The organism is Saccharothrix luteola, assembly GCF_020859565.1.
Classification (GTDB): domain Bacteria; phylum Actinomycetota; class Actinomycetes; order Mycobacteriales; family Pseudonocardiaceae; genus Actinosynnema; species Actinosynnema luteola.
Genome location: NZ_JAJHUO010000040.1, coordinates 1 through 95,140 on the forward strand (window position 1 = coordinate 1; position 95,140 = coordinate 95,140).

The following is a 95,140-nucleotide window of genomic DNA, read 5'->3' on the forward strand; positions in this document are numbered from 1 at the left end:
ACTGGAAGATCCTCGCCACCGGCTACCGCGCACGCCTGACCGAACTCCCAGCGATCATCCGCATCGTGACCAGCCTCGAGTACTACCGCCTCGGCTGGTGACCAACTTCTGAATAACGCTCTAGGACACACGCGTTCTGAACGTAGGACTCGCGCGGGGGTGGGAGCGGCGGGGGGGGGGGGGGGGGGGGGGGGGCCCCCCCCCCCCCGCCTGCTGCGTCAGCCGAGCCACTCCGGGCGCAGCGGCATGTGCGACGTGGTGCCGTCCAGCTTCACGCCCAGCACCTGGTGCAGCTGGATGTTGTTGCGCTCGAAGCCCAACCGGGACGCGGCCAGGTACAGCCGCCACACCCGCGCCCGGCCGAGCCCCACCTCGGACACCGCGTCGTCCCAGTGCTTCTCCAGGTTCTCGCACCACCCCGCCAACGTCATGGCGTAGTGCTCGCGCAGGTTCTCCTCGTGCCGCACCTCGAACCCGGTGTCGTGCATCAACGACACGAGGTGGCCCGGCCCGACCAGCTCGCCGTCCGGGAACACGTACCGGTTGATGAACCCGCCGGTCCGCGCCGGCTGCTTGTTGTCCGGCCGGGTGATGCAGTGGTTGAGCAGCCGTCCGCCCGGCTTGAGCTTGCCGTACAACGACCGGAAGTACGCGGGCAGCTTGGCCTTGCCGATGTGCTCGGTCAGGCCGATCGAGCTGACCGCGTCGAACCCGGTCTCCCGCACGTCGCGGTAGTCGAGGTAGCGCACCTCGGCCAGGTCGGACAGCCCGGCCTCCACGATGGCCTTCTGCGCCCACTCCGCCTGGTTGCGCGACAACGTCACGCCGAGCGCCTTCACGCCGTACTCGCGCGCGGCGTGCATGACCATCCCGCCCCAGCCGCAGCCGACGTCCAGCAGCCGCATGCCCGGCTTCAGCCCGAGCTTGCGCGCCACCAGGTCGTGCTTGGCGAACTGCGCCTCCTCCAGGGTGGACTCCGCGGTCGGGTACACGGCGCACGTGTACGCCATGGACGGTCCGAGGACCCACTCGTAGAACGTGTTCGACACGTCGTAGTGGTGCGCGATCGCCTCGCGGTCGCGCGCCTTGGAGTGCCGCAGGCCGCGCAGCCGGCGCTCCTGCGGCGGCACCTCGATCCTCGTGCCCAGCCTGGTGCGCCCGAGCGTGGCCAGCAGCTCCACCCGCTCGCCCCAGGGCAACTCGCGCATCGAGATCTCGGACAGCAGCTTCAACGCCCCGTACACGTCACCGATGATCTCCAGGTGCCCGGTCACGTACGCGCGCGCCAGCCCCAGCTCACCCGGCGCCGACGCCAGGTACGACAACGCCTCCGGTGTGCGCACCTCGATGCTCACACCCGCGTCGGCCGGCCCCGCGTGACTGCCGTCGTACGCGCTGAACCGCACGGACGCGCCACCTCCGACCGCCCGCTGGAACACCTCCGCCAACCGCATTGGCCCCGGCTCCCTTCACCTACGGAGAACACACTTGGCGTACAAATCGGGCAGCCGGCCCGCCGGGTCGTACCGCTTCTTCAGGTCCTGGTACGTCGGGCCGTTGTAGTTCTCCCAGAACTCCTCCTCGCCGTAGTAGGAGTCGGAGTACAGGGACTTGTGCCCGCCCAGCTCGGTGACCTTGTCCTCGATCAGCCGGTTCCGGCTGCCCAGCTCCTCGTCGGGCCGCAACGACACCGTCGACCAGAAGCCGACGTTGACGTACAGCACGTCCGGGTCCATCGGGTACAGCGGCCAGACCGTGCGGCTGCCGTCCTGGCGGGCCCTCAGCCGCACCGGGCACAGCCACACCGGGCTGATGCCGATCTCCCGGTGGAAGAAGTCCAGGAACTCGGCGAGCCGGTCCACCGGGATCTCCACGTCCTGGATCACCGGCTCCTGCACCGCCTTGCTCAACCGGTCGGACAGCTTGTGCCGCCGGTCCCACGCCACCACCTTGCGGTACACGTCCGAGCGCAGGTACCTCTTGGGCACGAGCCGCCGCACGACCGGGTGCTGCACCCCGAACGCGCGTGAGCACCAGAACCAGTCGGTGTCCCACCGCCACAGGTAGTCGCGCACGGTGAGGTAGTCGACGCGGCGCCGCTGGATGGACCGGTAGTAGATCTGGTTGCCCGTGTAGTCCGAGGTGAACGGCGCGGTGGCGGACCAGTTCGCCAGCGTCACGTACTGCTCGCCACCCGAGAACACCGTCCCGTCGACGAAGTCGACCGGTTCGCCCTGGTAGGAGCCGTCGGCGCAGACCTCGGCGAGCATCCGGGCGCACTCGGCCGCGTCCGCGAACGGCACGTGCCGCAGCCGCACGTACGGCTTCACCGGCTCCAGCTCGATCTCCAGCCTCAGGGTGTAGCCGAGCGTGCCGTAGGAGTTCGGGAACCCGTGGAAGAGGCCGCCGTGGAGGTCGTCCCCGGGGTGCGTGGTGACGACCTCGCCGTCACCGGTCATCACTTCCAGCTCGCGCACGGACTCGTGCGGCAGGCCGTTGCGGAACGAGCTGGACTCGATGCCCAGACCCGCCACGGCGCCGCCCAGCGTGATCGTCTTGAGCTGCGGCACGACCAGCGGCACGAGGCCGTGCGGCAGGGTGGCGTCGACCAGCTGCTCGTAGGTCGTCATGCCCTGGACCTGCGCGGTCCGCGCGGCGGCGTCCACCGACAGGACCCGGTTGAACCGGGCCACGTCGAGGCCGCCGGACTGGTCGGCGCGGAACCGGAAGAGGTTCGACGTCGACTTGGCCAGGCGCACCGGCGCGCCTGCCGGGATCGCCGCGTACTGGCCGCGCAACGCGGCCACGGCCCGCTCGTGGTCGGTCTCCTGACCCTGCCGGTGATCCGTCACGGCACCGACGTTAGGCCGCCGGAGCTTGATCAGCACCCCCAAATTTCACACCCCTCCAAGTTACCGACGGGTAGTACGCTAGGCGGTTATGACCCACGCCACTCATGAGGTGACCAACCAGGTCCCGCCGCTGGAAGGGCACGACGTCTCCGCCGACCCGGCGTTGCTGGACGGCCTGCGGCGCGGCGGCGCGGAGTGGGCCGAACCCGAGGTGCGCGCGCTCGGCGTGCTCGCGGGCACGCCGCACGTCCAGGACCTGGGCCGGCTGGCCAACGGGCACCCACCCGTGCTGCACACCCACGACCGGTACGGGCACCGGGTCGACGAGGTCGAGTTCCACCCCGCCTGGCACGAGCTGATGGGCACGGCGGTCGCCAACGGCCTGCACGCGGCGCCGTGGCGGGACGACCGGCCGGGCGCGCACGTGGCCCGCGCGGCGAAGTTCTACGTGTGGAGCCAGGCCGAGGCGGGCCACGGCTGCCCGATCTCGATGACGTACGCGGCCGTGCCCGCGTTGCGCGCGACGCCCGCGCTGGCCGAGCAGTACGAGCCGCTGCTGGCGTCGCGGGAGTACGACTTCGGGCTGCGGTCGCCGTCGTCCAAGCGGGGCCTCATCGCGGGCATGTCGATGACCGAGAAGCAGGGCGGCTCGGACGTGCGCGCGAACACCACGCGCGCCGTGCCCGTCGGTGACCACTACCTGCTGACCGGGCACAAGTGGTTCACGTCCGCGCCGATGTCGGACCTGTTCCTGACCCTGGCGCAGGCGCCGGGCGGCCTGTCGTGCTTCGTGCTGCCGCGCGTGCTGCCCGACGGCACCCGCAACGCGATGTTCCTCCAGCGGCTCAAGGACAAGCTCGGCAACAAGTCGAACGCGTCCGCGGAGCTGGAGTACGACGGCGCGGTCGGGTGGCTGGTCGGCGAGGAGGGCCGGGGCGTGCGGACCATCATCGAAATGGTCAACATGACCCGGCTGGACTGCGTGCTCGGGTCGGCGTCCGGCATGCGGCTGGGTCTGACGCAGGCCACGCACCACGCGGCGCACCGCAAGGCGTTCGGCGCGTACCTGGTCGACCAGCCCGCGATGCGCAACGTGCTGGCGGACCTGGCGGTCGAGTCGGAGGCGGCGACCACGGTGGCGTTGTGGCTGGCCGGCAACCGGAGCAGGCTGGGGCTCGCGGTGAGCAAGTACTGGGTGTGCAAGCGGGCTCCCGCGCACGCCGCCGAGGCGTTGGAGTGCTTGGGCGGCAACGGGTACATCGAGGACTCGGGGATGCCGCGGCTGTTCCGCGAGTCGCCGTTGATGTCCATCTGGGAGGGTTCGGGCAACGTGGCGGCGCTGGACGCGCTGCGCGCGCTCGGGCGTTCGCCGGAGGCGGTGGCGGAGTTCTTCGGCGAGTTGGACGCGGCGCGCGGCGCCGACCGGCGGCTGGACGCGGCGGTCGACGGGCTCAAGGACGAGCTGACCGACGTGGCCGACCTGGAGGTGCGGGCGCGCAGGCTGGTGGAGCGGATGGCGTTGGCGTTGCAGGGCGCGCTGCTGGTGCGGTACGGGCACCCGGCGGTGGCGGACGCGTTCTGCGCGTCGCGGCTGTCCGGCGACTGGGGCGTGGCGTTCGGCACGCTGCCGCGCGGTGTCGACTTCGGTGCGATCGTGGAACGGGGGTTGCCGAAACTGTGAGCGCCGTCCGGGTTGAGCGGTCGGGACCGGTGTTCACCGTCCTGCTGGACCGGCCCGCCGTGCGCAACGCGGTGGACGGGCCGACCGCGCACACGTTGACCGAGGTGTTCCGCGAGTTCGACGAGGACCCGACCGCGGCGGTGGCCGTGCTGCACGGTGAGGGCGGCACGTTCTGCTCGGGCGCGGATCTGAAGGCGTTGGGCACTCCTCGGGGCAACGACGCGGAGTCGCCGTCCGGGCCGATGGGTCCGACGCGGTTGCGGCTGTCGAAGCCGGTGATCGCGGCGGTGTCCGGGCACGCGGTGGCGGGCGGGCTGGAGCTGGCGCTGTGGTGCGACCTGCGGGTGGCGGACGCCGATGCCGTGTTCGGGGTGTTCTCGCGGCGGTGGGGCGTGCCGCTGGTGGACGGCGGGACGGTGCGGTTGCCCCGGTTGATCGGCGCGTCGCGGGCGATGGACCTGGTGCTGACGGGTCGCCCGGTCCTCGCCGACGAGGCCCTGGCCATCGGCCTGGTCAACCGCGTGGTGCCGACGGGCACCTCCCGTTCGGCCGCGGAGGCCCTGGCCCTGGAACTGGCCTCGTTCCCGCAGGTGTGCCTGCGGGAGGACCGGCTGTCGTTGCTGGAGCAGGAGGGGTTGCCGGAGGAGACCGCCCTGGCGGTCGAACTGGAGCACGGCCGGATCTCGCTGACCGAGGTGGAGAAGGGCCTGCGCCGCTTCCAATCGGGCGAAGGCCGCCACGGCCACTTCTAACCCCCGCGCGTGTCGAACACTCAGGTCCCGCGTGTCGAACCTTCAGGACCCGCGTGTCGAACGCTCAGGTCCCGCGTGTCGAACGCTCAGGTCCCGCGTGTCGAACGCTCAGGTCCCGCGTGTCGAACGCTCAGGACCCCCGAGTTCTCCATTCGGGACGGCCGGTCGCCGACCTGAACGTAGAACTCGGGGGTCCTGAAGGTTCGACACGCCGGACCTGAAGGTTCGACACGCGCGTTTGTGAGGTCAGGCGGAGCGGGTCAGGCCCAGTTCGCGGGCGATCAGCATCTTCTGCACCTCGCTGGTGCCCTCGCCGATCTCCAGGATCTTCGCGTCCCGGTAGAAGCGGCCGACCGGGTACTCGTTCATGAACCCGTACCCGCCGAAGATCTGCGTCGCCTGGCGCGCGTTGTCCATCGCCGCCTCCGACGACACCAGCTTCGCGATCGCCGCCTCGCGCTTGAACGGCTCGCCGCGCAGCATCTTCGCCGCCGCCTGGTAGTACGCCAGCCGCGCGGTGTGCGTGCGCGCCTCCATCTCGGCGATCTTGAACTGGATGGCCTGGTACTCGCCGATCTTGTGGCCGAACGCCTCGCGCTCCCCCGCGTACTTCAGCGACTCGTCCACGCACCCCTGCGCCAGGCCGACGCCGATCGCCGCGATCGCCACCCGACCCTCGTCCAACGTCTGCAGGAACTGCGCGTACCCGCGCCCGCGCTCGCCGACCAGGTTCCCCAACGGCACGCGGCAGTCCTGGAACGACAGCTCACGCGTGTCCGACGCGTTCCACCCGACCTTGGAGTACTTGCGCGACACCGAGAACCCCGGCGTGCCCGACGGCACGATGATCGCGGAGATCTCCGGACGGCCGTCCTCCCGCCGCCCGGTCACCGCCGCCACCGTCACCAGACCGGTGACGTCCGTGCCCGAGTTCGTGATGAACGCCTTGGTGCCGTTGATCACCCACTCGTCGCCGTCGACCCGCGCGGTGGTCCGCAGCGCGCCCGCGTCCGACCCGCTGCCGGGCTCGGTGAGCCCGAACGAGCCGAGCACCTCGCCGCTGCACAACCGGGGCAGCCAGGCCGCCTTCTGCTCGGCCGAACCGAACCGGAACACCGGCATGGTCCCCAGCGAGACGCCCGCCTCCAGCGTGATCGCCACCGAGGAGTCGACCCGCGCCAGCTCCTCCAACGCCAGGCACAACGCGAAGTAGTCGCCGCCCATCCCGCCGAACTCCTCCGGGAACGGCAGCCCGAACAGCCCCATCCGCCCCATCTTGGCGACGACCTCGTAGGGGAACTCCTCGCGCTCGTAGAACCCGCCGATGACCGGCGCGACCTCCTCGCGGGCGAACTCCTCGACGGTCTTGCGCAGCGCCTCGTAGTCCTCGTCAAGGCGGAAGTCCAACATCGTTCACTCCTCGTGGGGCACGACGACGGCAAGGGTTTGGTCCAGCGCGACCTGTTGGCCCGCCCGGACGTGCACTTCGGCGAGCACGCCTGCCACGGGTGACGTGACGGTGTGCTCCATCTTCATCGCTTCGACCACGAACAACGCCTGGCCGGCCGTCACGCGCTCGCCCGGCGCGACCCGCGCCACGAGCACCGTGCCGGGCATCGGGCTGGTCACCGGCCCGCCGCTGCCCGCCGCCGACGACGCGGCGACCTCCGACGGCAGGGTCTCGGTCAACGCCCACGCGCGCCCGTCCGCGCCGAGCCACAGCACGTCGCCCTCGCGGGCCATCGCGTACCGCCGACCGCCGACCACGAGCCACGTGCCCTCGACGTGCGCCGCGAGCCGCAGCGGTTCCCGGCCGTCGACGGACACCTCGTCGCCGCGGACCCGGACCTCGACCCCGTCGATCAGCCACTTCGTCCACGCGTGCTCGCCGACCCGCCACCCGCCGGACCGCTCCCAAGGGTCGTCGCCGCGCGTCGCGAGCTGCCGTTCCAACGCCGCCGCCGCCAGCACCTCGTCCGGCACGTCGTGGCGCGTCAACGACTCCAGCCTGCGCTCGACCAACCCGGTGTCCAGCGCACCCGCGCGCACGTCCGGGTCGGCCAGCAACGCCCGCAGGAACGGGATGTTCGTCGTCACGCCCAGCAGCACCATCCGCCCCAGCGCGGAGTCCAGCCGGCGCAACGCCTCCTCCCGCGTCGCACCGTGCGCGATCACCTTGGCCAGCATCGGGTCGTAGTCGCTGCCGACGGTCAAGCCGACCCGCAACGCCGAGTCCACCCGCACGTCGGACGGCTCGTGCAGCGCCAGCACCGTGCCGCCGGTCGGCAGGAACCCGCGTGCCGGGTCCTCGGCGTACACCCGGGCCTCGACGGCGTGCCGCGACAGCGTGACGTCACCGAGCGCGAGCGGTTCACCCGAAGCCACTCGCAACTGCCACTCGACCAGGTCGACTCCGGTCGCCAGTTCGGTCACCGGGTGCTCGACCTGGAGCCGGGTGTTCATCTCCATGAAGAAGTAGTCGCCGGACGCGCCGTCCACGATGAACTCGACCGTGCCCGCGCCGACGTACCCGACGGCCTTCGCCGCCTCGACCGCCGCGGTGCCCATGGCCTCCCGCAGCTCCGGCGAGACCATCGGCGACGGCGCCTCCTCGATGATCTTCTGGTGCCGCCGCTGCAAGCTGCACTCGCGCTCGCCGAGGTGCGCCACGCCGCCGTGCGCGTCGGCCAGCACCTGGATCTCGACGTGCCGCGGGTTGCCGACGAACCGCTCGATCAGCAGCGCGTCGTCGCCGAACGACCCGCGCGCCTCCCGCCGCGCCGACTCGATGGCGTCCCGCAGCCCGTCGGCCGCCTCCACCAGCCGCATGCCCTTGCCGCCACCACCGGCGGACGGCTTGAGCAGCACCGGGAAGCCGATCTCGCCCGCCGCCTCGACCAGGTCGTCGTCGGTCATCCCGACCTCGGTCCGCCCCGGCACCACCGGCACGCCCGCCGCCGCGACGGTCAGCTTGGCGCGGATCTTGTCGCCCATCGCCTCGATCGCGTCCGCGGGCGGCCCGATGAACACCAGCCCGGCCTTCTCGCACGCCCGCGCGAACTCCGCGTTCTCGGCGAGGAACCCGTACCCGGGGTGCACGGCCTGCGCGCCCGTCGAGAGCGCCGCCTCGACGATCCGCTCGACCGACAGGTAGCTCTCGCGCGCCGACGCGGGCCCGATCCGGACCGCCACGTCGGCCATCCGCACGTGCAGCGCGTCGGCGTCGGCATCGCTGAACACCGCCACCGAACGGATCCCGAACCGCCGCAACGCGCGGATCACGCGCACCGCGATCTCGCCGCGGTTGGCGATCAGCACAGAGTCGAACATCGCCATCACATCCGGAAGACGCCGTAGGAAACCGGCTCGATCGGGGCGTTCGCCGCCGTGGACAGGGCCAGGCCGAGCACCATCCGCGTGTCGAGCGGGTCGATCACGCCGTCGTCCCAGAGCCGGGCCGTGGAGTAGTACGGGTTGCCCTGGTCCTCGTACTGCTGCCGGATCGGCGCCTTGAACGCCTCCTCGTCCTCGGCCGACCACCCGTCGCCGAGCTGGTCGCGCCGCACCGTCGCCAGCACCGAGGCCGCCTGCTCGCCGCCCATCACCGAGATCCGGGCGTTGGGCCACATCCACAGGAACCGGGGCGAGTAGGCCCGACCGCACATGGAGTAGTTCCCCGCGCCGAACGACCCGCCGATGACCACGGTGAACTTCGGCACCCGCGCGCACGCCACCGCCGTCACCATCTTCGCGCCGTGCTTGGCGATGCCCGCCGCCTCGTACTCGCGGCCGACCATGAACCCGCTGATGTTCTGCAGGAACACCAGCGGCACGCCGCGCTGGTCGCACAGCTGGATGAAGTGCGCGCCCTTCAACGCCGACTCGCCGAACAGCACGCCGTTGTTGGCCACGATGCCGACCGGGTGGCCGTGGATCCGGGCGAACCCGGTGACCAGCGTCGCGCCGTACTCCTTCTTGAACTCGTGGAACCGGCTGCCGTCCACGACGCGGGCGATCACCTCGCGCACGTCGTAGGGCGTGCGGCTGTCCGTCGGCACGACGCCGTACAGCTCGGCGGGGTCGACGGCGGGCTCGACGGTCGGCTCGACCTGCCACGGGCGCGGCGCGCGCGGACCCAGCGTGCTGACGATCGAGCGCACGATCCGCAACGCGTGCGCGTCGTCCTCCGCGAGGTGGTCGGTGACGCCGGAGGTGCGCGAGTGCAGTTCGCCGCCGCCCAGCTCCTCGGCCGTGACGACCTCGCCGGTAGCCGCCTTCACCAGCGGCGGGCCGCCGAGGAAGATCGTGCCCTGGCCGCGCACGATCACCGCCTCGTCCGACATGGCGGGCACGTACGCGCCGCCCGCGGTGCACGAGCCGAGCACGGCGGCGACCTGCGGTATGCCGCGGGCGGACATGGTGGCCTGGTTGAAGAAGATCCGGCCGAAGTGCTCGCGGTCCGGGAACACCTCGTCCTGCTTCGGCAGGAACGCGCCGCCGGAGTCCACCAGGTAGACGCACGGCAGGTGGTTCTGCAACGCCACCTCTTGAGCGCGCAGGTGCTTCTTCACCGTCAGCGGGTAGTAGGTGCCGCCCTTGACGGTGGCGTCGTTGGCGACGACCACGACCTCGCGGCCGGACACGCGGCCGACGCCCGTGATGACGCCCGCGGCGGGCGCCTCGTCGCCGTACATGCCGTCCGCCGCCAGCGGCGACAGTTCGAGGAACGGCGAACCGGGGTCGAGCAGCGTGTCGACCCGGTCGCGCGGCAGCAGCTTGCCGCGCTCGACGTGCCGGGTCCGCGCCTTCTCAGGCCCGCCCAGGGCGGCTCGGCCGAGCTTGGCGCGCAGCTCGTGCACGAGCTGCGCGTGCTCGTCGTGGTAGCGCCGGAAGGCGTCGGCCGACTTGTCGGCCGTGCTGCGCAACACCGGGGCGTCCATCGAACTCCTCGCGGTTATCCGTCGTTAACCTGAGGAGATGTTAGCGCTTGTTAACTCCCGTTCACAAGCCGGAGGGGGCCGCGGGTGCGACCCCCTCCGGGTGATGCGGGGTCGGGTCAGCCGGTGACGGCGTTGAGCTGCGGCAGGTAGCCGAGGCGCTGGCCGTTGCGGTTCGGGTGGTAGGACTCCTCCACCGGCCAGGACAGGCTGTTCAGCCACCAGTCCGACGAGCAGATCTCGTGCCCGGTGAACGCGGTGCGCAGGTCGCGGTAGGCGAACGACTTCGCGCCCGCCCGGGCGGAGATGACCTGGTGCAGGGTGTCGGCGGCGGAGTTGATCGCCGCGCGCTTGGTGTCGCTCAGGCCGACCGAGCAGCTGCCCGGCACCTTGTACAGGCGCGGGTAGCCGAGCACGACGACCGTGGCGGACGGCGCGCGGGTGCGGATCTGCGCGTAGACGTTGTCCAGCAGGCCGGGCAGCGTGCCGGTGGCGTAGGCCTTGGCCTGGTTGACCCGGTTGGTGCAGGTCGAGTCGGAGCCGAACGTGCACGTGGTGATCACGTCGGTGAAGCCGGCGTCGTTCCCACCGATCGAGATGCTGACCAGGGAGGTCGAGGCTGTCAGCGCGCTGACCTGGTTGGCGAGCACGTCGCCGGTCTTGGCGCCGGAGCAGGCCACGAACTTGAACGACGCGGGCGCGTGCGAGGCCGCCCAGAGCGCCGGGTAGCTGTACTGGCTGCGCTTGCAGCTGCCGGAGTCGCTGTAGTACGAGCCGGTGCCCGTTCCGGACGAGTAGGAGTCGCCGAGTGCGACGTAGTTGGCGGCGGCCGCTTCGGCCGGCACGACGAGTGCCAGCGCGGCGACGAATGCCAGCGCCGCGCTGGACAGGGTTCGGACAAGGCGCATCGGAGCCTCCCGGAGGGAAACAACGCAGGGTGTGATGCGGAGCACAACAAGGGTTACCAGTAAGTAGTCCTATATAAAAAGAGTGGGTCAAGAGTTAACTACGCGTTTCGACCACCGGCCGGTGATCGTTCGCCGGCCGCCAGGTTAACGACCGTTTACGTGGACGGGGCCGGCCGTTTAAGATGGGCGTCGTGCCAGCCGAGCCAGCGAAGCAAACCCGCCGTGACCAGATCCTGGCCGCCGCCGCCGAACTGTTCGCCCGGCACGGCTTCCACGGCGTCGGCATCGACGACATCGGTGCGGCGGTGGGGATTTCCGGGCCGGCGCTGTACCGGCACTTCCGCAGCAAGGACGCGATGCTGGGCGAGATGCTGACGTCCATCAGCGAGCGGTTGCTCGACGGCGGGCAGAACCGGGTGGCCGCTTCGGGCGACCCGGCGCACGCGCTTCGGGAATTGATCCGGTGGCACGTCGACTTCGCGTTGGACGACCCGGCGTTGATCACCGTGCAGATCCGCAACCTGGCGAACCTGACCGACCCGGACCGGCGGCGGGTGAGGGCGCTCCAGCGGCGTTACGTCGAGGTGTGGGTGGAGACGATCCGCAAGACGTCGCCGGAGGTGGACGAGCCGACCGCCCGTGCGGCGGCGCACGCCGTCTTCGGGTTGATCAACTCCACGCCCCACAGCGCGCACCTGGACCGTGACCAGATGGCGGCGCTGCTCTCGCAGATGGCGTTGGCGTCGTTGTCGGGCGCGCTTCCCGTGCGGCCGTGAAGTCCCAGGTCGCGTGTCCTGAGCGTTGAACTCGGGGGTCCTGAACGTAGGACACGCGGGACCTGAACGTGGGACACGCGCGTTTTGAGCGTAGGACTCTCGCGGGCTGGGAGCAGGACTCTCGCGTACGCTGGGCTGCCAATGGGTGACGTGGCGGTGAAGACCACCGGGGGGTGGCCGGGGCTCCGGTTGCTCGCCCGCCTGCCCTCCTGGTTCAGGTTCGTGCTGGTGGCGCTGGCCGTGTTCGTGTGCGGCGTGATCGCGTCCAGGCCGGCGGGCGCGACCGACACCTCGCCGCTGGAAGGTGACGTCGCGGTGGCGGCGAGGGCCGTCGAGGCGATGGCCCACCCCGGCGCGGCGAACCCGCTCGTCGGGTTCCCGGCCGACTTCGGCGAGGTGACCAACCGCGCGCCGGTGGTGGTCGTCGGGCCCGACGGGTCCACCCGGGCCGTCGACCCGAACGGCGGGTGCTCCGGGCCGGCGGGCAACACCGAGTGGGACTTCGGCACCGGCTGCAAGGCGCACGACCTGGGCTACGACCTGCTCCGCTACGCCGAGCACAAGGGCCGCCCGCTGGGCCAGGAGGCCCGCAAGTCCCTCGACGCCCGCCTCGCGGCCGACATGCACGCCCAGTGCGACGTGAACCCGCGCGGCCGCGCCGGCCAGTGCCACGCGACCGCCCAGCTCTACGCGGCGGGCCTGGAGTTCAACTCGTGGCGGCAGCGCTGGGGGCCGCCCGGCCACGAACCCGTCCTCGCCTGGGGCTTCGGCAGCGCCGTCGTGGTGTTCCTGCTGCTCGCCCGCCTGCCCCGCAAACGGGGACCGGACGAACCCGTCGACGCGCCCCGGCCACGGGCGGCCCACGACCGCTACGCCACGTTCCTGCGGCTGAGCGCGCTCGCCCTGGTGGTGATCGGCCAGTCCGTGATCACCGTCCTGCACTGGGCAGGCGTGAGCGCGACCTGGCTGTGGCTGCTCACCTGGGCGTTGCAGGCCATCCCGGTCTTCTACTTCGCGGGCGGCCACGCCAACCTCACCGCCTGGCACGCCGTGCAGGCCGACCACGGCGGCTACGGCCGCTACCTGGCCGGGCGCATCTCCTGGCTGCTGCGACCCGTGCTGGCGTTCGTGCTGGCCTGGCTGGTCCTGCCGCTGCCGCTCGAACTGCTCGACGTGGACAAGTCGCGGGTGGAGATGTTCGGCCGGCTCATCGCGCACCCGCTGTGGTTCCTCGGCCTGTACCTGGTCGCGGTCGCCGCCACGCCGGTCATGGCCTGGCTGCACCGCAACGCCCGCCTGGCCACGCCCGTCGCGCTGGTCGCCGCCATGATCGTGGTCGACCTCGCCCGCATCGGCTTCACGTGGCGCACCGGCGGCTACCTCAACCTGGTGCTGGGCGCGCTGCTGCTGCAACAACTCGGCTTCCACTACGCCGACGGCAGCCTGCACCGCGTCTCGCGCAAGGTGCTCGGCGCCCTCGCGGTCGCCGCCGTGCCGGCGCTACTCGCGCTGATCACGTTCGGCGGCTACCCGCGCACGATGATGCCGCTGCCCGGTGAGGGCAGCTCGAACCTCAGCCCGCCCACCGTGTGCCTGCTCGTGCTCGGCCTCGCCCAGATCTGCGTCGTGCTGCTGCTCAAGCCCCGCGTCACGGCCTGGCTCGCCGGCAGCAGGCCGTGGCGGGTCGTCGAGTTCGCCCGGACCACGCCCATGACGGTCTACCTCGGCTACCTGACCGTGCTGGCCGCCGTGATCGGGGTGCTCGGCCTGCTCGACTCGCCGGCCGCGTTCGACTGGGTCGCCACCAAGCCGCGCTGGCTGGCCGTGCTGGTGCTGCTGCTCCTGCCCGTGCTGGCCGTGTTCCACCGCTTCGAGCGCAACGCCGCGCTCAGCCCCTGCCGCACCCGCGAGACCCACCGCACCCGGCTCGCGGTCACGCTCGGCGCGGGCTACGGGGTGCTCGGCGTCCTCGGGTTCGTGGTCACCGGGTTTGCGGGCGCGGCGGGCACGCTGGTCGTCTTCAAGGTCGACCCGCTCCAGAACCTGATCCACCTGCTGCTGGGCTGGTACCTGCTGCACACCGCGCACGCCGGCACGTGCCACGGCCGCCGTCCCTGGCTGCTCACCGCGCTGGCCTGCGTGCCGCCGCTGCTGGTGCTGGAGCCCACGGGCGCGATGGTCGTCCTGCACGGCGCGACGATCGTCGTCGCCCTGGCCGCGGCGGTACCGAAGCAGGACCAGGCACACGCCGGTGAACACCGGCAGCCACGTCCCGCGTTCCAACACCCATAGGGCGTCCGACGGCGGCGTGTGCAGGCCGCGCAACGAGCCGAACACCGATCCCGCCAACGTCACCACCAGCAACGCGCTCTGGTGCACCAGGAAGATCGGCAGCGCCCGCGCGTTCAGCCCCCGGGCCGGGAACGACGGCCGGACCAGCAGCACCAGCCCCACCTGCGCCAGCGCCAACGCCAGCGCGGCGGCCGACGGCGGCGACAGGTTCGACTCCGCCGCGCCCGGCACACCGACCGCGCTCGCCGGGTACCCGGCGGCCAACAGCAGCGCGAACGCCGGCCCGCCGGCCACCGACAGCACCGCACCCCATGAGCGGTGCTGCCCGCGTTGGGCCACGAGCACACCCACCTGCCACGGCGCCCACCACACCGCGACCACGTTCACCCAGCCGACGTCCACCGCCACCAGCGCCACCGGGATCACCACGCCCCACCACCCCAGCCGCCGCAGCAACGGCGTGAACGCCGACAGCACCACGTACACGGCGAGGAACCACAACGGCGTGACGACGAGGTACCCGACGGTCATCACGGTCTGCTGCGGCAACCCGCGCAGCGACAGTCCGAACAGGACCGCCGCCCACGCGCCCAGCAGCACCACCACCGGCAGCACGAGCTTGCGCGCCCGCGACCACCACGGCACGCCCGAGCGCACCGCGCCGAACCCGCCGGTGAAGAAGAACAACCCCAACGTCTGGAGCACCCACGTCAGCGGCGCCAGCTCCGGCATCCACCGCAGCGGGCTGTCCACCACCAACCCTTCACCAGTGAGCACCACGGCCGTCACCAGCCAGTGCCCCAGCACCACCCCGACGATGGCGATCGCGCGCGTCGCGTCGATCACCGGGTCCCGTCGCGTCATGGCGTCTCCCCCACCGCAATCCGGGCCAGGGCGCGCAAGGACGCCGTGCCCTGCCGGAAGTACTCGTCGTGGCCGATGTCGCCGACGTCGAACACCCGCGCGCCGAACGCCGGCGCGACCGGGTCCGCCCCGTGCCCCAGGTCCCCCAGCCGCACGGAGGGCACCCACCGCGTCCAGTCCCGTCCGCCGCGCGCCGCCCACACCCGCGCGCCGGACGTCACCGAGTCCACCCGCACGCCGGGTGACCCGAGGAGCACCACGTCGTCGACGGGCGGCTGGGCCAGCCCGCACACCACCGACCCGTAGCTGTGGCACATCAGGTGCACGTGCCCCGGCAACGTCCGCACGTACTCGTCCAGCGCGACCGCGCCCGCCCGTGCCAACCGGCCGCCGGCCGCGTCCACCCCGAGCCCGGACGGCGTCCGGTACCCCAGCCACGCGACCACCGCGACGTCGTCCCGCCCGACGGACGCGTGCAGGTCGCGCGCCATCCGCCCGACCGTGTCGTCGAACCGCCCGTCGTCCACATCGGACCCCGGCACGACGACCGCGACGTGCGCGGCCCGGGCGAGGTCGCCGCGCACCTCGACCCTGGGCGTGAACGGCGGCGGGTCGCCACCCGGCACCGCCAGGACCAGCAGCGCGGCCACCAACGCGATCTTCTTCGGCATGGTGCCGAAACTAGGAAGGCCACGCCCCTCGGATCGTCACCCCGCGGTGCCGTTCCGGAGGCCCTACCCGGGTACCACGAGACCGGACTCGTAGGCCGCGATCACGGCTTGCGCCCGGTCGCGCAGGCCGAGCTTCATCAACACCCGGCTCACGTGCGTCTTCACCGTCTGCTCGGCCAGCACCAGGTGCGCGGCGATCTCGCCGTTGGACAGGCCCTGCGCGATCAGCCGCAGCACCTCGGTCTCCCGCTCGGTCAACGCGGTCAGCGCGGCGGGCTTCACCACCCGCACCGGCTGCGCCTTCACGAAGTCCTCGATGAGCCGCTTGGTCACCGACGGGGCCAGCAACGCCTCGCCCCGCGCCACCACCCGCACCGCGGCCAGCAGCTCGCTCGCGGGCGCGTGCTTGAGCAGGAACCCGCTCGCACCGGCCCGCAACGCCTCGTAGACGTAGTCGTCCAGGTCGAACGTGGTCAGCACGAGCACCTTGACCGGGTCGTCGGCCAGCAGCCTGGTCGCGGTCAGCCCGTCCATCTCCGGCATCCGCACGTCCATCAGCACCACGTCCGGCCGCAGCCTGCGGACCTCGCTGACGGCGGCGACGCCGTCGCCGGCCGACCCGACCACGCTGATGTCCGCCTGGGCGTCCAGCAGCGCGGAGAACCCCTCGCGCACCATCTCCTGGTCGTCCGCGACCAGCACCCGGATCATCGCTGCCCCACCGGCACGGTCGCCCGCACTTCGAACCCCCCGTCCGCGGTCGGTTCGGCGGTCAGCGAACCGCCGTGCACCGCCACCCGTTCCCGCATGCCCCGCAGGCCGTGCCCGCCGCCACCACCGAGCGACGGCCCGCCCGCCGTGTTCCGCACGACGACCCGCAGCTCGTCGTCCACCAGGTCGACGGTGACCGACGTGGTCGCGCCCGGGGCGTGCCGACCGGCGTTCGTGAGCGCCTCCTGCACGATCCGGTACGCGGTCAGCCCGACGGCCCCCGGCACCTCGGCGTCGGTGACGGACGCGTCCGCGTGCAGCGACCGGATGTCGGCCAAGCCCGGCTGCGGCGTCCGGTCGGCCCGCCGGTCGGACTCCCGCAGCACGCCGAGCAGCTGCTGCATGTCCGTGATCGCGGCCCTGGCCGCCGCGCCGAGCTCGGCGAACTCCTGCTTGCCCGCCTCGGGCAGGTCCGCGATCCGGTAGGGCGCGGTCTCGCACCGGACCACCACCAGCGACATGTGGTGCGCGACCACGTCGTGCATCTCGCGGGCGATCCGGGCGCGCTCGACCAGCGCCGCCTTCTCGTCCTGCTCGGCGTGGAACCGCCGCTCGGCCCGCCCGCGCGCGCCGAACGCGTACCCGAGCAGGAGCACCAGCAGCAGCAGGCCGATGGTCGGCAGGGCCCCGCCCGACCGCTCCACCCAGAGCACCACGCCGGACGTGATCAACGCCACGAGCAGCACGACCCGGCCGCGGTGCACGGTCGCGACCGCCAGCAGCACCGGCACGTACCACCACCACTGCCAGCCGCCCAGGGCCGCGGGTTCCGAGGGCGTCAGCAGCCGCATGGCCACCAGACCGGCCGTGGCCAGCCGCCACGCCACGAGCGTGGAGCGCAGGGTCAGCGCGGTGCTGCCGGCGACGATCGCGAACAGCAGCGGCCACCAGCCGTCCGGTTCCTCCCGCGTGACGTAGTCGGAGCTCACCCCGATCGCGATGATCAAGCCGTGGAGCAGCACCAACGCCGTCAGCGGGTGGCGGAAGCGGAAGCCGTCGAAGACCCGCGAGCGGTCGCGGAACAGCACGACCTGGAGGAGAGTGCGGATCACGGCCCCGATGCTATGCGGCAGGTCGCGCCGACACATGCCACCACGGTCTGTCATACCCCGGTACGACGCGCCCATACCGGAGAGGCGGCGCACCGGACAAGCCGTTGCGGCGGGCGAACACCACCGGGTAGGCAATATGCAGAGCTGTGCGCCCCTACTCCGTGTTGGAAGATGGCTGAATGCACCCGCAGCAAGATCCGGATCGCTGGTCGCGGCTCCAGGCCGTGGCCGGTGAAGCCCTGACCGCGGCCAAGGTCGGGGAGGACGCGGTCGCGGTCGACCTCGTCACCGGGTACCTCAGCGGCTCGCCCGAGGGCAACGAGGAGATCCGGGAGCTGGTCCTCCTGCTGTTCTCCGAGTGCAGCGCCATGGTCGCCGCCCTCGGCTCGGGCGGCGCGACCCCGGTGAAGATGCAGGTCTTCGACGAGGACGGGCAGGAGGTGCCGATCGACGACGCCGACCCGCCGGTCCGCACCGCGATCCGCACGCTGCTCGCCGAGGTGCACGGCGACCAGGAGGCGGCGGCCGAGCAGATCGAGATCGCGCTGGCCAACGGGCAGCCGCAGGAGCTGGCCACGGTGGTGCTCCAGGCCCTGCGGTGGACGGTGAAGCTGGCCGTGGAGTGCGGCCTGCGCGAGCTGCCCGTGTCGCCCTGGATCGCGAGCGCGCTCGAGGAGTAGGCCCGATCGGGTGGTCATTCAGGCCTCGTCGAACCGCAGCGGCATCCCGCGGGCCGACCGGGGGTTCACCCGCACCGCGGTCAGGTGCTAGCCGGTCCCGAGCAGTTCCGAGACCAGCTTCGACACCTGGTCGACCTCGATGAGGAACGCGTCGTGGCCGTGGGGCGAGGTCACCACGCGCAGCTCGCCGGCACCGGGCAGGCCGTCGGCGACCTCGGCCTGCTGCCGCAGCGGGTAGAGGCGGTCGGAGTCGATCCCGATCACGACGGCGCGGGCCGTGACGCGGCGCAGCGCGGCCCGCACCCCGCCCCGGCCGCGGCCGACGTCGTGGCTGTTCATGGCCTCGGTGAGGGTGACGTAGCTGGCCGGGTCGAACCGGCGGACCAGCTTGGCCGCTTGGTGGTCCAGGTAGGACTCCACCTGGTACCGGCCGTCCGCGCGCACCTCGCGGCCGAACCGGGCGACCAGCTCGGACTCGCTGCGGTAGCTGATGTGCGCGATCCGACGCGCCACGCCGAGGCCGCCGACCGGGTCGAGCCGGATGGCGTGCAGCTGGGCGGACGCCAGCGCGATGTGCTCGGCCGTGGAGGCCGCGGGCGCGGCCAGCACGAGCAGCGACCGCACGCGGTCCGGCTCGGACACCGCCCACTCCAACGCCCGCATCCCGCCCATGGAACCGCCCAGAACGGCGGCCCACGCGTCGACACCCAGCGCGTCGGCCAGCAGCACCTCGGCCGCCACCTGGTCGCGCACCGTGATCCGGGGGAACCGCGGGCCCCACGGCCTGCCGTCCGGGGCGGTCGCCCACGGGCCTGTGGTGCCCTGGCAGCCGCCCAGCACGTTCGGCGCGACCACGAACCAGCGCTCGGGGTCCAGCGCGCGCCCCGGGCCGACCAGGCCGTCCCACCAGCCCGGCGTGGGGTGGCCCGGTCCGGCGGGGCCCGCCACGTGGCTGTCGCCGGTCAGCGCGTGCAGCACCAGCACGGCGTTCGAGCGTTCCGCGTTCAGCTCGCCCCAGGTCTCGTAGGCGATCGACAGCGGCAGGCCGGGCAGCGCGCCGCGGAACCACCGCCGTCGCCCGTTCGGGTCCCCCTCCCGCCACCCGCCGGCGGCGGGAGGGGTCTTCCCGGTAGTGGACTCGCGGCTCACAGCACCGACTTGGCGGCGCGGAAGCCCGCCTCCAGGTCGGCCTTGAGGTCCTCCACGCCCTCGATGCCCACCGACAGCCGCACGAGGCCCGGCGTGACGCCGGACACCACCTGCTGCTCGGGGGAGAGCTGGCTGTGCGTGGTGCTGGCCGGGTGCACGATCAGGCTGCGGACGTCGCCGATGTTCACCAACTGGCTGAACAGCTCCACGCCGTCCACGAACGCGCGGCCCGCCGCCACGCCGCCACGCAGCTCGAACGACACCACGCCGCCCGTGCCCGTCGGCAGGTACTTCCGCGCCAAGTCGTGCCACGGGCTCGACGGAAGGCCCGCGTAGTGCACCTTCTCGACCTCGTCGCGCGCCTCCAGCCACCGGGCCAGCTCCAGGGCGTTCGCCGAGTGCCTGTCGATGCGCAACGACAGCGTCTCGATGCCCTGGAGGATCAGGAAGCTGGTCAGCGGCGCGATGGCGGCGCCGGTGTCGCGCAGGCCCTGCACCCGCAGCTTCGCGGCGAACGCGCCGTGCCCGAGCGCGGGCCAGTACCGCAGGCCGTGGTAGCTGGGGTCGGGCTCGGTGAAGTCCGGGAACTTCGCCGCGTCGGAGTACTCGAACGTGCCGCCGTCCACCACGATGCCGGCGACCGCGGTGCCGTGCCCGCCCAGGTACTTCGTGGCCGAGTGGACCACGATGTCCGCGCCGTGCTCGATCGGGCGCACCAGGTACGGCGTGGGCACGGTGTTGTCCACCACCAGCGGCACACCGGCCGCGTGCGCCACCTCGGCGACCGCCGCGATGTCCAGCACGTTGCTGCGCGGGTTGGCCAGCGACTCGGCGAAGAGCAGCTTGGTGTTCGGCCGCACGGCGGCGCGCCACGCGTCCAGGTCGTCCGGGTCGTCCACGAAGGACACCTCGATGCCCAGCTTGGGCAGCGTGTAGTGGAACAGGTTGTACGTGCCGCCGTAGAGGGACGCGCTGGACACCAGGTGGTCGCCCGCGCGGGCCAGGTTGAGCACCGCGGCGGTCTCGGCGGCCTGCCCGGACGCGAACGCCACCGCCGCCACGCCGCCTTCCAGCGCGGCGACCCGCTGCTCCAGCACGTCCTGGGTGGGGTTGTTGATGCGGGTGTAGATGTTGCCCGGCTCGGCCAGGCTGAACAGCGCCTCGCCGTGCGCGGAGTCCCGGAACACGTACGAGGTGGTCTGGTAGATCGGGGTGGCACGCGCGCCCGTCGCGGGGTCTGGCGCGGCGCCGGAGTGGACCTGCTTGGTGTCGAAGGACCAGGACATGCGGGTGGGCTCCTGTCTCGTTCTACGGGCACGCCGAAGACACCGGGCGTGCTCGGTTCGCGGGCTCGATCAGCCGCGGTGACAGGCCATGCCGGTGACGCGCACGTAGTCCACGTGCCGACGGGTCACGAGCGGGATCATGGGCTGAACGTAGCGCTGGGTGACGGTCCACGACAGGGCGTCCAGGTCTTGGGACGCTTAGGGTTCGGGTCATGCGCACCGCACTGATCGGGTACGGGCTCGGCGGAGCCGCCTTCCACGCACCGTTCCTGTCCACCACGCCCGGCTTGGCGCTGGCCGCCGTCGTCACCGGGAACCCGGAACGGCAGGCGGAGGTGTCGTCCCGCTACCCGGAGGCCGAGCTGATCGCGTCGGTGGACGAGGTGTGGCGGCGGGCGGACGAGTTCGACCTGGTCGTGGTGACCACGCCGAACCGGTTCCACGCCGCGCACGCCCGTGCCGCGTTGGAGCACGGGCTGAACGTGGTGGTGGACAAGCCGTTCGCGCCGTCGGCCGCCGAGGCGCGGGAGCTGGCCGACCTGGCGGCGGCGCGCGGGTCGCTGCTGGCGCCGTTCCACAACCGGCGCTGGGACGGCGACTTCCGCACCGTGGCGCGGCTGGTCGGCGAGGGCGCGCTGGGGCGGGTGCACCGGTTCGAGTCGCGGTTCGAGCGGTGGCGGCCGGAGGTGAAGGGGAGCTGGAAGGAGTCCGGCGACCCGGCCGACCTCGGCAGCATCGTGTTCGACCTGGGCACGCACCTGGTGGACCAGGCGGTGGCGTTGTTCGGGCGTCCGACGAGCGTGTACGCGGAAGTGCGGACGTTGCGGGCGGGTGCGCGTGCGCACGACGACGCGTTCTTGGCGTTGACCCACCCGTCCGGCGCGGTGTCGCACCTGTGGGCGTCGGCGTTGGCGGCGTCGTCGGGGCCGCGGTTCCGGGTCCTGGGCGACCGGTCGGCGTACGTGAAGTACGGGATGGACCCGCAGGAGGAGGCGTTGAAGGCGGGCGAGGTGCCCGGCGGGGAGGGGTGGGGCGAGGACGCGGTGGAGCAGTGGGGCGTGCTCGGCGCGGAGCCGGTGCGCACGGAGCCGGGGGCGTACCAGGACTTCTACGCGGCCGTCGCCGCCGGCCAGGCCCCCGTTCCGGTGGCGGACGCGGTCGCCGGGCTCGAGGTCGTCGAGGCGGCGTTCGCGTCGGCGCGTTCGGGTGAGGTCGTCCCACTCGCCTAGGTTGCCTTGCCACCCGACGTCCGCGTGTCGAACCTTCAGCGCCCGCGTGTCGAACGCTCAGCGCCCGCGTGTCGAACACTCAGGACCACCGTGTCCTACGTTCAGAACACCCGAGTTCAACGCTCAGAACACGGCTGCCTGTCCTGAGCGTTGAACTCGGGGTACCGGAACGTAGGACACGCGGGGCCTGAGCGTTCGACACGCGGGACCTGAAGGTTCGACACGCCCGGATCAGGGGGTCGTGCGGCGGAGGGTTTCGCCGATGGCGAGGAGGGAGAGGGCGCTGATCACGGCGCCCGCGATCAGGTAGAGCGAGATCGGCCACGAGGCGTGGGTCGGGGTCACGCCGAGGAGCCACGTCGCGATCACGGGCGACAGGCCGCCACCCAGCACGGCGCCCAGCTGGTAGCTCAACGACACCCCGCTGTACCGCACCCGCGTGCCGAACAGCTCGGCGTAGTAAGCGGGCATCGGGCCGAACACCGCCGCCGAACCGGAGAACGCCACCACCATCGCCAGCACCACCAACCCCGGCGACCGCGTCTCCACCAGCCAGAACAACGGGAACGCGAACACGCCCAGGAACACCGCCCCACCGAGCATCACGGGCAACCGCCCCACCCGGTCGGACAGCCGCGCGAACACCAGGATCGCCAACGCCTGCGCGAACGCCCCGATCAACCCGGCGGTCAACAACGTCCCCCGCGCCATCCCCAGCTGACGCGTCCCGTACGACACCGCGAACGTCGCCACCACGAAGATGAACATGTTGAACCCGAGGTTCACCCCGGCCCCGAGCAGCACCTTCCGCCACGACTCGCGCAGCACCGCGGCCACCGGCAGCCGCACCGCGCCCGCCTTCTCCCGCGCCTCGCGGAACACCGGGCTCTCCTCGACCGACAGCCGCACGTAGAGCCCGACGCCCACCAGCACCAGGCTCGCCAGGAACGGCAACCGCCAGCCCCAGCTCAGGAACGCGTCGCCGGACACCGCGGTCGACGCCGCCATCGCGCCGTTGGCCAGCAGCAACCCGATCGGCGACCCGAGGAACGTCCAGCTGCCGTACCACCCGGTCCGCCCGGCCGGCGCGTGCTCGACCGCCATCAACGTCGCGCCGCCCTGCTCGCCGCCCAGGAAGAACCCCTGCACCACCCGCAGCAGGACCAGCAGCAACGGCGCGGCCAGCCCGATCGAGGCATACGTCGGCAGCAGCCCGATCGCCGCCGTGCACAGGCCGGTCGCCGTCAACGTCAGCACCAGCATCGACCGCCGCCCGATGCGGTCGCCGAAGTGACCGATCACCACCCCGCCGAGCGGCCGGGCCAGGAAACCCGCGCCGAACGTGGCGAACGCCAGCAGCGTGCCGATGCGCGGGTCGAAGGAGGGGAAGAACAGCTTGTCGAACACCAGCGCGGACGCGGTGCCGTAGAGCAGGAAGTCGTACAACTCCACGGCGTTGCCGGCGGAACTGGCGAGCGCCACCCTGCGCACCTCGGAAGCCATTCACCCACCCTGGCCCGCACCGGTGCACAACCCACCTCGACCGTGAGCCACGTCACACCATCACAGCCACGTCCGGGGCAGGGCGGCCGACCCGGTTCGATCTTGGCGGAAACCACACGATCCGGTGAGATGCCTGGAGTGAGCGGTAATCGGCCGCCACCCTGTGGAGCATGGCACCACTCCCGTTGTTCGCGGCGATCGCCGCGCTCATCCCCTCGTTCGCCACACCGGAGTCGAGCTTCGTGCTCGGCGTGCAGCGCGGCGAATCGATCCTGTTGTCCAACCTGACCTGCGAACCCGCCGGCGGCCTGCACCCCAGGGCGGACGAGGCGTGCCTCGCGCTGTCCGGTGTGGACGGTCAGATCGACGGCCTGTCGACCGGCGAGGGCCTGTGCACGCTGGAGCACGACCCGGTGCGCGTCACGGCGTCCGGCACGTGGCGCGGCGAGAGGCGGTCGTTCGAGGCGGAGTTCCCGAACCCGTGCGTGATGCGCGCGCAGACGGGTCCGGTGTTCGACTTCTGACCCGGCGCGACCCGGGCCGAACCCGGGCGGATGCCCGTGGAGGGCCCGCGACACCGCCGCCGAAGTCGTGGCCCTCCACGGGATCCTGCCAAGGTCCTCGGACCTCTCCGGCGACCGTAGGGACTCGAAGACCGGATCGTCAACCTTCTTCACATGCGTGAAACGAGGTCGCCGCACGGCCCAGCCCAGACCACTACCGGGTGACCACCTCCCTGAGCCATCCGAGTGATCGGAGCTCTGCTCCTCGACACGGACCGTCTCAGTCAGCCCGTTCTATCCTCCGCGCGAACCGCTTGGGGGAAGACGTATGGGTGATTTCCTGCTGTACACGGTCGCCGTTCCGGTGACGTTCCTGTCCCTGGTGCTCGGCATGGCGCTGGCCGCTCGCCGCATCCTCGGGCTCCACGTCGGGCTCGTCCGCACCGCGCTCGCGTGCATGGTCGGCCTGTCGGCGAGCGAGGCCGCGCTCAACGCGATGCCGGGCCCGGAGACCACGCCCGCGCTGGCGACCGTGCAGATCGGCGTCGCGCTGCTGATGATGATCGCGCTGCTCACGTTCGCCGAGATCGTCGTGCCGACCGGGTCGATCCCGCCGCCCACCGAGTGGTGGCGCGCGCTGCGCGGGCGGGTCGCGCGCACCCGCCGCTACTCCCGGATCACCGCGATCGCGTTCCGCCACGGCCTGGGGCCGTACCTGCGCGGCCGGGAGCGCACCGACACCCGGCTGGCCCGGTCGCTGCGGCTGGCGCTGGAGGAGGGCGGCGTCACGTTCGTCAAGCTCGGCCAGGTGCTGTCCACGCGGCCGGACCTGCTGCCGCCGGACGTGGTCGACGAGCTGACGCTGTTGCAGGACAAGGTGCCCGCCGCGCCGTGGCCGGCCGTGCGCGAGGTGCTGGTGGCCGAGCTGGGCCGGCCGCCGGAGGACGTGTTCGCCGAGTTCGACGAGCGGCCGATCGCCGCCGCGTCGGTCGCGCAGGTGCACCGGGCGCGGTTGCGGTCCGGCGAGGACGTGGTGGTGAAGGTGCAGCGGCCGGCCGTGCGGCGGGTCGCCGAGGGCGACCTGGACATCGTGAACCGGCTCGCGTCGACGTTGCACGACAAGACGCGGTGGGGCAAGGCGATCGGCGTGCGCGACCTGGCCGCCGGGTTCTCCGCCGCGTTGCGCGAGGAGCTGGACTTCCGGGTCGAGGCGCGCAACCTGGCGGCCGTGCGGGCGGCGTCCGACGGCGCCGGCGTGGTGCTGCCCGCCGTGCACGAGGACCTCTGCACGGCACGCGTGCTGGTCATGCAGCGGCTGGACGGCGTGCCCGTGCGGTCGGCGTCGCTGGAGGCGGTGGACCGCGACGCGCTGGCCCGGACGCTGTTGGACGCGCTGCTGCGCCAGGTGATGCTCGACGGCGTCTTCCACGCCGACCCGCACCCCGGCAACATCATGCTGCTGGGTGACGGCAGGCTCGGCCTGCTGGACTTCGGCTCGGTCGGCCGGATCGACGCGCAGCTGCGCGCGGCGCTGGGCAAGCTGCTGCTGGCCATCGACCACGGCGACCCGGCCGGCCTGCGCGACGCGCTGCTGGAGCTGGTGGCCCGGCCGGACGAGATCGACGAGCAGCAGCTGGAACGCGCGCTCGGGCAGTTCATGGCCCGGCACCTCAGCACGGGGATGCGGCCGGACGTGGAGATGTTCGGCGACCTGTTCAAGCTGGTCTACCGGTACGGGCTGAGCATCCCGCCGGAGATCGCGGCGGTGTTCCGGGCGCTGGCCACGGTGGAGGGCACGCTGGCCGCGCTGTCGCCGGGGTTCAACATCGTGGTCGAGTCGCGCTCGTTCGCGGACAAGCAGTTCAGCGCGCACCTCACGCCGGAGTCGCTGAAGCGCACCGTGACCGAGGAGCTGCACGCGATGATGCCCATGCTGCGGCGCCTGCCGCGGCGGGCGGACCGGATCTCCAGCGCGTTGGAGCAGGGTCGGCTGGGGCTGAGCATGCGGTTGTTCGCTGACGAGCGCGACCGGCAGTTCATCGTCTCGCTGCTGCACCAGGTGATGCTGACGGTGCTGGGCGCGACGGCGGGCGTGATGGCGGTGCTGCTGCTGGGCGCGGACGGCGGGCCGCGGGTCGGTCCGGACCTCTCACTGTTCCAGGTGTTCGGCTACAACCTGCTGGTCATCAGCGTGCTGCTCGGGCTGCGGGTGGTGGTGACCATCTTCCGGCCGCGCGGTTGACGCGGTTGGTTTGCGGTGCAAACCTGACCGGGTGGCAGACCTGCTGGGTGACCTGGCCGACCTGCGCCGACGGGCGCGGGAGGACCGGCACGCCTACCCGTTCCCGCTGCTGTTCTTCGGCGTGGCGTCGTTCCTGGCTCTGCCGCTGTACGCGCCGGTCGAGGAGCCGACGCGGGCGTTCGCCGTGCGCCACCCCGTGCTGCTGGCCCTGTACTGGCTGGTCGTGCTGGTGGCGGGTGGTCTGGCGACGGTGTGGTGGTACCGGCGGCGTGGCGCGCGGGTGGGCATCGAGACGTCCACGCGGGGCTACCTCGGCGCGTCGGTGATCGGGCTGATCGGGCTGAGCGGTCCGGTGGTCGGGGTGGCGCTGGAGGCCCTGCCGTTCCGGTTCTACTCGGAGACGGGCGTCGGCCTGATCGTGCTGGCGGTGGCGACCGTGCTGTGGCGCCGGGGCGCGCCGCGGGTGGCGACGTCGACGGCGGCGGTGCTGGGCACGGCGGTGCTCCAGCACGACCAGCCGGCGATCGCGCCGTTCATCGCGATCGGTCTCGGCCTGGTGGTGCTGGCCTCCTTGGAGCGCAGCACCCGGTTCACCACCACCACCGCGGCGTACCTCGTGGCGCTGTGCCTGTCGGCCGCGTTCACGCCGCTCGCGGTCCCGCAACCGACCGCCTGGACGACCGGCAGCGTGGTCGTGCTGCCCGGGTTGGTGCTCCTCCTCGGCGGTCTGGTGGGCTTGCGGCGTGGCTGAGCACCCGACCGCGTCACTGGACGACGTGGTGCACCAGAGGCACCGGCTGGGCATCCTCACCGTGGCGGCGGAGGCGAAGCGGGTCGAGTTCGGCTACCTGCGGTCCACTTTGGAGTTGACGGCGGGCAACCTGTCGCGGCACATCGCGGTGCTGGAGGCGGCCGGGCTGGTGGCCGTGGAGAAGGGTTACGACGGCAGGCGGCCCCGGACGTGGGTCGGCGTGACGGCGGCGGGTCGGGCCGCGCTGGCGGCGGAGATGACGGCCCTGCGTGCGCTAGTCGAGCGGCACGTAGCCTCGCAGCCATGAGCATCCACGACATCCCGCTGCGCACGCTGTCCGGTGAGCCGTCGAGCCTGGGCGCGTTGGCGGGCAAGGCGTTGCTGGTGGTGAACGTCGCCTCGAAGTGCGGGCTGACGCCGCAGTACCAGGGCTTGGAGCGGTTGCAGGAGCGGTACGCGGCGCAGGGGTTCTCCGTGGTCGGCTTCCCGTGCAACCAGTTCGCCGGGCAGGAGCCGGGCACGGCGGAGGAGATCGCCACGTTCTGCTCCACCACGTACGGCGTGACGTTCCCGCTGTTCGAGAAGGTCGAGGTGAACGGCCCGTCCCGGCACCCGCTGTACGCCGAGCTGACGTCGTTCGCGGACCTCGACGGCGCGGCCGGGGACGTGCAGTGGAACTTCGAGAAGTTCCTGCTCGCGCCGTCCGGCGAGGTCGTGGCGAGGTTCCGGCCGCGGACCGAGCCGGAGGACGAGGCGGTCGTGAAGGCGATCGAGTCGGTGCTCCCCTAGCCCGACGGCCGACAGCCGACGGCGGGGAGGCGGCCGGCCGGCCACCTCCCCGCCCGGGTCAGCACTCGATGACGTTCACGGCCAGGCCGCCGCGTGCCGTCTCCTTGTACTTGACCTTCATGTCCTTGCCCGTCTCACGCATGGTCTTGATGACCTTGTCCAGCGACACGAAGTGCGAGCCGTCGCCGCGCAACGCCATCCGCGCCGCCGTGATCGCCTTGATCGAGGCCAACGCGTTGCGCTCGATGCACGGGATCTGCACGAGTCCCCCGATCGGGTCGCACGTCAGCCCCAGGTTGTGCTCCATCGCGATCTCGGCCGCGTTCTCCACCTGCTCCGGCGTGCCGCCCAGCACCTCGGCCAGCCCGCCCGCCGCCATCGAGCACGCCGAGCCGACCTCGCCCTGGCACCCGACCTCGGCGCCGGAGATCGACGCGTTCTCCTTGAACAGCGCGCCGACCGCGCCCGCCGTCAGCAGGAACCGCACCACGCCGTCGTCGGACGCGCCCGGCACGAACCGGGTGTAGTAGTGCAGCACCGCGGGCACGATGCCGGCCGCGCCGTTGGTCGGCGCGGTCACCACGCGGCCACCCGCGGCGTTCTCCTCGTTCACCGCCAGCGCGAACAGGGTCACCCAGTCCATCACCCGCAACGGGTCCGTGGCGTAGTGCTCGGCGGCCATCCGCTGCCGCATCTCGGCCGCGCGCCGCCGCACCTTCAGGCCGCCGGGCAGCACGCCGGTCCGCGTGCAGCCGCGCTCGACGCACTCCTGCATCACGTCCCAGATGCGCAGCAGCCCCGAGCGCACCGACGCCTCGTCGCGCCACGACCGCTCGTTGGCCAGCATGACCTCGCTGATCGACAGCCCGGTCTCCCGGCACCGCGCCAGCAGCTCGTCACCCGAGCGGAACGGGTGCGCGACCGGCGTCTCGTCGGGCTTGATCCGGTCCGCTCCGGTGGCCGTGTCGTCCACCACGAACCCGCCGCCGACGGAGTAGTACACCGCCGAGTCGACCACGACGTCACCCGAGTGGGCGGTGAAGCTCATGCCGTTGGGGTGCAGCGGCAACGACTTGCGCCGGTGCATCACCAGGTCGGTGTCCTCGGTGAACGCGATCTCCCGCACACCGGCCAGCCGCAGCCGCCCCGTGGCGCGGATCTCCGCCAGCCGCCGTTCGGCCTCCTCCGGGTCGACCTCCTCCGGCCGGCAGCCCTCCAGGCCGAGCACCACCGCCTTCGGGCTGCCGTGCCCGTGCCCGGTCGCGCCGAGCGAGCCGAACAGCTCCACGTGCACCCGGTCGACCGAGGCCGACGAGGGCCGCAGCCGTTCCGCGAACATCATCGCCGCGCGCATCGGGCCCACCGTGTGCGAGCTCGACGGTCCGATGCCCACGGAGAACAGGTCGAACACGCTGATCGCCATGACGTCAGTCCCCGGTCAGTTCCGCGTACTTCGCCGCGGTCAGCAACCCGGACGCGTCCGTCACGGCCACCTTGAACAGCCACCCGGCCCCGTACGGGTCGTTGTTGATCAACGACGGGTCGTCGACGGCGGCCCGGTTGACCTCCACCACCTCGCCGCTGATCGGCGCGTACAGGTCGCTGACCGACTTGGTCGACTCCAGCTCGCCGCACACCTCGCCGGACTTCACCACGGCGCCGACCTCGGGCAGCTCCACGAACACGACGTCACCCAACGACTCCGCCGCGTACGACGTGATGCCGACCGCCACGGGGTCCTGGGTACCCGGCGCCCAGTCCACCCACTCGTGCTCGGGCGTGTACAGCAGGTTGTCCGGAAAAGTCACGACAGCGCTCCCTCACGGCAAGGTCCACCAGAGCCCCACTCTGTCCTGGGACCTGAGAGCTTCACCGACGCCGGAGCGGCGGCTTGCACCGTGGGTGCGCGGACGTGCGCGCTTTCCAGAGTCGCCTCACCCGTGCGGTTCTCGCTGCCTGAGAGTGTGCGGGGTGCTTGCTCCTTCGGCGCCCCGGCACGTTCACCGAGGTCTCTCCCGCGCGGGTTCCGGCGCTCCTGGCGCGCCGCGGCCGATGTTCAGTTGGTTGGCCCGCACGCTAGGTGCCCGGCCCGACGGGTGTCAACGCACCGTCGGACTTGTTCGATCGGCACAGTGGCGCAGGGGTGCGTTGGTGCCGGCCGCACGATGACACCGGATACCCGTTACCGGACCTTTGGTGTAACACCGGCCGAAGGAGCCCACCGTGCGGATCGCCGTCCCCCGCGAGATCAAGAACCACGAGTACCGCGTCGCGCTGACCCCGGCGGGCGCGCACGAGCTGACGCAGCGCGGTCACGACGTGGTGGTCGAGGCCGGCGCGGGCCTCGGTTCGGCCATCACCGACGAGGAGTACCTGGCCGCGGGCGCGAAGGTGCTGGCAGGCGCGGACGACGTGTGGGCCGAGGGCGACCTGGTGCTCAAGGTCAAGGAGCCGATCGCCGAGGAGTACCCGCGGCTGCGCGAGGGCCAGGTCCTGTTCACGTACCTGCACCTGGCCGCCGACCGGCCGCTGACGCAGGCGCTGCTGGACTCCGGCACCACCGCCGTCGCCTACGAGACCGTGCAGACCGCGAACGGCGCGCTGCCGCTGCTGGCGCCGATGTCGGAGGTGGCGGGCAGGCTCGCGCCGCAGGTGGGCGCGTTCTCGCTGATGAAGCCGTCCGGCGGGCGCGGCGTGCTGCCCGGCGGCGTGCCCGGCGTGCACCCGGCGCGGGTGGTCGTGATCGGCGGTGGCGTGGCGGGCCTGAACGCCGCGGCGATCGCCGTGGGCATGGGCGCGGACGTGCAGATCCTGGACACCAACGTCGACCGGCTGCGCCACATCGACGCCCTCTACCAGGGCCGCCTGCGCACCGTGACGTCCAACCGGTACTCCGTCGAGCAGGCCGTGCGCGAGGCCGACCTGGTCATCGGCGCGGTGCTGGTGCCCGGCGCGAAGGCGCCGAAGCTGGTGAGCAACGAGCTGGTGGCCGACATGCGGCCCGGCTCCGTCCTCGTGGACATCGCGATCGACCAGGGCGGCTGCTTCGCCGACTCGCGCCCGACCACGCACGCCGACCCGACCTACCAGGTGCACGACACCGTCTTCTACTGCGTGGCGAACATGCCCGGCGCCGTGCCGCGGACGTCGACCTACGCGCTGACCAACGTGACGCTGCCCTACGCCGTCGCGCTGGCCGACCAGGGCTGGGAGGCGGCGCTGCGGGCGGACCCGTCGCTGGCGCTCGGCCTGAACGCGCACGAGGGCCTGCTGACGAACCTGCCGGTCGCGCAGGCGCACGGGATGACCCACACGCCGCTCGACCTCTGAGAACCCCCGACGGCGAAGGGCCCCGCTCACAGCACGTGAGCGGGGCCCTTCGGCGAAGAAAGACGGCCCGCTCAACCAGCCTGGGGGTCACTGGGAGCGGGCCGCGTGACCAATCTTAGCCGGGAACAGGGGTCCCTGCCCAGTGACCCCACCGATCCGGCCGACATCCGTCCCGGCGGCGGCGACGCGCTGTGCACGAACTCAAGCAATCGAGTGAACTTGGGTGATAACGGGTAAGTCACGACGGCCCCGCGACCGATGCACAGGGCGGGAACCCCGCGGCTACCCAGCGGGGTCGTCCGTTCGCGCGGTGCTCTGCCGCGCCTCCTCCGATCGGAGCGCAGATGGCTGAACCCGAGGGCTGGATCGACTGCCACGACCCGTTCGGGCGGGACCGGTCGATGACCGTGCTCGTCGAGGACGACCGAGTTCTGCTGGTCGCGCCGCCCGGCGAGTCCGCCGTGATGTCCGTCACGCAGACGCGCCGGCTGCACCGCCTGCTCGACCAAGTCGCCGACAGGATGTGACGGCCGTGGACGAAGCGCTGCGGGCCGCCGTGATGCGCCGGCTGGCGTTGCTGGACGAGGTCGCCGAGAGCGGTGAGGCGGACGCCCTCGTGCCGCTCGCGCGGTCCGAGATCCACCGCCTGGCCGACGGCTGGCGGCTGTTGTTGACCGTGCACCAACCGGATCCGGACGGCCGCTGCGGCGCGTGCCCCGGAGTCCTGCGGCACAAGAAGTGGCCGTGCCAGGTGTGGACGATGGCCCACCAGCACCTCATCGGCGACGGCCTGCCGCACCGCGAACGCCGCCGTCCGCTGCGCACGCTGCGCCATTCGAAGGAGGTCGAGACGACGGCCGAGATACCGAGGGTCGCGTCGAAACCGCGGCATGCCCTCCCCGAGTGACCCTCCTAGGGCAGGATGACGCCCGGTAGGAGTACTCGGGAGGGACGCGTGCACGACGGCACTGGCCGCATCGTGGTGCAGAACTTGACCAAGCAGTTCGGTCCGGTCGCAGCGGTGCAGAACCTCAGCTTCACAGTGGAACCCGGTTCGGTGACCGGCTTCCTCGGCCCCAACGGGGCAGGCAAGACCACGACGCTGCGCATGCTGCTCGGCCTGGTGACCCCGACCGCGGGCATCGGACTGATCAACGGCAGGCCGTTCGCCCAGCTCGGCAACCCGGCCCGGGTGGTCGGCGCGGTGCTGGAGGCGCAGGGCTTCCACCCCAAGCGCACGGCGCGCAACCACCTGCGCGTCTACGCCGCCGCGATCGGCGTGCCCGACTCGCGCGCCGACCAGGTGCTCCAGCTGGTCGGCCTCGGCGCGGCGGGCGACCGCAAGGCGGGCGGGTTCTCGCTCGGCATGAAGCAGCGGCTGGCCCTGGCCACCGCGCTGCTCGGCGACCCGCAGATCCTGGTGCTCGACGAGCCGGCCAACGGGCTCGACCCGGAGGGCATCGCGTGGCTGCGGACGTTCCTGCAGTCCTACGCGCGCAGCGGGCGGACCGTGCTGATCTCCAGCCACCTGCTGGCGGAGGTCGAGCAGACCGTCGACCAGGTGGTCATCATCAGCCGTGGTCAGACCATGTACTACGGGTCGCTCGACCAGCTGCGCGACCAGCAGCAGGGCCGCGTGCTCGTGCAGCCGTCGGACACCGGCGCGCTGGTCGCGGCGCTGCGGGAGGACGGGATCAGCGCGATCGAGCAGCTGCCGGACGGCCGCATCGCGGTCACCGGCGTGGAGGCCAGGCAGGTCGCCGACACCGCGTTGAAGGCGGGTGTGTCGGTCTACGGCATCCAGGAGGAGAAGGTCGACCTGGAACGGCTGTTCTTCCAGCTCACCAACGGCCAGTACGCGGCGCCGGGCCAGTACGCGCAACCCGTCGGGTACCAGCAGCAGCCGCCGCCCGGCTACCAGCCGCAGTACCAGACCCCGCCGCAGGGCTACCAGCAGCAGCCGCCGCCGGGGTACCAGCAGCAGTACCAGCAGCCGCCGCCCGGCTACGAGCAGCAGTACCAGCAGCAGTACCAGCAGCCCACGCAGGGCTACGAGGCACCACCACCGGGATCCCAGCCGCCGCCGCAGGACAACCCGTACGGTCCGCAACACGGTCAGGGCGGCCTCGGGGGCGGTGCGTGATGGGCAACCTGATCAAGGCGGAGTTCCGCAAGACCACCACCACGGGCCTGTGGTGGGGCCTGATGATCCCGACCGTGCTGCTCGCGTTCGGCTGGGCGCTCGGCACCGGGGCGATCTTCAAGACCGTCTCGGACTTCATGAACAGCTCCGACGCCGAGGAGCTCGCCACGCTGCTCAACGTGGACCCGTCGCAGTGGCAGATGTCGGTGTTCGGGATCGCGCGCAGCATCAACGTGGCCACGATCTTCCCGATGATCTTCGGCGGCCTGGCGATCGCCAACGAGATCAACCGCAAGACGATCACCACCACGTTCCTGACCTCGCCCAACAGGGTCTCCGCGCTGGGCGCGAAGATGATCGTCTACATCCTGTGGGGCGCGATCTTCGGCGTCGCGATCGTGGCCTCGGTGAGCATGGGCATCGCGCTCACCTCGGACGCGGGTTCGCTGCCGGACGCCGGTGGCTGGCTGGCGCTGGCCGGTGTCGGCGTCCTGTCGTCGATCCTGATGACCATGTTCGGCGTGGGCGTCGGCGCGCTGATGACCAGCGTCGTCGGCACCACCGTCGTGCTGCTGCTCTACATGCTGATCGTGGAGAACGGCATCCAGCTCGTGCTGGCGTCCCAGGGCCTGCCGGAGATCATCGGCTTCCTGCCCAACGGCGCGGTGAACGGCCTGACCGGCTCGGTGGCGTCGTCGTTGTTCCTGTCGAACGCCGGCGTCGTGCCGGAGGACATGGTCGAGGCGCTGCGGGCGTTCGCCGGCGCGCTCGGGGCGTTCGACTGGTGGTTGAGCGGTCTGATCTTCCTCGTCTGGTCGGCGCTGTTCTTCCTCGGTGGCTGGGCGGCCACTCAGCGCAAGGACATCACCTGATCGCGTGATCTTGATCGGCTGACGGAGGCCGCCCCGAAGGTTCGGGGCGGCCTCCGTCACGTCCGAGGGGCCGACACCGTCGGTGGTCCGACCTATGTTGGAGGTCGTGACTTCTTCCGACGGCTGGATCCGCAGGCTCGCCAGGGCGTGCTGGCAGCACCGCTCGCTCGTGGTGCTCTCGGTGCTCGCCGCCGTCGTCGGCGTCGGGTTGCAGGCCGTCGGCCCGTTGTTGATCAAGGTCGCCGTCGACGACGCGATGGCCGGCCGCACGGACCGCCTGGCCTGGCTCGCGATCGTCCTGGTCGGCTTGGAGCTGCTGACCTTCGGCACCGCGTTCGTGCGCCGGTTCCTCGGCGGCCGGCTGGCCGTCGACGTGCAGCACGACCTGCGGCAGGCGGTGTTCGGCGCGGTGCAGCGGTTGGACGGGCCGAAGCAGGACGCGTTGCGCACGGGCCAGGTGGTGTCCCGCTCGATCACCGACCTCCAGCTGGTCAACAGCCTGCTGTCGATGACGCCGCTGGCGTTCGGCACGGTCGTGTTCGCGGTCGCGGCGATCGTGGCGATGTTCTGGCTGTCGCCGCTGCTGACCGTGATCGCGCTGGTGATCACCCCCGCCGTCGGGGTGGTCGCGGCCCGCAGCAGGCTGACCCTCTTCCCGGCCACCTGGTCGGCCCAGCAACGCGCGGCCGACGTGGCGCAGCACGTGGAGGAGACCGTCACCGGCGTGCGCGTGGTGAAGGGGTTCGGCCAGGAGGCCCGCGAGGTCTCCCGGCTGGAGTCGCGCGCCAAGCTCCTGTTCGCCGAGCGGATGCGCGCGGCCCGCCTGACCGCCCGCCCTTCCGCGACGCTGAACGCCCTGCCCTACCTCGGCCAGGTGGCGGTCCTGGCGCTCGGCGGCTGGATGGCGCTGCGCGGGGAGGTCACCCTCGGCACGTTCCTGGCGTTCGCGACCTACGTGGCCACCCTCGTCGGCCCGACCCGCCTGCTGGCGAGCCTGATGGTGACCGCGCAGCTGGCGCGTGCCGGCGTGGAGCGCGTGTACGAGCTGGTCGACTCGCAGCCGACGGTCGTGGACGGCGACCGCGACGTGCCCGCCGGTCCGGTGGCCGTCGAGCTGCGGGACGTGGCGTTCGGCTACACGCGCAGCGAACCGGTGCTCTCGGGCGTGTCGCTGCGCGTGGAACCGGGCGAGACGCTCGCCATCGTCGGCACCGCGGGCTCGGGCAAGTCGACCGTGTCGCTGCTGCTGCCCCGGTTCTACGACGTGCACGAGGGCTCGGTGTCCGTGGGTGACGTGGACGTCCGGGAGCTGCGGCTGTCGTCCCTGCGCCGGACCGTGGGCACGGTGTTCGAGGAGGCGTTCCTCTTCTCCGACACCGTCCGCTCGAACATCGCCTACGGCCTGCCGGACGCCTCCGACGAGCAGGTGGAAGCGGCGGCGCGGGCGGCCGAGGCGCACGAGTTCATCGAAGCGCTGCCGAACGGCTACGACACCGTGGTCGGCGAGCGCGGCCTGACCCTCTCCGGCGGTCAGCGCCAGCGCGTCGCCCTGGCCCGCGCCCTGCTCTCCGACCCGCGCGTCCTGGTCCTGGACGACGCGACCTCGGCCGTGGACAACGCCACCGAGGCGGCGATCCACCGCACGCTGGCCGCCGTGACCGCCGAGCGCACGACGCTCCTGATCGCGCACCGGCGGTCGTCGCTCGCGCTGGCCGACCGCATCGCCGTGCTGGACGCGGGCCGGGTGGTCGACATCGGCACCCACGCCGAGCTGCACGAGCGCTGCCGCCTCTACCGCGAGCTGCTCGCCGGACCGGGCGAGGCGATCGAACAGGTCGACCCCCGTGCCGACGCCAGGCTGGAACCGGGCCCCGACGGCACGACCCCGGCCCTCTGGCCCGAGAGCGACGAGGACGACCTGGCCGTGCGCGCGGCGAACCGGGCCGTCGGCGCGGCCAAGGTCAGCCGGGGCGGGGGTGGCACGTCGGCGCTGCTGGGCGGCACCCCGCCGACCCCGGAGCTGATGGCCCGCGTCCACTCCCTGCCGCCTGCCGAGGACGTGCCGGTCCTGAACGGCGAGGACCCGCGCGCCCCCGACCCGGGCTTCCGCCTGCGCACCCTGCTGCGGCCCGTCCGCTGGACGATGCTGGGCGTGGGCGGCCTCCTGCTGATCGACACGGCGCTGGCCGTCGCCTCGCCGAACCTGGTGCGCCTCGGCATCGACAAGGGCGTCGTCGGCGGTCAGGTCGGCTGGCTCTGGGTCGCCGTCGCGATCAGCTTCACGCTGGTCGTGCTGGGCTGGGTGTCGGCGGCTGCGGGCACCGTCGTGACGTCCCGGCTCGGCGAACGCCTGCTGTACCTGTTGCGCGTGCGCAGCTACGCCCACCTGCAACGGCTCGGGCTGGACTACTACGAGCGCGAGATGGCCGGCCGGATCATGACCCGGATGACCACCGACGTGGACGCCCTGTCCAGCTTCCTGCAGACCGGCCTGACCACGTTCGTCATCAGCGTGCTGACCGTCGTCGGCATCGCGGTGGCCCTGGTCGTGACCGATCCGGGCCTGGCGCTGGTGGCGCTGAGCGTGCTGCCGATCCTGCTGATCGCGACGGTGGTCTTCCAACGCCTCTCGTCGGCGGCCTACGCGGAGGCGCGCGAACGCGTCAGCGCGGTCAACGCCGACCTCCAGGAGAACGTCTCGGGGCTGCGCGTGTCGCAGGCGTACACGCGGGAGGCGCGGTCGGCCGAGGCGTTCGCCGAGCGCAGCGACGCCTACCGCCGTTCCCGCATCCGGGCGCAGCGGTACATCGCCACCTACTTCCCGTTCCTGTCGCTGCTCTCGGGTGTCGCGCAGGCCGGGATCCTCGTGGTCGGCTCCTACCGGGTGGCGGAGGGCACCCTGTCCCCCGGCGTGCTCCTGGCGTTCGTGCTGTACCTCGGCCTGTTCTTCTCGCCGCTGTACCAGCTGTCGGGCGTGTTCGACGGCTACCAGCAGGCCAGGGTGGGCCTGAGCCGCATCGGCGACCTGCTGCGCACCCCGACCACCGTCCCGCCGGCCGCCGACCCCGTGCCGGTGACCAACCTGCGCGGTGAGGTGGAGCTGCGCGACGTCACGTTCGCCTACCAGGGCACCACCCGCCCCGCCGTGGAGGACATCTCGCTGCACGTCCCGCCGGGCGAGACCGTCGCCTTCGTGGGCGCGACCGGCGCGGGCAAGTCGACGCTGGTCAAGCTCGTGGCGAGGTTCTACGACGCCACCGGGGGCGCGGTGTTGATCGACGGCGTCGATCTGCGCTCCTACGACCTGTCGGCGCTGCGCCGACGGCTCGGCATCGTCCCGCAGGAGGCGCACCTGTTCGGCGGCGACATCGCGGAGAACGTCGCCTACGGCAAGCCGGACGCGACCAGGGCCGAGATCGAGGCGGCGGTCCGGGCCGTGGGCGCCATGCCCGTGGTGGCCGCCCTGCCCAACGCGTTCCACCAGCAGGTGGGCGAGCGCGGCCAGGGCCTGTCCGCCGGCCAGCGCCAACTGGTCGCCCTGGCCCGGGCCGAGCTGGTCCAGCCGACGATCCTGCTGCTGGACGAGGCCACCGCCGCGCTGGACCCCGCCACCGAGTCCGCGGTCCTGGAGGCCGGCGACCACCTGGCCGGGGCCCGGACCACCTTCGTCGTCGCCCACCGCCTGGCCACCGCCGCCCGCGCCGACCGGATCGTGGTCCTGTCCGGTGGCCGGATCGTGGAACAGGGCACCCACGCCGAACTGCTCGAAGCGAACGGCCACTACGCCCGCCTCTGGGCCCACGGCACCGACGTCGAGCCGGACGCGAGCGAGCTAACCCCGAGCCACTGACCCGTCCGCGGCCGGACCGCCCGCCACAAAACTTTCCGGGTCGGCAAGTTTGCCGACCCGGAAAGTTCCACTAGGCTGACCCGCATGGCGACGGGCGGGCTGCGTGAGCGCAAGAAGCGGGAGACGCGGTTCGCGTTGAGCCAGGCCGCGATCCGGCTCACCCTGGAACGCGGGTGGGACAACGTCTCGGTGGAGGACATCGCCGCCGCGGCGAACGTGTCCGAGCGGACCTTCCGCAACTACTTCGCCACCAAGGCCGAGGCGATCGTCGCCACCCACGTCGAGCGCGGCCGGCGCGTCGCCCAAGCCCTCCGCGACCGCCCGGCCGACGAACCGCTCTGGGACGCGCTCGTCGACGCCGTCGTCGCGCAGTTCGAACCACCCGGCAGCGGCGCGGCGCCGTCCGGCTACGCCGCCGCGCTCCAGAAGCTGCTCGCCGAGCCGGCCGTCCAGTACGAGGTGTTCCGCGCCCACGCCGCCGCGCAGGACGAGCTGACCGCCGCCATCGCCGACCGCACCGGCACCGCCGCCGGCGACCTGTACCCGCAGGTCGTCGCCGCCGTGGTCAGCGCGGGCCTGGGCGCCGCGCTCACCCGGTGGACCCAGGACCCCACCGGGTCGATCGGACCTCTCCTCCGCGAGGTCTTCCACCGGATCCGCGCCGGGTTGCCCGCCCCGCGCTGACCTCGCCACCCCGCATACCGAAGCCCGCCCGACGGGCTCCCCGGCGTGCCCGGAACACCCGAAGCAGAGGAGTGACACCCATGGACGTGGTCGTCGTCGGCGGTGGACCGAACGGGCTCATGCTCGCGTGCGAACTCGCCCTGGGAGGCGTCCGGCCGGTCGTGCTGGAGCGCCTCCTCGAACCCGGCGCGGAACCCCGGTCGAACGGCCTGGTCGGCCAGGTCGTCCGGATGGTCGACCGCCGCGGCCTGTTCGAGCGGCTCAGCGGGCAGCCCGGCCCGCCGCTGCCCAACGACCGCCACTTCATGTTCGCCGCGATGCCGCTCGACCTCGGCCTCCTCGCCGACAGCCCGATCTACAACCTCCCGGTGCCCGAAGCGGCCACGAGTTCACCGGGCTCGTCCAGGACGCCGACGGCGTCACGCTCACCGTCGACGGCCCCGACGGCGCGTACGAGCTGCGCACCCGGTACGTCGTCGGCGCCGACAGCGCGCACAGCCCGGTCCGCAAGGCCGCCGGCATCGGCTTCCCCGGCGTCACCTACGACCGGTCCACCACCCGCACCGCGCACGTCACCGTGCCGTCGGACTGGCTGGACCCCGCGACCGGCGCGCTGATCGTGCCCGGTCACGGCCCCGTCCGGCCGTTCCTGCCCGTCCGGACCGACCGCGGCGGCTTCTCCTACGCCCCACTGCCCGGCCGCCCGCCGCTGGTCTCCACCACGGAGTGGGCCGAGCCGGGAACCGACCGCTCGGAGACCGGGCCGATGAGCCTCGACGAGCTGCGCGCCGGCGTCCGCCGGGTGCTGGGCGCCGACGTGCCGCTCGGCCCGCCGCCCGGCTCCGGCCCGCACGTGCTGCGCAGGCTCGACGGCGGCAACACCAGGGTCGCCGAGCGGTACCGCGACGGTCGGGTGTTCCTGGTCGGCGACGCCGCCCACGTCTTCGCCGCCGGCGGCACCGGACTCGACGTCGGCCTCCAGGACGCGGTGAACCTGGGCTGGAAGCTCGCGGCGGCGGTCAACGGCGCCGTCGACGTCCTCGACACGTACGAGGCCGAACGCCGTCCGGTCGCCGACCGGACCATCACCTACTCCCAGGCCCAGTCCGCACTGCTGTCACCGGGCGAGGACGTCACCGGCCTGCGCCGGCTGTTCGGCGAACTGCTCGCCCAACCGGGCGTCGTGCGGGTCGTGGCCGACCTGATCGCCGGCGCGGACGTCCGCTACCCGGTCGGCGACGACGCCCACCCGCTGGCCGGCCTGCCCGCACCCGACCTGGACCTGCGCACGTCGGCCGGCACGGTCCGCCTCGCCGAACTGGTCCGAACGGCGCGGCCACTGCTGATCGACCTGACGGGGAGCGGCGGCCTGCGCGTCGACGGCGTCGAGGTCGTCCGCGCCGAGGCGGACACCGACGCCACCGCGCTCCTGCTCCGCCCGGACTCCTACGTGGCGTGGGCGTCGAACGACGCGCGCCCCTACCCGGACGAGCTCCGGCACGTCGCCGCCCGGTGGTTCGGCTGACCGCAGGCACGAGGCCGCCCCGCAGCCCGTGCGGCCTGCGGGGCGAAGAGCGGTCGCTCAGCCCTCGGCGAGCATCTCGTCCAGCCGCTCGTACCCCTCGACCACCCCGGTCTCCATGCCGCTGGCCAACATCATGTCGCGGGCTTCCGTCGTCGCGAACACGCTGGCGGCGTGCAGCCGGGTCCGGCCGTCGCCCAGGTCCTCGAACGTCAGGGTGTCCAGCGAGACGCCGTCCGGGAAGCCCTCGAACGTGAACGTCTGCACGATCCGCTCACCGGGCCTGACCTCGTGGAACGAGCCGTAGAACCGGTACTCCTCGTCACCGTGGCTGTGCACGAAGCGGTAGGCGCCGCCGGTCGACGCGTCCCACCGCTCCACGCGCATCTCCAGGTAGCGCGGGCCCTGCCACTTCACCACGAGGTCGGGGTCGACGTGCGCGCGGAACACCGCGTCCACCGGGGCGTTGAACTCGCGGGTGATGTGGATGACCGGCGTGGCCGGGTCGGCGCTGATGCTGGTCTCGGGGTGCGTGGTCGTGGTCATGATGCTTCTCCTTCGATCCGGGTCTGTCGGGTGCCGTCGGACGCCATCTCGGCGAGCAGGGCGTCCAGCCGCTGGTAGCGCTGCTCCGCCTCCTGCCGGTAGCGCTCGATCCACTTCGTCATCAGGTCGAACACCTCCGCCTCGAGGTGGACGGGCCGTCGTTGCGCCTGCTTGCTGCGGCTGACGAGCCCGGCGTCCTCGAGCACCTTGAGGTGCTTCGACACGGCCTGCACGGTCACGGAGTACGGCTCGGCCAACTCGTTCACGGTCGCGTCGCCCACTGCCAGCCGCGCCACCATGTCGCGCCGGATCGGGTCGGCCAGGGCCGAGAAGACCCGCGACAACTGGTCGTCCACCGCCATCTCCTTACTCAACCTCTCGGTTGAACAAACCATACGACCGACACCCACCGAAGTCAACCAAAAGGTTGAAGACGCAGGTCAGGGACCTATCGGACACCACGCTTCAGCCGGCTGAACACCTCACACCCCACCGACCACCGCCGTGCGCACAACTACTCCGAGTTGAAGCACCGCCGGACGTGTGACGGGCTTAACCTCAAGTGATGCTCAAGCACCCATAACACGAACCGATGACCTGACCGATTCTGTGAGAGAACACTCGGTGCGCTGCCCCTCCTGTGTGTGAACTGCACCAGACGGGGGACTAGCCTGACCATGAGTGAGTCATTACCAAGAGCGAGATGGATAGAGGCGAGCGCCAGCCGTGTCCAGCAGCAGTCCTGCTTCTCAGTTCGGCCCCAATGAGTGGCTGGTCGAGGAGATGTACGAGCAGTTCCTCGCCGATCCGTCGTCCGTGGACCCGGCCTGGCACGACTTCTTCGCCGACTACAAGTCGACGCAGCGGTCGGGCAACGGGGCGGCGACGGCCGCGGAGAGCGGCACCACGACCGCCACCAAGACCGCTCCGGCCCAGGCCGCGCCGTCCGCCGCGAGCACCGCCGCGCCGACGACCGCGCGGCAGCCGCAGCAGCCGCCGAAGAGCCAGGCCGCCCAGCCGGGGACGACGGCTCAGCCGGCCCAGAAGCCCGCGGCCAAGCCCGCGCCCGCCCAGGCCGCCAAGGCCGCGCCGGTGCAGCCGGTCAAGGGCGAGGAGCAGAAGCAGCTGCGCGGCGCCGCCGCCGCCATCGCGAAGAACATGGAGCTCTCGCTCACCGTTCCGACCGCGACGAGCGTGCGCGCCGTGCCCGCCAAGCTGCTGGCCGACAACCGCATCGTGATCAACAACCACCTCAAGCGCACCCGCGGTGGGAAGGTCTCCTTCACCCACCTCATCGGGTACGCGGTGGTGCGGGCGCTCAAGGCCTACCCGAACATGAACCGGCACTTCGGCGAGGTCGACGGCAAGCCGTTCGTGATCACGCCGGAGCACGTGAACTTCGGCCTGGCGATCGACCTGCCCGGCAAGGACGGCGCCCGCACGCTGGTCGTGGCCTCGATCAAGGGCTGCGAGAACATGACGTTCACGCAGTTCTGGCAGGCCTACGAGGACCTGATCCGCAAGGCGCGGACGGGCTCGCTGACCACCGAGGACTTCTCCGGCACCACCATCTCGCTGACCAACCCGGGCACCATCGGCACCAACCACTCGGTGCCGCGCCTGCAGGCCGGCCAGGGCACGATCATCGGCGTCGGCGCGATGGAGTACCCGGCGCACTTCCAGGGCACCAGCGAGCAGGCCCTGACCGACATGGGCGTCAGCAAGGTCATCACGCTGACCTCCACGTACGACCACCGCGTCATCCAGGGCGCGGAGTCCGGCGAGTTCCTGCGCCGCATCCACCAGCTCCTGCTGGGCGAGGACGGCTTCTACGACGACGTCTTCACGTCGCTGCGGCTGCCGTACGAGCCGATCCGCTGGGTCGCCGACATCCCCGAGGGCGCGGTCGACAAGACCGCCCGCGTGATCGAGCTGATCGACGCGTTCCGCACCCGCGGCCACCTCATGGCCGACACGGACCCGCTGAACTACCGGCAGCGCAGCCACCAGGACCTCGACGTCCTGTCGCACGGCCTGACCCTGTGGGACCTGGACCGGGAGTTCCCGGTCGGCGGGTTCGCGGGCCAGGAGCGGATGAAGCTGCGCGACATCCTCGGCGTGCTGCGCAACTCGTACTGCCGCACGGTCGGCGTCGAGTACATGCACATCCTCGACCCGGAGGAGCGCCTCTGGATCCAGGACCGCGTCGAGGTGCCGCACGAGAAGCCGCCGGCCACCGTGCAGAAGTACATCCTGTCGAAGCTCAACGCCGCCGAGGCGTTCGAGACCTTCCTGCAGACCAAGTACGTCGGCCAGAAGCGGTTCTCGCTCGAGGGCGGCGAGACGGTCATCCCGCTGCTCGACGCGGTGCTGGACAAGGCCGCCGAGCACGAGATCGACGAGGTCGTCATCGGCATGCCGCACCGCGGCAGGCTGAACGTGCTGGCGAACATCGTCGGCAAGCCGATCTCGCAGATCTTCCGCGAGTTCGAGGGCAACCTCGACCCCGGCCAGGCGCACGGCTCCGGTGACGTCAAGTACCACCTGGGCGCCGAGGGCAAGTACTTCCGGATGTTCGGCGACGGCGAGACGAAGGTGTCGCTGACCGCGAACCCGTCGCACCTGGAAGCCGTCGACCCGGTGCTCGAGGGCATCGTCCGCGCCAAGCAGGACATGCTCGACAAGGGCGGCGAGGGCTTCACCGTGCTGCCGGTCGCGCTGCACGGCGACGCCGCGTTCGCGGGCCAGGGCGTGGTCGCCGAGACGCTGAACCTCGCGCTGGTGCGCGGCTACCGCACCGGCGGCACGGTGCACGTGGTCGTGAACAACCAGGTCGGCTTCACCACCGCGCCCGAGCACTCGCGCTCGTCGAAGTACTCGACCGACGTGGCGAAGATGATCGGCGCACCGGTGTTCCACGTCAACGGCGACGACCCCGAGGCGTGCTACTGGGTCGCCAAGCTGGCGGTGGACTACCGGCAGGCGTTCAACAAGGACGTCGTGATCGACATGGTCTGCTACCGCCGCCGCGGCCACAACGAGGGCGACGACCCCTCGATGACGCAGCCGGCGATGTACGACGTGATCGACACGAAGCGCTCGGTGCGCAAGACCTACACCGAGTCCCTGATCGGTCGCGGCGACATCTCGGTCGAAGAGGCCGAGAAGGCGTTGCAGGACTTCTCCTCGCAGCTGGAGCACGTGTTCAACGAGGTCCGGGAGCTGGAGAAGCACCCGATCAAGACCTCGCCGTCGATCGAGCAGGAGCAGCAGGTCCCGACCAAGCTGCCCACCGGCGTCGACCGGTCGATCATCGAGAAGATCGCCGACGCGCACGTGAACCTGCCCGAGGGCTTCACGCCGCACCCGCGCGTCAAGCCGGTGCTGGAGCGGCGCGCCAAGATGGCCCGTGAGGGCGGCATCGACTGGGCGTTCGCCGAGCTGCTGGCGTTCGGGTCGCTCGTGCTGGAGGGCCGCACGGTCCGGCTGGCCGGGCAGGACTCGCGGCGCGGCACGTTCGTGCAGCGGCACGCCACGCTGGTGGACCGCAAGCGGTCCGAGGAGTACACGCCGCTGCAGAACCTGGCCGAGGGCCAGGGCAAGTTCATGGTGTACGACTCGGTGCTGTCGGAGTTCGCGGCGCTCGGCTTCGAGTACGGCTACTCCGTGGCCAACCCCGACGCGCTGGTGCTGTGGGAGGCTCAGTTCGGCGACTTCGTCAACGGCGCGCAGCCGATCATCGACGAGTTCATCTCGTCCGGTGAGGCGAAGTGGGGCCAGGTGTCCGACGTCGTGCTGCTGCTGCCGCACGGTCACGAGGGCCAGGGCCCGGACCACACGTCCGGCCGGATCGAGCGGTTCCTCCAGCTGTGCGCGGAGGGCTCGATGACGATCGCGGTGCCGTCCACGCCGGCGAACTACTTCCACCTGCTGCGGCGGCACGCGCTGGACGGCGTGAACCGCCCGCTGGTGGTGTTCACGCCGAAGTCCATGCTGCGCCTGAAGGCCGCGGTCAGCCCGGTCGAGGCGTTCGTGGACGAGAAGTTCCAGTCGGTGATCGACGACCCGACCGGCGTCGACCCGAGCGCGGTGCGCAAGGTCCTGCTGTGCAGCGGCAAGATCTACTACGAGCTGCTGGCCGAGCAGGAGAAGCGGGGCGTCAAGGACGTCGCCGTGGTGCGCGTCGAGCAGCTGTACCCGGTGCCGGCGCGCAAGCTGACCGCCGCCCTGGACCGCTACCCGAACGCCACCGAGGTCCGCTGGGTCCAGGAGGAGCCCGCGAACCAGGGCGCGTGGCCGTTCTTCGGGCTGGCGCTGCCCGAGCTGCTGCCGTCGCGGTTCGCGGTGAAGCGCGTGTCGCGTCGCCCGATGGCCGCGCCGTCGGCGGGGTCGTCCAAGGTGCACGAGGTCGAGCAGCGCGAGCTGATCGCGAAGGCGTTCGAGTAAGACCCGTTGGTTCGCGCCGAGCCGTCGAGACCTCCCGGGGTTTCGGCGGCTCGGCCGTTTCGCTGGAGGAAGTCCCGTGTACTTCACCGATCGTGGCATCGAGGAACTGGAGGCCCGGCGGGGCGAGGAGGAGGTGACGTTCGCCTGGCTGGCCGACAAGCTGCGGGCGTTCGTGGACCTGAATCCGGACTTCGAGACGGCCGTCGAGCGCCTGGCCACCTACCTGGCGCGTGACGACGAGGACTTCGAGGACTGACCGCCTCCAGGGTTGCGGGACGACGCGGCCGCGGTGTCAACCGAGCCGCAGCGCCGCGACCGACTCGATGAGGCCTGAACGCTCCGGATTCGAAGTAGGCGCAACGCGTGTCCGGGCACCGGACGGGTGAGGGCCGGGAGGTGCGCCCGGCCCTCGACCCTGCTACCAGGCGTACGCCTCCGGCGCGGGCTTGGCGCCGTTCGGGCCGGGGGCCGGGAAGAGTTCGTCCAGCTTGGCCAGGACCTCGTCGTCGAGCTTGATCTCGGTGGACCGCAGCGAGCCGTCCAGCTGCTCGAGGGTGCGGGGGCCGATGATCGGCGACGTCACGCCTTCCTGGTGCAGCAGCCACGCCACGCCGACGTGTGCCGGGTCCTCGCCGAGGTCCGCCGACAGCTTCTCGTAAGCCTCGATGGCGTCCCGGTGCTTCTCCAACGCCTCCAGGCTGCGCCCCGTCGTGCCGCGCGACCCACCGCCCTCGCGCTGCTTGCGCAGCACACCGCCGAGCACCCCGCCGCCCAGGGGCGACCACGGGATCACGCCGACGCCGTAGTGGCGCGCCGCCGGCAGGACCTCCAGCTCGACGAACCGGTTGACCAGGTTGTAGATCGACTGCTCGCTGACCAACCCCAGGAAGTGGCGTTCGCGCGCCGCCTGCTGCGCCTGCGCGATGTGCCACCCGGCGAAGTTGGACGACCCGAAGTAGATCACCTTCCCCTGCTGCCGCAGCACGGAGAAGGCCTCCCAGATCTCGTCCCACGGCGTGGCCCGGTCCACGTGGTGCATCTGGAGCAGGTCGATGTGGTCGGTCTGCAACCGTTGCAGCGACGCGTCCGCGGCCCGCCGGATGTGCAGGGCGGACAGCCGCTTCTCGTTCGGCCAGTCCCCCATGTCGCCGTACAGCTTGGTGGCGAGCACGGTCCTCTCCCGACGCCCGCCGCCCTGCGCGAACCACCGGCCGATGATCTTCTCGGTGACGCCCTCGCCCCGCTGCCACCCGTAGACGTCGGCGGTGTCGAAGAAGTTGATGCCGTGCTCGTGGGCCCGGTCCATGATCGTGTGGCTGTCGGGCTCGGACGTCTCCGGGCCGAAGTTCATCGTGCCGAGGCACAAGCGGGACACGGACAGGCCGGAACGGCCGAGCTGGGTGTACTCCATGCGGCCAGCCTGCCTCAAGTCGATCGCCGGGACCACCTGGCCGGCGCGGGACCGCGTTCCGCCGAAACCGCTCCGCCGCAACGGATCCCGAGGTTAAGATCCGCGCCTACCCCGCCTCGGGCGGGCATGGGGGCTGGGGGAGGCCTGCATGGGGGGACTTGCGCACGACCACGTCCGGGCACGGGACGCGGTCGCCCTTCCGCACGCCGTGCTGCTCGTGCTCGCCGCGATCGCCGCGGCCGTGGTCGCCCAGGGCGGGTACTACCTGCCCGGCCGGCTCTTCACCGGCGCGCTCGTCGCGTTCGCGCTGGTCCTGGCACTTCGCGACCGCCCGGCGTTCGGGCTGGTCCCGGTGGCCTGCGCGGGGCTCGCCGCGTGGGCCGTCCTGCGCGCGGCCCTGGACGGCGACGTCACCCGTTCCCTGCCCGCGGTCGCGGCCGTCGGCTGCCTGGCCGCGGCGGTGGTCGTGGTCCGGGGTGCCGACGCCCGGCAACGGGAGCTGTGCGCGTCGGTGCTGGTCGGCGCAGGCGCGCTGGTCGCGCTGACCGGCTGGGTGGCCGTCGTCTGGCGGGTGCCGTCCTGGTCGGTGGTCGCCGACGGCCTGGCCCGCGCCGCCTCCACCCTCACCTACCCCAACGCCGCCGCCGCGCTGCTCGCCGCGCTCACCGTGCTCGCGCTGGCCCTGAACACGGCCCACCCGGACTCGTTGCCGCACGCCGCCGCGGTGTACGCGCTGGTCGTCGGCGTCGGCGCGACGCTCAGCCGCGCCGGCCTGCTGGCGCTGCTGGCCGGGGTGGTGGCGTTGGCCGTGTTCAACGGAGTCCGCGCCTCCCTGCGGCACGCCGGTCCGCCCGTCCTCGGCGCGCTGATCGCCCTGGGCGCGCTGGCGCCGTCGTTCCCGGCCGCCGAACCGGCCGGCCCGGCGCTCGCGGTGGCAGGACTCGTCGTCGGCCTCGCGGTCACCGCCGGCCTGAACCGGGTGACGCCGCTGTTCCGGCTCGTCGGTGTGGTGGCCGGGCTCGCCGCGATCGGGCTCGGGGCGCTCTTCGCCCTCGACCTGGGCAGGTTGCTCGCGGGCCGGATCTCGACCGGTTCACCGGACCGCACCGGCGCGACGGGCGCGGCGCTGGACCTCGTCGCCGCACGGCCGGTGTCGGGCGTCGGACCCGGCAACGGGTGGTTCGCGTTCACCGGTCCCGGCGGCGAGTCCCGCGTGATGCGGTACGTGCACAACGAGTACCTCCAGGTCCTGGTCGAGCTCGGCGCGATCGGGCTCGGCCTGGTGCTGCTGGTCCTGGCCGCGCTGGCCGTCACGGTGTGGCGCGGCCGCGCCGGGTCGTCGTGGGCGGGCGCCGCCGCGGGGCTCGTCGTGCTGCTGGTGCACAGCGGTTTCGACTTCCTGTGGCACCTGCCCGTGATCGTGCTGACCGCCGGGCTGCTCGCCGGCCTGGCCTCTCCCGAACCCACTGCCCGCACACCTGTGCCGGCAGCACCCACCGCAGAGGAGAACCGATGAAGTTCCCATCCATCCGCAACCTGCGCCCGGCCAGGGCGGCGGCCGTGCTGGCGGTCGTCGCGGGCGCGGTCTTCGCGTCCGTGCTGCCGTCCAGCGCCGACGTGAGCGCCCAGTCGCCGTCGCAGCCCGCGATCCAGCTCCAGGCACAGGGGGAAAGACTCGCGCGCGGTGCGGCGGTCAAGATCGACGTGCAGATCGTCTGCCCGCCGCCGGGCTACGCCTACGTCAACGTCCGGCTCACCCAGCGCGTCGGTCCCGCCATCGCGACCGGCGCGGGCTTCGCGCAGCCGTTCTGCACCGGCGGCACGCAGACGGTCACCGTCTCGGTGCACGCCGCGGAGTTCCCGTTCCGCGCGGGCACGGCCTTCGCCTCGGCCACGATGTCCGGCCCGTTCAACGGCCAGGTCTCGGACGACCGCGAGGTCACGATCGTCAACCCGTGACGTGACGGGGGTGGGGCTCACACTGACGGGTGGGCCCCGCCTCCGGGCGCCGCGAGGCCGAACTCGCAGGCCGCGATCACGGCCTGCACCAGGTCGCACCGGACCGGGCCCGTTCCCGTCGGCGGATCCCGGAACCGGAACCGACCGCTCGCGCGCGCGGTCCTCCGCCTCACTCTCAAGAGGGAGGAGCGAGGTAGGCGCGGGTCGAGGACTCCAGCGCCGCCACGCACGCCGCGACCACGGGGTGACCGCCCGCGCCGCGGCGGTAGGCGATGCGGGTGCGGCGGTGGACGTCCAGCGGGACCAGCCGGACGTCGGCGGGCGGGCGCGTCGCGCCGAGTTCGGGCACGAGCGCGACGCCCTGACCGGCGGCGACGAGCGCGAGCACGGCGGTGAAGTCGTCGGCGTGGTGGCGCACCCTCGCGGTGAAACCGGCCGCCTGGCAGACCCGCATCGCCACGGTGTGGCAGAGCGTGCCGGGGGTGCCGACGATCCACGCCGCGTCACGCGTGCTCGCGATCGTCCCCTCCGGCCCTTCGGCCGGCACGGCGAGGAACACCTTCTCGTCCAGCAGCCGCACGGAGTCCACGCCCGGGTCGGGCTCGACGGGCGCGATGTCGTAGTCGTGCCACAGCGCCACGTCCAGCCGCCCGTCGCGCAACGCGTCCGGCATGTCGACCGGGTCCAGCTCGGTGACCATGAGGTCGAGCGCCGGGTGGTCGCGGCCCAGCGCGACCAGCGCGGCCGGCAGGAGGGTCGGCACGGCGCTGGGGAACGCGCCGATCCGCACGGTGCCGGACAGGCCGGTGCGTGCGGCGGCCACCGCGGCGGTCGCGGCTTCCAGGGCGGCCAGGATCGTCTCGGTGTGCCCGACGAGCGCGGTGGCGGCGGCCGTGAGGCTGACGCTGCGGCCGGTGTGCTCCAGCAGCGGCACGCCCGCCTCGCGTTGCAGGGCGGCGAGCTGCTGGGACACGGCGGACGGCGTGTAGGCGTGGGCCTGGGCGACGGCGGCGATCGTGCCGAGGCGGGCCAGGTCGCGCAGGAGCCGCAGGCGGCGGACGTCGAGCATCAGTTCAGCTTACGGTTGCCACGAGGAACCCGAACTGGTGCTTCACGGTCCGGGCGGGCACCGTGGTGCGCATGACGCTCACCGGCCTGCACGTCCCGCTGATCACGCCGTTCGACCGGTCGGGGGCCGTGGCCCTCGACGCCCTGGAGGCCCTCGCCCACCAGGCGTTGGACGACGGCGCGCGCGGCCTGGTGGCGTTGGGCACGACGGCGGAGCCCTCGTCGCTCACGCCGGTCGAGCAGCAGGCCGTGCTCGGTGTCCTCACGCGGGTCTGCCGTGAGCGCGACGCGCCGCTGATCGTCGGCGCGAACACCCCGCAGGCGTTGGCGTCGTTGGCCGACCACCCGGAGGTGGTGGCGTCGCTGACCACCGTGCCGTCGTTCGTCCGGCCGGGCGAGGAGGGCGCGCTCGCCCACCTGACCCGGCTGGCCGCCGACAGCCCGGTGCCGCTGGTCGTCTACGACATCCCGTACCGGACGGGCCAGTACCTGTCCGCGGCGGCGTTGCGGCGACTGGCGGACGTGCCGGGGGTCGTCGGCCTGAAGTACGCGGCGGGCGGGATCAACGCCGACACGGTCGAGCTGTTCGCCGACGTACCGGACCTGGCGATCCTCGGCGGGGACGACACGTTCATCTCGCCGTTGCTGGCGCTGGGCGCGCACGGCGGCATCCTGGCTTCGGCGCACGTCGCCACCAGCGAGTTCGTCCGGCTGATCGACGCCTGGCACGCCGGTGACGTCGCCGTGGCGCGCGCTCTGGGCGGACGGCTGGGCCGGCTGTCGGCCGCGCTGTTCGCCGAGCCGAACCCGACCGTGGTGAAGGCCGTGCTGCACGCCCAGGGCCGCATCCCGACGCCGGACGTCCGCCTCCCCCTCCTGCCCGCCGGCCCCGGGAGCACCTCCGCGGCCCTCGCCGCCCTGGACTCGACGACCCTGGTCGCGGCTGGTCCGAACGGATGAATCCCGCGAGCTGACCGACACACGCCCACCCCGGCGCACGACCTGATGGGCAACGGTCGACGACATCGGGAGCGTGGGTCATGGCGCCGAATCCGTTCCGCGTGTTGATCGTCCGGGGGTTCTGGAGCCCGCCGCAGGCCGGATCGGCGAGCAGCTGGCCGTGGCCGACGAGCTTCTGCCGGGCGGTCTTCCAGGGCTCCAACGGCTGGAGCGTCCGCGACTACTGGTTGCGCTCGACGTTCGGGTTGCTGAACCTCCAGTTCGACGTCGAGGGCGGCGCCGCCGGGCTGAACCTGGAGGGCTTGGACGCCAACCACTTCGCGCACCGCCGGGCCGAGGCCATCGACGCGGTCCGGGACCGGGCCCGCGCGGAGGGCATCAACGTGGACGGCTACCACGGGTTCATCGCCCTGACCAACCCCCCGCCGTCCAATGCGGGAGCCGACCGCAACCGGGCGCTGTTCGACCAGCACGGGTTCCTGGAGTTCTACCAGCACGAGGTCGGTCACGTGCTGGGCTTCCAGCACGCGTTCGGCCCCGATCGCGGCGACCCCGGCCAGGAAACCGTGTACGAGGACGACTACTGCATCATGGGATTCACGGGGCCGATGGGCTTCACCATCCCCACGCCACCGGAGGCGGCGAGCGTCGTCACCCCGCTGCCAGGCAACTTCTGGCAGTCCGGCCGCCGACTCGCCGCGGCCAACCTGCACCGCACGTACCCGGCCGAGTTCTCGCCCTGGGTCGGGCACGTGGTCATGAACCAGACGACGTTCGTGGTGGGATCGAGCTCCGTGGCCGAACTGGGGTCGCAACTGCCCGTGCTCGCGGTCCTCACGCTCCCCGGCGGGGCGCAGGTCACGGCCGAGTACCGGGTCCCCACGGTGGACGACCGGGGCGTGACCCCGCCTGCCGTGGTGGTCCACTCCATCGGGCTGCGCAACCTGGGACTGCGCGACGACGGACGTCCCTGGGACGAGGTCGACCCGATCTACTTCGAGGGCACGTTGCAACCGCGCGTGGGCGCGCAGCTCACGATCGTCGCCGGCGTGACCCTGCGGGTCGTGTCGACCGAGTTCCCCGGGACCTACCTCGGCCCGAAACCGCCGGTGGTCCAGCTCAGGTTCGTCTGACCGGTCGGAGGACCATGTTCGCGCACTTGGGCACCTTCACGATCGAGGCCGACGTCCGGCACTGCCTGGACCTCGCCGCGGCGGCACTGCGCCGGTACGGGCTGGACGCCTGGTTCCCGCCGGACGACGGCGAGTTCGTCATCGTCGGTGGGGACGACCGAGTTGCCGTGCAGGTCTCCTGCGCGCCGGTGCAGGACGCGACCTGGGTGGCCGTGGTCGGCTACTCGACCGACGCCGCGGTCGCCGAGTACGGCCGCAACGCGATCCGCGCGCACATGACCAACCCCGCGTCACCCCCGCTCCCGCCGCCCTGACGGGTGCGGGACGCCGTCACCGCTGTCGAACGCCTGCTCGCCACACCGCGTGGGTGAGCGGGACGCCCGGGCGGTACGCCAGGTGCGTGGTCGAGGGCGCGTCGAGCACGTGGACGTCGGCGCGGGCACCCGGTGACAGGTGGCCGACGTCTGTGCGGTGGAGGGCTTTCGCGCCGCTCAGCGTGGCGGCGGTGACGGCCTCCTCGATGGTCAGGTGCATCTGGAGGACCGCTGTCGTGATGCAGTAGGCCATCGAGGTCGTGTAGGAGCTGCCCGGGTTGCAGTTGCTCGCGAGGGCGACCGTCGCGCCCGCGTCGAGGAGGCGACGGGCCGGTGGCAGCGATTGGCGGGTCGACAGGTCGCAGGCGGGCAGCAGGGTGGCGACGGTGGACGAGTGCGCCAACGCGTCGACGTCGGCGGCCGAGAGGTACGTGCAGTGGTCGACGCTGGCCGCGCCCAGCTCCACCGCCAGCCCGACGCCGGGGCCCTCACCCAGCTGGTTGCCGTGCACCCGCAGCCCCAGGCCCTTGGCCCGCGCGGCTTCGAGCACGGCCCGGGACTGGTCGGCGTCGAACGCGCCCCGCTCGCAGAACACGTCCGCCCACCGCACGTGCGGCGCGACGGCGTCCAGCATCCCGCCGACCACCAACGACACGTACTCGTCCGCGTCCGCTCCCGGCGGCACCAGGTGCGCGCCCAGGAAGGTGACCTCGTCGGCCACGTCCGCCGCGATCCGCGCCGACCGCACCTCGTCCTCGACGGTCAGCCCGTAGCCGGTCTTGGTCTCGATCGTGGTCGTGCCCTGGGCGACGGCCTCGCCGACCAGCCGGCGCAGGTTCGCCGCGAGCTCGTCGTCCGACGCCTCCCGGGTAGCGCCGACCGTCACCGCGATCCCACCGGCCGCGTACGCCTGACCGGCCATGCGGGCTTCGAACTCGGCCGTCCGGTCGCCCGCGAACACCAGGTGCGTGTGGCTGTCCACCCAGCCCGGGAGGACCGCCCGCCCCTCCACGTCGATCCGGGTGTCGGCGGCCGGCGCGGAGGACGCGGGGCCCACCCACTCCACGCGGTCGGTGAAGACGAGGGCGGCATCGGCGAGGCGACCCAGCTCGGGGTCGTTCGTGGTCAACTCACCGATACCGGTGACGAGCGTGCTGCTCACGACCGCACGAACCGCTGCCACGCGGACGCCGAGAAGGCCAACCTGCCCGCATCGGGCTTCTTCGAGTCCCGAACCGCCACGACCGGGGAGGCGAAGGCCACCTCGACGCAGTTGCCTTCGTTACCACCGCCGCTGCGACTGCTCTTCCGCCACACCGCACCGGTGAGGTCCATAGTGGACAACAGGTCGCCTCTCATTCCTGCTCGGCGATGATCTGCTCGATGAAGGCGACCGAGTCCTGTGGACTGAGCGCCCGATCGAGCAAGTGGTCGAACAGCAGCTTAGCCCGCCACACCTCGTCGGGTTCCTCTACTTGGATGGAGCCGGTCGGGTACTCGACGTACAGGATGGTCCGGTCTTCCGGATCGGGGAAGTCCAACAGGGTGAAGGAACCGGTCTGTCCGCCATGTGCGCCGATGCCCCTCGGCAGGACGCGCAAGGTCACAGTGCTCAGCTCGGCCATCATGACCAGGTGTTCGAGCTGATCGCGCATGACAGCCGGGCCACCGATCGTCTGGCGAAGCGCGGACTCATCGAGGAGGGCGGACAGGTGCAGGGGGTCTTCCTCATCGATCAGCCGCCGCTGCCGGATGGTCCGGACCTCGACCTGCGCGTTGAGCTCAGTCCGGGTGCGCTTGAGCGCGTCCGCCTCGAAGACCGCCCGCATGTAGGGCTGGGTTTGGAGCAGACCAGGGACGTAGATGAGCGCTACTTCCCGGATCTCCGTCGCCTCGGTCTCCAGGTCGACGTAGCCCAAGGCCCTCATACCGAACTTCATCCACCACTGCGGCTTCAGGGCATCGCGGACGTCGTCGATGAGGTGCGGGTCGTACTGGTCGTAGACATCCATCATCGAGCGGGCGAGGTGGACGTCGACTTTCGTCTCCCCCGCTTCCAGGCGGTAGAGGCTGTTGCGGTGCTTGTCCAGGGCGATGGCGGCGTCTTCGATGGTCATACCTGCCGCCTCGCGCATCCGGCGCAAGCGGCGGGCCAACTTCCTGCGGCGAAAGGTCGGGCGCGGTGGTGGCATGAAGCCATGATCCTGAGCGGGAGTGCGGCGAGTGGGAATCTCGCCACCCGATCAGGCGAGTACATCGCTCAGCAGCCGCGCGACGTCTCCCAGCTGCTCGTGCACACCATCGCGGGCTACGACCTTCCCCCCTACTACTACGACAGAGACGTCGGAGGCGGTGGCGGCCAGGACCAGTTGCTCGGGCGAGGTGCCGGCGGTGCGGACCGAGTTCACCCGAATGGCTACGAGATCAGCCGGTGCGCCCACCTCGATCCGACCGGCGTCGGGCCAGCCGATCGAGGCGTGGTTCGTCAGTGCCGCAACGAGGTCCGCCGGCGCGAATCGGCCGCGTTCACCCGTCCGCAGGCGCTCGTGGTGCTCCAACGCCCGCGCCTCCAACAACGGGTCGATCACCGCGTGCTGGTCGCTGCCCAACGACAGCGGCGACCCGGCTTCGACCAACTCCCGCGCCGGGCCGATGCCGTCCGCCAGGTCCGCCTCCGTCGTCGGGCAGAAGCAGACACCGGTGCGCGTCGAGCCGAGCAGGCCGATGTCCTTAGTGGACAGATGAGTCGCGTGCACGGCTGTCGTGCGCGGCGTCAGGGCGCCGGCCTCGGCCAGCAACTCGGTAGGGGTGAGGCCGTACGCCGCCAGGCACGCCTCGTTCTCGGCCGGTTGCTCCGACAGGTGGACGTGCAGCGGCCGATCGGGGAACGCGCCAGCTACCAGCGACAACGTTTCACGTGGCACCGCGCGGACGGAGTGGATCGCCGCGCCGATCCTGGTGTTCTCGTCACCGCGCAGCTCAGCGACCCTGTCCAACCACCGGTCCCCGGTCCCGTCGGAGAACCGCTCCTGCACCCCGCGCACGGGCTGCCCGATCCCACCCGCGAGGTAGCAAGCGTCCAACAGGGTGAGCCTGATCCCGGCGTCACGCGCCGCCTGTCGCAACGCCTCCGCCATCTCGTTGCCGCCGTTGTGCAGGTAGTGGAACTCGCCCACCGCCGTCACCCCGGCCACGGCCATCTCCGCGTACACGGCCGTGGCCAGCTTCAGGTACGAGTCGGGCGTCAACCGCTCGGCCACCGCGTACATCCGGTCGCGCCACGTCCAGAACGTGCCGCCGTCGGAGTTCGTGCGCCCGCGCAACGCCCGGTGGAACGCGTGCGAGTGCGCGTTCGCGAAACCCGGGAGCACCAGGCCGTGGAGCCGTTCCACGCCGAGCGGAATCGTGTCCACAGTGGACACGGCGGCGATCCGCCCCCGGTCCACGCGCACCAGCACCCGCTCCGCGACACCGTCCGGCAGCCACACCTGCTCGCACCAGAAGCTCTTCATCGCGTCAGGTGCTCCAACGTCGTCGCCAGCGCCAGCACGCCCGCCGCGCAGTCGTCCGCCTCGGCGAACTCCGCCGGCGCGTGGCTGATCCCGGTGGGGTTGCGCACGAACAGCATGGCGGTGGGCACGTGCGCCGCCAGGATCCCGGCGTCGTGACCGGCGCCGGTCGGCAACGCGGGCGTGTCGTCGCCGAGCGCGTCCCGCACGCGGGACATGAGGCCGGGGTCGAAGTGCACCGTCGGGCCCCAGCTCTCCTCGGTCACGCGCACCTCGCAGCCCTCCGAGGCAGCCGCCTCACGCGCCGCCGACGTGATCTCCGAGACCACCTCGCGGGTGCGCGGCTCGTCGTCGGCCCGCGCGTCCAGCCACACGTCCACCGACGACGCGATCACGTTGGTGCCGCCGGGGTTCGGCACGACCCGGCCGACCGTGGCCCGCGCGCCGGAAGTGGCCGCACGGCGGGCGGCCAGCACCAGCTGCGCGGCGGGCAGCATCGGGTCGCGCCGGTCCTCGATCACCGTCGCCCCGGCGTGGTTGCCCTCGCCGCTGAACGTGTACCGCCACCGGCCGTGCGCCAGGATCGAGCTCGCCAACCCCACCGGCACCTCCAACCCGCGCCCCTGCTCCACGTGCAGCTCGACGAACGCGCCGACGGACGACAGCGCCCGGTCGTCCCGACCCATCCGCAACGGGTCGAACCCGGCCGCGTGGGCGGCCTCGCCGAACGTGACGCCGTCCGCGTCCACCAGCTTGGCCGCGGCCTCGGCCGTGATCGCGCCCGTCATCAGGCGCGACCCGAGGCAGGCGACGCCGAAGCGCCCGCCCTCCTCCTCCACGAACACGACGATCGCCAGCGGCTTCGAGGGCACGAACCCGCGAGCGCGCAGCAGGTCGAACGCCTGCAACGCCGACACCACGCCCAACGGCCCGTCGAACGCGCCGCCGCCGGGCACCGAGTCGAGGTGGCTGCCGGTGATCACCGCGTCCGGCCCCGGCGCGCCCCACCACGCCCACAGGTTGCCGTTGCGGTCGGGCCGCACGTCCAGCCCCCGCCGCTCGGCCTCTTCCACGAACCACGCCCGCAGCTCCCGCTCGACCCGGTCGAAGCCGTGCCGCGAGTAGCCGCCGCGCCGCGCGTCACGTCCGACGTCGGCGATGTCCGCGAGGTCAGTCATCGGCGCTCATCGGGATCGGGACGTGCTTCGACGCGGCCACGTCGACCGCCCGCTGGTACCCGGCGTCCACGTGCCGGATCACGCCCATGGCGGGGTCGTTGGTCAGCACCCGCTCGATCTTCTGCGCCGCCAGCGGCGTGCCGTCCGCGACCGTGACCTGACCGGCGTGGATGGACCGGCCGATGCCGACGCCGCCGCCGTGGTGCAGCGACACCCAGGTCGCCCCGGACGCGGTGTTGACCAGGGCGTTGAGCAGCGGCCAGTCGGCGATCGCGTCCGAGCCGTCGGCCATCGCCTCGGTCTCCCGGTACGGCGACGCGACCGAGCCGCAGTCGAGGTGGTCGCGCCCGATCACGATCGGCGCGGACAGCTCGCCCGACGCCACCATCTCGTTGAACTTCAGGCCCGCGAGGTGGCGCTCGCCGTACCCGAGCCAGCAGATGCGGGCGGGCAGGCCCTGGAACTCCACGCGCTCACCGGCCATCTTGATCCACCGCGCGAGCTGCTCGTTCTCCGGGAACAGCTCCAGGATCGCCCGGTCGGTCTTCGCGATGTCGGCCGGGTCGCCGGACAGCGCGGCCCAGCGGAACGGGCCCTTGCCCTCGCAGAACAGCGGTCGGATGTAGGCGGGCACGAAGCCGGGGAAGTCGAACGCCCGCTCGTAGCCGCCGAGCTTGGCCTCGCCGCGGATGGAGTTGCCGTAGTCGAAGACCTCGGCACCGCGGTCGAGGAAGCCCACCATGGCCTCGACGTGGTCGGCCATCGACTCGCGGGCCCGGTCGGTGAACTCGTCGGGCTTCTCGGCGGCGTAGTCGGGCCAGTCCTCGACCGCGACGCCCTTCGGGCAGTACGCCAGCGGGTCGTGCGCGGAGGTCTGGTCGGTGACGATGTCCACCGGCACGTCGCGGCGCAGCAGCTCCGGCAGCACCTCGGCGGCGTTGCCGATCAGGCCGACCGACAGCGCCCGGCCCTCGGACTTCGCGGCGAGCACGCGGGCGATCGCGTCGTCGAGGTCGTCGGCGATCTCGTCCAGGTAGCGGGTCTCCACGCGGCGGCGGGCGCGCTGCGGGTCGACCTCGACGCACAGGGCGACGCCCTCGTTCATGGTGACCGCGAGCGGTTGCGCGCCGCCCATGCCGCCGAGGCCCGCGGTCACGGTGAGGGTGCCGCGCAGGGTGCCGTCGAACCGCTTGGTGGCCACGGCGGCGAACGTCTCGAACGTGCCCTGGAGGATGCCCTGGGTGCCGATGTAGATCCACGAACCGGCCGTCATCTGGCCGTACATGGTCAGGCCCTCGGCTTCCAGCCGGCGGAACTCGGGCCAGTTCGCCCAGTCCGGCACGAGGTTGGAGTTCGCGATGAGCACGCGCGGCGCCCACTCGTGCGTCCGCATGACGCCGACCGGGCGGCCGGACTGCACGAGCAGCGTCTCGTCGTCGGCGAGGTTCGCCAGCTCGCGGCTGATGGCGTGGAAGCTCGGCCAGTCGCGGGCGGCCTTGCCCGTGCCGCCGTAGACGACCAGGTCCTCGGGGCGTTCGGCCACGTCCGGGTCGAGGTTGTTGTGGAACATCCGCAGCGCGGCCTCGGTCGGCCAGCTGCGGGCGGTCAGTTCGGTCCCTCGGGCAGCGCGCACCATCACAGGGTTCCCTTCCGGATGAGCTCTTCGGCGGCGGCGATCTCGGGCGCGAGGTGGCGGTCCGGGCCGGGGCCCTCGACGTGCTCGCGGAGCTTCGCGATGGCCGCGGCGGTGGCGGGTGCGGGGTTGAGCGGTTTGCGCAGGTCCAGCGCGCGGGCGGCGGTCAGGAACTCGATCGCGAGGACCCGGCGCAGGCCGTCGACGGACTGGCGCAGCTTGCGCGCGGCGGACCAGCCCATGGAGACGTGGTCCTCCTGCATCGCGCTGCTCGGGATCGAGTCGACGGACGCGGGCACGGCCAGGCGCTTGAGCTCGCTGACGATCGCGGCCTGCGTGTACTGGGCGATCATGTGGCCGGAGTCGACGCCCGGGTCGTGGGCCAGGAACGGCGGCAGGCCGTGCGACCGGTTCACGTCGAGCATCCGGTCGGTGCGGCGTTCCGCGATGCTCGCCACGTCCGCGGTGGGGATGGCGAGGAAGTCCAGCACGTAGGCGATCGGCGCGCCGTGGAAGTTGCCGTTGGACTCGACCCGGCCGTCGGCCAGCACCACCGGGTTGTCGATGGAGGAGGCCAGCTCGCGGTCGGCGACGGTCTCGGCGTAGGCGACGGTGTCCCGGGCCGCGCCGTGCACCTGCGGCGAGCAGCGCAGCGAGTAGGCGTCCTGCACGCGCGTGCAGTCCGGGCCGCGGTGGCTGTCCATGATCTCGGAGTCGCGCAGGATCTCCGCCATGCGCCGCGCGGACCGGCCCTGGCCGGGGTGCGGGCGCAGGGCCTGGAGGTCGGCGGCGAACACGCGGTCCGTGCCGAGGAGGGCCTCCACGCTCATCGCGGCGGTCAGGTCGGCGACGTCGAGCAGGTAGTTCAGGTCCTTCACCGCCAGGATCAGCATGCCGAGCATGCCGTCCGTGCCGTTGATCAGCGCCAGGCCTTCCTTCTCGGCCAGGCGGACGGGCCGGATGCCCGCCTTCGCGAGGGCCTGCGCGGCGGGGACCAGGTTGCCGTCGGCGTCGCGGACGTCGCCCTCACCGGTGAGCGCGAGGGCGGCGGCGGACAGCGGCGCGAGGTCGCCCGAGCAGCCGAGCGAGCCGAACTCGTGCACGACCGGGGTGATGCCGGCGTTGAGCATCGCGGCCATCGCCTCGGCGGTCTCCAGCCGCACGCCGGTGTGGCCGCTCGCCAGGGTCTTGAGGCGGAGCAGGACGAGGGCGCGCACGACCTCGCGCTCGACCTCGGGACCCGCGCCCGCGGCGTGCGAGCGGACCAGGGACTGCTGGAGGGCGGCACGGCGGTCCGGCGGGATGTGCCGGACGGCCAGCGCGCCGAAGCCCGTCGACACGCCGTAGGTCGGCTGCTCGGCCGTGGCCAGGCGTTCGATGTGCGCCCGGGCGGTGGTGACCGCCTCGCGGGCCGCCTCCGTGATCTCCACGGGTGCGTCACCCCGGGCGACGGCGTGGACGTCGTCGCGGGTCAGCGGTGTCGGACCCAGCTGCACGGGTTGCTGCATGTGCCCATCTCAACCCGGCGGCCCGATCCGCACGACCCGACATCCGCCGATCGTGTCTGGTATCCGAGACGGCTCGGCCAACCAAAACCACTCCTCACGCGTCCTGCCCGACCGGTAGCTTCGGAAAACCACCATGGGGGTGACCGTGAGTGTCCGCGTGCAGGACCTGACCAGGACGTTCCGCAAGGGCAAGGGCTGGCGGCCCAGGGGCGAGGAGGTGACCGCGCTCGCCGGGCTCACGCTGGACGTCCCGACGAACGAGGTCCACGGCCTGCTCGGCCCGAACGGGGCGGGCAAGACCACGCTGTGCAAGATCCTGTCCACGATCCTGCTGCCGACCTCGGGCAGCGCCGAGGTGCTCGGCCACGACGTCGTGACCGGCGCGGCCGAGATCAGGCACCTCATCGGCATCGTGTTCGGCGGCGAGCGAGGCCTCTACGGGAAGCTGACCGCGCGGCAGACCCTGCGCTACTGGGCCGCGCTCTACAAGCTCCCGGACGCACAGGCGAAGGTCCGCACCGACGAGCTGCTGGCGCGCCTCGGCCTCGCGGACAAGGCCGACGACCTCGTGGAGACGTTCTCGCGGGGCATGAAGCAGCGCGTGCACCTGGCCCGCGGCCTGATCGGCGACCCGGAGCTGATCCTCTTCGACGAGCCGACCACCGGCATGGACCCGGTGGCCGCGCGCGACTTCCGCACGCTCATCGGCGAGCTGCGCGACGAAGGCCGCACCATCCTCATCACGACCCACGACATGGACGAGGCCGAAGAGGTCTGCGACCGCGTCACGCTGATCGACAAGGGGCGCGTGCTGGCCACCGAGTCGCCGCGCGGCCTGGCCGCGATGTCCGGCCTGCACCGCTGGGTCGAGGCCGAGACGTCGCTGGACGTCACCGGCATCCCCGGCGTGGTGGACACCGAGACCCGCAACGGCGTGCTGCGCGTCAAGACGACCGACGACCGGGCGGCGCGCGCGGTGCTGGACTTCCTGCTGGACCGCGGTGTGCGCTCGGTGCACGCCGTGCCGCCCCGGCTGGAGGACGTCTACCTGGACCTCATCGGCCGTCGCGGCATGGAGGTCTGAGCGGTGCGCCTGTTCCTGTCCGGGGTGCGCACGCAGTTCTGGCTGATCCGCAGGCAGCCCGACGAACTGCTGACGCTGTGCACGATCCCGTTCACCGTGGTGATGATGCTGTCGGTCGTGATGCACGCGGCCCGCCCCGACCTGGTCGCCAACGCCTTCCTCGCGCCCACCCTGATGGGGTTGTGGGGCTTCGCCACGGGACTGGCGACGGTCGTGCTGGTCGGCGAGCGCTGGACCAGGACGCTGGAGCTGGGCATGGCCGCGCCCGGCGCCTTGCACTCCGTCTACCTCGGTCGGATCTCGGCGGTGATGGTGCTGGGCGTCGTCCCCCTCGGCGAGACGTGGCTGCTGGGCGAGCTCCTGTTCGGCGTGACGCCGGCGGTGCACCACCCGTGGGTGTTCTGGGCGGCCATGGCGGCGTCGGTGTTCGCGATGATCGGCACCAGCCTGCTGCTGGCGGCGTCCATGCTGCTGACCAAGAACAGCAACAACTACCTGAACTTCCTCAGCTTCCCGATCTACCTGCTGTCCGGCGTGATGGTCCCGGTGCACTACCTGCCGGAGCCGCTGCAACCGCTGTCCCACGTGATCTTCCTGTCGTGGTCGGCCGACCTGATGCGCGACGCCATGGCCGCCGGCCCCGTCGCCGACGTCGGCTGGCGGCTGCTGACGATCACCGGGCTCGGCGTCGCGGCGCTGGTCGGCGGGCGGGTGCTGCTGGCGGCCACCCTGCGCCGGGCGCGCGAGCTGGGGGTGGTGACGTATGCGTGACCAGCTGCGGGTGCTCAAGCACGGGCTGATCGCCTCGTGGACGATGTTCTCGGCGTTCCAGACGTGGAAGACGTGGACGTTCATGTGGCTGTCCCGGCTGCTGATCCAGGCGTGCTTCTACGCGCTGATCGGGCGGATGCTCGGGTCGCAGCAGCAGGTCGACTACCTGCTCATCGGCAACGTGGTCGCGATCATGGCCATCGACGCGACCGTCGTCATCCTGCTGGCGGTCGGCGAGCGGCAGTCCGGCACGCTGGCGCTGATGGTCGCCGCGCCGTCCACCCACCTCACCGTGTACCTGGGGCGGGGGTTGGTGAACCTCGGGTCGGGGGTGGCGGCGTCGACCACGGCGTTCCTCGTGCTGCCGCCGTTGTTCGGGGTGGACCTGCCGTGGCCGAAGGCGGGCCTGATCCCGCTGATGATCTTCGTGGTCGGCTTGTCGTGCTACTGCTACGGGACGTGCGTGGCGTCGTTCGTGCTCGGGTTCCCGTCGGCGCGGTGGTTGGCGCTGAACTTCAGCTACCTGGTGCTGATGACGTTCTGTGGGGTGAACGTGCCGACGTCGTTCTGGCCGGACTGGCTGCGGGCGGTCACGTCCGTGCTGCCGATGACGCACGGGCTGGCCGCGATCCGGGCGTTCGTGGCGGGAGGGCCCGCGTCGACCGTGCTCGTGCAGCTCGGGTTGGAGGTGTGCGTCGGCGCGGCGTGGATCGCCGTGGCGGCGGTGAGCTTCAACCGCATGGTCCGGCGCGGGCGGCGTGACGGGACGATCGAGTTCGGCGGCTGAAGCGGGGTGGGCCTCGGGAGTGGAGTGGGCGCTCTGGGGTCGAGCGCCCACCCTCGGCAGGACGCGTGCCGGTTGCCGGACCTCTAGCGGGTGCCGATCCAGGCCGCGTCCGGGTTGGTGTCCACCGCCAGCGCCGCCGCCACGCGCGCCAGCACGTCGACCGGGGCGTGCTCGGTCTCCGCACCGGACGGCACGGGCTTGCCGCCGGGAACCTTGAACTCGCTCGGCGTCACGCGCACCTGGAAGTTCGGCGCGAGCTGGACGGCGAGCAGGCCGAACCCGTCGGCGGAGTAGTGCGCGGGCTTGCCGTCCACGGTGGTGGGGGTGGAGCCGGCCGGCGCCTCGGCGGTCCGCAGCAGCTCCACGTCGTACCGGACGTAATCGAGGTGGCTCGTGCCGGCGATCGCCCAGTCGGTCGCGCTCGGACCGTTCACCACGACGTACGAGTGCCCGTCGAGCGAGAACGGGACGCGCATCGACGTGGGGTCCGCCGTGACGGAGTCGGCGATCCGCCGCACCTGCGCCCGGACGTCCACGCCGGTCACGTTCTCCAGGCTGACGCTGAGGACGCGGTCGGGGGCGGCGTTCCAGTACAGGCTCTCGCCGAACCAGGCTGCGGTGGCGCCGCCGACCGCCGTGCGGTCGCCGACCGGCGCGTTCGCGACCTTCGGTGCCATGTCGTCCGTGATGGCGGTGAAGACGGAGAAGCGGACCAGCGGCGAGCCGGGGTTCGTCGAGCCGGGCGCGTAGATGCGGGAAGTGCCCCAGCCGGCGATCGTGCGCTCCCGCTCGGTGTAGCCGTCGAGCATCGCCCCGGGCCGGTACTCGAGGGCCCGGGTGGGCACGTCGGCGACCGGGGTGGGCGCGGCCGTGGTGGTGAGCTGCCGGGCGGGCGGGGCCTGGCCCACGACCGGCGCGTTCACGGTGGTCACCACCAACGCCGCCGCGGCGGCCGTCGTGCCGGCGGCGGCGAGCACCAGGAGCAGCGGCTTGCGCGTCCGGCGGGGCCGGTGCAGGGCGGCGAGCACCGCTCCGGGCGGCGGCGTGCGCTCGGCCCGGTGGCGCAGGGCGTCGGTGATCAGGGTTTCGGTGGTGTCGTTCACAGCGACTGCCTCACGCGTTCGTCGGCGCGCAGGACTGCCAGCGCGCGGGAGATGTGACTGCGGACCGTGACCTGGGCGCAGCCCAGGACGGTGGCGATCTCGGCGTCGTCGCAGCCCTCGTAGTAGCGGAGGACGACGGCGGCCTTCTGCTTGCGCGGGAGGCGGTCGATGCGCTGGAGCATCGCCTCCCGCTCGTCGTAGTGGTCGGTGGGGTCGGGCTGGGGCGGGTCCACGCCCGTGAGGGGGAGGTGCGCCTTGAGGCGGCGGCGCCAACCGAGGTACTCGTTGGTCACCATCCGCTTGAGGTACGCAGCCGGCACTTCGACCGAGCCGATGCGCGACCACTTCTGCTGTGCCCGGATCAGGACCTCCTGGACCACGTCCTGGGCCAAGTGCGGATCCCCGGTCAGCACGGTGGCGTAGCGCAGCAGCGGGGTCACCTGTGCCGCGGCGAACTCCTCGAAGCCGGTGCTCATACCCCTCCAATGCGCCCCGACCGGGTTTTGTTGAGAATGAGTTCCGTGGGAGGCAGCAGCGACGTGCCGGCGTTGCGCCGAGGGCTCGCCGTGCTGCGCCTGCTGGCGAGCAGGCCCGGCCCGCTGTCGGCGGTGGCGGTCGCCCGGGAGCTCGGTCTGCCCAGGTCCACGACCTACCACCTGCTGGCGGAGCTGACCGCGGCCGGGTTCGCGACGCACTTCCCCGAGGAGCGACGGTACGGGCTCGGCGTGGCGGCGTTCGAGCTCGGGTCGGCCTACCTCCGGCACGATCCGCTGGAGCGCCTGGCCAGGCCCCTGCTCCGGCGCCTGGTCGACACCGTCGGCCGGACCGCCCACTTGGGCGTGCTGCACGGTGCCGAGGCCTTGTACCTGGTGCGGGAGCAACCTCGCCAACCGACCACGATCGTGTCGGACGTGGGCGTGCGGCTGCCGTCACACCTGACCGCGTCGGGCCGGGCGATGCTGGCGAGGTTGCCCGCGGCGCAGGTCAGGGCCCTGTTCCCGGGCCCGTTCGTCGACCGCACGGGGCGGGGACCGCGGAACCTGCCCGCGCTGCGACGGCTGCTGGCCGTCGAGCGACGGCGGGGCTGGGCGGTGGAGGACGGCTACGTGACCGCCGGCTTCGCCTCCGTGGCCGCCCCGGTCTTCGACCACGGCCAACGGCCGATCGCCGCGATCACGGTGACGTTCCGGCACGTGTGCGAGGCGGAGTGCGGGGAGACGTGGCCGGAGCTGGCGGCGGAGGCGCGCCGTGCGGCGGACGAGCTGACCGGCCGGATCGGTGGACGCGGCTGACCGGCCCGCCCGCTCTAGCGCTCGGGGACCTTGGTCAGCCGGTGCGGTTCGGAGGCCGGCGCGCAGGCAGGCACTTCCTCCAGGTAGTTGTCCTCGTTCGCGAGGACGTCCATCTCGGTGGTCTGCTCCCCCGTGCAGCTCAGGACGTAGAGCAGGTGCACGGAACCCACGGGCCACCCGGACGTGTACCCGGAGAGGACCACCGGGTCCTGCCCCACGAACGCCGGGTGGTAGTCGCGCCGCCACAGGAACTTCCTGGACTCGAACCGCTCCCAGTCACCGACGAGTTCCACGACGAGTTGGTAGCTCTCCCCCTCGGGCGGGGCGCACCGCGTGGTCAGGCGGTAGTCGTAACGGTCCCCGATGTCCGACGGCACGTCGATCTCCACGGCCTGCCCCTCACCGCACCCCGGAGCCGCTCCGCTGCCCGGCCCGCCGGCGGTGAACAGCCCGCTGAGCCCGGGTACGAGGACCACCGCGCCGACGACCGCCAGGACCACGGCGAACGCCACGGCGGCGATGAACAGCGGTTTGGGCACGACCCGGGCGGGCGGGGCGTGCAGGTGGACGTCACCGTGGACGGCGCCCACCTGCAACGACGTCCCTTGCACCGCGCCGTCGACGGCGTTGTGCGTATCGCCCGGCACGGCGTCGGCCTTGTCCGCTCCCATCGGCCGATCATCCCGCCGGACGGGACGTGCCGGCCCGCGTTCCGCGCGGGTGTCCCCGTCTTGGAGCAGTCCCCATGCCGCTCCGGGACAGCACGACGGCCCGGCTCCGCCGAATGCCGTCGGTGCGGAGCCGGGCCGTGCGAGAGCGATAGGACTACAGCGAAACGGACTTCAGGAAGTCGGCCGCCACGTTCGCGATCGTCTCCTTGTCCACGTCCACCCGCTTGACGAGATCGGCCAGCTTCTCCGTGGTCAGCGCCGCGGACACCTTGTTCAACGCGTCCTTGCCCTTGGCGTCGACCGCGTCCGACCGCAGCAACGGCACCACGTTCTGCGCCGGGTACATCACCTTCGGGTCTTCCAGCTCCACGAAGTCGTTCGCCTTGATGTCCGCCGACGTCGTGTAGAGGTTGGCCACCTGCACGGTGCCGTCCTTCAGCGCGTCCACCGTGATCGGACCACCCGTGTCGGTCGTCTTGATCTCCGTGAACTTCACCCCGTACAGCTCCTGGATCTTGGCCTCCCAGCGCTGCGCCCACTCACCGGCCGCGCCCAGCGCGTACTTGCCGGAACCGAGGTCGGCGATCGACTTCACGCCGCCGTCCGCGGTGGCCTTGGTGACCACCAGGACGTCCTTGTCCTCCGCGTCCGACTTCTCCAGCACCTCCAGGCCCGACGGCGTCTTGGACTTCAGCGCCGTGTAGACCTCCTCGGCCTCGGTGGTGGTGTTGGTCTTGTCGAAGTAGTTGAGCAGGTTGCCCGTGTACTCCGGCACGACGCCGAGCGACTTGTCCTGCAACGCCTTCACGACCAGCTCGCGCGCTCCGATGCCGGCCTTCACCGTCACCTTCGCGCCGGTCGCCTTCAACGCACCGGCGTAGATCTCGGCCAGGATCTTGTTCTCGGTGAAGTCGGCCGAACCGACCACGACCTCACCCGACGCGGCCTGCTGGCCACCCCCGCCCAGGTCCTCCTTGGACCCGCACGCGGAGACGACCAGGGCGGTCGCCGCGACGACAACGGCCAACGTGCGCTTCATGCCGTACTTCCTCCAGACTCGACCGGCGCCGGCTCTCCCCGACGCCTCGACCGCGACCCGCTCGACCGCGCCTTGCCACTCCCCGCGCGACGAGCCTTGGCCGACAGCCTCAAACCCGCGGGCACGACCAGCCTGCCGACGCCCGCGAGCACCACGTCCAGCACGACCGCGAGCAGCGCGATCAGGATCGCGCCGCCGACGAACTGCCCGTAGTCCAACACCCGCAGGCCGTCCAGCAGGGGACGTCCCAACGTCTCGATACCCACGTACGCCGCCACCGACGCGGTCGCGACCACCTGCAACATGGCGTTGCGCAGACCGCCGACGAGCAGCGGCAGCGCGTTGGGCACCTCGACCCGCCACAACCGCTGCGCGCCGGTCATGCCCATGCCGCTCGCCGCGTCGACCACACCGCGGTCCACGTCCTGGATGCCGGCGTAGGTCCCGGCCAGGATCGGCGGCACGGCCAGCACGACCAAGCCGATCAGCACACCGGTCGTGCCACCGCCCGCCACCAGGTACAGGAACGTGACCAGGCCCAGCGTCGGCAACGCCCGCAGCGCGTTGCTGCCGCCGACCAGCACCACGCCGCCGCGCCCGGTGTGCCCGACGTACAGGCCCAACGGCACGGCGATCAGCGCGGCGCCGAGCACCGCGCCGAAGCAGTACAGCAGGTGGATGCCGACCCGCACCGGGATCGACTTGCCGCCCGACCAGTTCGCCGGGTCGACCAGCCAGGCCAACGCGTCCGCGAAGATCACGGCGCACCACCCGCCCGCACCCACGGTGTCAACCGGTTGCGCAGCAGCACCAGCAGCAGGTCGACCACGAGCGCCAGCACGAGCGTGAGCACGATGCCGATGATGATCGGCGCCAGGTAGCGCTGCCGGAAACCGTCGGTGAACAACGTGCCGAGACCACCCGTGCCGATCAACGCGCCGACGCTGACCAGGCTGATGTTGCTCACCGAGCCGACCCGCACTCCCGCGGCCAGCACCGGCACGGACAGCGGCAGCTCCACGGTGAAGAACCGCCGCAGCGGCCGGAAGCCCATCGCCGTCGCGGCGGCGGTGACGTGCGCGGGCACCGCCGCCAGCGCCTCGGCGACCGGCCGGACCAGCAGCGCGGTCGTGTAGACCGTCAACGCGAGGATCACGTTCAGCGGGTCGAGCACCTGCGTGCCGATGACCGCCGGGATGATCGCGAACAGCGCCAGCGACGGGATCGTGTAGACCACGTTCGACAACCCGATCAGCGCCGCGTTGACCTGGCGGAACCGGTGGCACAGCAACCCGAGCACGATCGCCAGCACGACCGACACGACCAGCGGCACCAGCGACAGGTAGACGTGGTCGAGCAGCATGTCCAGCAGCGCCGCCCTGGTGCCCGCGTCGCTGAGGTACTTCGCGATGTCACCCACGGCGGCTCTCGATCACGTCCAGCACCTGCCGCGCGGTCACCACGCCGGCCAACCGCCCGTCACCGCGCACGGCGACGCCCAGCCCGGACGGCGAGGACAACGCGGCGTCCAGCGCGCCCCGGATCGACGCGCCCACCTCGTACAGCGAACCGCCCGGCACGACCGACGCGTCCGGCGCGACCCAGCCCTGCGGCCGCTGCTCCGCGTCCACCACGAGCCGCCAGTCCGAAGAGGACTCCACCTCGGCGCCCTCGACGACCGTCGGCACCTCGGCCACCTCCACCCCGGACGAGTCCACAAAGGACAAGCTGCGGTAGCCGCGGTCCTTTCCCACGAAGCCCGCCACGAAGTCGTCCGCGGGCCTGGTCAGCAGCTCGGCGGGCGGCGCGTACTGGGCGAGGAAGCCGCCGGTGCGCATCACCGCGACCTTGTCGCCGATCCGGATGGCCTCGTCGATGTCGTGCGTGACGAACACGATGGTCTTGTCCAATTCGGCCTGCAGCCGCAGCAGCTCGTCCTGCAGCCCTTCCCGCACCACCGGGTCGACCGCGCTGAACGGCTCGTCCATCAGCAGCACCGGCGGGTCCGCGGCCAACGCGCGCGCCACGCCGACGCGCTGCTGCTGGCCGCCGGAGAGCTGCACGGGGTAGCGGTGGCCGAGTTCGGCGGGCAGGCCGACCAGCTCCAGCAGCTCGGCGGCGCGCTCCCTGGCCTTGCGGCGCGTCCAACCGAGGAGCAGCGGCACCGTGGCCACGTTGTCCAGCACGGTCCGGTGCGGGAACAGGCCCGCCTGCTGGATCACGTACCCGATCCCGCGCCGCAGTGTGGGCGGATCCACACCCAGCACGTCCGCACCGTCCACCAGGACGGTGCCCGACGTCGGGTCGATCATCCGGTTCACCATGCGCAGGGACGTGGTCTTGCCGCACCCCGACGGTCCGACGAAGACGGTGATCGTGCCCGCCTCGACCACGAGGTCCAGGCCGTTCACCGCGGTGGTCCCGTCGTCGAACCGCTTGGTCACGTCGCGGAACTCGATCACCCGTGGGTCCTCCTGCCGGTGGGCATCAAGCGTCGAACGACCCTAGCCCGTCAGTCCGACCGTGGCACGGCGTTTCAGGATCCGGTCAGTAGGCTGCACCGGTTGTGGCAACCGAAATGGTGCGAGCACTCCTCGCTGAACGCGGCCCGCACGCCCGCAAGCTGCGGCGCGTGGTCGACCTGCTGTCCGGCGACTGGCACACGCTGGCCGAGTTGGTTCGGCTTCCCGCTGTGCCGCGGCGCACCGTGCAGGAGTTGCTGACCGCCGTCGGCGACGACCTGGAGACCAGTCGCGACCGGTTCCGGCTCGCGCCCGCCAAGGCCGCCGACTACGCGGAGTTCCGCGCCGGTGACGACCTGGTGGACCCGGTGGACGCGCTCGTGCCCCGGCACGGCGAGCACCTGCGGTCGATCCTGGCCGACATCGCGGACGTGCCGCCGCCGCTGGCCGCGCTCGACCACGTGCAGGCGACGCCGGAGACGGCGCTGAAGCGCGCGTTGTGGCTGGACACGACCTACGACCTGGCCGGCCGCACGCTGCTGTGCCTCGGCGACCACGACCTGACCTCGCTCGCGGTGTGCGCGGTGAACCCGGCCGTCGAGGTCGTCGTGGTCGATGTGGACGACCGGCTGCTGGAGCACGTCTCGACCCGTGCCCGTGAGCGCGGGTGGTCGGTTCGGACGGTGCACGCGGACTTCCGGTTCGGCCTGCCGCCCGCCGTGCTGGAGTCGGCGGACCTCGTGTTCAGCGATCCGCCGTACACGCCGGAGGGCATGGCGCTGTTCGCCGCGCGTGCGGTCGAGTGCCTGGCCGACCTCGGTCGGGGACGGGTGCTGCTCGCGTACGGGTTCAGCGACCGGACGCCCGCGCTGGGGCTGAAGGTGCAGCAGGAGTTGCAGCGGCTCGGGCTGGTGTTCGAGGCGATCCTGCCCGCGTTCCACCGGTTCGACGGCGCGCAGGCGATCGGCAGCGCGGCCGACCTGTACGTGTGCCGGCCGACGTCCCGCCGTTCGGCGTCACCCGGGTCGGCGAAGACCGCGATCTACACGCACGGCCCGCAGTCGGTGGAGGCGACCGGGCCGGGCTCCGCGGCGCTGGCCGCCCTGGTCGACCTGGCGCCGCGGCCGGAGTCCTCGCCGCCGCCGAAGCCGCGCGCGCCGGGGTGGGCCGACCCGATCGGCAAGGGCGCGGCGTCGTTGGCGGTCGACCTGTCCGGCGACCCCGGGCCGTGGCTGCTGCGGACGCTGCTGGCGTGCTCGCCCGGCCGGATGGCGGCGCTCGTGCCCAACAACCACCCGAACGTGTCCTCAGCGGCGGGTCAGCAGGAGCTGAGGTCGTTGGTGGACACCAGGTTCGCGCTGCGGTTCCTGCGGTCCACTCCGGACGGCAAGCACTGCGTGGTGGTGGCCGACCAGGTGCTGGCGGGCACGTTGGACGTCGGCGGCCTGACCGTGCGGGAAGTGCTCACGCGCGCGCACGGCAAGCTCGGCAACGTGTGGCGCGAGGCGTTGGTCACGGCCACGCGCGGCGCGATGACCAAGCGGGAGGCGCGGGAGCGGATCGGCGAGCACGACGACCTGGAGCTGAGGCTGATCGACCTGCCGCGGCACCGGATCGCCGAGCTGCTGCCGCTGATCCGCGCCTCGGCGTCCCGGTAGCGGGGAGGTTTCCGCCGGAATGCGGCGAACCGCGCCGTGCGGGCCGCCTCCGACGGTAACTTTCAGCTCGAACCTGGAGGCGCCCGCATGACTCACCCCAACCCCGGTCAGCAGTACCCGGGCCAGCCGTACTCCGGCCAACCCACGCCCGGCCAACCGCTGCCCGGCCAGCCCTTCCCGGGCCAGCCGTTCCCCGGTCAGCAGTTCCCCGGCCAACCGGCGCCCGGACAACCGTTCCCCGGCGGGCCGCCGTTCCCGGGCGCCCAGCCGCCGTACCCGGGCCAGGGCTACCCGGGACCACCGGGCCCGCCCAAGCCACCGGGCAAGGGAGCGGCCGTGGTCGCCGGGCTGCTGTACCTGCCGGGCGTGCTCCTCGCCCTCATCGGCTCAGCCTCCCTCGCCAGCCGCGCGGCGTTCGGACGTGACTTCTGGGGCGCGATCCTGATGCCGCCGGTCCCCCGCGTCGTCGTGGGCTTCGAGGTCGCGGTCGCGATCTCGTTCGTGCTGCCGGGGTTGGCCCTCATCCTCGCCGTGCTGCTCCTGGCCCGGGTGCCCGGTGTGCGCTGGGGACTGGTCTTGATCTCGCTGCTGGCGGCGGTGCACTACGGCCTCACGGCCGCCAACGTCATGTCGGCCCTCCCGCCGGCCCGCGGGATCCTGCCGGTGCTCGGGCTGGTGCTGTGGCTCGTCGCGGGCTTGGTGGCGGTACTGCCGCCGGTCGGCCGGGCGATGCGCGGCGCGAAGCCGAAGACGCCGCACCAGCAGGCCGGACCTCCGATGGGTGGCCCGCCGATGCCCGGACAACCGATGCCGGGCCAACCGATGGGCGGACCTCCGCCCGGCGTTCCGGGTCCACCTCCACCCGCCCAGGGGCAGTGGGGCTGACCGGGTAAATCACTCGCCGAAGCGCGTGATGGCCTTGAGCATGTCGCGCGCCTTGCCGAACAACGCCTTCAGCGCACCCAGGATCCGCACCATCACGCGCACGACCTCCGCCAACCGCCGGTTGACCCGGTCCAGCACGACCGCGCCGCGCCCGACCGCCCACGCCGCGAACTCGGGCAGCGAGCCGCCGGCCGTGATGTCCGACGCCGCGAGCGCGACGGTGGCGTTGCCGAAGACCTCCTGGACGAACAACGCGACCACGTCCCGGAACACACCGCGGATCGCGGCGGTGATCGCACCCACCTCGGCCACGTGCGCCGCCACGTCCACGCACAACCGGCTCATCCCGGCGATCTCCGCGGTGAGCCGCCCACCGCCCGCCCGCCGCCGCACGATGCCGTCCAACGTGGTGGCGACCTGCTTCCAGGTGGCGACCGCGTCCTCGAACCGGTCGGCGTGACCGGACAGCCAGTCCAGCGGCTCGCGCAGGAAGTCCACGTGCTCGACCAACCACCCGAGCCCGGCGTCGGCGAGCAGGCCCAACGGGTCGGCGTCCGCGGTCGGCACGGCCAGGTCGGCCTCGAGCGTGTCCGGCGCCGACCCGGTCAACTCCAGCACGGGGAACCCGGTCACCGAGGGGCCGACCCCGGCTCGTCCTCGGGCGCCCGCAGGCTCCGCGGCAGGGGCAGGTCCTCACCGGCCTCCCGCTCCGACTCCGACACCAGCTCTGGCACCGACTCCGCCTCCGACCCCGGCACCGAACCCGGCACCGACCCCGCCGGGACCGAGCCGGTCAGGAAGTCCATCGCCGCCGTGCCACCGAACTGAGGCTCGACGATCGACGCCGCCTGCCGCGCCGCCTGCTCCTGCGCGCGCCGCACGGTGTCCATCACCACCTCGCCGAGCCGGGCGTGCGAGACCCCCTCGGCGTCGGGCGAGAACTCGATGTGCCGCAACGACCCGTTCGGCGCGACGGTCGCCGTCACCGCGCCGTCCGGCGACCGCTGCGTGGCCTGCGCGCGCCGGATCCGCTCCCGCAGCTCGCGGGACCGCTCGGCCAGGTGCCGTGCCCTGGCTTCGAGGTCGGCGATCATCCGTTCCTGGTTCACCGGTCGGCACCTGACGTCGTGGCGTCCATCGGGACGGGAGTATCGCGTATCAACCGGCGCGGGGGATGTGCAACGGACCAAGTGCCAGCACCGCGCGGAACTCCTTGGGCGGCACGGGGCGTGAGAACAACCAGCCCTGGTAGGTGTCCACGCCGATGCCGCGCAGCACGTGGAACTGGGTCGCGGTCTCCACGCCCTCGGCCACGCACTTGCGGTCCATCGCGCGGGCCATGTCCACCACGGCCTTCGCCACCGCGAAGTCGGACGAGTCGCTGCCGACACCGGAGACGAACCGCCGGTCGACCTTGATGATCTGCGCGGGCAGGTCCTTGAGCCGGGCCAGCGACGAGTAGCCGGTGCCGAAGTCGTCCACGGCGAACCGGATGCCCCGCTCCACCAGCTCGTCCATCGTCTGGCGCACCCGTGACGGCAGGTCGACCAGCGCGGTCTCCACCAGCTCCAGCACCACCCGGTCCCACGGGATGCCCGCCTCGGCGATGGCGTCGGCCACGATGTCGACGAACTCCGGGTCGCCCGGCACCAGACCGGCCAGGTTCACCGCCACCGACACCGGCTTGCCGCCCGGTTCCGGCCAGGTCGAGGCTTCCTTCAACGCGGTCCGCAGCACCCACCGGTCCAGCTCGCGCAGCAGGTCGCCCTGCTCGGCCACGGGCAGGAAGATGTCCGGCGGCAGCAGCCCGCGATCCGGGTGCGGCCACCGGACCAGCGCCTCCGCGGTCTGCACCACGCCGTCCACGCCGACCACCGGCTGGAAGTGCAGCGTCAAGCCGTCGTGCTGCAACGCCTCCCGCAGCTGGCCCTCCAAATGGACCTGCCGGTCGGCCGAGGCGATCAGCGCCGCGCTGGCCAGCGACACCCGGCCCGCGCCGGACCGCTTGGCCTCGAACATCGCCGCGTCGGCGAAGCGCAGCAGGTCGTTGCCGGTGGCGCGGGACCCGTTCGGCACGGCCGCGCCGATCGACGCCGACACGCGGACCAGCTGCCCGTGCACCGGCACCGCGGTGCGCAGCAGGCCCGCCACCTTCGTGGCCAGCGCGTCGACACCGCCGACCTGGTCGAGGTTCTCGCAGATGATCACGTACTCGTCACCGGACAGGCGGGCCGCCGTGCAGCCGTCGGGCAGGCCGCCCTCCAGCCGCCGTGCCAGCGCCACCAGCAGCTCGTCGCCCGCGTCGTGGCCGAGCGAGTCGTTGACCCGCTTGAAGTTGTCGATGTCGCAGAACAGCACCGCGACCTTCGACCGGTCCGGCGACTCCAGCAGCTCGCCGAGCATCTCCTTGACCAGCGCCCGGTTCGGCAGGCCGGTCAGCTCGTCGTGCGTGGCCTGGTGCCGCAGCGCCTCGGCCGTGCGGCGGCGCTCGGTGATGTCCTGGAACACGATCAGCCAGAACCGGCGGCCGTCGTCCTGCACGGACAGCGCGATGTGCAACTCGCAGTACACCTGCACGCCGTCGCGGCGGACCAGGATGCGCTGCGGGATCTTGTGCGTGCGCTCGGCGTCGGGCGCGGACATCTCGTCGATCGACGGCAGCCCGGCGCTCGTGTCGTCCGGGTGGGTGAGCGCGCTCGCGGTCATCCCGCGCAGCTGTTCCAGGTCCATGCCGAGCAGGTCGCACAGGGCGTCGTTGGCGTCGACCAGCCGCTCGCCCTCGTCGAACAGGCCGATGCCGACCGGCGTCAGCGACACCAGGTCCGCGAAGCGCTGGCTGGACCGCTTCATCCTGGTCTCGGCGGCGCGCTGCTCGGTGATGTCCTGCGCCGTGCCGACCGCGAGCGGCAGGCCGTCCGGGCCCTTGACCACCACGCCGTAGCTGCGGAACACGCGCAGCCTGCCGTCGTCGCGGCGCACGATCCGGTGTTCGAGCTGGATCGGCACCTCCTCGGTGCCCAGCTGCTGCCACAGGTCGTCCACCCAGCCGCGGTCGTCGGGGTGCACGAGGTCGAGGTAGGTCTGGTAGCGGATGTGCTCCTCGCGCGGCACGCCGAACAGCTCGTGCAGCATGTCCGACCACGCCACGTCGCCGGTCTGCAGGTTCCACTCCCAGACGCCGAGCTGGGCGGCCTTCTGCGCGTCGGCGAGCCGGCGGCGGTCGTCGCGGAGCTGGCGCTCCAGCGCGCGGGCCTCGGTGACGTCCTGGACGGTCCCGTGCAGCCTGGTGACCTTGTCGCCCTCGAACTCGGCCCGCGCCCGGCACACGTAGACGCGGTCGCCGTGCTCGCTGCGCACCTCGGCCTCGACCGTGCTGCCGTCCTCCGCCCGCCGCACCAGGTCCTGCAACTGGGCGCGGTCGTCCGGGTGCACGGCCATCAACGGGGCGCTGTCCGGGGCGACGCCGGCGGCGGCGCCCATCTCCCGCAGCACCTCGCTGCGGTGCAGCGCGCCGGACTCGACGTCGTAGCTCCAGCTGCCCATGCGCGCGATGCGCTGCGCCTCCAGCAGCCGGGCGCGTTCGGTCTCCAGGGCGCGATCGGACCGCCACTGGTCGGTGATGTCGCGGATGTAGCCGGTGATGAACTGGGTCCGGCCGTCGGATCTCAGCTTCGCCTCGGCCACGCCGCGGATCCAGCGCTGGTCGCCGTCGGGCAGGATGATCCGGTAGACGATGTCGATCGGGTTGCCGTCCAGGGCCCGGTTGGCCCAGTAGCTGGCGACCATCTCGTAGTCGTCGGGGTGCACGACGTCGAGCACGGCCTGCGCGCCGGGCACCACCTCGCCGGGCTTCACACCCATCATCTCGTAGTGCGACTCGGACCAGACCGTGACGCCGGTGTCCGGGTCGTACTCCCACGAGCCGATCTGCGCGACCCGCTGCACGGTGCGCAGCCTCCGCTGCTCGTCGCGCAGGTCCTCGGCGGCTTGCGCCAGGTCGGAGACGTCGACCAGCAGCACGGCGTGCAGACCGGTGCCCGGCACCGGGGTGCGCACCACGCGGACCGGCACCAGCGCGCCGTCGGCCTGGTGCAGGCGCAGGTCGTCGGTGCCGCCCAGCAGCAGCTCGCCGAGGGATCGACCGATGAGGTCCTCGGCGGAACGGGCCTTCGTCAACGCCACCGCGGCGGCGCTGGCCCGCATGACCACGCCCTTGGGGTCGCACAGCAGTGTGGGCGCCTCGGGCAGCGCGATGCCGTCCAGCGCCACGTCACCGTCCTGCGGACGCGCTGGGTCGAGCACCACCGGAGCGCGTCCAACCCGCTTGGGCACGGTCCCACCTTCCCGTGTTCACGGCAGGGATGACCGGCCCGACCGCACCCAAAGACGGCGTCCCTCTCCACGGGCAATATTCACCCGAGGAGAGGGACGGTAGCGCTTCGGAGCGTCATCGCCCACCCCTCAACGGGCTAACGAAACAACACGTTAGCGGTTTCGTTGCCTGTCGACGGGTACGGACGGATGCGGCCGGAGCTCTCCCAACTCCGACTTGGAGTCAGGCTACTCCGTCTTCGCGGGCTGCCAAGGCCACAGCGGCGGCCACTTCCGGACCGACCCGCGGGTCGAGGGCGCTCGGCACGATCCGGTCGACCGAGAGGTCGTCGACGGCGACCGCCGCGATCGCCTCCGCGGCGGCGAGCTTCATGCCCTCGGTGATCCTCTTCGCGCCCGCGTCCAGCGCGCCGCGGAAGATGCCGGGGAACGCGAGGACGTTGTTGATCTGGTTCGGGAAGTCGCTGCGCCCGGTGGCGACCACGGCGGCGTGCCGGCGGGCCACGTCCGGGTGCACCTCGGGGTCGGGGTTGGACAGCGCGAACACGATCGAGTCGTCGGCCATGCCCGCGATCAGCTCTTCGGGCACCTTCGACGACGAGACGCCGACGAACACGTCCGCGCCGCGCAACGCCTCCGCGATGCCGCCGCGCAGGCCGCTGCCGTTGGTGACCTCGGCCAGCTGCGCCTTCACCGGGTTCAGCGCGTCCCGGCCGACGTGCACGATGCCGCGCGAGTCGACCACGGTGACCTCGCCGATGCCCGCCGCCAGCAGGATCTTCGCGCACGCCACACCGGCCGCGCCCGCGCCGGAGACGACCACGCGCTGGTTCGCCAGGTCCTTGCCGAGCACGGCGTTCGCGCCGCGCAGGGCCGCCAGCACCACGACCGCCGTGCCGTGCTGGTCGTCGTGCATGACCGGCACGTCCAAGGCCTCGATGAGCCGGGCCTCCAGCTCGAAGCAGCGCGGCGCGGCGACGTCCTCCAGGTTGACCGCGCCGAACGACGGGCGCAGCCGGACCAGCGTCTCCACGATCTCGTCCACGTCCGTGGTGTCGAGCACCAGCGGGATGGAGTCGAGGCCGCCGAAGGTCTTGAACAGCGCCGCCTTGCCCTCCATCACCGGCAGCGACGCGCTCGGGCCGATGTCGCCGAGGCCGAGCACCGCGGTGCCGTCGCTGACCACGGCGACCAGCCGGTGCGCCCAGGTGTACTTGGCGGCCAGCCCCGGGTCGTCCGCGATGGCCCGGCTGACCCTCGCCACGCCCGGCGTGTAGGCGATGGAGAGCGCACGCGGGTCGGCCAACGAGGCGGTCGCGCCGACGGCCAGCTTTCCGCCTTCGTGGGCGCGGAAGATTTCCTCGTCGCTCAATTCGGTGGTCATCTGGGGCTGGTCGTTCAATGCGGTCACGGAAGTCCTCCTGCGGTGCGCGATACCTGCGGCGCACCGGGACCGGCGTTGTCACGCGGGTCGACGGGGCCTGTCTGGGAGACGTCCCCGCGGTCTGCGGGACTGCTCTCGGTGGCGGTGTGCGGGCAAGCATGGCAGCGTGCCCGGCCGCTGTCTGCGGCGGGGATCACAGTTTTTCCGCAGGTCAGAGGTAGTGCCACAGAACGTACGTCCGGTTTTCTGAACCGACCGGTCAGTTTCCGCAGGCAGGATCGGTCAAGAACCGGCGCGTTCTAGGGTGTGCGCCATGCAGGCACGTGAGTTGAAAATTTCCGGCGCTTTCGAGTTCACCCCTTCGGTGTTCCCCGACGATCGCGGCATGTTCGTCGCGCCGTACCAGGAAGCGGCGTTCACCGAAGCCGTCGGGCACCCGATGAAGATCGCCCAGACGAACCACAGCGTGTCCAAGCGCGGCGTCGTGCGCGGCGTCCACTACGCCGACACGCCGCCCGGGCAGGCCAAGTACGTGCACTGCCCGCGCGGCCGGATGATCGACATCGTGGTGGACCTGCGGGTCGGCTCGCCCACGTTCGGCGAGTGGGACGCGATGGAGCTGTCGGAGGGGTTGTTCAACTCCGTGTACCTCCCCGAGGGGGTCGGGCACGCGCTGATGGCGCTCGAGGACGACACGGTCGCGTCGTACCTGTGCTCGGAGGGGTTCAACCCGAAGGCCGAGCACGGCATCCACCCGCTGTCGATGGACCTGCCGTTCCCGTCCGGCATCACGCCGGTGCTGTCGCCGAAGGACGCCTCCGCGCCGACGTTCGAGGAGGCGCGCGACGCCGGGCTGCTGCCGTCGTACGACGACTGCGTGGCCTGGTACGCCAAGCTGCGCGCCTGATCCCGGCCCGTCGACCCGCCGGCCCCTCGCGAAGGCCGCCGGCGGTTCACCTCCCCGCGACCCCGGCGTTCAGCCCTCCGGGGCCGGCCGCCGGCGCCACAGCCGGGGCCGCGGCCAGAGCCGGGCGCGGACCACACCCACCACCTCCGCGGGCCCCAGCGTCCGCGAGTCCGTGGAGGCGAACGGGTTGTCGCCCTCGACGTGCCAACCGCCCCCGTCGGCCCGCACCGCGCGCTTGATCGACAGCTGCCCGGGCCGCGCCGACCACCTGACCAGCACGAGATCATGTCGGCGGGGCGGTTTCCCGAAGTGGACCAGGACCACGTCCCCCGTCCGCAGCGTCGGGGCCATCGAGGGTCCGACCACCCGAACCAGCGGCAACGGGTTCGCTTCCGGCCGTGCCAACGATCACCTCCACCTGCTCGCGCCGAGGCCCCGGAGTAGGGTTCGTCACGTCGGAGCATCCACTGTCAGGGAGGAAAGATGCGACTTCTGTCGCGCATCCGTTCACTCCGCCGCCCGCTCCTGGAGGCCACCGCGCACTGCGACCTCCCGTGCGGTGTTTACGACCCGGCCCAGGCCCGGATCGAGGCCGAGTCGGTCAAGGCGATTCAGGAGAAGTACCAGGCGAACGAGGACCCCGAGTTCCGCTCCCGCGCCATCCTGATCAAGGAGCAGCGCAGCGAGCTCGTCAAGCACCACCTGTGGGTGCTGTGGACCGACTACTTCAAGCCGCCGCACTTCGAGAAGTACCCGGAGCTGCACGACTTGTTCAACCGGGCCACGAAGGCGGCCGGCGCGTCCGGCGCGAAGGGCTCCATGGACCCCGCCAAGGGCCAGGAGCTGCTCGACCTGATCGCCCAGATCGACAAGATCTTCTGGGAGACGAAGGCCGCGGCCTGATCACCTGCTCCACACGGCGCTGACCGGGCGGAACGCTCCGCCCGGTCAGCGCCGTTCCACGTGCGGAGCCGCCCCGCCCGGTGCGCTGTTCGGGTGACCGCGCACCGGCCCGCGTCCGAACGCCCGCCTGCCCTGCGACGATCAGCGGGTCCCGTTCGGCGGTCGGCAAGGAGACCTCGCCCGATGAGCACGCCGTTGCCCTCCGAGGACTCGGTCCGGAAGCCGTGGGGTGCGGCGGCGCGGTTGTTCCGCGTGCCGCCGCCCGCGGACTCGCCGGCGTTGGGCCGGCTCTCCTCCTGGCGGTCCGTGCTCGGCCTGCTGACGCTGATCGTCCTCGGCCGGGGCGACCGGGGTGTGGTGGACACCTTGAACGAGGACGGTTGGGGCAAGGCCGTCGAGAACGTGATCATCGCGCTGGCCATCGTGCCCGTCGCGATGCTGCTGCTGTACCTGCGCACCCACCGCGAGCACCGCGCCGAGCTGCGCCTGCGACCGGTGATCGGCAAGATCGCCCTCCTCCTGCTGACGACCTTCGGCGCGATGGCGCCGATCGTGCTCGTCGTCACCAACGACCTCTTCGACACCCTGAAGCCGACCGACTTCGGCACTGCGGTGCTCGCGCTCTTCGGCGGCCTGCTCGCCATCGCCTACGCGCTCTGGGTGGCCGTCTACGTCGGCTGCGCGGCCTGGTGGGCCGTGCGCGGCAGCTGCTTCATCGGCGAGTTCCACCCCCTCCTCGGTCCCGCCGTCACCACCGCGGTGGTCGTCACCGCCACGGCGGTGGAACTCGTCGAGGCCGACACCAACGGCGTGTCCGACTCGGTCTGGCTGACCCTCACCCTCGGCGGCCTGGTCACCACCCTCGTCCTGGCCGCCGTCGAGCACTCGATGCTCCGCGCGCGGCGGATCGGCTGGCGCACCGGCCCCCGACCGCAACCGGTGCCCCGACCCGGTGACGGGGTGCGGCGTCCGTAAGCTCGGGCCGTGACCTCACACGTCTACCTGCTCCGGCACGGTCAAACCGAGTGGTCCGAGAGCGGTCGGCACACCGGGCAGACCGACGTCCCGCTGACCGACACCGGGGTGCAGCAGGCCCGCCGCGCCGGCGCCGTGCTGGCCCGGCTGCGCGCCACCGACCTGCCGCCCGCGCTCGTGCTGTCGAGCCCGCGCCAACGCGCCTGGCGGACCGCCGAGCTGGCCGGGCTGCACGACGTCGAGCGCACCGAGGAGCTCGCCGAGTGGGACTACGGCGACTACGAAGGCCTCACCACGCCCCAGATCCGGGAGACCGACCCGGGCTGGACGGTCTGGACCCACGCCGTGCCCAAGGGCGAGTCGCACGACGAGGTGCACGCGCGCGCCGCCAAGGTGCTCGACCGGGCGCGCCAGGCGTTGCTCAGCGGCGACGTGGTGCTGGTCGGCCACGGCCACTTCAGCCGCGTGCTCATCGCCACCTGGCTGAACCTGCCGCCGAGCGAGGGCGTCCACTTCGGACTGGACCCGGCCGGCACGACGGTGCTCGGCGACGAGCGCGGCGACCCGCAGGTCCGCCGGCTGAACGTGCCCGCCTGGGAAGTCGACGTTGACTGATCCCCGCGTCCGCCGCGTGCGCGAGGAGGACGTGCCCGCCGTCGTCGCCCTGGTCGAGGAGCTGGCCGAGTACGAACGCGCGCGGCACGAGTGCCGGCTGACCGTCGAGCAGCTGCACGACGCGCTGTTCCGCCCCTCGCCCGCACTCTTCGGCCACGTGGCCGAAGTGGACGGTCGGGTCGTCGGCATGGCCTTGTGGTTCCTCAACTTCTCCACCTGGCGCGGCACGCACGGCATCTACCTCGAAGACCTCTACGTCCAGCCGGACCAGCGCCAGAGCGGCCTCGGCCGGGCGCTCCTGCAAGCCCTCGCCGAGGAGTGCGTCGCCCGCGGCTACGCGCGCCTGGAGTGGTGGGTGCTCGACTGGAACGCGCCCGCGATCGGCTTCTACAAGTCGCTCGGCGCGCTGCCGATGGACGAGTGGACCGTCTTCCGCCTCACCGACGACCCGCTCACCGGACTGGCACTGCACGGCTGACGCCGACCTGCCGGATCAGCCCCACCCACCACACGAACGTGAACGCGATGACGGTCGGGTTCTTCGCGAACAGCAGCACGGCCAGGTAGGTCTGCCGCGCCGACTCGGGCAGCAGCCCGCCGACCACCTGCTCCGCGACGACGTCGAACACCAGGAACGCCACCGCCAGCAGCATCCCCTGCCACACCAGGCTCGGCCAGTGCCGCGCCGCGAACGCCCGCGCGTCCGCCCAACCCAGCCGCTCACCCCGGGTCGCCAACCGCCAGATCACGACGACCAGCAGCACCCGCGCGGCCACCACGACGACCTCCGAGGCGAACGCCACCCCGTCCGGCACCAGGCCGCCCCAGTTCACCACCACGAGCCGCTGCACCGACGCCACCAGCGACAACCCCACGACCACCACCCAGTGCCGCAGGTAGAACCGCGCGGCCCAGCGCGGCACCTCGAGCGCCAACCCCAGCTCCGACATCCCCACACCTCTCACTCCCCGATCATTTTAGTTCAGTGTACTGAAATATCGAGCGCGGTAAAGTGACGGCATGGACGGACGGGACTTCGGACGTGAGCTGAGCACGGCGGTGGTCGCGTTCCACGAGGCCGTCGGCGCGCGCCTGGGCGTGACGGCGGTCGACCAGCGCGCGCTCGCGCTCATCGCGGGCAAGGGCCCGCTGTCGGCCGGCGAGCTGGCCAAGGAGATCAACCTGACCCCCGGCGCGGTCACCGGCGTCGCCGACCGGCTCGAACGCGCGGGGCTGGTGCGGCGCGAACCCGACCCCGGCGACCGCAGGCGGGTGGTGATCACCGCGATCCCCGGCGCGTTCGGGCAGGTCTTCGCCGGGTTGAGCGCCGCCATGGCCGAGCTGGGCGCGCGCTACAGCCCGGAGGAGCAGCAGGTCATCGGGGACTGGGTGGTGCGCACGGTCGCCGTGCTGAAGGAGCAGACCCGGCTGCTCGGCGAGTCCGGGAAGCCCTCCACCGGTCGGCCGTGACCCGGACCGGCGTGATCAGCCGTTCGGCCGCTTCACGCCCACGGCGCCGTAGGTCACGGCCTCGGCGCTGGTCTCCGGCTCGCCCTCGCCACGCCATTTCGTGGCCAGCACCAGCCCGGGGTCGACCAGGTCGAACCCGGCGAGCATCGCCTCGACGTCCGCCCTGGACCGGGCCACTATCGGCGAGTCGGTCTCGTCCGCCACGGCGACCAGCTTGCGCACCAGCTCCGGCTGCTCGTCCGCGGTCAGGTGGCTGATCACCAGGTAGCTGCCGTCGGCGATCGCGTCGCGGTAGCGGTGGACCAGCTCGATCGGGCGGTCGTCGTCGGCGATGTAGGGCAGGATCGCGACCATCAGCACGGCGACCGGCCTGGTCAGGTCGAGCAGCCCGCGGACCTCGGGCGCGGCCAGGACCGCGCCCACGTCCCGGATGTCGGCCTCGGCGATGGCCGCGCCCGCGTTGCCGCGCAGCATGGTGCGGCTGTGGGCCACGGTGGCGGGCTCGTTGTCCACGTACACCACGCGGCACGTCGGGTCGGCCTGCTGGGCGACCTCGTGCACGTTGCCCGCGGTGGGGATGCCGGAGCCGAGGTCGAGGAACTGGCGGATGCCCTGCGCCACGCACAGCCGGACGGCCCGGCGCAGGAACGAACGGGTGTGCTGGACCATGGCGGCGGTCGGGATCTCGTTCATCGACCGGTCGGCGAACTCGCGGTCGACCGCGAAGTTGTGCGCTCCGCCGAGGTAGTAGTCGTAGAGCCGGGCCACGTTGGGGCGCTCGACATCACCATTGGTCGACACCCACCTCGGGGGGTTCTGCACTGCGCACCTCACCCTGCCTGCACCCGGAGCGGCGTGAACGCCTGCCAGACCGTATCTGGCTACTCCGTTCGTGTCCATCCGCCAAATGTGAACACGCAGGGTGATTGTGACTGGTGAGTGACCCCGGATCAAACCGTGGTGCCCCGGCCGAGGGGCGGCGCAGGGGGGGAGAGGTGCCTGCCCCTCGGCCGGGGAGGTCGGCTCACACTCCGGCGTAGGAGCGGATCCAGTCGCGGTAGCGGGTGACGGCGGTGTAGTTCGACCGGGTCGAGCGGTCGCTGGTGGAGGCGACGCCGACCTGGTAGCGGCGGCCGTCGACCGGGCTGGTCGCGAACATCGGGCCGCCCGAGTCGCCGCCGGCCGCGATGCCGTCGATGCGGGACACCGAGATCGCGATGCCGCCGCGGTAGTCACGCCCGTTGACCGAGGTCACGCGGGTGTTGGCGTACTTGAGGTAGCGGGACTGGCAGTTGATCTCCGGCTGGTTGGTGCAGGTGGCGCCCCAGCCGTAGAGCTGCACGGTCTGGCCGACGGCCACGGCCGTGGTGGTGCCCAGCGGCGCGTAGGTGCCCGAGACCGACCGGTCCAGCCGCGCCAGCGCCAGGTCGACCGACGGGTGCTGGATGATCTGGGTGGCGGTGGCCAGGGTGCCGCCGGTGGTCTGGTCGAGGCTGCCGATCCGGAACGTGTAGGTGCCCGAGCTCGCCACGCAGTGCTGCGCGGTCAGGACCCACTGCGGGGCGATGATCGTGGCCGAGCAGTTCTGCTGGCCGTTGCGGAACAGGCGGGCCGCCCACGGGGCGTTGCTCGCCGTGCCGCCGCCGATGATGTACGGCTCGACGACGCCGGCCTCCTGGGCAGACGCCGCCGGGGCGATCGCGGTCAGGGCGAACGCGGACAGCAGTGCGGTAGTGGCTCCGACCACCGCGGACAGGGCGCGAGTGAATCGCATGGAGTTGTCACCTCAACGAACGCAGGGAGTGGTGAATTCACCACCCACAGCGTCACCTGTCGGAGTGACGCCGGCCACCCGCCGTTAGTCGGCGAGCGCCCAGACGATGGTCTGCGGCCGATTGGCCCTGACCGACCGGAACCACCTACGCGTCCGCCTCTTCCTCGTCCACGCCGAGCGCCCACCGGCGCACCGGGTTCGTGAACAGCAGCACGAGCGTGCCGACGACGTACGCACCGAGCAGCGCGCCCCACAACTGGCGGTCGGACGGCCCGTACATGTACCAGGCGACACCCAGCAGGAGGAGCTGCACCACGACCGCGGGCGTGCGACCCCAGTGCTTGCCGAGCACCAGGCCGACACCGGCCGCGAGCACACCCGCCGACAGCACCGCGAAGTAGGCGGCCTCGCCGAGCACCTCGCCGGACTTCTCCGCGCTGAACGACCGCACCACCAGCGCGACCGCGAACGCCAGGCCGGTCAGGCCCTGCAACGCGGTCAGCGCGCCCGCCGCCCGGACCGCCGGTGGGACCTTGCCTTCGGTCGACACGCCGCGCCCCTTCAGCTGTGCGCCCCTCAACTGGGCCTTTCCTCACAGTGCGTACTCGTCACGCATCGTAGGCCACCCGGTTGGCGTGTCCCGTTCGACCGCCCCAGGGGCGATGATCACAGGAGTCTCTTCGGCGAGCCGGCGGTCGGGCCGGGGTGCACTTGTCGCGAGACGCAGCACGACGCGGGACCCTGGGAAATGGGGACACGGAAAGGAGACGTCGGCCACTTTCGTGCGCTCTGCAGCCTCCTACCGGGTGACACGCAACCTGTCGGAGGTCACGCGCTGTCCTACCCTGCAAGAGTGCGCGCACTTCTGGTGGTCAACCCGCAGGCGACGGCAACCACGCCTGCCGGTCGGGACGTGCTCGCGCACGCACTGGCCAGCGATGTGAAGCTCGACATCGTCGAGACGGACTACCGCGGCCACGCGGCGGACGCCGCCGCGCAGGCCGTCCTCGACGGGTACGACCTGGTCGTCGCGCACGGTGGCGACGGCACGGTGAACGAGGTGGTCAACGGCGTGCTGCGCGAGGGCGCGCAGCCGGGCCTGCCCATGCTCGGCGTGGTCCCCGGCGGCTCGGCGAACGTGTTCGCGGGCGCCCTCGGCCTGCCGCGCGACCCGGTCGAGGCCACCTACCGCCTGCTCCAGGCCATCGAGCACGGCACCAGCCGCAAGGTCAGCGTCGGGCACGTCGCCGCCACCGGCGCGGGTCTCGACCACGACCGCTGGTTCACCTTCAACGCGGGCGTGGGCTGGGACGCCGACGTGGTCGCCGCCGTCGAGCACCAGCGCGCCAGGGGCCGCCAGGCGTCACCGACCCTGTACGCGCGCACCGCGCTGACCAGCTACTTCACCCAGCGCAGACAGCCGCCGACGCTCACCGTGCACATCCCCGAGGAACCGCTGTTCGAGGACGTGCGGCTGGCGTTCGTCTCGAACACCGACCCGTGGACCTACCTCGGCGACAAGGCGATCCGGCTCAACCCCAGCACGTCCTTCGACGGCGGTCTCGGCCTGTTCGCGCTGCACGGGATGGGATTGCCGACAGTTCTTCGCTATCTCGCGCATCTCTTGGCCACGGATGGGAACCCCAAAGGCGGGAACCTGCTCCGGCGCGACGACGTCGAGTTCGTCCGCGTGACGAGTCCGGAACCCGTCAACCTGCAGGTTGACGGTGACCTGCTCGGCTCGTGCACCGAGGTCGAGTTCACCGGGGTGCCAGGCGCGCTCACGGTCGCCGTGTGATCGTGGCGTGACCGGCCCGGTACCCATCCGCGATGTTGTGACCTGGTGTGACGTCCCTGTGTGAAAGCGCAGGTGAACCCAGTCGATCTTTCGGGTGAGTTCACTCACCGGGTTGGGGCTAAACCCTTGACATCCCCGCCGTTCGTGAAAGCATTCACAAGCACCCCAAAACCGACCGCTGACGAGTGGCGCGCCTTCGCGCGCGCCTAGCTGAGGAGTAGTTCCAATGGACTGGCGCCACCGCGCGATCTGCCGCGACGAGGACCCCGAGCTGTTCTTCCCCGTGGGGAACAGCGGTCCTGCGCTCCTGCAGATCGCCGAGGCGAAGACCGTCTGCCGCCGCTGCCCCGTCGTCTCCGACTGCCTCTCGTGGGCGCTCGAGAGCGGCCAGGACGCCGGCGTGTGGGGCGGGATGAGCGAAGACGAGCGTCGCGCCCTCAAGCGCCGCAACGCTCGCACCCGGGCTCGCAGCAACGCCTGAGCCGCCTCGAGCAAACAACACGAAAGGCCCGACACCGTGCCAGGTGTCGGGCCTTTCGCTTGTGTTGCACACCCTCCCGCATGACCACGTGACTCCACGACGGCTGAGCCGCCGATCGGACCGCTGAGGTAGGTCGTCACGTGTGCACGGGGAGCAGTCTAACGCCGGGCTCTGAGCGGTACGCGCAGGACCGCCTCTGTACCGCCTCGGGGCCTCCTCCGCAAGCTCAACGAGCCCCTGAGTTCGGACTCCACCAGCGTCCGGACGATCTGCAACCCGAGCCGGTCGGTGCGCTCCAGCGAGAAGCCCTGCGGCAGGCCGCGGCCATCGTCCGAGATCACGACGTCGAGCCACTTCGCCGAGCGCTCGGCGTGCACGACCACCTCGCCCCGCTGGCCCGCCGCGTACGCGTGCTCGAACGCGTTCTGCACGAGTTCGGTCAGCACCATCACCAGCGGGGTGGCGAGCTCGGCCTGGACGATGCCGAACTTCCCGTCGCGGCGCACCACGACCTGCGACTCGGTGGCGGCCACGTCCGACATCATCGGGATGACCTTGTCCACCACGTCGTCGAGGTCCACCCGCTCGTCCACCGACATGGACAGCGTCTCGTGCACCAGCGCGATCGACGTGACGCGGCGCACCGACTCGGCCAGCGCCTCGCGCGCCTCCTCGCTGCTGGTCCGCCTGCTCTGCAGGCGCAGCAGCGCGGCCACCGTCTGGAGGTTGTTCTTCACCCGGTGGTGGATCTCGCGGATCGTCGCGTCCTTCGACATCAGGGCGCGGTCGCGGCGGCGGACCTCCGTGACGTCGCGGCAGAGCACCAGCGCGCCCGCCGCGCTGCCACGCGGTCGCAGTGGCAGGGCGCGGAACAACACGGCCGCGCCGCGGCGCGACTCGGCCTCGATGCGCATGCTCGGCTGGCCGTCCAGGGCGGACCGGATGCGCTGCGCGACCTCCGTGGCGTCGAACGGGTCGCCGATCAGGGACCGCGTCAATGGGGCCAGGTGCACGCCGACCAGGTCGGACGCGTGGCCCATGCGGTGGTAGGCGCTCAGCGCGTTCGGGCTGGCGAACACGACCGCGCCCGAGGCGTCCAGCCGGATCAGGCCGTCACCCACGCGGGGGCTGGTGTGCACGTCCGGCGACGGCTCGGTGGTCGGGAACGTGCCGTCCGAGATCATCTGGCACAGGTCGGCGGCGCTGCCCAGGTAGGAGATCTCCAACGGGCTCGGCACGCGCGGCACGGCCAGGTTCGTGTTGCGGCTCAGGACGGCGATGACCTCGTCGTTGCGCTTGACCGGGATCGCCTCGCGGCGGACCGGCACGCCGAGGTGCCAGCGCGGGTCCTCCTCGCGGCAGATCCGGACCTCGGTCATCGCGCGGCGCAGCTGGGGGTGTTCCTCGACGTCCACCATGCTGCCGACGACGTCCTCGGGGTGCGCGGTCGGCGCGGTGGTCGGCCGGGCCTGCGCGACGCACAGGAACGTCGTCTCGTCCAGCGGCACCCACATCAGGAAGTCGGCGAAGCTGAGGTCGGACAGCAGCTGCCACTCCGCGACCACCAGCTGCAGGTGGTCGACGGCTCCGCCGGAGAGCTTGGTGTGCTCGGCGAGGAGGTCGGTGAGCGTGGACAGCTACTCCACCACCGCGATGAGATCGCCCTCTTGGACCACGTCGCCGGGCGACACCGCGATGCGGGTGATCCGACCCGAGCCCTCGGGGAGGACGGGGATCTCCATCTTCATGCTCTCGAGCACCACGACCGTGGTCTCGTGCGTGACCTCATCGCCTTCCGCGACGGCGATCTGGGCCACGTTGGCCACGATCTCGGCCCGGATCTCCTCGGCCATGGTCCTCCTTCGTCGAGTCCATCCAACCACGATCCAGACCCGGTGCCGTGCCCAGGCGACCGCGTGACACACTGGGATGAAGCATGACGAGCACTAGGAGAACCCCATGTCGAAGCGTGCCCGCAAGCGCCGCGACCGCAAGAAGGGTGGCGCCAACCACGGGAAGCGCCCCAACGCCTGATCCAGTGTCACGGCGTGCGAAGGCCCCGGAGCACCGCTCCGGGGCCTTCGACTTGCACCGCTCGTCCGGGTCCGCGAACAGGGACCCGACGGTCAGCTGCTCGACGTCTCGGTCCTGGTCACCGTCGTGGTGACCTCGACCTCCACCGTCGTCTGCTCGGCCGTCTGGTAGAGCCGGGCGCGCAGGCGCCGCCGCAGCTCCTCGGGCGCGTGCTCGCCGCCGCACTTGCGGGCCAGCAGCGCCTTCAGGTGCTCCTCGATGCCGTACTGCTCCAGGCACGGGTGGCACTCCTCCAGGTGGGTCTGGAGCAGCTCCTTGCGCCTCTCGTCGCACTCGTGGTCGAGGAAGAGGTAGACCTCGGACAGGACCTCGGAGCAGTCCGTCTCGTGCGGTTCGCCGCAGCTCATCGGCCCGCCACCTCCTGGTGACCGTCGCGGATGATGCCGCGCTCGCGCGCGGTGTCCGCCAGCTGGTCGCGAAGCTGCCTGCGGCCCCGGTGCAACCGGGACATCACGGTTCCGATGGGGGTGCCCATGATGTCTGCGATCTCCTTGTAGGCGAAGCCCTCCACGTCCGCGAGGTACACCGCGATCCGGAACTCCTCCGGCAGTCGCTGCAAGGCTTCCTTGACGTCTGAGTCCGGCAGCCGGTCCATCGCCTCGACCTCCGCCGACCGCAGCCCGGTCGACGTGTGGCTCTCCGCCTGCGCCAACTGCCAGTCCGTGATCTCGTCCGTCGGCTGCTGGATCGGTTGGCGCTGCTTCTTGCGGTAGCCGTTGATGTAGGTGTTGGTGAGGATGCGGTACAGCCAGGCCTTGAGGTTCGTGCCCTCCGAGAAGGACGCGAAGGCGGCGTACGCCTTGAGGTAGGTCTCCTGGACCAGGTCCTCGGCGTCGGCCGGGTTGCGGGTCATCCGCAGGGCCGCCGAGTACAACTGGTCGAGCATCGGCATAGCGTCGCGCTCGAACCTGGCTGCGCGCTCGGCCGTTGTCTCGTCAGTCGGCGTGTCCTGCGTTCGCGTGGCTGGCACCGCGCTCCCTTCCCACCGGCTGGTCAGCGCGGTGGATGGAACTGTCTGGGACGCAGTCGAGGATACGCGGCGGTCCCCGGGTCGGCAGTGAGCCGAGCCACGCGGCGGGCGCGCCTTGACCTGCCTGCCGACCTGCTGGTCCATCACCTCGGTAGCCACGTTCGCAGCAACGCGACGACGCCGCCCGGCATTCCCTCGGCTATCGTGCGCGATCATGGCCGGTCGTGGAACGCCCGCCACCGCGTTGCTGGACAAGCAGAAGGTGGCCTACGCGCTGCACGCCTACGAGCACGACCCCCGGCACGAGTCGTACGGGCTGGAGGCGGCGGAGGCGTTGGGGATCGCCCCCGAACGGGTGTTCAAGACGCTGGTCGCGGACGTGGACGGCCGGTTGGCCGTCGGTGTGGTTCCGGTCACGGGGCAGCTGGACCTGAAGGCGCTGGCCGCGGCCGTGGGCGGGAAGAAGGCGAAGATGGCCGACGTCGCGGCGGCCGAGCGCGCCACCGGGTACGTGGCGGGCGGCATCTCGCCGTTGGGGCAGAAGAAGCGACTGCCGGTGGCGCTGGACGCCTCGGCGGAGGCGTTCGAGACCATCTACTGCTCGGCCGGACGGCGCGGGCTCGAGGTCGAGATCGCACCGGAAGCGCTGGTCAGGCTCACGCAGGCGGTCGTCGCGCCGATCTCGGCCTGATCGCCGGGCTCCCTCACACCTCCAGCGGGCGCAGCACGCGGTCGAGCCACTCCCCGACGGCCCGGCCCACCGCGCCCACGTCGGCCTTGAGGTTGTGGTCGCCGGGCAGCAGCACGACGTCGCGGTGGTGCGCCGCCTCGGGCCTGCCGAACGGGTCGTTCTCGCCCTGCACCACGAGGGTGGCGACTTCGACGCCGTCCAGCTCCGGCATCCGGGACTTCTCCGGCTTGCCCGGCGGGTGCACCGGGAACGCCAGGCACAGCACCGCCACCGCCTGGCCCTCGGACGACGTCCGGCACGCCACCCGCGCGCCGGAGGACCGGCCGCCGAACAGCAGCGGCAGGTCGTCGAACCAGGTCTCGCCCAGCTCGTCGGCCACCGCGAGCCACGCCGCGTCGAGCTGCTTGGCGGGCGCGGGCGCGCGGCGGCCCGCCACCCGGTACGGCTGCTCGACCAGCGCCACGTGCACGCCGATGTCCACCGCCGCGCGGGTCGCGGCCACCAGGTCCGGCGCGGCGATACCGCCGCCCGCGCCGTGCCCGAGCAGGAGCGCGGCGCGGCTCTCGGAGGCGCAGTGCAGCTCGGCCCGCGCGGGGCCGTACGGGGTTTCGACCACCCGTGAGGTCATGTCAGCTCGAACAAGGTGGGCTCCGGCTTCTCGGACTCCCCCAGCGTGACGGCCGCCATCAGCGACGGGTCGTTGTTCTTGATGCTGTTGACCTTCGTCGACACCGGGCGCAGCTCCAGCGCGTCGACCAGGTCGAGGTCGGGCGCGAGCAGGTCCTTCGGGTCGTCGTTGTCCGGGTCGAGCCACGCCGCCCAGCGGTCCTTCGGCAGCACCAGCGGCATCCGGTGGTGCACGGAGGTCATCTCGCCGATCGCGTCCGTGGTGAGCACGGCGCACGTGATGATCGGCTTGCGCTCGTCGCCGTCCTGCTGCCACCACACCGACCAGATGCCGGCCATGGCGAGGCTGGAGTCGTCGCCGGGGTTGATGAAGTACGGCTGCTTGCGGCCCTCGCCCGGCTGCCACTCGTACCAGCCGGCGGCCGGGACGATGCACCGGCGCTTGGCCGCCGAGTTCCGGTAGGCGGGCTTGTCCAGCACGCTCTCCGCCCGCGCGTTGATCATCTTCGCGGCGCCGGACAGGTCCTTGGCCCAGTGCGGCACCAGGCCCCAGCGCATCACGCGGACGCTGCGCTCGGTGGTGTCCGGGTCGGGGTTGCCCTCCTCGTCGCGCGGGTGCCGTTCGACCACGGCGAGCACCTGCTTGGTCGGCGCGACGTTGTAGTCCGCGCCGGGCGCCTCGCCCTCGGTGCCGTCGACCGCGTCGAACTCCGCCGCGAGCAGCGCGGGGTTCTTGGTGGACGCGTACCTGCCGCACACACCGATCACCTCTCCACAGATCACCCTCGGGCGAAGCCCATCGTCGCACGTCGGAAAGCCCGGTGCGAGCTGTCGACCACCCGATGCGGAATCATCAAGCCATGACTCAGCAGTGGTCCGCTCCCACCGCCGACGGCCCGGTCGACGCGACGGTACCCGTGCCAGGCTCCAAGTCGATCACCAACCGCGCGCTCGTGCTCGCCGCCCTGGCCGACCGCCCGTCCACCGTGCACGCGCCGCTGCGCAGCCGCGACACCAAGCTGATGGTCGACGCGCTGCGGTCGCTCGGCGTCGGGATCGACGACGGCCCGGACGGGTCCTGGCTGGTCACACCCCACGAGATGCACGGCCCGGCGCAGGTCGACTGTGGCCTGGCGGGCACCGTGATGCGGTTCCTGCCGCCCGCCGCCGCGCTCGCGGTCGGCGACATCACCTTCGACGGCGACCCGCACGCGCGGACCCGACCGATGACCACGATCCTGGACGCGCTGCGGGCGTTGGGCGCGGACGTGGCGGGCGACGCGCTGCCGTTCACGCTGCACGGCAAGGGCGGCGTGCCCGGTGGCGAGGTCACCATCGACGCGTCGGCGTCGTCCCAGTTCGTGTCCGGGCTCCTGCTGTCGGGCGCGCGGTACGAGAGCGGCGTGACGATCCGGCACGACGGCAAGCCCGTGCCCTCCATGCCCCACATCGAGATGACCGTGGCGATGATGCGCCAGGCCGGTGTCGTGGTGGACGACGCGTCGCCGAACGAGTGGCGGGTCGAGCCGGGCCCCGTCGAGGGCCGCGACTGGCACGTCGAGCCGGACCTGTCCAACGCGACCGCGTTCCTGGCGGCGGCGGCCGTCACCGGCGGCCGGGTGACGATCCCGGGTTGGCCGACCCGGACCACGCAGCCCGGAGGCGCGGCGCAGGACCTCTTCGGGCGCATGGGCTGCGAGGTCGCGCTGTCCGACGCCGGCCTGGTGCTGCGCGGGCCGGACAGGTTGACCGGGATCGACCTCGACCTGCGTGACGAGAGCGAGCTGACGCCGACCGTCGCGGCCCTGGCGGCGCTGGCCGACGGGCGGACGCGCATCCGCGGTGTCGCCCACATCCGCGGCCACGAGACGGACCGGCTCGCCGCGCTCGCCGCCGAGATCAACCGGCTGGGCGGCGACGCGGAGGAGACCGAGGACGGCCTGGTCATCACGCCGCGACCGCTGCGCGGCGGCGTGTGGCGCGCCTACGCCGACCACCGGATGGCCACCGCCGGCGCGATCATCGGCCTGGTCGTCGAGGGCGTGTCCGTGGACGACATCGGCTGCACCACGAAGACGCTGCCCGACTTCCCCGGCATGTGGGCGGCCATGCTGGCGCTGCCGGGGGCGCGCTGACGTGGCGAGGGGCGACTGGCGGCGGTTGGACGAGTCCGACGTGCGGGTGCGGCCGGGCAAGGGCACCCGGCCGCGCAGCAAGCGCCGGCCCGAGCACGCGGACGCCGTGCCCGCCATGGTCGTCGGCGTCGACCGGGGCCGGTGGACGTGCGCGATGGACGGCGACCCGGGGCGGCTGGTCGTCGCCATGCGGGCGCGGGAGCTCGGCCGCACGCCGGTCGTCGTCGGCGACCACGTCGGGCTGGTCGGCGACACGTCCGGCCAGCCGGACACGTTGGCGCGGATCGTGCGGGTGGAGCAGCGGCGCAGCGTGCTGCGGCGCACGGCGGACGACACGGACCCGTTCGAGCGGGTGGTGGTGGCCAACGCCGAGCAGCTGGTGATCGTGTCGGCGTTGGCCGACCCGCAGCCCCGTCGCGGTTTCATCGACCGGTGCCTGGTGGCGGCGTGGGCGGGCGGGCTGGAACCGCTGCTGTGCTTGACGAAGTCGGACCTGGCGTCGCCGGACGAGCTGGTCGCCGCGTACGCCGAGCTGGACCTGCCGGTGGTGGTGACGCGGTCCGACCAGGACCCGGACGAGCTGCGCGGGCGGCTGGCGAACCGGTTGTCGGCGTTGATCGGGCACTCGGGCGTCGGCAAGTCGACGTTGGTGAACCGGCTGGTGCCCGACGCGCACCGGGCGGTGGGCGTGGTGAGCGGTGTCGGCAAGGGGCGCCACACGTCGACGCAGACCGTCGCCCTGCCGCTGCCGGAAGGCGGGTGGGCGGTGGACACACCGGGCATCCGCTCGTTCGGCCTGGCGCACATCACGCCGGACGACATCGTGGGCGCGTTCCCGGACATGAAGGCGATGGCCGAGGAGTGCCCGTCGGGCTGCGGCCACCAGGGCCCGCCGGACGACCCGGACTGCATGCTGGACGAACTGGTCCGCACCGGCGAGGCCTCCCCCGGCCGGCTGGCCTCCCTGCGCCGCCTCCTGTCCTCCCGGGGCAAACTGGAGGAATACGACTGATCCCTTTGCCCGCCCATTGAGACGGTCAAGCTCGCCCTGTTGACCCCGAGGCCTTGCGCACTCCATTCTGGGAACAGATCAACCGCTTAAACGCCGGTATCGTCGTCGTGCCCGGAAGGTGTTCATGAGAACGCGCTCAAATATTTAGCACTATCGCTAAAACTTTTAGCGACGTGCTGGTCGCTCGGCCATATCGGCACCCGGCCGATCGCGCCGACTTCTTGAGCCGATGACCGTTCTCGTCGACAAACGCGATCGCGGACGGCCACTGTTCGAAAACTTGCGCAAAGTCCGCAGAGGAGACGTCATGTCAATGCAACGACGCAGCTTCATGACCAGGTCCAGAGCAGCAAATGTCGGCGCCGCGGTGGCGAGCGCCGCACTGCTGGCAACGGCTGCGACCCTGGTGGCGTTGCCGGCCGGCGCCGCGGCCGCCGGCTGTTCGGTGAACTACGCCGTGGCTTCGCAGTGGCAGGGCGGCTTCACCGGCAACGTGTCGATCACCAACCTGGGTGATCCGCTGACCGGGTGGACGTTGACGTGGTCGTTCGGCGCGGGCCAGACGGTGACGCAGTCGTGGAGCACGTCGTTGACGCAGAGCGGTTCCGCGGTGACCGCGAAGAACGTGAGCTACAACGGTTCGATCGCCACCGGCGGTTCGGCGTCGTTCGGTTTCAACGGGTCGTGGACGGGCAGCAACCCGATTCCGACGAGTTTCGCCCTGAACGGCGTGGTGTGCACCGGTAGCACGACGTCGACGACCACCCCGACCAGCACCACTTCCACCTCCACTTCCACTTCCACTTCCACCACCACTTCCACGACGACGACCACCACGCCCGGCACATGCGCGCTGCCGTCGAGGTACCGCTGGTCGTCGACGGGCGCGCTGGCGAACCCGAGGTCGGGCTGGGTGTCGCTCAAGGACTTCACCTACGTGCCTTACAACGGCAAGCACCTGGTCTACGGCACGACGCACGACTTCGGGACTCGCTGGGGCTCGATGAACTTCGGGCTCTTCGGCAACTGGTCCGAGATGGCCTCGGCGCCCCAGCAGGCCATGAACATCGGCACCGTCGCGCCCACGCTGATCTACTTCGCCCCGAAGAACATCTGGGTGCTCGCCTACCAGTGGGGTGGCACCGCGTTCAGCTACCGGACGTCGAGCGACCCCACCAACCCGAACGGGTGGTCGGCGCAGCAGGTGCTCTCCACGGCGAGCATCACCGGTTCCGGCACGGGCCCGATCGACCAGACGCTCATCGGCGACGGCCAGAACATGTACCTGTTCTTCGCCGGTGACAACGGCAAGATCTACCGCCAGGTCATGCCGCTCGGGAACTTCCCGGGCAGCTTCGGCTCGTCCTACACCACGATCATGAGCGACACGACGAACAACCTGTTCGAAGCGGTCGAGGTCTACAAGGTCCAGGGCCAGAACCAGTACCTCATGATCGTCGAGGCGA

The 95,140-nt window shown here is 71.9% G+C and carries 91 protein-coding genes, 2 pseudogenes and 1 riboswitch; of the genes and pseudogenes, 45 read left to right on the forward strand and 48 right to left on the reverse strand.

Going from position 1 to position 95,140, the window contains the following annotated elements:
- Positions 1-218 precede the first annotated feature (218 nt).
- Entirely contained in the window at positions 219-1,454 is a 1,236-nt protein-coding gene (locus LNK82_RS40410) for a class I SAM-dependent methyltransferase (RefSeq protein WP_230572155.1), read from the reverse strand.
- Between the two features lie 15 nt (positions 1,455-1,469).
- A complete protein-coding gene (locus LNK82_RS40415) occupies positions 1,470-2,852 on the reverse strand; it encodes an FAD-binding oxidoreductase (protein ID WP_230572156.1) in 1,383 nt (460 codons plus the stop codon).
- A gap of 88 nt (positions 2,853-2,940) precedes the next feature.
- On the opposite strand from LNK82_RS40415, the gene LNK82_RS40420 reads away from it, so the two are divergent.
- Complete coding sequence (locus tag LNK82_RS40420) at positions 2,941-4,533, forward strand: acyl-CoA dehydrogenase family protein (protein WP_230572157.1); 1,593 nt, start codon at positions 2,941-2,943, stop codon at positions 4,531-4,533.
- Complete coding sequence (locus LNK82_RS40425; RefSeq protein ID WP_230572158.1) at positions 4,530-5,285, forward strand: crotonase/enoyl-CoA hydratase family protein; 756 nt, start codon at positions 4,530-4,532, stop codon at positions 5,283-5,285. Before LNK82_RS40420 ends, LNK82_RS40425 begins: the two co-directional genes overlap by 4 nt.
- A gap of 246 nt (positions 5,286-5,531) precedes the next feature.
- Here the strand turns inward: LNK82_RS40425 and LNK82_RS40430 are convergent, their stop codons facing one another.
- The 4 genes from LNK82_RS40430 to LNK82_RS40445 all read right to left on the reverse strand — a co-directional run bounded on the left by LNK82_RS40430 (position 5,532) and on the right by LNK82_RS40445 (position 11,130).
- A complete protein-coding gene (locus LNK82_RS40430) occupies positions 5,532-6,695 on the reverse strand; it encodes an acyl-CoA dehydrogenase family protein (RefSeq protein WP_230572159.1) in 1,164 nt (387 codons plus the stop codon).
- 3 nt (positions 6,696-6,698) lie between these two features.
- On the reverse strand, positions 6,699-8,615 hold the full coding sequence (locus tag LNK82_RS40435; protein ID WP_308257476.1) for an acetyl/propionyl/methylcrotonyl-CoA carboxylase subunit alpha: 1,917 nt from the start codon (positions 8,613-8,615) through the stop codon (positions 6,699-6,701).
- Between the two features lie 5 nt (positions 8,616-8,620).
- Positions 8,621-10,225: a carboxyl transferase domain-containing protein gene (locus LNK82_RS40440; RefSeq protein WP_230572161.1), complete on the reverse strand. Its 1,605-nt coding sequence runs from the start codon at positions 10,223-10,225 to the stop codon at positions 8,621-8,623.
- 116 nt (positions 10,226-10,341) lie between these two features.
- Entirely contained in the window at positions 10,342-11,130 is a 789-nt protein-coding gene (locus LNK82_RS40445) for an SGNH/GDSL hydrolase family protein (protein ID WP_230572162.1), read from the reverse strand.
- 182 nt (positions 11,131-11,312) lie between these two features.
- Between LNK82_RS40445 and LNK82_RS40450 the strand changes: the two genes are divergently transcribed.
- Complete coding sequence (locus LNK82_RS40450; RefSeq protein WP_372470780.1) at positions 11,313-11,906, forward strand: SACE_7040 family transcriptional regulator; 594 nt, start codon at positions 11,313-11,315, stop codon at positions 11,904-11,906.
- A gap of 141 nt (positions 11,907-12,047) precedes the next feature.
- Positions 12,048-14,198, forward strand: coding sequence for a phospholipase A2 (locus tag LNK82_RS40455; protein WP_230572164.1), 2,151 nt, complete (start codon positions 12,048-12,050; stop codon positions 14,196-14,198).
- 3 nt (positions 14,199-14,201) lie between these two features.
- On the opposite strand, the pseudogene LNK82_RS48525 reads toward LNK82_RS40455, so the two are convergent.
- The 4 genes and pseudogenes from LNK82_RS48525 to LNK82_RS40470 form a co-directional block, all read right to left on the reverse strand.
- A pseudogene (locus LNK82_RS48525) lies at positions 14,202-15,062 on the reverse strand (acyltransferase family protein); the annotation flags it as partial.
- Positions 15,059-15,733, reverse strand: a complete 675-nt coding sequence (locus LNK82_RS40460) for an alpha/beta hydrolase (protein WP_230572165.1) — start codon at positions 15,731-15,733, stop codon at positions 15,059-15,061. The gene LNK82_RS40460 and the pseudogene LNK82_RS48525, both read right to left, overlap by 4 nt.
- Positions 15,734-15,796: 63 nt before the next feature.
- Positions 15,797-16,444: a response regulator gene (locus tag LNK82_RS40465; RefSeq protein ID WP_230572166.1), complete on the reverse strand. Its 648-nt coding sequence runs from the start codon at positions 16,442-16,444 to the stop codon at positions 15,797-15,799.
- Complete coding sequence (locus LNK82_RS40470; RefSeq protein ID WP_230572167.1) at positions 16,441-17,556, reverse strand: sensor histidine kinase; 1,116 nt, start codon at positions 17,554-17,556, stop codon at positions 16,441-16,443. The genes LNK82_RS40465 and LNK82_RS40470 overlap by 4 nt, the downstream gene beginning before the upstream one ends.
- A gap of 179 nt (positions 17,557-17,735) precedes the next feature.
- On the opposite strand from LNK82_RS40470, the gene LNK82_RS40475 reads away from it, so the two are divergent.
- Positions 17,736-18,236, forward strand: coding sequence for a hypothetical protein (locus tag LNK82_RS40475; protein ID WP_230572168.1), 501 nt, complete (start codon positions 17,736-17,738; stop codon positions 18,234-18,236).
- Between the two features lie 87 nt (positions 18,237-18,323).
- On the opposite strand, the gene metX is transcribed toward LNK82_RS40475, so the two are convergent.
- Both metX and LNK82_RS40485 read right to left on the reverse strand, forming a co-directional pair.
- Positions 18,324-19,385, reverse strand: a complete 1,062-nt coding sequence (gene metX, locus LNK82_RS40480; protein WP_230572169.1) for a homoserine O-acetyltransferase MetX — start codon at positions 19,383-19,385, stop codon at positions 18,324-18,326.
- Positions 19,382-20,671, reverse strand: a complete 1,290-nt coding sequence (locus LNK82_RS40485) for a bifunctional o-acetylhomoserine/o-acetylserine sulfhydrylase (protein ID WP_230572170.1) — start codon at positions 20,669-20,671, stop codon at positions 19,382-19,384. The genes metX and LNK82_RS40485 overlap by 4 nt, the downstream gene beginning before the upstream one ends.
- 212 nt (positions 20,672-20,883) lie before the next feature.
- On the opposite strand from LNK82_RS40485, the gene LNK82_RS40490 reads away from it, so the two are divergent.
- Positions 20,884-21,900 carry a Gfo/Idh/MocA family protein gene (locus LNK82_RS40490; RefSeq protein WP_230572171.1) on the forward strand — a complete coding sequence of 339 codons (1,017 nt, stop codon included), beginning with the start codon at positions 20,884-20,886 and terminating at the stop codon, positions 21,898-21,900.
- A gap of 231 nt (positions 21,901-22,131) precedes the next feature.
- On the opposite strand, the gene LNK82_RS40495 is transcribed toward LNK82_RS40490, so the two are convergent.
- Positions 22,132-23,403, reverse strand: coding sequence for an MFS transporter (locus LNK82_RS40495; protein WP_230572172.1), 1,272 nt, complete (start codon positions 23,401-23,403; stop codon positions 22,132-22,134).
- A gap of 170 nt (positions 23,404-23,573) precedes the next feature.
- On the opposite strand from LNK82_RS40495, the gene LNK82_RS40500 reads away from it, so the two are divergent.
- From LNK82_RS40500 to LNK82_RS40520, 5 genes are all read left to right on the forward strand, one after another.
- A complete protein-coding gene (locus LNK82_RS40500) occupies positions 23,574-23,927 on the forward strand; it encodes an SSI family serine proteinase inhibitor (RefSeq protein WP_230572173.1) in 354 nt (117 codons plus the stop codon).
- Positions 23,928-24,234: 307 nt separating this feature from the next.
- A complete protein-coding gene (locus LNK82_RS40505) occupies positions 24,235-26,148 on the forward strand; it encodes an ABC1 kinase family protein (protein WP_230572174.1) in 1,914 nt (637 codons plus the stop codon).
- Positions 26,149-26,179: 31 nt separating this feature from the next.
- Entirely contained in the window at positions 26,180-26,899 is a 720-nt protein-coding gene (locus tag LNK82_RS40510; protein WP_230572175.1) for a hypothetical protein, read from the forward strand.
- Positions 26,892-27,206 (forward strand): transcriptional regulator, encoded by a 315-nt coding sequence (locus LNK82_RS40515; RefSeq protein WP_230572176.1) that lies wholly within the window; start codon positions 26,892-26,894, stop codon positions 27,204-27,206. Before LNK82_RS40510 ends, LNK82_RS40515 begins: the two co-directional genes overlap by 8 nt.
- Positions 27,203-27,688, forward strand: a complete 486-nt coding sequence (locus LNK82_RS40520; protein ID WP_230572177.1) for a glutathione peroxidase — start codon at positions 27,203-27,205, stop codon at positions 27,686-27,688. The genes LNK82_RS40515 and LNK82_RS40520 overlap by 4 nt, the downstream gene beginning before the upstream one ends.
- 58 nt (positions 27,689-27,746) lie before the next feature.
- Here the strand turns inward: LNK82_RS40520 and LNK82_RS40525 are convergent, their stop codons facing one another.
- Both LNK82_RS40525 and gcvH read right to left on the reverse strand, forming a co-directional pair.
- On the reverse strand, positions 27,747-29,111 hold the full coding sequence (locus LNK82_RS40525; protein WP_230572178.1) for an L-serine ammonia-lyase: 1,365 nt from the start codon (positions 29,109-29,111) through the stop codon (positions 27,747-27,749).
- Positions 29,112-29,115: 4 nt separating this feature from the next.
- A complete protein-coding gene (gene gcvH, locus LNK82_RS40530; RefSeq protein WP_230572179.1) occupies positions 29,116-29,496 on the reverse strand; it encodes a glycine cleavage system protein GcvH in 381 nt (126 codons plus the stop codon).
- Positions 29,497-29,621: 125 nt separating this feature from the next.
- Positions 29,622-29,716: riboswitch (glycine riboswitch) on the reverse strand.
- Between the two features lie 195 nt (positions 29,717-29,911).
- On the opposite strand from gcvH, the gene ald reads away from it, so the two are divergent.
- From ald to LNK82_RS40570, 8 genes and pseudogenes are all read left to right on the forward strand, one after another.
- Entirely contained in the window at positions 29,912-31,018 is a 1,107-nt protein-coding gene (gene ald / locus LNK82_RS40535; protein WP_230572180.1) for an alanine dehydrogenase, read from the forward strand.
- A 344-nt stretch (positions 31,019-31,362) separates the two neighbouring features.
- Positions 31,363-31,545, forward strand: coding sequence for a hypothetical protein (locus LNK82_RS40540; protein ID WP_123745591.1), 183 nt, complete (start codon positions 31,363-31,365; stop codon positions 31,543-31,545).
- A gap of 5 nt (positions 31,546-31,550) precedes the next feature.
- A complete protein-coding gene (locus tag LNK82_RS40545) occupies positions 31,551-31,925 on the forward strand; it encodes an AraC family transcriptional regulator (RefSeq protein ID WP_230572181.1) in 375 nt (124 codons plus the stop codon).
- A 48-nt stretch (positions 31,926-31,973) separates the two neighbouring features.
- Positions 31,974-33,161, forward strand: a complete 1,188-nt coding sequence (locus LNK82_RS40550; protein ID WP_230572182.1) for an ABC transporter ATP-binding protein — start codon at positions 31,974-31,976, stop codon at positions 33,159-33,161.
- On the forward strand, positions 33,161-34,033 hold the full coding sequence (locus LNK82_RS40555) for an ABC-2 transporter permease (protein WP_230572183.1): 873 nt from the start codon (positions 33,161-33,163) through the stop codon (positions 34,031-34,033). Before LNK82_RS40550 ends, LNK82_RS40555 begins: the two co-directional genes overlap by 1 nt.
- Before the next feature lie 94 nt (positions 34,034-34,127).
- The gene (locus LNK82_RS40560) at positions 34,128-37,883 is read left to right on the forward strand and encodes an ABC transporter ATP-binding protein (protein WP_230572184.1); all 3,756 of its coding nucleotides are present in this window, start codon (positions 34,128-34,130) and stop codon (positions 37,881-37,883) included.
- An 84-nt stretch (positions 37,884-37,967) separates the two neighbouring features.
- Positions 37,968-38,567 (forward strand): TetR/AcrR family transcriptional regulator, encoded by a 600-nt coding sequence (locus tag LNK82_RS40565; RefSeq protein ID WP_230572185.1) that lies wholly within the window; start codon positions 37,968-37,970, stop codon positions 38,565-38,567.
- A gap of 80 nt (positions 38,568-38,647) precedes the next feature.
- Positions 38,648-40,092: pseudogene (locus tag LNK82_RS40570) on the forward strand (FAD-dependent monooxygenase).
- 57 nt (positions 40,093-40,149) lie between these two features.
- Here LNK82_RS40570 and LNK82_RS40575 read toward each other — a convergent pair.
- Both LNK82_RS40575 and LNK82_RS40580 read right to left on the reverse strand, forming a co-directional pair.
- Entirely contained in the window at positions 40,150-40,635 is a 486-nt protein-coding gene (locus LNK82_RS40575; RefSeq protein ID WP_230572186.1) for an SRPBCC family protein, read from the reverse strand.
- Positions 40,632-40,991, reverse strand: coding sequence for an ArsR/SmtB family transcription factor (locus LNK82_RS40580; protein ID WP_308257480.1), 360 nt, complete (start codon positions 40,989-40,991; stop codon positions 40,632-40,634). Before LNK82_RS40580 ends, LNK82_RS40575 begins: the two co-directional genes overlap by 4 nt.
- A 370-nt stretch (positions 40,992-41,361) precedes the next feature.
- Here LNK82_RS40580 and LNK82_RS40585 point away from each other — a divergent pair, with 370 nt between their 5' ends.
- Both LNK82_RS40585 and LNK82_RS40590 read left to right on the forward strand, forming a co-directional pair.
- Entirely contained in the window at positions 41,362-45,081 is a 3,720-nt protein-coding gene (locus LNK82_RS40585; RefSeq protein WP_230572187.1) for a multifunctional oxoglutarate decarboxylase/oxoglutarate dehydrogenase thiamine pyrophosphate-binding subunit/dihydrolipoyllysine-residue succinyltransferase subunit, read from the forward strand.
- 76 nt (positions 45,082-45,157) lie between these two features.
- The gene (locus LNK82_RS40590) at positions 45,158-45,337 is read left to right on the forward strand and encodes a DUF6104 family protein (protein ID WP_230572188.1); all 180 of its coding nucleotides are present in this window, start codon (positions 45,158-45,160) and stop codon (positions 45,335-45,337) included.
- 162 nt (positions 45,338-45,499) lie between these two features.
- Here the strand turns inward: LNK82_RS40590 and LNK82_RS40595 are convergent, their stop codons facing one another.
- Positions 45,500-46,492 carry an aldo/keto reductase gene (locus tag LNK82_RS40595; protein WP_230572189.1) on the reverse strand — a complete coding sequence of 331 codons (993 nt, stop codon included), beginning with the start codon at positions 46,490-46,492 and terminating at the stop codon, positions 45,500-45,502.
- Between the two features lie 148 nt (positions 46,493-46,640).
- Between LNK82_RS40595 and LNK82_RS40600 the strand changes: the two genes are divergently transcribed.
- A complete protein-coding gene (locus LNK82_RS40600; protein WP_230572190.1) occupies positions 46,641-48,008 on the forward strand; it encodes an O-antigen ligase family protein in 1,368 nt (455 codons plus the stop codon).
- Entirely contained in the window at positions 48,005-48,451 is a 447-nt protein-coding gene (locus LNK82_RS40605) for a hypothetical protein (RefSeq protein ID WP_230572191.1), read from the forward strand. The genes LNK82_RS40600 and LNK82_RS40605 overlap by 4 nt, the downstream gene beginning before the upstream one ends.
- Before the next feature lie 175 nt (positions 48,452-48,626).
- On the opposite strand, the gene LNK82_RS40610 is transcribed toward LNK82_RS40605, so the two are convergent.
- Positions 48,627-49,520, reverse strand: coding sequence for a LysR family transcriptional regulator (locus LNK82_RS40610; protein ID WP_230572192.1), 894 nt, complete (start codon positions 49,518-49,520; stop codon positions 48,627-48,629).
- Between the two features lie 71 nt (positions 49,521-49,591).
- Here LNK82_RS40610 and LNK82_RS40615 point away from each other — a divergent pair, with 71 nt between their 5' ends.
- The 3 genes from LNK82_RS40615 (at position 49,592) to LNK82_RS40625 (ending at position 51,926) form a co-directional block, all read left to right on the forward strand.
- A complete protein-coding gene (locus tag LNK82_RS40615; RefSeq protein WP_230572193.1) occupies positions 49,592-50,479 on the forward strand; it encodes a dihydrodipicolinate synthase family protein in 888 nt (295 codons plus the stop codon).
- A gap of 80 nt (positions 50,480-50,559) precedes the next feature.
- Entirely contained in the window at positions 50,560-51,612 is a 1,053-nt protein-coding gene (locus LNK82_RS40620; RefSeq protein ID WP_230572194.1) for a hypothetical protein, read from the forward strand.
- Between the two features lie 14 nt (positions 51,613-51,626).
- A complete protein-coding gene (locus tag LNK82_RS40625; protein ID WP_230572195.1) occupies positions 51,627-51,926 on the forward strand; it encodes a hypothetical protein in 300 nt (99 codons plus the stop codon).
- Between the two features lie 16 nt (positions 51,927-51,942).
- Here the strand turns inward: LNK82_RS40625 and hutI are convergent, their stop codons facing one another.
- From hutI to hutH, 7 genes are read right to left on the reverse strand one after another with little or no spacing between them, the layout of a single operon-like run.
- Complete coding sequence (hutI, locus tag LNK82_RS40630) at positions 51,943-53,088, reverse strand: imidazolonepropionase (protein WP_230572196.1); 1,146 nt, start codon at positions 53,086-53,088, stop codon at positions 51,943-51,945.
- Entirely contained in the window at positions 53,085-53,285 is a 201-nt protein-coding gene (locus LNK82_RS40635; RefSeq protein ID WP_230572197.1) for a DUF397 domain-containing protein, read from the reverse strand. The genes hutI and LNK82_RS40635 overlap by 4 nt, the downstream gene beginning before the upstream one ends.
- Positions 53,282-54,118, reverse strand: coding sequence for a helix-turn-helix domain-containing protein (locus tag LNK82_RS40640; RefSeq protein WP_268997904.1), 837 nt, complete (start codon positions 54,116-54,118; stop codon positions 53,282-53,284). Before LNK82_RS40640 ends, LNK82_RS40635 begins: the two co-directional genes overlap by 4 nt.
- A 51-nt stretch (positions 54,119-54,169) precedes the next feature.
- The gene (locus tag LNK82_RS40645) at positions 54,170-55,438 is read right to left on the reverse strand and encodes a formimidoylglutamate deiminase (RefSeq protein ID WP_230572199.1); all 1,269 of its coding nucleotides are present in this window, start codon (positions 55,436-55,438) and stop codon (positions 54,170-54,172) included.
- Positions 55,435-56,613, reverse strand: a complete 1,179-nt coding sequence (locus tag LNK82_RS40650) for an allantoate amidohydrolase (protein WP_230572200.1) — start codon at positions 56,611-56,613, stop codon at positions 55,435-55,437. The genes LNK82_RS40645 and LNK82_RS40650 overlap by 4 nt, the downstream gene beginning before the upstream one ends.
- Positions 56,606-58,249 (reverse strand): urocanate hydratase, encoded by a 1,644-nt coding sequence (hutU, locus tag LNK82_RS40655; protein WP_230572201.1) that lies wholly within the window; start codon positions 58,247-58,249, stop codon positions 56,606-56,608. Before hutU ends, LNK82_RS40650 begins: the two co-directional genes overlap by 8 nt.
- Entirely contained in the window at positions 58,249-59,754 is a 1,506-nt protein-coding gene (gene hutH, locus LNK82_RS40660) for a histidine ammonia-lyase (protein WP_230572202.1), read from the reverse strand. The genes hutU and hutH overlap by 1 nt, the downstream gene beginning before the upstream one ends.
- A 139-nt stretch (positions 59,755-59,893) precedes the next feature.
- On the opposite strand from hutH, the gene LNK82_RS40665 reads away from it, so the two are divergent.
- From LNK82_RS40665 to LNK82_RS40675, 3 genes are read left to right on the forward strand one after another with little or no spacing between them, the layout of a single operon-like run.
- Positions 59,894-60,838: an ABC transporter ATP-binding protein gene (locus LNK82_RS40665; RefSeq protein ID WP_230572203.1), complete on the forward strand. Its 945-nt coding sequence runs from the start codon at positions 59,894-59,896 to the stop codon at positions 60,836-60,838.
- A gap of 3 nt (positions 60,839-60,841) precedes the next feature.
- Positions 60,842-61,609, forward strand: a complete 768-nt coding sequence (locus tag LNK82_RS40670; protein WP_230572204.1) for an ABC transporter permease — start codon at positions 60,842-60,844, stop codon at positions 61,607-61,609.
- A complete protein-coding gene (locus tag LNK82_RS40675) occupies positions 61,602-62,396 on the forward strand; it encodes an ABC transporter permease (protein ID WP_230572205.1) in 795 nt (264 codons plus the stop codon). Before LNK82_RS40670 ends, LNK82_RS40675 begins: the two co-directional genes overlap by 8 nt.
- Positions 62,397-62,479: 83 nt before the next feature.
- On the opposite strand, the gene LNK82_RS40680 is transcribed toward LNK82_RS40675, so the two are convergent.
- Positions 62,480-63,499 (reverse strand): hypothetical protein, encoded by a 1,020-nt coding sequence (locus tag LNK82_RS40680; protein ID WP_230572206.1) that lies wholly within the window; start codon positions 63,497-63,499, stop codon positions 62,480-62,482.
- Positions 63,496-63,975 carry a SigE family RNA polymerase sigma factor gene (locus tag LNK82_RS40685; protein WP_230572207.1) on the reverse strand — a complete coding sequence of 160 codons (480 nt, stop codon included), beginning with the start codon at positions 63,973-63,975 and terminating at the stop codon, positions 63,496-63,498. The genes LNK82_RS40680 and LNK82_RS40685 overlap by 4 nt, the downstream gene beginning before the upstream one ends.
- A gap of 45 nt (positions 63,976-64,020) precedes the next feature.
- Between LNK82_RS40685 and LNK82_RS40690 the strand changes: the two genes are divergently transcribed.
- Positions 64,021-64,791 (forward strand): IclR family transcriptional regulator, encoded by a 771-nt coding sequence (locus LNK82_RS40690; protein ID WP_230572208.1) that lies wholly within the window; start codon positions 64,021-64,023, stop codon positions 64,789-64,791.
- Positions 64,792-64,805: 14 nt separating this feature from the next.
- On the opposite strand, the gene LNK82_RS40695 is transcribed toward LNK82_RS40690, so the two are convergent.
- The 5 genes from LNK82_RS40695 to LNK82_RS40715 form a co-directional block, all read right to left on the reverse strand.
- Positions 64,806-65,462 carry a hypothetical protein gene (locus tag LNK82_RS40695; protein ID WP_230572209.1) on the reverse strand — a complete coding sequence of 219 codons (657 nt, stop codon included), beginning with the start codon at positions 65,460-65,462 and terminating at the stop codon, positions 64,806-64,808.
- Positions 65,463-65,616: 154 nt separating this feature from the next.
- The gene (locus LNK82_RS40700; protein WP_230572210.1) at positions 65,617-66,501 is read right to left on the reverse strand and encodes an ABC transporter substrate-binding protein; all 885 of its coding nucleotides are present in this window, start codon (positions 66,499-66,501) and stop codon (positions 65,617-65,619) included.
- Positions 66,498-67,259: an ABC transporter permease gene (locus tag LNK82_RS40705; RefSeq protein ID WP_372470781.1), complete on the reverse strand. Its 762-nt coding sequence runs from the start codon at positions 67,257-67,259 to the stop codon at positions 66,498-66,500. The genes LNK82_RS40700 and LNK82_RS40705 overlap by 4 nt, the downstream gene beginning before the upstream one ends.
- Positions 67,259-67,864, reverse strand: a complete 606-nt coding sequence (locus LNK82_RS40710; protein ID WP_268997918.1) for an ABC transporter permease — start codon at positions 67,862-67,864, stop codon at positions 67,259-67,261. The genes LNK82_RS40705 and LNK82_RS40710 overlap by 1 nt, the downstream gene beginning before the upstream one ends.
- A 49-nt stretch (positions 67,865-67,913) precedes the next feature.
- On the reverse strand, positions 67,914-68,963 hold the full coding sequence (locus LNK82_RS40715) for an ABC transporter ATP-binding protein (RefSeq protein ID WP_230572213.1): 1,050 nt from the start codon (positions 68,961-68,963) through the stop codon (positions 67,914-67,916).
- A 116-nt stretch (positions 68,964-69,079) separates the two neighbouring features.
- Here LNK82_RS40715 and LNK82_RS40720 point away from each other — a divergent pair, with 116 nt between their 5' ends.
- Positions 69,080-70,621: a bis-aminopropyl spermidine synthase family protein gene (locus LNK82_RS40720; RefSeq protein ID WP_230572236.1), complete on the forward strand. Its 1,542-nt coding sequence runs from the start codon at positions 69,080-69,082 to the stop codon at positions 70,619-70,621.
- A gap of 87 nt (positions 70,622-70,708) precedes the next feature.
- Entirely contained in the window at positions 70,709-71,506 is a 798-nt protein-coding gene (locus LNK82_RS40725; RefSeq protein ID WP_230572214.1) for a hypothetical protein, read from the forward strand.
- Between the two features lie 9 nt (positions 71,507-71,515).
- On the opposite strand, the gene LNK82_RS40730 is transcribed toward LNK82_RS40725, so the two are convergent.
- The 4 genes from LNK82_RS40730 to LNK82_RS40745 all read right to left on the reverse strand — a co-directional run bounded on the left by LNK82_RS40730 (position 71,516) and on the right by LNK82_RS40745 (position 77,222).
- Positions 71,516-72,139, reverse strand: coding sequence for a hypothetical protein (locus LNK82_RS40730; RefSeq protein WP_230572215.1), 624 nt, complete (start codon positions 72,137-72,139; stop codon positions 71,516-71,518).
- Positions 72,136-72,615, reverse strand: coding sequence for a YbaB/EbfC family nucleoid-associated protein (locus tag LNK82_RS40735; RefSeq protein WP_230572216.1), 480 nt, complete (start codon positions 72,613-72,615; stop codon positions 72,136-72,138). Before LNK82_RS40735 ends, LNK82_RS40730 begins: the two co-directional genes overlap by 4 nt.
- A gap of 49 nt (positions 72,616-72,664) precedes the next feature.
- Complete coding sequence (locus LNK82_RS40740; RefSeq protein WP_230572217.1) at positions 72,665-75,838, reverse strand: EAL domain-containing protein; 3,174 nt, start codon at positions 75,836-75,838, stop codon at positions 72,665-72,667.
- 223 nt (positions 75,839-76,061) lie between these two features.
- Positions 76,062-77,222 (reverse strand): NAD(P)-dependent malic enzyme, encoded by a 1,161-nt coding sequence (locus tag LNK82_RS40745; protein ID WP_230572237.1) that lies wholly within the window; start codon positions 77,220-77,222, stop codon positions 76,062-76,064.
- Between the two features lie 313 nt (positions 77,223-77,535).
- On the opposite strand from LNK82_RS40745, the gene LNK82_RS40750 reads away from it, so the two are divergent.
- Positions 77,536-78,129 carry a dTDP-4-dehydrorhamnose 3,5-epimerase family protein gene (locus LNK82_RS40750; protein ID WP_230572218.1) on the forward strand — a complete coding sequence of 198 codons (594 nt, stop codon included), beginning with the start codon at positions 77,536-77,538 and terminating at the stop codon, positions 78,127-78,129.
- A gap of 69 nt (positions 78,130-78,198) precedes the next feature.
- Here the strand turns inward: LNK82_RS40750 and LNK82_RS40755 are convergent, their stop codons facing one another.
- Complete coding sequence (locus LNK82_RS40755; protein WP_268997906.1) at positions 78,199-78,534, reverse strand: S26 family signal peptidase; 336 nt, start codon at positions 78,532-78,534, stop codon at positions 78,199-78,201.
- Between the two features lie 78 nt (positions 78,535-78,612).
- On the opposite strand from LNK82_RS40755, the gene sodN reads away from it, so the two are divergent.
- The 4 genes from sodN to LNK82_RS40775 all read left to right on the forward strand — a co-directional run bounded on the left by sodN (position 78,613) and on the right by LNK82_RS40775 (position 81,100).
- Positions 78,613-79,032, forward strand: coding sequence for a superoxide dismutase, Ni (gene sodN / locus LNK82_RS40760; protein ID WP_053719552.1), 420 nt, complete (start codon positions 78,613-78,615; stop codon positions 79,030-79,032).
- A gap of 183 nt (positions 79,033-79,215) precedes the next feature.
- Positions 79,216-80,007, forward strand: a complete 792-nt coding sequence (locus LNK82_RS40765) for a hypothetical protein (RefSeq protein ID WP_230572219.1) — start codon at positions 79,216-79,218, stop codon at positions 80,005-80,007.
- 9 nt (positions 80,008-80,016) lie between these two features.
- Positions 80,017-80,622, forward strand: coding sequence for a histidine phosphatase family protein (locus tag LNK82_RS40770; RefSeq protein ID WP_230572220.1), 606 nt, complete (start codon positions 80,017-80,019; stop codon positions 80,620-80,622).
- A complete protein-coding gene (locus LNK82_RS40775; protein WP_230572221.1) occupies positions 80,615-81,100 on the forward strand; it encodes a GNAT family N-acetyltransferase in 486 nt (161 codons plus the stop codon). The genes LNK82_RS40770 and LNK82_RS40775 overlap by 8 nt, the downstream gene beginning before the upstream one ends.
- Here the strand turns inward: LNK82_RS40775 and LNK82_RS40780 are convergent.
- On the reverse strand, positions 81,075-81,572 hold the full coding sequence (locus LNK82_RS40780) for a hypothetical protein (protein WP_230572222.1): 498 nt from the start codon (positions 81,570-81,572) through the stop codon (positions 81,075-81,077). The genes LNK82_RS40775 and LNK82_RS40780 overlap by 26 nt on opposite strands.
- Positions 81,573-81,642: 70 nt before the next feature.
- Here LNK82_RS40780 and LNK82_RS40785 point away from each other — a divergent pair, with 70 nt between their 5' ends.
- Positions 81,643-82,092: a MarR family winged helix-turn-helix transcriptional regulator gene (locus LNK82_RS40785; protein ID WP_230572223.1), complete on the forward strand. Its 450-nt coding sequence runs from the start codon at positions 81,643-81,645 to the stop codon at positions 82,090-82,092.
- Positions 82,093-82,107: 15 nt separating this feature from the next.
- Here LNK82_RS40785 and LNK82_RS40790 read toward each other — a convergent pair whose 3' ends face one another.
- The 3 genes from LNK82_RS40790 to LNK82_RS40800 form a co-directional block, all read right to left on the reverse strand.
- On the reverse strand, positions 82,108-82,893 hold the full coding sequence (locus tag LNK82_RS40790) for an SAM-dependent methyltransferase (protein WP_230572224.1): 786 nt from the start codon (positions 82,891-82,893) through the stop codon (positions 82,108-82,110).
- A gap of 223 nt (positions 82,894-83,116) precedes the next feature.
- Entirely contained in the window at positions 83,117-83,866 is a 750-nt protein-coding gene (locus LNK82_RS40795; RefSeq protein ID WP_230572225.1) for a S1 family peptidase, read from the reverse strand.
- A 145-nt stretch (positions 83,867-84,011) separates the two neighbouring features.
- The gene (locus LNK82_RS40800; protein ID WP_230572226.1) at positions 84,012-84,416 is read right to left on the reverse strand and encodes a hypothetical protein; all 405 of its coding nucleotides are present in this window, start codon (positions 84,414-84,416) and stop codon (positions 84,012-84,014) included.
- Positions 84,417-84,719: 303 nt separating this feature from the next.
- On the opposite strand from LNK82_RS40800, the gene LNK82_RS40805 reads away from it, so the two are divergent.
- Both LNK82_RS40805 and LNK82_RS40810 read left to right on the forward strand, forming a co-directional pair.
- Entirely contained in the window at positions 84,720-85,664 is a 945-nt protein-coding gene (locus tag LNK82_RS40805) for a diacylglycerol/lipid kinase family protein (protein WP_230572227.1), read from the forward strand.
- A gap of 226 nt (positions 85,665-85,890) precedes the next feature.
- Positions 85,891-86,145 (forward strand): WhiB family transcriptional regulator, encoded by a 255-nt coding sequence (locus LNK82_RS40810; protein WP_053719541.1) that lies wholly within the window; start codon positions 85,891-85,893, stop codon positions 86,143-86,145.
- A gap of 158 nt (positions 86,146-86,303) precedes the next feature.
- Here the strand turns inward: LNK82_RS40810 and LNK82_RS40815 are convergent, their stop codons facing one another.
- Positions 86,304-87,782 carry a PAS domain-containing sensor histidine kinase gene (locus LNK82_RS40815; RefSeq protein WP_230572239.1) on the reverse strand — a complete coding sequence of 493 codons (1,479 nt, stop codon included), beginning with the start codon at positions 87,780-87,782 and terminating at the stop codon, positions 86,304-86,306.
- Positions 87,783-87,998, reverse strand: coding sequence for a biotin/lipoyl-binding carrier protein (locus tag LNK82_RS40820; RefSeq protein ID WP_230572228.1), 216 nt, complete (start codon positions 87,996-87,998; stop codon positions 87,783-87,785). It abuts the gene before it with no gap.
- Between the two features lie 106 nt (positions 87,999-88,104).
- On the opposite strand from LNK82_RS40820, the gene LNK82_RS48530 reads away from it, so the two are divergent.
- A complete protein-coding gene (locus LNK82_RS48530) occupies positions 88,105-88,179 on the forward strand; it encodes a 50S ribosomal protein bL37 (RefSeq protein WP_096498094.1) in 75 nt (24 codons plus the stop codon).
- Between the two features lie 92 nt (positions 88,180-88,271).
- Here the strand turns inward: LNK82_RS48530 and rsrA are convergent, their stop codons facing one another.
- Together rsrA and LNK82_RS40830 are read right to left on the reverse strand one after the other, a co-directional pair.
- Positions 88,272-88,586, reverse strand: coding sequence for a mycothiol system anti-sigma-R factor (rsrA, locus tag LNK82_RS40825; protein WP_230572229.1), 315 nt, complete (start codon positions 88,584-88,586; stop codon positions 88,272-88,274).
- Entirely contained in the window at positions 88,583-89,209 is a 627-nt protein-coding gene (locus LNK82_RS40830; protein WP_053719537.1) for a sigma-70 family RNA polymerase sigma factor, read from the reverse strand. Before LNK82_RS40830 ends, rsrA begins: the two co-directional genes overlap by 4 nt.
- A gap of 214 nt (positions 89,210-89,423) precedes the next feature.
- On the opposite strand from LNK82_RS40830, the gene ybaK reads away from it, so the two are divergent.
- Complete coding sequence (ybaK, locus tag LNK82_RS40835) at positions 89,424-89,900, forward strand: Cys-tRNA(Pro) deacylase (protein ID WP_230572230.1); 477 nt, start codon at positions 89,424-89,426, stop codon at positions 89,898-89,900.
- 13 nt (positions 89,901-89,913) lie between these two features.
- Here ybaK and LNK82_RS40840 read toward each other — a convergent pair whose 3' ends face one another.
- Together LNK82_RS40840 and LNK82_RS40845 are read right to left on the reverse strand one after the other, a co-directional pair.
- Positions 89,914-90,528, reverse strand: a complete 615-nt coding sequence (locus LNK82_RS40840) for an alpha/beta hydrolase family protein (RefSeq protein WP_230572231.1) — start codon at positions 90,526-90,528, stop codon at positions 89,914-89,916.
- Entirely contained in the window at positions 90,525-91,286 is a 762-nt protein-coding gene (locus LNK82_RS40845; protein ID WP_230572240.1) for an SOS response-associated peptidase, read from the reverse strand. Before LNK82_RS40845 ends, LNK82_RS40840 begins: the two co-directional genes overlap by 4 nt.
- Positions 91,287-91,387: 101 nt before the next feature.
- Here LNK82_RS40845 and aroA point away from each other — a divergent pair, with 101 nt between their 5' ends.
- The 3 genes from aroA to LNK82_RS40860 all read left to right on the forward strand — a co-directional run.
- Positions 91,388-92,662, forward strand: a complete 1,275-nt coding sequence (aroA, locus tag LNK82_RS40850) for a 3-phosphoshikimate 1-carboxyvinyltransferase (RefSeq protein WP_230572232.1) — start codon at positions 91,388-91,390, stop codon at positions 92,660-92,662.
- Between the two features lies 1 nt (position 92,663).
- Positions 92,664-93,674 (forward strand): ribosome small subunit-dependent GTPase A, encoded by a 1,011-nt coding sequence (gene rsgA / locus LNK82_RS40855; RefSeq protein WP_230572233.1) that lies wholly within the window; start codon positions 92,664-92,666, stop codon positions 93,672-93,674.
- 307 nt (positions 93,675-93,981) lie between these two features.
- Positions 93,982-95,140 (forward strand): non-reducing end alpha-L-arabinofuranosidase family hydrolase (locus LNK82_RS40860; RefSeq protein WP_230572234.1); only part of this gene is annotated, 1,159 nt, incomplete at its 3' end.

What these genes read in the sequence shown, in the direction of transcription:
- LNK82_RS40410 (WP_230572155.1), bottom strand. Translation starts at nt 1,454, where the DNA reads ATGCGGTTGGCGGAGGTGTTCCAGCGGGCGGTCGGAGGTGGCGCGTCC.
- LNK82_RS40420 (WP_230572157.1), top strand. Translation starts at nt 2,941, where the DNA reads ATGACCCACGCCACTCATGAGGTGACCAACCAGGTCCCGCCGCTGGAA.
- LNK82_RS40430 (WP_230572159.1), bottom strand. Translation starts at nt 6,695, where the DNA reads ATGTTGGACTTCCGCCTTGACGAGGACTACGAGGCGCTGCGCAAGACC.
- LNK82_RS40435 (WP_308257476.1), bottom strand. Translation starts at nt 8,615, where the DNA reads ATGTTCGACTCTGTGCTGATCGCCAACCGCGGCGAGATCGCGGTGCGC.
- LNK82_RS40440 (WP_230572161.1), bottom strand. Translation starts at nt 10,225, where the DNA reads ATGGACGCCCCGGTGTTGCGCAGCACGGCCGACAAGTCGGCCGACGCC.
- LNK82_RS40445 (WP_230572162.1), bottom strand. Translation starts at nt 11,130, where the DNA reads ATGCGCCTTGTCCGAACCCTGTCCAGCGCGGCGCTGGCATTCGTCGCC.
- LNK82_RS40450 (WP_372470780.1), top strand. Translation starts at nt 11,313, where the DNA reads ATGGGCGTCGTGCCAGCCGAGCCAGCGAAGCAAACCCGCCGTGACCAG.
- LNK82_RS40455 (WP_230572164.1), top strand. Translation starts at nt 12,048, where the DNA reads ATGGGTGACGTGGCGGTGAAGACCACCGGGGGGTGGCCGGGGCTCCGG.
- LNK82_RS40460 (WP_230572165.1), bottom strand. Translation starts at nt 15,733, where the DNA reads ATGCCGAAGAAGATCGCGTTGGTGGCCGCGCTGCTGGTCCTGGCGGTG.
- LNK82_RS40465 (WP_230572166.1), bottom strand. Translation starts at nt 16,444, where the DNA reads ATGATCCGGGTGCTGGTCGCGGACGACCAGGAGATGGTGCGCGAGGGG.
- LNK82_RS40475 (WP_230572168.1), top strand. Translation starts at nt 17,736, where the DNA reads ATGCACCCGCAGCAAGATCCGGATCGCTGGTCGCGGCTCCAGGCCGTG.
- LNK82_RS40485 (WP_230572170.1), bottom strand. Translation starts at nt 20,671, where the DNA reads ATGTCCTGGTCCTTCGACACCAAGCAGGTCCACTCCGGCGCCGCGCCA.
- LNK82_RS40490 (WP_230572171.1), top strand. Translation starts at nt 20,884, where the DNA reads ATGCGCACCGCACTGATCGGGTACGGGCTCGGCGGAGCCGCCTTCCAC.
- LNK82_RS40495 (WP_230572172.1), bottom strand. Translation starts at nt 23,403, where the DNA reads ATGGCTTCCGAGGTGCGCAGGGTGGCGCTCGCCAGTTCCGCCGGCAAC.
- LNK82_RS40500 (WP_230572173.1), top strand. Translation starts at nt 23,574, where the DNA reads ATGGCACCACTCCCGTTGTTCGCGGCGATCGCCGCGCTCATCCCCTCG.
- LNK82_RS40505 (WP_230572174.1), top strand. Translation starts at nt 24,235, where the DNA reads ATGGGTGATTTCCTGCTGTACACGGTCGCCGTTCCGGTGACGTTCCTG.
- LNK82_RS40520 (WP_230572177.1), top strand. Translation starts at nt 27,203, where the DNA reads ATGAGCATCCACGACATCCCGCTGCGCACGCTGTCCGGTGAGCCGTCG.
- LNK82_RS40525 (WP_230572178.1), bottom strand. Translation starts at nt 29,111, where the DNA reads ATGGCGATCAGCGTGTTCGACCTGTTCTCCGTGGGCATCGGACCGTCG.
- LNK82_RS40540 (WP_123745591.1), top strand. Translation starts at nt 31,363, where the DNA reads ATGGCTGAACCCGAGGGCTGGATCGACTGCCACGACCCGTTCGGGCGG.
- LNK82_RS40555 (WP_230572183.1), top strand. Translation starts at nt 33,161, where the DNA reads ATGGGCAACCTGATCAAGGCGGAGTTCCGCAAGACCACCACCACGGGC.
- LNK82_RS40560 (WP_230572184.1), top strand. Translation starts at nt 34,128, where the DNA reads ATGTTGGAGGTCGTGACTTCTTCCGACGGCTGGATCCGCAGGCTCGCC.
- LNK82_RS40565 (WP_230572185.1), top strand. Translation starts at nt 37,968, where the DNA reads ATGGCGACGGGCGGGCTGCGTGAGCGCAAGAAGCGGGAGACGCGGTTC.
- LNK82_RS40575 (WP_230572186.1), bottom strand. Translation starts at nt 40,635, where the DNA reads ATGACCACGACCACGCACCCCGAGACCAGCATCAGCGCCGACCCGGCC.
- LNK82_RS40595 (WP_230572189.1), bottom strand. Translation starts at nt 46,492, where the DNA reads ATGGAGTACACCCAGCTCGGCCGTTCCGGCCTGTCCGTGTCCCGCTTG.
- LNK82_RS40600 (WP_230572190.1), top strand. Translation starts at nt 46,641, where the DNA reads ATGGGGGGACTTGCGCACGACCACGTCCGGGCACGGGACGCGGTCGCC.
- LNK82_RS40605 (WP_230572191.1), top strand. Translation starts at nt 48,005, where the DNA reads ATGAAGTTCCCATCCATCCGCAACCTGCGCCCGGCCAGGGCGGCGGCC.
- LNK82_RS40610 (WP_230572192.1), bottom strand. Translation starts at nt 49,520, where the DNA reads ATGCTCGACGTCCGCCGCCTGCGGCTCCTGCGCGACCTGGCCCGCCTC.
- LNK82_RS40615 (WP_230572193.1), top strand. Translation starts at nt 49,592, where the DNA reads ATGACGCTCACCGGCCTGCACGTCCCGCTGATCACGCCGTTCGACCGG.
- LNK82_RS40620 (WP_230572194.1), top strand. Translation starts at nt 50,560, where the DNA reads ATGGCGCCGAATCCGTTCCGCGTGTTGATCGTCCGGGGGTTCTGGAGC.
- LNK82_RS40625 (WP_230572195.1), top strand. Translation starts at nt 51,627, where the DNA reads ATGTTCGCGCACTTGGGCACCTTCACGATCGAGGCCGACGTCCGGCAC.
- LNK82_RS40635 (WP_230572197.1), bottom strand. Translation starts at nt 53,285, where the DNA reads ATGAGAGGCGACCTGTTGTCCACTATGGACCTCACCGGTGCGGTGTGG.
- LNK82_RS40640 (WP_268997904.1), bottom strand. Translation starts at nt 54,118, where the DNA reads ATGCCACCACCGCGCCCGACCTTTCGCCGCAGGAAGTTGGCCCGCCGC.
- LNK82_RS40645 (WP_230572199.1), bottom strand. Translation starts at nt 55,438, where the DNA reads ATGAAGAGCTTCTGGTGCGAGCAGGTGTGGCTGCCGGACGGTGTCGCG.
- LNK82_RS40650 (WP_230572200.1), bottom strand. Translation starts at nt 56,613, where the DNA reads ATGACTGACCTCGCGGACATCGCCGACGTCGGACGTGACGCGCGGCGC.
- hutU (WP_230572201.1), bottom strand. Translation starts at nt 58,249, where the DNA reads ATGGTGCGCGCTGCCCGAGGGACCGAACTGACCGCCCGCAGCTGGCCG.
- hutH (WP_230572202.1), bottom strand. Translation starts at nt 59,754, where the DNA reads ATGCAGCAACCCGTGCAGCTGGGTCCGACACCGCTGACCCGCGACGAC.
- LNK82_RS40675 (WP_230572205.1), top strand. Translation starts at nt 61,602, where the DNA reads ATGCGTGACCAGCTGCGGGTGCTCAAGCACGGGCTGATCGCCTCGTGG.
- LNK82_RS40685 (WP_230572207.1), bottom strand. Translation starts at nt 63,975, where the DNA reads ATGAGCACCGGCTTCGAGGAGTTCGCCGCGGCACAGGTGACCCCGCTG.
- LNK82_RS40695 (WP_230572209.1), bottom strand. Translation starts at nt 65,462, where the DNA reads ATGGGAGCGGACAAGGCCGACGCCGTGCCGGGCGATACGCACAACGCC.
- LNK82_RS40700 (WP_230572210.1), bottom strand. Translation starts at nt 66,501, where the DNA reads ATGAAGCGCACGTTGGCCGTTGTCGTCGCGGCGACCGCCCTGGTCGTC.
- LNK82_RS40710 (WP_268997918.1), bottom strand. Translation starts at nt 67,864, where the DNA reads ATGCTGCTCGACCACGTCTACCTGTCGCTGGTGCCGCTGGTCGTGTCG.
- LNK82_RS40720 (WP_230572236.1), top strand. Translation starts at nt 69,080, where the DNA reads ATGGTGCGAGCACTCCTCGCTGAACGCGGCCCGCACGCCCGCAAGCTG.
- LNK82_RS40725 (WP_230572214.1), top strand. Translation starts at nt 70,709, where the DNA reads ATGACTCACCCCAACCCCGGTCAGCAGTACCCGGGCCAGCCGTACTCC.
- LNK82_RS40745 (WP_230572237.1), bottom strand. Translation starts at nt 77,222, where the DNA reads ATGACCACCGAATTGAGCGACGAGGAAATCTTCCGCGCCCACGAAGGC.
- LNK82_RS40750 (WP_230572218.1), top strand. Translation starts at nt 77,536, where the DNA reads ATGCAGGCACGTGAGTTGAAAATTTCCGGCGCTTTCGAGTTCACCCCT.
- sodN (WP_053719552.1), top strand. Translation starts at nt 78,613, where the DNA reads ATGCGACTTCTGTCGCGCATCCGTTCACTCCGCCGCCCGCTCCTGGAG.
- LNK82_RS40765 (WP_230572219.1), top strand. Translation starts at nt 79,216, where the DNA reads ATGAGCACGCCGTTGCCCTCCGAGGACTCGGTCCGGAAGCCGTGGGGT.
- LNK82_RS40780 (WP_230572222.1), bottom strand. Translation starts at nt 81,572, where the DNA reads ATGTCGGAGCTGGGGTTGGCGCTCGAGGTGCCGCGCTGGGCCGCGCGG.
- LNK82_RS40785 (WP_230572223.1), top strand. Translation starts at nt 81,643, where the DNA reads ATGGACGGACGGGACTTCGGACGTGAGCTGAGCACGGCGGTGGTCGCG.
- LNK82_RS40795 (WP_230572225.1), bottom strand. Translation starts at nt 83,866, where the DNA reads ATGCGATTCACTCGCGCCCTGTCCGCGGTGGTCGGAGCCACTACCGCA.
- LNK82_RS40810 (WP_053719541.1), top strand. Translation starts at nt 85,891, where the DNA reads ATGGACTGGCGCCACCGCGCGATCTGCCGCGACGAGGACCCCGAGCTG.
- LNK82_RS40820 (WP_230572228.1), bottom strand. Translation starts at nt 87,998, where the DNA reads ATGGCCGAGGAGATCCGGGCCGAGATCGTGGCCAACGTGGCCCAGATC.
- rsrA (WP_230572229.1), bottom strand. Translation starts at nt 88,586, where the DNA reads ATGAGCTGCGGCGAACCGCACGAGACGGACTGCTCCGAGGTCCTGTCC.
- ybaK (WP_230572230.1), top strand. Translation starts at nt 89,424, where the DNA reads ATGGCCGGTCGTGGAACGCCCGCCACCGCGTTGCTGGACAAGCAGAAG.
- LNK82_RS40840 (WP_230572231.1), bottom strand. Translation starts at nt 90,528, where the DNA reads ATGACCTCACGGGTGGTCGAAACCCCGTACGGCCCCGCGCGGGCCGAG.
- aroA (WP_230572232.1), top strand. Translation starts at nt 91,388, where the DNA reads ATGACTCAGCAGTGGTCCGCTCCCACCGCCGACGGCCCGGTCGACGCG.